102 protein-coding genes and 3 tRNA genes (2 of these 105 only partly in view) are annotated in these 113,939 nt (G+C 69.6%); 81 read left to right on the forward strand and 24 right to left on the reverse strand.

The annotated features are described in order from the left end of the window. Positions 1-422: the 5' portion of a heme-copper oxidase subunit III gene (locus tag ACFVAE_RS00575; protein WP_378886977.1), read on the reverse strand. Its footprint begins 274 nt before the window's first position; 422 of the gene's 696 nt are visible here — the first part of the coding sequence; it begins with the start codon at positions 420-422; its stop codon lies beyond the left edge, outside the window. 162 nt (positions 423-584) lie between these two features. Between ACFVAE_RS00575 and trpD the strand changes: the two genes are divergently transcribed. Together trpD and ACFVAE_RS00585 are read left to right on the forward strand one after the other, a co-directional pair. Continuing rightward, positions 585-1,646, forward strand: coding sequence for an anthranilate phosphoribosyltransferase (trpD, locus tag ACFVAE_RS00580; RefSeq protein WP_378886978.1), 1,062 nt, complete (start codon positions 585-587; stop codon positions 1,644-1,646). Between the two features lie 12 nt (positions 1,647-1,658). Beyond that, positions 1,659-2,645 (forward strand): PHP domain-containing protein, encoded by a 987-nt coding sequence (locus ACFVAE_RS00585; protein ID WP_378886979.1) that lies wholly within the window; start codon positions 1,659-1,661, stop codon positions 2,643-2,645. A 1-nt stretch (position 2,646) separates the two neighbouring features. Here the strand turns inward: ACFVAE_RS00585 and ACFVAE_RS00590 are convergent, their stop codons facing one another. Continuing rightward, positions 2,647-3,573 (reverse strand): 5'-3' exonuclease H3TH domain-containing protein, encoded by a 927-nt coding sequence (locus tag ACFVAE_RS00590; RefSeq protein WP_378886980.1) that lies wholly within the window; start codon positions 3,571-3,573, stop codon positions 2,647-2,649. Between the two features lie 198 nt (positions 3,574-3,771). Between ACFVAE_RS00590 and rpsA the strand changes: the two genes are divergently transcribed. The 7 genes from rpsA (at position 3,772) to ACFVAE_RS00625 (ending at position 14,129) form a co-directional block, all read left to right on the forward strand. Then, positions 3,772-5,226 (forward strand): 30S ribosomal protein S1, encoded by a 1,455-nt coding sequence (gene rpsA / locus ACFVAE_RS00595; RefSeq protein WP_116242992.1) that lies wholly within the window; start codon positions 3,772-3,774, stop codon positions 5,224-5,226. 128 nt (positions 5,227-5,354) lie between these two features. After that, positions 5,355-5,957: a dephospho-CoA kinase gene (gene coaE / locus ACFVAE_RS00600; protein ID WP_378886981.1), complete on the forward strand. Its 603-nt coding sequence runs from the start codon at positions 5,355-5,357 to the stop codon at positions 5,955-5,957. 153 nt (positions 5,958-6,110) lie between these two features. Continuing rightward, positions 6,111-6,692, forward strand: coding sequence for a hypothetical protein (locus tag ACFVAE_RS00605; RefSeq protein ID WP_378886982.1), 582 nt, complete (start codon positions 6,111-6,113; stop codon positions 6,690-6,692). 266 nt (positions 6,693-6,958) lie between these two features. Further along, complete coding sequence (locus ACFVAE_RS00610; RefSeq protein WP_378886983.1) at positions 6,959-7,525, forward strand: hypothetical protein; 567 nt, start codon at positions 6,959-6,961, stop codon at positions 7,523-7,525. Between the two features lie 62 nt (positions 7,526-7,587). Then, complete coding sequence (gene uvrB, locus ACFVAE_RS00615) at positions 7,588-9,666, forward strand: excinuclease ABC subunit UvrB (protein WP_378886984.1); 2,079 nt, start codon at positions 7,588-7,590, stop codon at positions 9,664-9,666. Beyond that, a complete protein-coding gene (locus ACFVAE_RS00620) occupies positions 9,666-9,992 on the forward strand; it encodes a TfoX/Sxy family protein (protein ID WP_378886985.1) in 327 nt (108 codons plus the stop codon). Before uvrB ends, ACFVAE_RS00620 begins: the two co-directional genes overlap by 1 nt. Positions 9,993-10,115: 123 nt before the next feature. Next, positions 10,116-14,129: a collagen binding domain-containing protein gene (locus ACFVAE_RS00625; RefSeq protein ID WP_378886986.1), complete on the forward strand. Its 4,014-nt coding sequence runs from the start codon at positions 10,116-10,118 to the stop codon at positions 14,127-14,129. A 12-nt stretch (positions 14,130-14,141) separates the two neighbouring features. Here ACFVAE_RS00625 and ACFVAE_RS00630 read toward each other — a convergent pair whose 3' ends face one another. Further along, complete coding sequence (locus tag ACFVAE_RS00630; protein WP_378886987.1) at positions 14,142-14,384, reverse strand: hypothetical protein; 243 nt, start codon at positions 14,382-14,384, stop codon at positions 14,142-14,144. Between the two features lie 45 nt (positions 14,385-14,429). On the opposite strand from ACFVAE_RS00630, the gene ACFVAE_RS00635 reads away from it, so the two are divergent. The 16 genes from ACFVAE_RS00635 to ACFVAE_RS00710 all read left to right on the forward strand — a co-directional run bounded on the left by ACFVAE_RS00635 (position 14,430) and on the right by ACFVAE_RS00710 (position 30,531). Then, positions 14,430-14,873, forward strand: a complete 444-nt coding sequence (locus ACFVAE_RS00635) for a MarR family winged helix-turn-helix transcriptional regulator (RefSeq protein ID WP_378886988.1) — start codon at positions 14,430-14,432, stop codon at positions 14,871-14,873. Positions 14,874-14,923: 50 nt separating this feature from the next. Next, entirely contained in the window at positions 14,924-15,658 is a 735-nt protein-coding gene (locus ACFVAE_RS00640) for a DUF4129 domain-containing protein (protein ID WP_378886989.1), read from the forward strand. Then, the gene (locus ACFVAE_RS00645; protein ID WP_378886990.1) at positions 15,655-16,143 is read left to right on the forward strand and encodes a hypothetical protein; all 489 of its coding nucleotides are present in this window, start codon (positions 15,655-15,657) and stop codon (positions 16,141-16,143) included. Before ACFVAE_RS00640 ends, ACFVAE_RS00645 begins: the two co-directional genes overlap by 4 nt. After that, on the forward strand, positions 16,144-17,145 hold the full coding sequence (locus ACFVAE_RS00650; protein WP_378886991.1) for an AAA family ATPase: 1,002 nt from the start codon (positions 16,144-16,146) through the stop codon (positions 17,143-17,145). Between the two features lie 7 nt (positions 17,146-17,152). Continuing rightward, positions 17,153-18,490, forward strand: a complete 1,338-nt coding sequence (locus ACFVAE_RS00655; protein ID WP_378886992.1) for a DUF58 domain-containing protein — start codon at positions 17,153-17,155, stop codon at positions 18,488-18,490. Then, positions 18,487-19,035 carry a hypothetical protein gene (locus ACFVAE_RS00660; RefSeq protein WP_378886993.1) on the forward strand — a complete coding sequence of 183 codons (549 nt, stop codon included), beginning with the start codon at positions 18,487-18,489 and terminating at the stop codon, positions 19,033-19,035. Before ACFVAE_RS00655 ends, ACFVAE_RS00660 begins: the two co-directional genes overlap by 4 nt. 46 nt (positions 19,036-19,081) lie before the next feature. Beyond that, positions 19,082-21,970 (forward strand): excinuclease ABC subunit UvrA, encoded by a 2,889-nt coding sequence (uvrA, locus tag ACFVAE_RS00665; RefSeq protein WP_378886994.1) that lies wholly within the window; start codon positions 19,082-19,084, stop codon positions 21,968-21,970. After that, positions 21,970-23,883: an excinuclease ABC subunit UvrC gene (uvrC, locus tag ACFVAE_RS00670; RefSeq protein WP_378886995.1), complete on the forward strand. Its 1,914-nt coding sequence runs from the start codon at positions 21,970-21,972 to the stop codon at positions 23,881-23,883. Before uvrA ends, uvrC begins: the two co-directional genes overlap by 1 nt. A gap of 25 nt (positions 23,884-23,908) precedes the next feature. Beyond that, positions 23,909-24,811: an RNase adapter RapZ gene (gene rapZ / locus ACFVAE_RS00675; RefSeq protein WP_378886996.1), complete on the forward strand. Its 903-nt coding sequence runs from the start codon at positions 23,909-23,911 to the stop codon at positions 24,809-24,811. Between the two features lie 84 nt (positions 24,812-24,895). Further along, on the forward strand, positions 24,896-25,888 hold the full coding sequence (gene whiA / locus ACFVAE_RS00680) for a DNA-binding protein WhiA (RefSeq protein ID WP_378886997.1): 993 nt from the start codon (positions 24,896-24,898) through the stop codon (positions 25,886-25,888). Positions 25,889-26,087: 199 nt separating this feature from the next. Continuing rightward, positions 26,088-26,714: a superoxide dismutase gene (locus ACFVAE_RS00685; protein ID WP_378886998.1), complete on the forward strand. Its 627-nt coding sequence runs from the start codon at positions 26,088-26,090 to the stop codon at positions 26,712-26,714. A gap of 101 nt (positions 26,715-26,815) precedes the next feature. Beyond that, entirely contained in the window at positions 26,816-27,826 is a 1,011-nt protein-coding gene (gap, locus tag ACFVAE_RS00690; RefSeq protein ID WP_378886999.1) for a type I glyceraldehyde-3-phosphate dehydrogenase, read from the forward strand. 10 nt (positions 27,827-27,836) lie between these two features. Then, a complete protein-coding gene (locus tag ACFVAE_RS00695) occupies positions 27,837-29,063 on the forward strand; it encodes a phosphoglycerate kinase (RefSeq protein ID WP_378887000.1) in 1,227 nt (408 codons plus the stop codon). Further along, positions 29,054-29,845 carry a triose-phosphate isomerase gene (gene tpiA / locus ACFVAE_RS00700; protein ID WP_378887001.1) on the forward strand — a complete coding sequence of 264 codons (792 nt, stop codon included), beginning with the start codon at positions 29,054-29,056 and terminating at the stop codon, positions 29,843-29,845. Before ACFVAE_RS00695 ends, tpiA begins: the two co-directional genes overlap by 10 nt. Before the next feature lie 84 nt (positions 29,846-29,929). Continuing rightward, the gene (gene secG / locus ACFVAE_RS00705) at positions 29,930-30,178 is read left to right on the forward strand and encodes a preprotein translocase subunit SecG (RefSeq protein ID WP_378887002.1); all 249 of its coding nucleotides are present in this window, start codon (positions 29,930-29,932) and stop codon (positions 30,176-30,178) included. After that, positions 30,178-30,531, forward strand: coding sequence for an RNA polymerase-binding protein RbpA (locus ACFVAE_RS00710; protein WP_116242969.1), 354 nt, complete (start codon positions 30,178-30,180; stop codon positions 30,529-30,531). The genes secG and ACFVAE_RS00710 overlap by 1 nt, the downstream gene beginning before the upstream one ends. Before the next feature lie 59 nt (positions 30,532-30,590). Here ACFVAE_RS00710 and ACFVAE_RS00715 read toward each other — a convergent pair whose 3' ends face one another. The 6 genes from ACFVAE_RS00715 to ACFVAE_RS00740 form a co-directional block, all read right to left on the reverse strand. Then, entirely contained in the window at positions 30,591-31,088 is a 498-nt protein-coding gene (locus ACFVAE_RS00715; RefSeq protein ID WP_378887003.1) for a hypothetical protein, read from the reverse strand. After that, positions 31,085-32,272, reverse strand: a complete 1,188-nt coding sequence (locus tag ACFVAE_RS00720; RefSeq protein WP_378887004.1) for a signal peptidase I — start codon at positions 32,270-32,272, stop codon at positions 31,085-31,087. Before ACFVAE_RS00720 ends, ACFVAE_RS00715 begins: the two co-directional genes overlap by 4 nt. 3 nt (positions 32,273-32,275) lie before the next feature. Beyond that, positions 32,276-32,863 (reverse strand): SipW-dependent-type signal peptide-containing protein, encoded by a 588-nt coding sequence (locus ACFVAE_RS00725; RefSeq protein WP_378887005.1) that lies wholly within the window; start codon positions 32,861-32,863, stop codon positions 32,276-32,278. A 38-nt stretch (positions 32,864-32,901) separates the two neighbouring features. After that, on the reverse strand, positions 32,902-33,453 hold the full coding sequence (locus tag ACFVAE_RS00730) for a SipW-dependent-type signal peptide-containing protein (RefSeq protein WP_378887006.1): 552 nt from the start codon (positions 33,451-33,453) through the stop codon (positions 32,902-32,904). 121 nt (positions 33,454-33,574) lie between these two features. Next, the gene (locus ACFVAE_RS00735; protein WP_378887007.1) at positions 33,575-34,768 is read right to left on the reverse strand and encodes a hypothetical protein; all 1,194 of its coding nucleotides are present in this window, start codon (positions 34,766-34,768) and stop codon (positions 33,575-33,577) included. A 61-nt stretch (positions 34,769-34,829) separates the two neighbouring features. Then, positions 34,830-34,903 (reverse strand) — tRNA-Gly (locus ACFVAE_RS00740). An 86-nt stretch (positions 34,904-34,989) separates the two neighbouring features. On the opposite strand from ACFVAE_RS00740, the gene ACFVAE_RS00745 reads away from it, so the two are divergent. From ACFVAE_RS00745 to ACFVAE_RS00790, 10 genes are all read left to right on the forward strand, one after another. Beyond that, positions 34,990-35,066, forward strand: a tRNA-Pro gene (locus tag ACFVAE_RS00745). Between the two features lie 61 nt (positions 35,067-35,127). Next, entirely contained in the window at positions 35,128-36,657 is a 1,530-nt protein-coding gene (tig, locus tag ACFVAE_RS00750; RefSeq protein WP_378887008.1) for a trigger factor, read from the forward strand. A gap of 99 nt (positions 36,658-36,756) precedes the next feature. Then, entirely contained in the window at positions 36,757-37,404 is a 648-nt protein-coding gene (locus ACFVAE_RS00755) for an ATP-dependent Clp protease proteolytic subunit (protein WP_378887009.1), read from the forward strand. 15 nt (positions 37,405-37,419) lie between these two features. Next, positions 37,420-38,061: an ATP-dependent Clp protease proteolytic subunit gene (locus tag ACFVAE_RS00760; RefSeq protein ID WP_378887010.1), complete on the forward strand. Its 642-nt coding sequence runs from the start codon at positions 37,420-37,422 to the stop codon at positions 38,059-38,061. A gap of 253 nt (positions 38,062-38,314) precedes the next feature. Next, positions 38,315-39,307 carry a sugar-binding transcriptional regulator gene (locus ACFVAE_RS00765; protein ID WP_378887011.1) on the forward strand — a complete coding sequence of 331 codons (993 nt, stop codon included), beginning with the start codon at positions 38,315-38,317 and terminating at the stop codon, positions 39,305-39,307. Next, positions 39,304-40,305 carry a deoxyribose-phosphate aldolase gene (gene deoC / locus ACFVAE_RS00770; protein WP_378887012.1) on the forward strand — a complete coding sequence of 334 codons (1,002 nt, stop codon included), beginning with the start codon at positions 39,304-39,306 and terminating at the stop codon, positions 40,303-40,305. The genes ACFVAE_RS00765 and deoC overlap by 4 nt, the downstream gene beginning before the upstream one ends. 14 nt (positions 40,306-40,319) lie before the next feature. Continuing rightward, on the forward strand, positions 40,320-41,762 hold the full coding sequence (locus tag ACFVAE_RS00775; protein ID WP_378887013.1) for an aldehyde dehydrogenase family protein: 1,443 nt from the start codon (positions 40,320-40,322) through the stop codon (positions 41,760-41,762). After that, positions 41,759-42,622, forward strand: coding sequence for an aldehyde dehydrogenase family protein (locus tag ACFVAE_RS00780; protein WP_378887014.1), 864 nt, complete (start codon positions 41,759-41,761; stop codon positions 42,620-42,622). Before ACFVAE_RS00775 ends, ACFVAE_RS00780 begins: the two co-directional genes overlap by 4 nt. A gap of 115 nt (positions 42,623-42,737) precedes the next feature. Further along, positions 42,738-44,006 (forward strand): ATP-dependent Clp protease ATP-binding subunit ClpX, encoded by a 1,269-nt coding sequence (gene clpX, locus ACFVAE_RS00785; RefSeq protein ID WP_378887015.1) that lies wholly within the window; start codon positions 42,738-42,740, stop codon positions 44,004-44,006. Between the two features lie 45 nt (positions 44,007-44,051). Further along, a complete protein-coding gene (locus tag ACFVAE_RS00790) occupies positions 44,052-45,170 on the forward strand; it encodes an epoxide hydrolase family protein (RefSeq protein WP_378887016.1) in 1,119 nt (372 codons plus the stop codon). Positions 45,171-45,193: 23 nt separating this feature from the next. Here the strand turns inward: ACFVAE_RS00790 and ACFVAE_RS00795 are convergent, their stop codons facing one another. Genes ACFVAE_RS00795 through ACFVAE_RS00805 form a run of 3 tightly spaced genes read right to left on the reverse strand, consistent with a single transcriptional unit; the run spans position 45,194 to position 49,133 of the window. After that, complete coding sequence (locus ACFVAE_RS00795) at positions 45,194-46,390, reverse strand: MFS transporter (protein WP_378890423.1); 1,197 nt, start codon at positions 46,388-46,390, stop codon at positions 45,194-45,196. A 3-nt stretch (positions 46,391-46,393) separates the two neighbouring features. Beyond that, complete coding sequence (locus ACFVAE_RS00800) at positions 46,394-47,092, reverse strand: class I SAM-dependent methyltransferase (RefSeq protein ID WP_378887017.1); 699 nt, start codon at positions 47,090-47,092, stop codon at positions 46,394-46,396. Then, positions 47,085-49,133 carry a M3 family metallopeptidase gene (locus tag ACFVAE_RS00805; RefSeq protein ID WP_378887018.1) on the reverse strand — a complete coding sequence of 683 codons (2,049 nt, stop codon included), beginning with the start codon at positions 49,131-49,133 and terminating at the stop codon, positions 47,085-47,087. The genes ACFVAE_RS00800 and ACFVAE_RS00805 overlap by 8 nt, the downstream gene beginning before the upstream one ends. A gap of 129 nt (positions 49,134-49,262) precedes the next feature. Here ACFVAE_RS00805 and ACFVAE_RS00810 point away from each other — a divergent pair, with 129 nt between their 5' ends. From ACFVAE_RS00810 to ACFVAE_RS00835, 6 genes are read left to right on the forward strand one after another with little or no spacing between them, the layout of a single operon-like run. Next, positions 49,263-51,617, forward strand: coding sequence for an ROK family protein (locus tag ACFVAE_RS00810; protein WP_378887019.1), 2,355 nt, complete (start codon positions 49,263-49,265; stop codon positions 51,615-51,617). After that, positions 51,617-52,546, forward strand: coding sequence for an ABC transporter permease (locus ACFVAE_RS00815; RefSeq protein WP_378887020.1), 930 nt, complete (start codon positions 51,617-51,619; stop codon positions 52,544-52,546). Before ACFVAE_RS00810 ends, ACFVAE_RS00815 begins: the two co-directional genes overlap by 1 nt. Further along, the gene (locus tag ACFVAE_RS00820) at positions 52,539-53,429 is read left to right on the forward strand and encodes an ABC transporter permease (RefSeq protein ID WP_378887021.1); all 891 of its coding nucleotides are present in this window, start codon (positions 52,539-52,541) and stop codon (positions 53,427-53,429) included. The genes ACFVAE_RS00815 and ACFVAE_RS00820 overlap by 8 nt, the downstream gene beginning before the upstream one ends. Further along, positions 53,426-54,424 (forward strand): ABC transporter ATP-binding protein, encoded by a 999-nt coding sequence (locus ACFVAE_RS00825; protein ID WP_378887022.1) that lies wholly within the window; start codon positions 53,426-53,428, stop codon positions 54,422-54,424. Before ACFVAE_RS00820 ends, ACFVAE_RS00825 begins: the two co-directional genes overlap by 4 nt. Further along, entirely contained in the window at positions 54,405-55,457 is a 1,053-nt protein-coding gene (locus ACFVAE_RS00830) for an ABC transporter ATP-binding protein (RefSeq protein ID WP_378887023.1), read from the forward strand. Before ACFVAE_RS00825 ends, ACFVAE_RS00830 begins: the two co-directional genes overlap by 20 nt. After that, complete coding sequence (locus ACFVAE_RS00835) at positions 55,457-57,046, forward strand: ABC transporter substrate-binding protein (RefSeq protein ID WP_378887024.1); 1,590 nt, start codon at positions 55,457-55,459, stop codon at positions 57,044-57,046. Before ACFVAE_RS00830 ends, ACFVAE_RS00835 begins: the two co-directional genes overlap by 1 nt. A 49-nt stretch (positions 57,047-57,095) precedes the next feature. On the opposite strand, the gene ACFVAE_RS00840 is transcribed toward ACFVAE_RS00835, so the two are convergent. Then, positions 57,096-58,004 (reverse strand): LysR family transcriptional regulator, encoded by a 909-nt coding sequence (locus ACFVAE_RS00840; protein ID WP_378887025.1) that lies wholly within the window; start codon positions 58,002-58,004, stop codon positions 57,096-57,098. A gap of 87 nt (positions 58,005-58,091) precedes the next feature. Here ACFVAE_RS00840 and tdh point away from each other — a divergent pair, with 87 nt between their 5' ends. From tdh to ACFVAE_RS00870, 6 genes are all read left to right on the forward strand, one after another. Then, positions 58,092-59,135 (forward strand): L-threonine 3-dehydrogenase, encoded by a 1,044-nt coding sequence (gene tdh / locus ACFVAE_RS00845; protein WP_378887026.1) that lies wholly within the window; start codon positions 58,092-58,094, stop codon positions 59,133-59,135. A gap of 20 nt (positions 59,136-59,155) precedes the next feature. Further along, a complete protein-coding gene (locus tag ACFVAE_RS00850; protein WP_378887027.1) occupies positions 59,156-60,340 on the forward strand; it encodes a glycine C-acetyltransferase in 1,185 nt (394 codons plus the stop codon). A 48-nt stretch (positions 60,341-60,388) separates the two neighbouring features. Beyond that, positions 60,389-61,570: a hypothetical protein gene (locus ACFVAE_RS00855; RefSeq protein ID WP_378887028.1), complete on the forward strand. Its 1,182-nt coding sequence runs from the start codon at positions 60,389-60,391 to the stop codon at positions 61,568-61,570. Positions 61,571-61,645: 75 nt separating this feature from the next. Next, complete coding sequence (locus tag ACFVAE_RS00860) at positions 61,646-62,557, forward strand: DMT family transporter (RefSeq protein WP_378887029.1); 912 nt, start codon at positions 61,646-61,648, stop codon at positions 62,555-62,557. Positions 62,558-62,623: 66 nt separating this feature from the next. Continuing rightward, entirely contained in the window at positions 62,624-63,253 is a 630-nt protein-coding gene (locus ACFVAE_RS00865) for a helix-turn-helix domain-containing protein (protein ID WP_378887030.1), read from the forward strand. After that, the gene (locus ACFVAE_RS00870; RefSeq protein ID WP_378887031.1) at positions 63,250-63,468 is read left to right on the forward strand and encodes a hypothetical protein; all 219 of its coding nucleotides are present in this window, start codon (positions 63,250-63,252) and stop codon (positions 63,466-63,468) included. Before ACFVAE_RS00865 ends, ACFVAE_RS00870 begins: the two co-directional genes overlap by 4 nt. Before the next feature lie 60 nt (positions 63,469-63,528). On the opposite strand, the gene ACFVAE_RS00875 is transcribed toward ACFVAE_RS00870, so the two are convergent. Together ACFVAE_RS00875 and valS are read right to left on the reverse strand one after the other, a co-directional pair. Further along, entirely contained in the window at positions 63,529-63,744 is a 216-nt protein-coding gene (locus ACFVAE_RS00875) for a hypothetical protein (RefSeq protein ID WP_378887032.1), read from the reverse strand. Then, a complete protein-coding gene (gene valS, locus ACFVAE_RS00880; RefSeq protein WP_378887033.1) occupies positions 63,744-66,335 on the reverse strand; it encodes a valine--tRNA ligase in 2,592 nt (863 codons plus the stop codon). Before valS ends, ACFVAE_RS00875 begins: the two co-directional genes overlap by 1 nt. Before the next feature lie 163 nt (positions 66,336-66,498). Between valS and ACFVAE_RS00885 the strand changes: the two genes are divergently transcribed. The 4 genes from ACFVAE_RS00885 to ACFVAE_RS00900 are packed head-to-tail and all read left to right on the forward strand — an operon-like array spanning position 66,499 to position 71,377. Continuing rightward, positions 66,499-68,121, forward strand: coding sequence for an ABC transporter substrate-binding protein (locus ACFVAE_RS00885; protein WP_378887034.1), 1,623 nt, complete (start codon positions 66,499-66,501; stop codon positions 68,119-68,121). A gap of 15 nt (positions 68,122-68,136) precedes the next feature. Further along, complete coding sequence (locus ACFVAE_RS00890; RefSeq protein ID WP_378887035.1) at positions 68,137-69,105, forward strand: ABC transporter permease; 969 nt, start codon at positions 68,137-68,139, stop codon at positions 69,103-69,105. Further along, complete coding sequence (locus ACFVAE_RS00895) at positions 69,102-69,911, forward strand: ABC transporter permease (protein WP_378887036.1); 810 nt, start codon at positions 69,102-69,104, stop codon at positions 69,909-69,911. The genes ACFVAE_RS00890 and ACFVAE_RS00895 overlap by 4 nt, the downstream gene beginning before the upstream one ends. Continuing rightward, positions 69,908-71,377 (forward strand): ATP-binding cassette domain-containing protein, encoded by a 1,470-nt coding sequence (locus tag ACFVAE_RS00900; RefSeq protein ID WP_378887037.1) that lies wholly within the window; start codon positions 69,908-69,910, stop codon positions 71,375-71,377. The genes ACFVAE_RS00895 and ACFVAE_RS00900 overlap by 4 nt, the downstream gene beginning before the upstream one ends. Before the next feature lie 6 nt (positions 71,378-71,383). On the opposite strand, the gene ACFVAE_RS00905 is transcribed toward ACFVAE_RS00900, so the two are convergent. Next, positions 71,384-72,028 (reverse strand): pentapeptide repeat-containing protein, encoded by a 645-nt coding sequence (locus ACFVAE_RS00905; RefSeq protein ID WP_378887038.1) that lies wholly within the window; start codon positions 72,026-72,028, stop codon positions 71,384-71,386. A 52-nt stretch (positions 72,029-72,080) separates the two neighbouring features. On the opposite strand from ACFVAE_RS00905, the gene ACFVAE_RS00910 reads away from it, so the two are divergent. The 6 genes from ACFVAE_RS00910 to ndk all read left to right on the forward strand — a co-directional run bounded on the left by ACFVAE_RS00910 (position 72,081) and on the right by ndk (position 78,731). Continuing rightward, a complete protein-coding gene (locus ACFVAE_RS00910; protein ID WP_378887039.1) occupies positions 72,081-72,230 on the forward strand; it encodes a CopG family transcriptional regulator in 150 nt (49 codons plus the stop codon). After that, positions 72,227-72,931 carry a hypothetical protein gene (locus ACFVAE_RS00915; RefSeq protein WP_378887040.1) on the forward strand — a complete coding sequence of 235 codons (705 nt, stop codon included), beginning with the start codon at positions 72,227-72,229 and terminating at the stop codon, positions 72,929-72,931. The genes ACFVAE_RS00910 and ACFVAE_RS00915 overlap by 4 nt, the downstream gene beginning before the upstream one ends. 260 nt (positions 72,932-73,191) lie before the next feature. Beyond that, positions 73,192-76,554 (forward strand): isoleucine--tRNA ligase, encoded by a 3,363-nt coding sequence (gene ileS, locus ACFVAE_RS00920; protein WP_378887041.1) that lies wholly within the window; start codon positions 73,192-73,194, stop codon positions 76,552-76,554. Next, entirely contained in the window at positions 76,551-77,903 is a 1,353-nt protein-coding gene (locus ACFVAE_RS00925; protein ID WP_378887042.1) for a bifunctional folylpolyglutamate synthase/dihydrofolate synthase, read from the forward strand. The genes ileS and ACFVAE_RS00925 overlap by 4 nt, the downstream gene beginning before the upstream one ends. Beyond that, a complete protein-coding gene (locus ACFVAE_RS00930) occupies positions 77,900-78,313 on the forward strand; it encodes a DUF4233 domain-containing protein (RefSeq protein ID WP_378887043.1) in 414 nt (137 codons plus the stop codon). Before ACFVAE_RS00925 ends, ACFVAE_RS00930 begins: the two co-directional genes overlap by 4 nt. 1 nt (position 78,314) lies before the next feature. Then, positions 78,315-78,731: a nucleoside-diphosphate kinase gene (gene ndk, locus ACFVAE_RS00935; protein ID WP_378887044.1), complete on the forward strand. Its 417-nt coding sequence runs from the start codon at positions 78,315-78,317 to the stop codon at positions 78,729-78,731. A gap of 64 nt (positions 78,732-78,795) precedes the next feature. On the opposite strand, the gene ACFVAE_RS00940 is transcribed toward ndk, so the two are convergent. Further along, positions 78,796-79,404, reverse strand: a complete 609-nt coding sequence (locus ACFVAE_RS00940) for a vitamin K epoxide reductase family protein (RefSeq protein WP_378887045.1) — start codon at positions 79,402-79,404, stop codon at positions 78,796-78,798. A 252-nt stretch (positions 79,405-79,656) separates the two neighbouring features. Here ACFVAE_RS00940 and ACFVAE_RS00945 point away from each other — a divergent pair, with 252 nt between their 5' ends. Next, positions 79,657-82,056: an Rne/Rng family ribonuclease gene (locus ACFVAE_RS00945; protein WP_378887046.1), complete on the forward strand. Its 2,400-nt coding sequence runs from the start codon at positions 79,657-79,659 to the stop codon at positions 82,054-82,056. Here ACFVAE_RS00945 and ACFVAE_RS00950 read toward each other — a convergent pair. Beyond that, positions 82,021-82,287 carry a DUF4031 domain-containing protein gene (locus ACFVAE_RS00950; RefSeq protein ID WP_378887047.1) on the reverse strand — a complete coding sequence of 89 codons (267 nt, stop codon included), beginning with the start codon at positions 82,285-82,287 and terminating at the stop codon, positions 82,021-82,023. The two genes, ACFVAE_RS00945 and ACFVAE_RS00950, sit on opposite strands and share 36 nt — an antisense overlap. A gap of 243 nt (positions 82,288-82,530) precedes the next feature. Between ACFVAE_RS00950 and rplU the strand changes: the two genes are divergently transcribed. The 16 genes from rplU to ACFVAE_RS01030 all read left to right on the forward strand — a co-directional run bounded on the left by rplU (position 82,531) and on the right by ACFVAE_RS01030 (position 98,081). Continuing rightward, complete coding sequence (rplU, locus tag ACFVAE_RS00955) at positions 82,531-82,839, forward strand: 50S ribosomal protein L21 (protein WP_378859151.1); 309 nt, start codon at positions 82,531-82,533, stop codon at positions 82,837-82,839. A gap of 20 nt (positions 82,840-82,859) precedes the next feature. Beyond that, positions 82,860-83,117 carry a 50S ribosomal protein L27 gene (gene rpmA / locus ACFVAE_RS00960; RefSeq protein WP_116242932.1) on the forward strand — a complete coding sequence of 86 codons (258 nt, stop codon included), beginning with the start codon at positions 82,860-82,862 and terminating at the stop codon, positions 83,115-83,117. A 70-nt stretch (positions 83,118-83,187) separates the two neighbouring features. After that, positions 83,188-84,705, forward strand: a complete 1,518-nt coding sequence (obgE, locus tag ACFVAE_RS00965) for a GTPase ObgE (protein WP_378887048.1) — start codon at positions 83,188-83,190, stop codon at positions 84,703-84,705. Beyond that, entirely contained in the window at positions 84,702-85,493 is a 792-nt protein-coding gene (proB, locus tag ACFVAE_RS00970; RefSeq protein WP_378887049.1) for a glutamate 5-kinase, read from the forward strand. Before obgE ends, proB begins: the two co-directional genes overlap by 4 nt. A gap of 95 nt (positions 85,494-85,588) precedes the next feature. Next, positions 85,589-86,854 carry a glutamate-5-semialdehyde dehydrogenase gene (locus tag ACFVAE_RS00975; RefSeq protein WP_378887050.1) on the forward strand — a complete coding sequence of 422 codons (1,266 nt, stop codon included), beginning with the start codon at positions 85,589-85,591 and terminating at the stop codon, positions 86,852-86,854. 61 nt (positions 86,855-86,915) lie between these two features. Beyond that, the gene (locus ACFVAE_RS00980; RefSeq protein WP_378859147.1) at positions 86,916-87,140 is read left to right on the forward strand and encodes a hypothetical protein; all 225 of its coding nucleotides are present in this window, start codon (positions 86,916-86,918) and stop codon (positions 87,138-87,140) included. A 13-nt stretch (positions 87,141-87,153) separates the two neighbouring features. Next, positions 87,154-87,756, forward strand: coding sequence for a nicotinate-nucleotide adenylyltransferase (gene nadD / locus ACFVAE_RS00985; RefSeq protein ID WP_378887051.1), 603 nt, complete (start codon positions 87,154-87,156; stop codon positions 87,754-87,756). Next, positions 87,753-88,982, forward strand: a complete 1,230-nt coding sequence (locus tag ACFVAE_RS00990; protein WP_378887052.1) for a hypothetical protein — start codon at positions 87,753-87,755, stop codon at positions 88,980-88,982. Before nadD ends, ACFVAE_RS00990 begins: the two co-directional genes overlap by 4 nt. A gap of 26 nt (positions 88,983-89,008) precedes the next feature. Next, positions 89,009-89,359: a ribosome silencing factor gene (gene rsfS, locus ACFVAE_RS00995; protein WP_378887053.1), complete on the forward strand. Its 351-nt coding sequence runs from the start codon at positions 89,009-89,011 to the stop codon at positions 89,357-89,359. Positions 89,360-89,361: 2 nt separating this feature from the next. Further along, a complete protein-coding gene (locus ACFVAE_RS01000; RefSeq protein WP_378887054.1) occupies positions 89,362-90,051 on the forward strand; it encodes an SDR family oxidoreductase in 690 nt (229 codons plus the stop codon). Between the two features lie 94 nt (positions 90,052-90,145). Beyond that, positions 90,146-90,221 (forward strand) — tRNA-Ala (locus ACFVAE_RS01005). 56 nt (positions 90,222-90,277) lie between these two features. Continuing rightward, positions 90,278-90,928 carry a hypothetical protein gene (locus ACFVAE_RS01010; protein WP_378887055.1) on the forward strand — a complete coding sequence of 217 codons (651 nt, stop codon included), beginning with the start codon at positions 90,278-90,280 and terminating at the stop codon, positions 90,926-90,928. A gap of 97 nt (positions 90,929-91,025) precedes the next feature. Next, positions 91,026-92,489, forward strand: a complete 1,464-nt coding sequence (locus ACFVAE_RS01015) for a DUF3375 domain-containing protein (RefSeq protein WP_378887056.1) — start codon at positions 91,026-91,028, stop codon at positions 92,487-92,489. After that, the gene (locus tag ACFVAE_RS01020; protein ID WP_378887057.1) at positions 92,486-93,181 is read left to right on the forward strand and encodes a DUF4194 domain-containing protein; all 696 of its coding nucleotides are present in this window, start codon (positions 92,486-92,488) and stop codon (positions 93,179-93,181) included. The genes ACFVAE_RS01015 and ACFVAE_RS01020 overlap by 4 nt, the downstream gene beginning before the upstream one ends. Next, positions 93,178-96,552 carry an ATP-binding protein gene (locus ACFVAE_RS01025; protein ID WP_378887058.1) on the forward strand — a complete coding sequence of 1,125 codons (3,375 nt, stop codon included), beginning with the start codon at positions 93,178-93,180 and terminating at the stop codon, positions 96,550-96,552. Before ACFVAE_RS01020 ends, ACFVAE_RS01025 begins: the two co-directional genes overlap by 4 nt. Before the next feature lie 5 nt (positions 96,553-96,557). Then, complete coding sequence (locus ACFVAE_RS01030) at positions 96,558-98,081, forward strand: SulP family inorganic anion transporter (RefSeq protein ID WP_378887059.1); 1,524 nt, start codon at positions 96,558-96,560, stop codon at positions 98,079-98,081. Positions 98,082-98,136: 55 nt separating this feature from the next. Here ACFVAE_RS01030 and ACFVAE_RS01035 read toward each other — a convergent pair whose 3' ends face one another. After that, positions 98,137-99,504 carry an amidohydrolase gene (locus tag ACFVAE_RS01035; protein ID WP_378887060.1) on the reverse strand — a complete coding sequence of 456 codons (1,368 nt, stop codon included), beginning with the start codon at positions 99,502-99,504 and terminating at the stop codon, positions 98,137-98,139. A gap of 189 nt (positions 99,505-99,693) precedes the next feature. On the opposite strand from ACFVAE_RS01035, the gene ACFVAE_RS01040 reads away from it, so the two are divergent. Genes ACFVAE_RS01040 through ACFVAE_RS01055 form a run of 4 tightly spaced genes read left to right on the forward strand, consistent with a single transcriptional unit; the run spans position 99,694 to position 106,329 of the window. Continuing rightward, on the forward strand, positions 99,694-102,054 hold the full coding sequence (locus tag ACFVAE_RS01040) for a hypothetical protein (RefSeq protein ID WP_378887061.1): 2,361 nt from the start codon (positions 99,694-99,696) through the stop codon (positions 102,052-102,054). After that, positions 102,051-104,741 carry an FtsX-like permease family protein gene (locus ACFVAE_RS01045; protein WP_378887062.1) on the forward strand — a complete coding sequence of 897 codons (2,691 nt, stop codon included), beginning with the start codon at positions 102,051-102,053 and terminating at the stop codon, positions 104,739-104,741. Before ACFVAE_RS01040 ends, ACFVAE_RS01045 begins: the two co-directional genes overlap by 4 nt. A 17-nt stretch (positions 104,742-104,758) precedes the next feature. After that, positions 104,759-105,649 carry an ABC transporter ATP-binding protein gene (locus ACFVAE_RS01050; RefSeq protein ID WP_378887063.1) on the forward strand — a complete coding sequence of 297 codons (891 nt, stop codon included), beginning with the start codon at positions 104,759-104,761 and terminating at the stop codon, positions 105,647-105,649. Next, positions 105,649-106,329, forward strand: coding sequence for an ABC transporter ATP-binding protein (locus tag ACFVAE_RS01055; protein ID WP_378887064.1), 681 nt, complete (start codon positions 105,649-105,651; stop codon positions 106,327-106,329). The genes ACFVAE_RS01050 and ACFVAE_RS01055 overlap by 1 nt, the downstream gene beginning before the upstream one ends. A 6-nt stretch (positions 106,330-106,335) precedes the next feature. Here ACFVAE_RS01055 and ACFVAE_RS01060 read toward each other — a convergent pair whose 3' ends face one another. After that, a complete protein-coding gene (locus tag ACFVAE_RS01060; RefSeq protein ID WP_378887065.1) occupies positions 106,336-106,767 on the reverse strand; it encodes a VOC family protein in 432 nt (143 codons plus the stop codon). A 27-nt stretch (positions 106,768-106,794) separates the two neighbouring features. Continuing rightward, on the reverse strand, positions 106,795-107,091 hold the full coding sequence (locus ACFVAE_RS01065; protein ID WP_378887066.1) for a hypothetical protein: 297 nt from the start codon (positions 107,089-107,091) through the stop codon (positions 106,795-106,797). A gap of 125 nt (positions 107,092-107,216) precedes the next feature. Between ACFVAE_RS01065 and ACFVAE_RS01070 the strand changes: the two genes are divergently transcribed. After that, the gene (locus ACFVAE_RS01070) at positions 107,217-108,257 is read left to right on the forward strand and encodes an alcohol dehydrogenase catalytic domain-containing protein (protein WP_378887067.1); all 1,041 of its coding nucleotides are present in this window, start codon (positions 107,217-107,219) and stop codon (positions 108,255-108,257) included. A 6-nt stretch (positions 108,258-108,263) separates the two neighbouring features. Here the strand turns inward: ACFVAE_RS01070 and ACFVAE_RS01075 are convergent, their stop codons facing one another. Beyond that, a complete protein-coding gene (locus tag ACFVAE_RS01075) occupies positions 108,264-108,722 on the reverse strand; it encodes a GNAT family N-acetyltransferase (protein WP_378887068.1) in 459 nt (152 codons plus the stop codon). Between the two features lie 53 nt (positions 108,723-108,775). After that, a complete protein-coding gene (locus ACFVAE_RS01080) occupies positions 108,776-109,363 on the reverse strand; it encodes a cysteine hydrolase family protein (RefSeq protein WP_378887069.1) in 588 nt (195 codons plus the stop codon). 115 nt (positions 109,364-109,478) lie between these two features. On the opposite strand from ACFVAE_RS01080, the gene ACFVAE_RS01085 reads away from it, so the two are divergent. Further along, complete coding sequence (locus tag ACFVAE_RS01085) at positions 109,479-110,510, forward strand: GlxA family transcriptional regulator (RefSeq protein WP_378887070.1); 1,032 nt, start codon at positions 109,479-109,481, stop codon at positions 110,508-110,510. Here ACFVAE_RS01085 and ACFVAE_RS01090 read toward each other — a convergent pair. Then, positions 110,416-111,072, reverse strand: coding sequence for a GNAT family N-acetyltransferase (locus ACFVAE_RS01090; protein ID WP_378887071.1), 657 nt, complete (start codon positions 111,070-111,072; stop codon positions 110,416-110,418). The two genes, ACFVAE_RS01085 and ACFVAE_RS01090, sit on opposite strands and share 95 nt — an antisense overlap. Before the next feature lie 74 nt (positions 111,073-111,146). Between ACFVAE_RS01090 and cydC the strand changes: the two genes are divergently transcribed. Then, positions 111,147-113,939 carry the 5' portion of a thiol reductant ABC exporter subunit CydC gene (gene cydC, locus ACFVAE_RS01095; RefSeq protein WP_378887072.1) on the forward strand. Its footprint extends 534 nt past the window's final position, so 2,793 of the gene's 3,327 nt are visible here — the first part of the coding sequence; its start codon is at positions 111,147-111,149; the stop codon falls past the right edge of the window.

The following is a 113,939-nucleotide window of genomic DNA, read 5'->3' on the forward strand; positions in this document are numbered from 1 at the left end:
ACGAAGATCGCGCCGAGGATGAAGGTGACCCAGAACCACTCGACCATGCCCCAGCCGAACAGGCGACGACGACCGGCGGCGTTGAGCTGGCCCTTCGGGAGCTTGTAGGGCTGCAGGTCCTCAGCCGCGAAGACACCCATCTGGCAGGTGAACGAGGAGAACACCAGGATGAGGGTGTTCACGAACGCGTAGGGCACGTTCAGCATCTCGGTTCGCTCGCCCCACAGTTCGGGCGAGGTGCTGCGGATGGTGAAGTAGATCGCGAAGAGTCCCGCGAAGAACATGACTTCACTGCCGAGCCACACGATGGTGCCGACAGCTACCGGATTTGGCCGCTTGATGGTTCTTGCCGCCGGGGCATACGTCGCTGAGGTGGTCACGGTTCCATTATGGCCGATCCGCGCCGCCGATTCTTGCACCATGGTCGCCCGTTTCGCCCGAATCGCACTTAGGGGAACCTAAGAACCACCTGCGAATCCACCCGGAATCCGCGCAATCGCGCGGTGGCCGCAGCGGATGCATCGATCCGGCATCATCCGTCATCTCGCCTGCCCTGCAGCATCTCGCTCTATAAGATCCTTGCTATGGCTGACTCCCTGACCTGGTCCGACCTGCTCACCACGCTGCTGGAACGGCGCGATCTGAGCGTCTGGGAGTCCACCTGGGCGATGCGCCAGGTGATGCAGGGCAGGATCTCCGAGGCGCAGCTGGCCGGGTTCCTGATCGCGCTGAGGGCGAAGGGCGAGACCATCGACGAGGTGGTCGGCTTCCGCGACGCGATCCTCGAGGCCGCCGTCCCGCTGCCGGTGTCCTCCGACGTCCTCGACATCGTCGGCACGGGCGGAGACCGCATCGGCACCGTCAACGTCTCCACCACCGCGGCGATCATCATCGGCGCGCTCGGCGTGCCGGTCGTCAAGCACGGCAACAAGGCCGCCAGCTCGGCATCCGGTTCCTCGGACGTGCTGTCCGCCCTCGGTCTCGACCTCACGCTCTCCCCGGAAGCAGTGGCGGCGGTCCTCGACCGCACGGGTATCACCTTCGCCTGGGCCGGCGCGTTCCACCCCGGCTTCAAGAACGCCGGACCGACCCGGGCGCAGCTCGGCGTTCCCACGGTCTTCAACATGCTCGGCCCGCTCTGCAACCCGGCGCGCGCCGAGGCGAACGCGGTCGGCGTCGCCCAGCTCGATCGCGTGCCGCTGATCACCGGGGTGTTCCGAACCCGAGGCGCCACCGCGCTGGTGTTCCGCGGCGACGACGGGCTGGACGAGCTCACCACCACCGGCCACAGCCGCATCTGGGAGGTCGCCCGCGGCGACATCCACGAGCACGACCTCGATCCGCGCGACCTCGGCATCCCGCTGGCCGATCTTTCGGATCTGATCGGCGGCTCTCCTGAGCACAACGCCGGCGTGCTGCGCCGCACGCTGGAGGGCGAGAGCGGCCCGGTGCGCGACATCGTGCTGCTGAACGCAGCCGCGGGCATCGTCGCCTACGAGCTCTCGCACGACGCGAGCCTCACCCAGGTGCCGATCGTGCAGCGACTGCGCGACGCATACGAGCGCGCAGCAGCCGCGGTCGACGACGGCCGGGCCTCCGCGAAGCTGGAAGAGTGGGTGCGGTCGACGCGCGAGCTCGCCGCCTGATCGGACCATGCCGTGGACGCCGTAGCCGCGCTGCTCGAGATCGCCGCTCTGCTGGAGCGCGAACGGGCGTCGCGGTACCGTGCGAAGGCGTTCCGTCAGGCCGCCGCAGTGCTGGCGGACATCCCTGATGATGTGCGCGCCGATCCGACCCGCCTGCGGGCCGTCAAGGGGATCGGCGAGTCGACGTTCGCCGTCATCCGGCAGGCCGATGCCGGGCAGGTGCCCGACGATCTGGTGGAGCTGCGCGGCGTCGTCGAGCCCGAACGGCGCTCAGAGCTGCGGGCGCTGCTGCGCGGCGACCTGCACTCGCACACGGACTGGTCGGACGGCACGACTCCGATCGAGTCGATGGTCGCGGCCGCAAGGGCGCTCGGCCATCGGTACTACGCGATCACCGATCACTCGCCGCGGCTGCGCGTCGCGCGCGGACTCTCGGCCGAGAGGCTCCGCGAGCAGATCCCGCTCGTGCGCGCGCAGTCCGAGGACGGGCTGACGGTGCTGGCCGGCATCGAGGTCGACATCCTCGACGACGGGTCGCTCGACCAGCAGCCCGAGCTCCTGGGCGAGCTCGACATCGTCGTGGCATCCGTGCATTCCGGCCTGCGCATGGAGGCCGGGCCGATGACCAGGCGGATGATCGCCGCTGTCTCGAACCCGCACGTGAACGTGCTCGGGCACTGCACGGGCCGGCTGGTGCAGGGGGAACGCGGAACGCGTCCGCCGTCGGAGTTCGATGCGCGCGCCGTGTTCGCAGCATGCGCAGAGCACGGTGTCGCCGTCGAGATCAACTCCCGCCCGGAGCGGCAGGACCCGCCCGACGAACTGATCGCGATCGCGCTCGAAGAGGGATGCCTGTTCTCCATCGACTCCGACGCGCATGCCCCCGGGCAGCTCTCGCTGCTCGACCACGGCGCGGAGCGCGCCGAGCGCGCCGGCGTGCCGGCAGCCCGCATCGTGACGACCTGGGGCCTGGAACGGCTGCGCGCCTGGGCGGAGTGACTCAGGCTGTCCCGACCAGCGCCGTGAGCGCACGGGTCATCGAGGTACCCAGATTCCACTGCTCGGCGAGGGCGGTCGCGGCATCCTGCTCAGCGACGTCGAGCGGATGAAGCCGCGCCGTGGGCACCTCGATGTCGAGGGTCTTCGCCACCTCGACCACTGTCGGCGCGACGTCGAGGTAGTCCGCGGCATCCCTGATCTTGGCGGCGACCGAAGCGCTCATGCCCGCACCGGCATCCGCCGCTGAGCGGATGCCCGCGAGATCGCCGTGGTTCTGCAGCAGGGTGGCGGCGGTCTTCTCGCCGACGCCCTTCACGCCGGGGAGCCCGTCGGAGGCGTCCCCGCGCATCGTGGCGAAGTCGGCGTACTGCGTGGGGAGCACACCGTACTTGGCGACGACCGACGCATCGGTGAGGATCTCGAGGTTGCTCATGCCGCGCGCGGTGTAGATGATGCGGACGCCGGACGCGTCGTCGATGAGCTGGAACAGGTCGCGGTCGCCGGTGACGATGTCGACCGGCACGTCGGCACGCGTGGCGAGCGTGCCGATCACGTCGTCGGCCTCGTGCGCGGCCACGCCGACGATCGGGATGCCCAGTGCGGCGAGCGTCGCGCGGATGACGGGGATCTGCTGCTCGAGCGGGTCCGGAACCTCTTCCACATCGGGACCGCCGGTGACCACCTCCACGACGCGGTGCGTCTTGTAACTGGGGATCAGATCGACACGCCACTGCGGGCGCCAGTCGTCGTCCCAGCACGCGACGAGCTGGGTCGGGCGGTAGGTGGAGACGAGCTTCGCGATCATGTCGAGCAGTCCTCGTGCGGCGTTCACCGACCGGCCGTCCGGTGCCTTGACGGTGTCTGGCACGCCGTAGAACGCCCGGAAGTAGAGCGAAGCGGTGTCGAGCAGCATGAGGCGGTCGGTCATCGGATCAGCATCCCACAGGAGAGGAGGAGTGCGGATGGAGACCCACTCACGGATCTGGTAACCTGAAGCGTCACTCGTGGCACGCGTCTGTGTGCCCTCGTGGCAGAAATCACCACTCATTCGCCTCGCAGCGATCAACCGGCCGTGCACGGCCGTGCTCCGAGGCCCGATCATCCATCAACAAGGACAACCCACTACATGACTAGCGCAACGACCGCCCCGGCCACCAAGCAGGTCGCGATCAACGACATCGGATCTGCCGAGGACTTCCTGGCCGCGGTCGAGAAGACTCTGAAGTTCTTCAACGACGGCGACATCATCGAGGGCACGATCGTCAAGATCGACCGCGATGAGGTTCTGCTCGACGTCGGCTACAAGACCGAGGGCGTCATCCCCTCCCGCGAGCTCTCCATCAAGCACGACGTCGACCCCAACGAGGTCGTCTCCGTCGGCGACAAGGTCGAGGCCCTCGTTCTCCAGAAGGAGGACAAGGAAGGCCGTCTGATCCTCTCCAAGAAGCGTGCGCAGTACGAGCGCGCCTGGGGCGACGTCGAGAAGATCAAGGAGAACGACGGCGTCGTCACCGGCACCGTCATCGAGGTCGTCAAGGGCGGCCTCATCGTCGACATCGGCCTGCGTGGCTTCCTCCCGGCGTCGCTCATCGAGCTGCGTCGGGTCCGCGACCTGACCCCGTACCTGGGCCAGGAGCTCGAGGCCAAGATCCTCGAGCTGGACAAGAACCGCAACAACGTCGTGCTCTCGCGCCGCGCTCTGCTCGAGCAGACGCAGTCCGAGTCGCGCACCACGTTCCTCAACAACCTGCACAAGGGCCAGGTCCGCAAGGGCGTCGTGTCGTCGATCGTCAACTTCGGTGCGTTCGTCGACCTCGGCGGTGTGGACGGCCTCGTGCACGTCTCCGAGCTGTCGTGGAAGCACATCGAGCACGCCTCCGAGGTCGTCGAGGTCGGCCAGGAGGTCACCGTCGAGATCCTCGAGGTCGACCTGGACCGCGAGCGCGTCTCGCTGTCGCTGAAGGCGACCCAGGAGGACCCGTGGCAGGTCTTCGCCCGCACCCACGCCATCGGCCAGGTCACCCCGGGCAAGGTCACGAAGCTCGTTCCGTTCGGTGCGTTCGTTCGCGTCGCCGACGGCATCGAGGGCCTCGTGCACATCTCGGAGCTGTCCAGCAAGCACGTCGAGCTGGCCGAGCAGGTCGTCTCGGTGGGCGAAGAGGTCTTCGTCAAGGTCATCGACATCGACCTCGAGCGTCGTCGCATCTCGCTGTCGCTGAAGCAGGCCAACGAGTCGGTCGACCCCTACGGCACCGAGTTCGACCCGGCCCTGTACGGCATGCTCGCCGAGTACGACGAGAACGGCGAGTACAAGTACCCCGAGGGCTTCGACGCCGAGACCGGTGCGTGGAAGGAAGGCTTCGACGCCCAGCGCGAGGCATGGGAGCAGGAGTACGCCGCTGCCCAGGCTCGCTGGGAGGCGCACAAGGCTCAGGTCCTCAAGGCCGCAGAGGCCGAGGCCGCCGCGGGCGACGACTTCGGTGGTTCGACCTTCTCGAGCGAGTCGGCCGGTGCCGGCACGCTCGCCGACGACGAGGCTCTCGCCGCTCTGCGCGAGAAGCTCTCCGGCGGCAACAGCTGATCACTGATCACGACGGAACGGGTCGTCACCTCTCACGATGGAGAGGGGCGGCCCGTTCCGCGTTTCCGCGCTCGGGTCATCGAGTGCGTGAAACGAGACGAGCGTCCTCAGATGCGAGGATGGTTCCCATGCCGCTCATCGCTCTGACCGGAGGCATCGCCTCAGGCAAGTCGACCATCGCATCCCGTCTCGCCGAGCTCGGCGCGGTCGTCGTCGACGCCGACCAGATCGTGCGTGACGTGCAGTCGGCCGGATCTCCGGTGCTGCACGCGATCGCGGCCGAGTTCGGCGACCGGATGCTGCTGGCTGACGGCTCCCTGGACCGGGCGGCCCTCGGCGGCCGCGTGTTCGGCGACGACGCCGCGCTGGCGAGGCTGAACGACATCGTGCATCCCGCGGTCAAGCAGGAGTCGGCCCGCCGGTTCGCCGCCGCGTTCGCGGCTGATCCCAGCGCGGTGGTCGTCTACGACGTGCCGCTGCTCGTCGAGGCCCGCGTGGACGATCCGTGGGACCTCATCATCGTCGCCGATGCCCCGGCCGAGCTGCGCATCCGCCGGCTGGTGGAGCTGCGGGGCATGACGGAGGAGGCCGCCCGCGCGCGCGTCGCCTCGCAGGTGTCGGATGACGAGCGACGAGCGATCGCGGATGTCGTGATCGACACGTCCGGGACACTTGAGCAGACCCAGCAGCAGGTCGATCTGGCGTGGGAGCGGGTGGCGGTCCCGGACTGATCGCAAGGCGATCTGGTATCTGATCTGCCGACCGTGACGGCATCGAAGTCATCGCTCCTGCCGAGAGCCCGTCGGGCCGCTGGTAGTCTGATGGACTGTGCTACACCCGGGTGAGTGCGCTCAGACCTTGTGAATGTAGAGGGGATCGACCGGATGACGGATCCGAAAAGCGGAGTCTCTCGGCGTACCGTGCTGAAGGGGGCCGCATGGTCGGTACCCGTCGTTGCAGTGACGACGGCGGTGCCCGCGCAGGCGGCCAGCGGTGACGTGAACGTCGGTCAGTTCAATGAATCCTCCGCGAACATCACGAACCAGACCGTCAGCATGTCGGGAATGTACGTGGACTGCACCGACGGGCAGACGTCGCCGATGCAGCAGCCGTACACTGCCACGGTCACCATCTCGTACACCGGGTCGAACCCCGACTTCACCTTCGTCCCGACGGTGAACCAGAGCCCAGGGTGGGCGATGACTGTCACGGACGACCAGATCGTCCTCACAGCGACCCAGACGCCGAACGGCTGTGGGGAAGGATCTGCGCAGTTTCCGCCGATCGCTCTCTCGTTCAACCAGAGTCAGGCAGATCCCGGACCGGATTCCATCTCGATCCAAGGCGTGGCCGTCAGCGAGGACGGCCAGTACGTGATCTCGCCGTTGGTGGACCAGACGCCCTGCTCGCCCACCTTCGGTCAGTCTCCGATCGTCGGGCCGCGAGAGATTCCGCCGAACTGCTGAGATCACGCCTGAGACGACGCGGCTTGTGACGTCGATCTCGGGTAGAGGCTGACTCGCTCGTGAGATTTGCCTGATTGGGCCCTTCCTTGTTAGCTTCGAGGGAGGGGAGATGTGTGCGCTCGGGGGGAGCCGCATGTCTTGGGGATCTTGGGGAAGTGATTCTGGGGATCTTCGCGATCGGCAGCCGCCGGTCGTTTTCGCGTGCCCTGCGCCAGTTGCGCGGGTCCGACCCGGTTCCGCGTGCCACCCGACAAGCAGGAGCCGCAATGCCGAAGCAGAAGTCCGCCCTTTCGCGCCGCACCGTACTCAAGGGAGCGGCATGGTCGCTGCCCGTGATCGCCGTCGCCACGGCCGTCCCCGCCCATGCCGCCAGCGGGGAACCCACGGTGATCGGCGGATTCCATGAGAGCTCCGGCTTCATCTCGTCGCAGACCATCAACGCCTCCTCGATGTGGGTCGACTGCAACGGGGAGACGAACTCGAACGAGTACACCGGGCTGCCTTTCACGATCACTGTCACAGTCAGTTACACAGGGACACCGGACTTCTCGCTCGCGAACTCGACGCTGTTCGGCACCGACGCGGTGTGGAGCGCGAGCACATCGTCGAGCACTGTCGTGCTGACCTCGGTGCAGACCTTCGTGGGTTGCGGCGGTGGCCAGTTCCTCAAGGGCTGGAACCTGCTGTACAACGCAGGCACCGCACAGCCCGCCGCGAACACGATCAGCATCACGGCCACGGCCGTCTCGGCAGACGGACGCTTCGAGATCGAGGGCCTGATCAACGACGCCCAGCCAGGCGGCGCCGGTCCCTGGGTCGGTCCCTCGGCCTGAGCGGGGCCGACGATCGAGGGGCCACCGACGCCGACGTCGGTGGCCCCTCGTAGGCTTGAGGTATGCAACCCACGCGTTCGGTCCGCCCGTTCGAGGTCATCAGCGAGTACGCGCCCGCGGGCGATCAGCCGCAGGCGATCGCCGAGCTCGCCGCGCGCATCAACGCCGGTGAGACAGACGTCGTGCTGCTCGGCGCGACCGGTACCGGAAAGTCGGCGACAACGGCCTGGCTCATCGAGCAGGTGCAGCGTCCGACACTGGTCATGGCGCACAACAAGACGCTCGCCGCGCAGCTGGCCAACGAGTTCCGCGAGCTCATGCCCAACAACGCGATCGAGTACTTCGTCAGCTACTACGACTACTACCAGCCGGAGGCGTACGTCCCGCAGACGGACACCTTCATCGAGAAGGACTCCTCGATCAACGCCGAGGTCGAGCGGCTGCGGCACTCCACGACCAACTCGCTGCTCAGCCGGCGCGACGTGGTCGTGGTCTCCACGGTCTCCTGCATCTACGGCCTGGGCGCGCCGGAGGAGTACCTGCGCGCGATGGTCGCCCTGCAGGTGGGGGAGCGGTATGACCGCGACGCCCTCATCCGGCAGTTCATCTCGATGCAGTACAACCGCAACGACGTCGACTTCTCGCGCGGCAACTTCCGCGTCCGCGGCGACACGATCGAGATCATCCCGGTCTATGAGGAGCACGCGATCCGCATCGAGCTGTTCGGCGACGAGATCGAGGCGCTGTACTCGCTGCATCCGCTCACCGGCGAGGTCGTCTCCAAGCTCGACGCCGTGCCGATCTTCCCTGCGTCGCACTACGTGGCCGGCACCGACGTCGTGCAGCGCGCCATCGGCACGATCGAGGCCGAGCTCGCAGACCGGCTCGCCGAGCTCGAGCGCCAGGGCAAGCTGCTCGAGGCCCAGCGGCTGCGCATGCGCACGACCTTCGACCTCGAGATGCTGCAGCAGCTCGGGTTCTGCAGCGGCATCGAGAACTACTCGCGGCACCTCGATGGACGCGAGGCCGGCGAGCCGCCGCACACCCTGCTCGACTTCTTCCCCGACGACTTCCTGCTCGTCATCGACGAGTCGCACGTCACCGTGCCGCAGATCGGTGCGATGTACGAGGGAGACGCCTCGCGCAAGCGCACCCTCGTCGAGCACGGCTTCCGGCTGCCGAGCGCGATGGACAACAGGCCGCTGCGCTTCGACGAGTTCAAAAACCGCATCGGGCAGACCGTGTATCTCTCCGCCACGCCCGGCAAGTACGAGATGGGCATCGCCGACGGCGTGGTCGAGCAGATCATCCGTCCGACCGGCCTCGTCGATCCCGAGATCGTCGTCAAGCCGTCCAAGGGGCAGATCGACGATCTGCTCGAGGAGATCCGCATCCGCGTCGAGCGCGACGAGCGCGTGCTCGTCACCACCCTGACCAAGAAGATGGCGGAGGAGCTCACCGACTTCCTCGGCGAGCACGGCGTCAAGGTGCGCTACCTGCACTCCGACGTCGACACCCTGCGCCGCGTCGAGCTGCTCACCGAACTGCGTGCCGGTGTGTACGACGTGCTGGTCGGCATCAACCTGCTGCGCGAGGGGCTCGACCTGCCCGAGGTCTCGCTCGTCGCCATCCTCGACGCCGACAAGGAGGGCTTCCTGCGCTCCGGCACCTCGCTCATCCAGACCATCGGTCGTGCAGCCCGAAACGTGTCGGGTGAGGTGCACATGTACGCCGACAACATGACCGACTCGATGCGCAACGCGATTGAGGAGACCGAGCGCCGCCGCGAGAAGCAGGTCGCCTACAACAAGGCCAACGGCATCGACCCGCAACCGCTGCGCAAGCGCATCGCCGACATCACCGAGGTGCTCGCCCGCGAAGCAGCCGACACGGCCAGCATGAAGGCCGGCCGCGGCAAGAGCGCCAAGAGCGGTAAGGGCAAGTCCCCGACGCCGAACCTGCGTCGCGAGGGTATCGCCGCCGAGGGTGCCGAACAGCTCGAGGCCACGATCGAAGACCTCTCAGGGCAGATGCTCGCCGCCGCCGAAGAGCTCAAGTTCGAGCTCGCCGCGCGGTTGCGCGACGAGGTGCAGGACCTCAAGAAGGAGCTCCGTGCCATGGAGCGGGCCGGGCACGCCTGATGGATGCTGCCGGCACCGAACTCGCCGATCGGATCCGTGCGCTCCTCGGCGCCGAGGGCCTCGAAGAACGGCGGATGTTCGGCAGCAGGGCCTTTCTGCAGGGCGGCAGGATCCTCGTCGGGGCGCGCAAGGGCGGCATCCTGCTGCTGCGCGTCGAATCGGAGCACAGCGCGGAACTGCTCCTGCGTCCAGGTGTGTCAAGGGCTCGGATGGGCGGACGGACCATGAGTGCGAACTGGCTCGACGTCGCATCCGAAGCACTCGCCGACGATGCCGAACTGGTCGCGTGGCTCGACATCGCGCGGGAGGAGCTGCCCCGCGACTGAGCGGGCACCCGGAAAGAGGGGTGTCGCGCGATCGAGGACTTCGATACGGTGAGCCTCGTGCGCATCCACGGTCGGGGGAGACGGCTCGATGGCGGCACGGCGAGATCGCCGCGCTGTCGACGGATGCGCGAAAAGGCACTCGTCACCGTCGCCACCGTGATCGCCGCCCTCATCGTGCCTCTCGGACTCGCCGCGCCCGCCAGCGCCGCCACCCTCCAGCCGTCCGGGCTGAAGACCGGCATGATCATCGACGGAACCTTCACACCGGGGAATCCGCCCGAGACGTTCAACTGGGCCAACTTCATCACCGACATCCAGCCGAACGGCGACTTCACCTTCGTGCCGACCGGCGGCTACACGACAGCACAGGGCGGACGGTCTACGGGGGTTTTCCAAGGGGCGTTCGCCTGGGACAACGGTCAGTCCGACAAAGCCTGCAACGTCGGCGCCGAGGCAAGCGGCGCCCCGCCCAGCCAGAACCCGAACACCAACCCGTGGCTGCCCGGTACGGCGAAGCCGAACGGACAGGGCGACCTCTGCAGCTCCACCTACGGCCTCGAACTCGTCACCCAACCGGACGGCAGCCGGCACTTCGTGCTCTACGGCGCCTGGACCCGGTACGACGGGGCGGGCCAGGTCAGCATCTTCCAGCACCTCGAGGGCCCCGGGCCCGGACGATGCGATGACGTGCTGCTCGAGTTCGACTACGAGTCCGGCTCACCGACCACCGCGCGCGTGCTGCGGTGGCAGCCCACGGCGAACGACCGCTGCGCCAACGAGGTCGGCCCCGGTACATGGGTCGCGAACGGGCCCGTCGTCGACTTCGACTGGGCCGTCGGCGTCCGCCCGAACAGCGGCGGCTGGCCCGCCTACACGAATCAGAGGGCGGAGACGTTCGGCGAGTTCGCGATCGATCTCAACAGCGCCGGGGTGTTCACGCCGGACGAGTGCATCTCGTTCGGCGTCTCGGAGATGTTCACACGCACGGGTAACTCGCCGCAGGCGAACATCCAGGACTTCGCCGACCACGGCGACGACCGGATGACCCTGGCGAACTGCGGAACGCTCAAGGTCACCAAGGCCACGGTCCCCGGTCAGATCGCCCCTGACGACCAGTTCGGTTTCACCGTGACGCGCGACGGCGGGCCGGTGATCCCTGGTCCGCCCGTGGTCGACACGATCACCGACACGCTCACGGCGGAGCAGACGAAGACCTACACCGGGGTGCTCGCGAGTTCGTCGTACCACATCGACGAGACATCGATCCCGCCGCCATGGGCCCTGCAGTCGCTGGTCTGCACGGCGATCCCGCTCGAGGGCGGGGCAGCGCAGGAGTTCGTGATCAGAGGGCCCGACGATGCCTTCCCCGTGTCGGCGCAGAACACCACGGAGTGCGTGATCACGAACGAAGCGGCTGTCGTCACCGTGGAGAAGCGCACGCTGCCCGCCGACTCGTCCCAGACGTTCGGGTTCGACGTCACAGGACAGGACACGTTCTCGCTGGGCAACGGTCAGCGGCAGTCGTTCGCCGTTCCCGTCGGCCAGGCGACCACCATCACTGAGGCGGAGTCGCCCGGCTGGCAGACACCGGAGATCTCCTGCGATGCGCCGTCGACGGTCGACGGGCGGTCGACGACGGTGACGCCGACCGCCGGCCAGAACATCACCTGCACGTACACCAACACCCAGCTCGGCACCGTGGTGATCTCGAAGGAGGCGCACGGAGTCGACGGGCGCACCTTCTCGTTCACCAGCGATCTGCCAGGGGGCGAGGCCTTCGACATCGCCGTCCCGAACGGTGATGGCACGCTCTACGAGAAGACGTTCGGGAACGTTCCGCCCGGCGACTACAGCATCACCGAGAAGACGGATGCCGCGACCCCGCCGACTCTGCTCGCCGACCTGTCGTGCACATACGGCGGTGCCGACCACACGGGAGACACCGCAACGCGCACCATCGGCCTGTCCGTGAAACCGGGCGAGACGGTGAACTGCTTCTTCACGAACAGCACCCCCGGCTCGATCGCCGTGATCAAGCGCACCCTCCCGGTCGAGCAGGATCAGCTGTTCGACTTCGAATTCACTCCGCCGGAAGGCGACGCGATCCCGTTCAGGCTGAACGGGAACTCGACGCCGCCGAACGTCGCGCTGCGGTCGTTCACGGGGCTCACACCGGGGAGGTACACGGTCAGCGAGCCGGCGGACGTCGACGGCTGGGCCCTCGACGGGGTCGACTGCAACGGTGCCGACTGGACCGAGAGCGCGGACGGACGCGGTGCTGTGATCGATCTCGACTTCACCGAGGCCGTGGTCTGCTTCTTCACCAACCGGGCGGATCCGGCGAGCCTGGCCGTCACGAAGTCGGTGCAGGGCGCCGACCCCGCATTCGACTGGGCGTTCGGCTTCGACCTCGTCGCCCCGGACGGCAGCGTGATGGCGCGCACCGTGACGACAGCCGCGCCGACGGCGGGCTGGGGCGAACTGGTGCCGGGAACCACGTACACCCTTCGAGAGACCGGCAGCGCACCAGCCGGGTGGACCAGGGGAGACATCGTGTGCGACGGTCTGGAAGACGCCGACCCTTTGCGAGCCGGATTCCAGTTCGCCGCGGCCCCCGGTCAGAGCATCGCCTGCTCCGTCCAGAACACGGCTGAGACATCCTCGATCAGTGTCGCGAAAGTGGCGGCCGGCATCGGCGCCGACTACGACTGGTCGTTCGACCTCAGCATCAGCCCCGTCCCTACTGGCCAGGGTGGCACGAAGACCGTGTCCGGCACAGGGCAGTCCGGTGAAACAGTCAGCTGGGCGGGCCTGATCCCGGGCCGCACCTACTCGATCACCGAGGCCGTGAGCGGCGGATGGACCGTCGGCGTCGCCTGCACCGGGACCACGGACGAGAACCCGGATGCGGCTGGGCTTCAGTTCACCGCGCCGGTCGGCGCGCAGCTCGACTGCACGTTCACCAATCAGGCGACCGCGGGCACCGGCACCTTGACCAAGACCGCGGCAGGGGGCGACGGCAATTTCGAGTTCGTGCTCACCGACCTCGATCACGCGATCGACCCGATCTTGACTGCGGTCACGACTGAGGGCGGCAAGGGCGTCGTGGCGCTCCCGCCGATCATCCCCGGTGTCCGGTACTCGCTGGTGGAGACGGACGGCCCGGACTGGGTCGAAGGGCCGCTGACCTGCAGGATCACGCCGGGGGACGGCAGCGCCGCGTACGACATCGAGGATCTCAGCGACTTCTCCGTGAAGCCGGGCGATGTCGGTGCCTGCACCGCAGCGAACACGGCATACGGCAGCATCGTCATCGCCAAGGCGGTCGGCGGACCCGACGGCAGGTTCTCCTTCCGCGGTGACTGGCTGGACTCGCCAGAGTTCTCGATCAAGACGACCGACGGCACCGGACTGAAGGTGTTCGATCACATCGAGCCCGGTGACTACACGGTCTCCGAGCTCCAGGAGGGCGGCTACGACACGACCGACCTGGTCTGCGTGGACAGTGATGCGGATGGCATGCCGTCGACGGTGGACGACCTGGTCGGGTCGATCGTGCTCGATCCTGGAGAGACTGTCACGTGCACGTTCACCAACGGTGCCTGGGGCATGATCGTGGTGGACAAGTCGACGATCCCGGCGGGCGCCGACGACAGCTTCGACTTCGAGTGGGGGCCGGACAGCGGCCCGTCCGACACCTTCGCCCTGACGGATGCGTCGACCCCTTTCCGGACCGATCCTCTGAAGCCAGGCGCCTACCGCGTGACCGAAGCGGGCAAGGACGGCTGGGAACTCCAGGGCATCGCCTGCACGGGTGCGGAGACACCGGTGCACGTTGACGGGGCAAGCGCCGTGATCGCGCTCGACCTCGGCGAGACGGTGTTCTGCACGTTCACGAACGTGCAGAACGAAGGACCGGGGCCGACACCGACGCCCACCTCGCCGGTGATGCCCACGTCGGGACCGCCCTCACCGGGGCCGACGTCGCCTCCTGCCGCCGGTGGGGACGGTGGGCTTCCCGCGACGGGCTACGTGGCCGGGCCGCTGGGTCTGATCGCTCTCGGGCTTCTCGTCACGGGCATCCTGCTGGTCCTACGCCGCCGTGAGCGCCACAGCGACGGCGCCGCGGAGCTCTGAGCGCGGGAGCGCTCAGGGGCAGTGCATGAGCGGCTTCGGCCCGCTCCTGTCGATCTCGTGCTGATTCATCGGCGCGCCGCACAGCGGGCATCCGCGCTCCGCACGCTCGGCGGCGCTCGGCGGGGGCGTCGGCTCATAGGGACCGACGGATGCGGGACCTGCGAGCTTGATCAGCCTGCTGTTGAACCACGCGTACAGGCCGCCCGCCTCCTTGATCCGGGCGCGCAGCGGGACGTGGTCAGAATCCTTCGTCATGTTTCTTAGTGTACTAACTATTTGCGTGAAGTGTAGAATCGGGGCATGTCCGAGACCGATGACCTGTTGCGCCTCGAGAACCAGCTCTGCTTCGCGCTGGTGACAGCCGCGCGCAATGTGGTCTCGGTGTATCGACCCATCCTCGAGCCTCTCGGCCTGACGCATCCGCAGTATCTGGCGATGCTGGCGCTCTGGGAGCGCTCGCCCCGCTCGCTGCAGGACCTCGCCGCCGACCTCGCCCTCGATCCGGCGACGGCTTCGCCGCTGATCAAACGACTGGAGAAGGACGGGCTGGTGCACAGGGCGCGCAGCGTCGAGGACGAGCGTCGGCTCGACATCGATCTCACCGAGGAGGGGAGGGCGCTCCGGGAGCGGGCCCTCGACGTACCTCGCCAGGTGATGGCGCGCGTGGGCATGGACGTCGAGCAGGTCGTGGCGCTCCGCGACGGCCTCGCACCGTTCGCCGGGCGCCGTCCGGACGAGCTCTGAGTTCTCCACAGACGGTCGGGGGCCCGTTGCGGGAGCCCTAGGGTGGAGACATGCACCGTGGCTCCCGTCGTCCTGAAGGGCGCACGGGAGCGACGCGAACGGTGATCGCCGGCGCGCTGGCGTCCGGTCTGCTCGTGGTCATCATGCTGGTCGCCGGGCTGCAGGGGCTGCCGAGGTTCCGGGCCGTCGACTTCGGGACCGGCGACGCGGTCGAGCAGACGCCCGAGCCGGAGCCCACGGTCACGGACGGACCGATCAAGATGCCAGAGCGCGACGATCTGCTGGGGAGGATCATCGTCATCATCCTGACGGTCATCGTCTGTCTGGCGGTGCTCGCGCTCGTCGTGCTGGTGATCGTGATCGTCGTCCGGAGGCTTCGCGAGCTGTGGCGGGATCGGCCGCTGCGGCGCAGGGACGGTACCGAGATCGACGGCGTTCCGGCAGCCGGAGCCGAAGCACCCGTCGCCGCCGCTGCCGCGATCCGCCGCGGCATCGCCGCTGCGATCGACGTCATCGGCGAGTCCCGAGACCCGGGCGACGCGATCATCGCCGCCTGGGTGGGGCTCGAGCAGACGGCCGCAGACTCCGGCGTCGCGCGTGCGGCCAGCGAGACGCCGCGCGAGTACACCCTGCGCATCATCGCCCGGCGTGCGTCCACGGAGCGCGACGTCAGCGCACTCGTCGACCTCTACGAGCGGGTGCGATACGGCGGCCACGTCGCCGACGACGCGGATCGCCGGGCCGCCCGCGACCTGCTCGAGCGTCTCGACGAGGAGTGGCGATGAGGGGACGGATCATCCTCGGCACGATCGGCGTGCTCGTCGCCGCCAGCATCGTGCTGACGATCATGACCTGGCTCGGGAGCCCGGTGGAGTTCACGCTCGCCTGGCTGCTGATCGTCGGTGTCGTCGTGCTGGCCTTCCAGCAGCCGTTCGTCGACGATGGCGGGATGTGGCCGCCCGAGCAGCGGACGGTGCTTCAGCGCGGCTCGGACGTCTCACGGCTGGCGTGGTCGGTCAACCCGCGGACCGGAATCGTGGGTCATGTCCTCGTCGCACGGGTGCAGCAGGTGCTGCGCCGGCGCCTCGCGCGCCACGGTCTCGACCTCGACGACCAGGCCGACTTCGAACGGATCGACGCCCTCGTCGGTCGCGATGTCCGGGAGGTGTTCGGCCGCCGTGAGGTGCGCCGCAGGGACATCGAGCTGGTCCTCGACGCCGTCGACCGTATTCCCACGTCCAGCGCCGGCACGGCGAGTCAGGAGAGATAGATGGACACCGACGAGATCACCCGGATCGAGGACATCGGCCGCCGTGTGCTGGACAGCATCCGCGGCGCGGTGGTGGGTATGGACGGCCCGCTCACTGTCGCCCTCGCCGCGATCCTGGCGGGCGGGCACGTGCTCTTCGAAGACGTGCCCGGCCTCGGCAAGACACTCGCCGCGCGCAGCATCGCCACCGCCCTCGGCCTGGACTTCCGCCGCCTGCAGTGCACGCCGGACATGCTTCCCGGCGACGTCACGGGGTCTTACGTCTACGCGCCCGCGACGGGAGAGTTCCGATTCCGCCCCGGACCGATCTTCACCGGACTGCTGCTCGCAGACGAGATCAACCGCACGACGCCCAAGACCCAGTCCGCGATGCTCGAGGCCATGGCCGAGCGGCAGGTCACCGTCGAAGGCGACAGGTTCCCGCTGCCCGCGCCGTTCCACGTGATCGCCACTTCGAACCCGATCGAGTACGAGGGCACATACGCTCTGCCGGAGGCCCAGCTGGACCGCTTCATGGTCCGGCTGTCGGTGGGCTACCCGAGCGCGGAGGGTGAGACTCGGATCATCCTCGATCGCGTGCAGCGGCAGACGCCGGATGCGCCGGTCGAGACCGTGATCGACGCGGAGGGTCTGCTCGCCCTGCAGGCCGCCGTCGAGCGCATCCACGTCGATCCCGACGTCGCGCGGTACTGCGTCGACCTCGTGCGCGCCACCCGCGCAGCGACGAACGTCGCCGTCGGCGCCTCGCCGCGCGGCTCGCAGGCGCTGGTACTCGTCGGCCGCGCGCTCGCGGCTCTGGACGGGCGTTCGTACGTGCGTCCCGACGACATCAAGCGCATCGCCGAGCCGGTGCTGGCCCATCGCCTGACCCTGACACCGCAGGCATGGGCGCAGGGAGTTGATCCGGCCTCGATCGTGGCGGCGGTGGTCGCACAGACCCCCGTTCCGCCGACCATCGCCGGCACGCCGAGCGCGGCATCCGCCGGAACGCCGGCGCGATGATGCGCTCATGAGCGAGCAGGATGCCGGGATCGCGATGGGCACCGGCGATCGGGCCGGCACACACGTCGCACCGGCGTGGCATCGCACCCCTGTGGTCGCGGTGGCGCTCGCAGGGGCTGTGCTGCTGGCCGGGGCCGGGCTCGCCACCTCCCGCCCCGACCTGGTCGCCGTCGGGCTGCCGCTTGCACTGGCGTTCGTCTGGGCGCTGCTGCGTCGACCGTCGAAGGGAGAACTGACGGTCGGGCTCGAGGCTGCCGCGGGCGAGCGCGCCGGCGAGGTCACCGCGCGAGTCGACATCGCGGCGGACGCGGACTGGGTGCAGATCGCCGTGGATCAGGCCGGGCGCCGGACCGGGATGGCGGAGGTCGCCCCCACGGCCGGTGCGCTGCGGACGCGCAGCCGGCTGCGTCATTCGGGGCCGATCGAGCTGCTCGAAGTGACGGCGCGGGGTGTCGCGATGGACGGCGCCTGGGTGTCGGCACCGTCGCCGCACGTGCGGCTGACATGGAACGCCGCACCCGCTCTGCGCAGGCTCCGTGAGATCCCCGTGGCACCGCGACTGACGGGACTGCATGGCGGCCACGAGGGCGCCAAGCCAGGGCAGGGCGGCGACTTCCGCGACATCCATCCCTTCGCCCCGGGTGACGAGTTGCGGCGGGTGGACTGGCGCGCGACCGCGCGACTGGCGCGCACCCCTGGCGAGCTCTACGTCCGCCGGGTCAACGCGCTGAGCGACAGCTCGGTCGTGATCGCGGTCGACACCGCTGACGACCTCGGCGAGGTGGTCGCGACCTGGGGCACCGCCGGCATCGAGCACAGCGGCACGACCTCCTTGGATCTCGCCCGGGAGGCCGCCCTCTCGATCGCCACCGCGGCGATCGAGACCGGTGACCGGGTGGCGTTCCACGAGCTCGCGCCCGGCGGGCGCACGTTGCGCAGCGGTGCGGGTGCGCGGTACCTGGCCAGGCTGCGCGACGTGATCGCGGCCACCGGGGTCAGCGGTGACGGCTCCCGGTACCGCCGCACGCCGCCGGTGCCGCAGGGGTCGATCGTGTTCGTCCTCTCCACCTTCTTCGACGGCGCCGCAGCCGAGCTCGCGACGCGGTGGCGGGCGACCGGCCATGCGGTGGTCGCGATCGACGTGCTGCCGGAGCCCGATGACTCCCGGCTGAGCCGCGAGCAGCGGCTGGCCATCCGCACCCTGCTCGCCGAACAGAGCGACATCCTCAGCGAGCTGCGCCGCGCCGGCGTCGACGTGCTGAGCTGGCGCGGCGGCGATGCCGATGCCGTGCTGCGGATGCTGCAGCGCGGCCGCCGGCCGACCGGGACGGTGGTGCGACGATGAGCGGATTCTCGCTGCGCGGACGCCGGCCGCACATGTTCCAGGTGCCGGCATCCGTACCCGGGACGATCGTGCGCCTCGCCCTCGTGGCCGTGACGGTGGCGGCCGCGTTCACGGTGATCCCACTGCCGATGTGGCGGGGGATCGCGATCCTGGCGGCCGTCGCGAGTGTCTTGGTGCCGCGCACGATGGTGGGCTGGGTCGCCGCCGCCGGCGTCCCGATCGGTCTGTTCGTGACTGAGCCTTCTCCGACACGCACCGCGCTGGCGGTGCTGTTCGTGCACGCGATCCACGTGCTGGCCGGCATCGGCCTGACCATTTCGCTGCGCTCGCAGGTCGCGCTGCGGGCGCTGCTGCCCAGCGCGCGCAGGTTCGCGGTGATCCAGCTGATCGCGCAGCCGATCGCATTCGGCGGATCGGTGCTGGTCGCCGGCGCGGCGGGCACGGCGATCGCATGGCTGGCGCCGTTGGGCGCCGTGATGCTGCTCGCAGGTGTCATGTTCGCCCTGCGCGCGCTGCGCAGAGCGGATGCCGGCGGCGCCACCTGAGAGGGCGTCCGGGCCCGATGTCGGTGGCCCCTCCTAGACTTGTCTGGTGCCCATTGTTCCCGTCGCCAGCTCAGGAAAACTCAGTGTCCGTGGTGCCCGCGTGCACAATCTCAAGAACGTCGACATCGAGATCCCCCGCGACTCGCTGGTCGTCTTCACCGGACTCTCCGGTTCCGGCAAGTCCAGCCTCGCGTTCGACACGATCTTCGCCGAGGGGCAGCGTCGTTACGTCGAGTCGCTGAGCGCCTACGCGCGCCAGTTCCTCGGCCAGGTCGATCGCCCGGACGTCGACTTCATCGAGGGACTCAGCCCTGCGGTGTCGATCGACCAGAAGTCCACCAACCGCAACCCGCGCTCGACGGTCGGCACGATCACCGAGATCTACGACTACATGCGTCTGCTCTGGGCGCGCATCGGCGTGCCGCACTGTCCCGAGTGCGGTGAGCGCATCCAGCGGCAGACGGTGCAGCAGATCGCCGACCAGCTCATGGAGCTGCCGGAGCGCACCCGCTACCAGATCGTCGCCCCTGTGGTCTCGCAGAAGAAGGGCGAGTTCGTCGACCTGTTCCGCGAGCTGGGCGCGAAGGGCTATTCGCGTGCGATCGTGGACGGCGACCTCATCCAGCTGGCCGAACCGCCGAAGCTGAAGAAGAGCTACAAGCACGACATCGCCGTGGTCGTCGACCGCCTCGTGGCGGCCGGTGACATCCTCGGCCGTGTGACCGACTCGGTCGAGACCGCGCTCGGCCTCGCCGGTGGCGTCATGCAGGTCAACTTCGTCGACGAGGAGGGAGATGCCGCCTGGCAGTCCTTCTCCGAGAAGCTGGCCTGCCCGAACGGGCATCCGATCACCCTCACCGAGATCGAGCCGCGCACGTTCTCGTTCAACGCGCCGTTCGGCGCGTGCCCAGCCTGCTCGGGTCTCGGCACCCGGATGTCCGTCGACGTCGACCTCATGCTGGGGGACGAGGAGCTGTCGATCCGCGAGGGCGTCATCATCCCCTGGACCACGCAGGGCAAGGGCCTGTTCCAGTACTACGAGCGACTGCTCGAGGGTCTCTCGAACGATCTGGACTTCTCGCTCGACACCCCCTGGCATAAGCTGCACTCCGATGTGCGCGAGGCCGTGCTGCGCGGTGACAACTACAAGGTCACCGTCAAGTGGAAGAACCGGTACGGGCGCGAGATGCGCTACACGTCGGGCTTCGAGGGCGTGGTGCCCTACATCGAGCGGCAGTACATGCAGGCCGAGTCCGACAGTCAGCGCCAGCGCTGGGCGGAATACCTGCGCGAGGTGCCGTGCCCGGTCTGCAAGGGCGATCGTCTGCGCCCCGAGGTGCTCGCCGTGCTCGTGCACGGGCACTCGATCTCGGAGGTCTCTCACCTCAGCCTTGCTGACGCCCGCGACTTCATGGAGACCCTGGTGCTCTCCGACCGGGAGGCCAAGATCGCCGCGCAGGTGCTGCGCGAGATCCGGCTGCGGCTCGACTTCCTGCTGCAGGTCGGCCTGGCCTACCTCAACCTGAGCCGTTCTGCGGGTTCTCTGTCCGGCGGTGAGGCGCAGCGCATCCGCCTGGCGACGCAGATCGGCTCCGGGCTGACCGGAGTGCTGTACGTGCTGGACGAGCCGTCGATCGGTCTGCACCAGCGCGACAACCGGCGCCTGATCGAGACGCTCGAGACGCTGCGAGACCTGGGCAACACCCTGATCGTGGTCGAGCACGACGAGGAGACCATCCAGGCCGCCGACTGGGTCGTCGACATCGGCCCCGGTGCCGGCGTCGGCGGGGGAGAGGTCGTGCACTCGGGCCCTTACACCTCGCTGCTGGCCGACACGGACTCGATCACGGGCGACTACCTCGCCGGCCGCCGCGAGATCACGACGCCTGCCAAGCGCCGCCGCATCGATCGCAAGCGGATGCTCGGGGTCGTGGGCGCGCGCGAGAACAACCTGAAGAACGTGTCCGCGGACTTCCCGCTGGGCGTGCTCACCGCCGTCACCGGCGTGAGCGGCTCGGGCAAGTCCTCGCTGGTCAATGACATCCTGTATCAGGTGCTCGCCTCGAAGCTGAACGGTGCGCGCACCGTTCCGGGCAAGCACACCAGGGTCACCGGTCTCGACAACCTCGACAAGGTCGTGCATGTCGACCAGGCGCCGATCGGACGCACCCCGCGATCGAACCCCGCCACCTACACGGGTGTGTTCGACCGCATCCGCACCCTGTTCAGCGAGACGCCCGAGGCCAAGGTGCGCGGCTACCTCCCCGGGCGGTTCAGCTTCAACGTCAAGGGCGGCCGCTGCGACGCGTGCTCCGGAGACGGCACGATCAAGATCGAGATGAACTTCCTGCCCGACGTGTACGTCGACTGCGAGGTCTGCCACGGCAAGCGCTACAACCGCGACACGCTCTCGGTGCACTACAAGGGCAAGAACATCGCCGAGGTGCTCGAGATGCCGATCGAGGAGGCCGCGTCGTTCTTCGAGGCGATCCCGGCGATCCACCGCTACATGAAGACCCTGGTCGACGTGGGGCTCGGCTACGTGCGGCTCGGGCAGTCGGCGACCACACTCTCCGGCGGCGAGGCGCAGCGCGTCAAGCTCGCCACCGAGCTGCAGCGCCGCTCGAACGGCCGGTCGATCTACGTGCTCGACGAGCCGACCACCGGTCTGCACTTCGAAGACGTGCGCAAGCTGCTCGAGGTGCTGAACGGCCTGGTCGACAAGGGCAACACCGTCATCGTGATCGAGCACAACCTCGACGTGATCAAGTCCGCCGACTGGGTGATCGACCTCGGCCCCGAGGGCGGTTCCGGTGGCGGTGAGATCATCGCGACGGGCACACCAGAGCAGATCGCACGCGTCGAGGGCAGCCACACCGGCCAGTTCCTCGCCGAGGTCCTCGGTCTCGGGGGCGCCGCGCGCAAGGCCGGCTGATGGCGGACGTCCTTCCGTACAAGCCGCGCACGGGCGAGATCCCGACCGATCCCGGGGTGTACCGGTTCCGCGACGCGGACGGGCGGGTGCTCTACGTCGGCAAGGCGAAGAACCTGCGTCAGCGGCTGTCGAACTACTTCGCGCCGCTGCGCACGCTGCACGAGCGCACGCGGCGGATGGTCACGACGGCGGCATCCGTGGAATGGACCGTCGTCGCGACCGACGTCGACTCGCTCCAGCTGGAGTACATGTGGATCAAGGAGTTCGATCCGCCGTTCAACGTGCGCTACAAGGACGACAAGTCCTACCCGTTCATGGCGATCACGCTCGCCGACGAGGCGCCACGTGTGATCGTGACCCGCAACCGGCGCATCCCGGGGGCGAAGTACTTCGGTCCGTTCCCCAAGGTGTGGGCGGTGCACGACACGATCGAGCTGATGATCAGGGCGTTCCCGATCCGCACCTGCAGTGACGCGAGCTATCGCAAGGCGATGCAGACCGGCAGACCGTGCTTCCCCGGCCAGATCGGCCGGTGCGGCGGTCCGTGCTCGATGACGTGCACCATCGAGGAGCACCGCGCGATGGTCGACGACTTCATCGCGTTCATGGAGGGCGGTGACGAGCGCTTCACCCGCGAGCTCACGAAGCGGATGCGGGAGGCCTCTGCCGCGATGGACTACGAGGCCGCGGCGAAGTACCGCGACAAGCTCGCCTCGATCGACGCCGTGCTCGGCAAGAGCGCACTGGTGCTCGCGGCCGACGAGGACGCCGACCTGTTCGGCATCGCCGAGGACGAGCTCTCCGCGGCCGTGCAGCATTTCGTGATCCGTGGCGGCCGAGTGCGCGGTGTGCGCGCCACGGCGATCGACAAGGAGATCGACATCTCCGGCCCCGAGCTCGTCGATCAGGTGCTGCAGCGCGCCTACGGCGAGTCGACCGACATCCCGCGTCGCATCCTGGTGCCCTGGCTGCCCGAGGACGCCGTCGAGCTGGAGGAGTGGCTGCGAGAGAAGCGCGGGCGGAAGGTCGAGATCGCCGTCGCCCAGCGCGGGCAGCGCGCCGAGTTGATGCGCACGGCGACGCTGAACGCCACGCAGGCGCTGATCCGGCACAAGACCAAGCGCACCAGTGACTACGTCGCGCGCACGCAGGCCCTCACCGACCTGCAGGAAGCACTCGGCATGGACGAGGCGCCGCTGCGCATCGAGTGCTACGACATCTCGCATCTGAGCGGCACGAACGTGGTTGCCTCGATGGTGGTCTTCGAGGACGGTCTGCCCCGCAAAGACCAGTACCGGTCGTTCAACATCGCCGAGACGACGGATGACACGGACTCGATGTACCAGGTGCTGATGCGCCGGCTCGCGCACATCGACAGTGCCCCCGAGACGCTCCCGGATCCGACGGCCGAGGTCGTCGACCCTTCGTCGGGCTCAGGGGCCGGATCCAGGCGTCCCCGCTTCGCCTACCGTCCGCAGCTGCTGATCGTCGACGGCGGGCAGCCGCAGGTCGCGGCTGCGGAGAGGGCGCTTCGGGACAGCGGTGCGACCGGGATCGCGCTGTGCGGCATCGCGAAGCGACTCGAGGAGATCTGGCTGCCCGGCGACGACTTCCCGGTCATCCTGCCGCGCACCAGCGAGGCGCTGTATCTCGTGCAGCGGCTCCGTGACGAGGCACACCGGTTCGCGATCACTCATCAGCGCCGCAGGCGCCGTCGCGACATCACGACGGTGCTGTCCGAGGTGCCGGGGCTGGGTGATGCCAGGATCAAGGCACTGCTGAAGCACTTCGGCTCGGTCGCGAAGCTGCGTGCCGCCGACGCCGAGCAGATCCAGGAGGTCTCGGGCATCGGTCCCGCGCTCGCGCGCAGCATCCAGGCGCGGCTCTCGAAGGGAGCCGTGGAAAACGCCTAAGCTGGATCCCGAAGGAAGGGACGGCATGACTGCGGGGGAGACTGCGGAAGAGGCCACTGTCGAGGAGCAGGGCGAGTTCCTGATCGTCACCGGCATGTCTGGAGCCGGCCGCACAACGGCGGCCAATGCACTCGAGGACCTCGGCTGGTACGTGGTCGACAACCTTCCGCCGCAGATCCTGCGTCCGCTGCTCGACCTCACGGGCATGGGCGGTGCGAACCTGCCGAAGGTCGCCGCCGTCGTCGACGTGCGAGGTCGCAGCCTCTTCGACGACTTCCCCGGTGTCGCTCGGGCGCTGCGCTCGCGCGGCTCGGGTGTGAAGGTGCTCTTCCTCGACGCCTCCGACGACGTGCTGGTCCGCCGGTTCGAATCGGTGCGCCGGCCGCACCCGCTGCAGGGCGACGGGACGCTGCTGGACGGCATCCGTACGGAACGCTCGCGTCTGGCGATGGTCCGCGAGGCTGCCGACCTGGTGATCGACACCTCGAGCCTGAACATCCATCAGCTCGCGACGCAGGTGACCGAGATGTTCTCCGAGGAGGGGGCGGCGCGCCATCGCCTGACGCTGCTGAGCTTCGGGTTCAAGTACGGTCTGCCCACCGACGTCGATCTCGTGGCCGACATGCGATTCCTGCCTAACCCGTTCTGGAACGACGACCTGCGCGGTCTCACCGGGCAGGACGAGCCGGTGCGCGAGTACGTGCTCTCGCGGGACGGCGCACAGGAGTTCCTCGAGGCCTACGCGGCTGCGCTCGTGCCGGTGCTCGAGGGGTATCAGCGCGAGAACAAGAGTCATTCCACGGTCGCGATCGGATGCACCGGCGGCAAGCACCGCTCGGTGGCGATGGCCGAGGAGCTCGGCCGCCGACTCGGTCAGATCCCGGGCGTCGCGATCAACATCCGACACCGCGATCTCGGTCGGGAGTAGGGTGGGCGGATCGTCGGCAGGGTCCGGTTCCTAGTAAGCTGGTCCCTTGCGCCGCGATCCGGCGCGCGGAGCAAGAGGAGTCCCGTGGCACTAACCACCGACGTCAAGGCGGAACTGGTCAGCATTCGGAACGCACCCCCTTCGGTGCGCGTCGCGGAGGTGACCACCATCCTCCGGTTCGCCGGCGGACTGCACTCCATCGCGGGTCGCGTCGCCGTCGAGGCCGAGGTGGATGCTGAGACGCTGGCGCGCCGCGTCGCCCGCGACCTCGCCGAGATCTACGGCGTCCGTCCCGAGATCGCTCAGGTCAAGTCCAGCACCGCCCAGACCGGTGGCGCCGCCGAGAGCCCGCGCTGGGCCGTTCGCGTGATCGCCGCCGGTGAGACGCTCGCAAGGCAGACCGGTCTGCTCGACCCGCGTCGCCGCCCGGTGCGCGGCCTGCCGAACCGCCTCACCACCGGCTCCCGCGAGGAGCTCGCCGGCATCTGGCGTGGTGCTTTCCTCGCCGCCGGCTCGCTCAGCGAGCCCGGTCGTTCGGCCATGCTGGAGATCGCCTGCCCGTCCTCCGAGGCAGCGATGGCGCTGGTCGGCGCCGCGCACCGCCTCGGCATCGCCTCCAAGGCCCGCGAGGTGCGCGGCATGCCGCGCGTCGTCGTGCGTGAGGGCGAGTCGATCCGCGGCATCCTCGCGGTGATGGGTGCGCAGCGCACCGCCGCCGCCTGGGAGGAGATGCGTCAGCGCCGCGAGGTGCGCGCCGGCGTGAACCGCCTGGTGAACTTCGACGACGCCAACCTGCGGCGATCCGCGCAGGCCGCCGTCGCCGCCTGCGCCCGAGTGGAGCGTGCACTGGAGATCCTCGGTGACGAGGTTCCCGACCACCTGCGCCTCGCCGGGCGTTTGCGTCTGGAGCACCGTGAGGCCAGCCTCGACGAACTCGGCCACCACGCCGAGCCGCCGCTCACCAAGGACGCCGTCGCCGGCCGCATCCGCCGCCTGCTGGCGATGGCGGACAAGCGTGCGCAGCAGGAGGGCATCCCGGGCACCGAGGCGGCCGTTCCGGCCGGTCTCGACGGCTGACACCGACAGTTTTATCCGCATCGTGGGCGCTTCCGGAATGGAGGCGCCCACGTGCGTGTTTCCGGGGGTCATCTGCGGAAGCATCCGGTCCATGGCGGCGTTGTCGTCAGTAGGATGAGACTCGTCCGCTCTGCCCCGCACACGGCGGCGCAGGGGAACGACAAGCGCCGCGGCGCGGCGCGGATTGGATGAAATCGACATGGCGACTTACACGCTCCCCGACCTTCCGTACGACTACGCGGCACTCGAGCCGCACATCAGCGCCAAGATCATGGAGCTGCACCACGACAAGCACCACGCGGCGTACGTCGCCGGCGCGAACGCTGCGCTGGAGCAGCTGGCCGAGGCCCGGGAGACCGGCAACTTCGCGAACGTCAACCGTCTCGAGAAGGACCTCGCGTTCCACCTCGGCGGGCACGTCAACCACTCGATCTTCTGGACGAACCTGTCGCCGAACGGCGGGGGCCAGCCGGAGGGCGAGCTGAAGGCCGCCATCGAGGAGTTCTTCGGCTCCTTCGAGAAGTTCCAGGCGCACTTCACCGCCGCGGCCATGGGCATCCAGGGCTCGGGGTGGGCCGTGCTGAGCTGGGATCCGATCGGCAAGCGCCTGATCATCCAGCAGCTCTTCGACCAGCAGGGCAACACCGCCCAGGGCACGATCCCGCTGTTCCAGCTGGACATGTGGGAGCACGCCTTCTACCTGGACTACCTGAACGTCAAGGCCGACTACGTGAAGGCGGCCTGGAACATCGCCAACTGGGAGAACGTGTCCCAGCGGTTCGTAACGGCGCGCGAGAACACCTCGGGTCTGCTGGTACTGTCGTAAAAGATGGGCGTCCTGATGGGCGTTCAAGCCCATCAGGACGCCGTTGTCCGTGCAATCCGCAAGAATCACGCAATTCCTCGAGTAAGAACCAGGAGACTTTCGTGTCTGTCAAGATCGGTATCAACGGCTTCGGTCGTATCGGGCGTAATTTCCTCCGCGCAGCGCTCGCGCAGAACGCTGACCTGGAGATCGTCGCTGTCAACGACCTCACTGACAACAAGGCCCTCGCGCACCTGCTGAAGTACGACTCGGTCGGCGGACGCCTCGGTGTGGACGTCTCCTACGAGGGTGACGTGATCACCGTCGGCGGCAAGGACATCAAGGTCTTCGAGGAGCGCGACCCCGCGAACCTCCCCTGGGGCGAGCTGGGCGTCGACATCGTCATCGAGTCGACCGGCCGCTTCACCAAGGCCGAGGACGCTGCCAAGCACATCGCCGGCGGCGCAAAGAAGGTCATCATCTCCGCTCCCGCCACCGGCGCGGACGGCACGTTCGTCATCGGCGTGAACGAGGAGACCTACGACCCGGCGAGCCACAACATCATCTCGAACGCGTCCTGCACCACGAACTGCCTCGCGCCGCTCGCCAAGGTGTTCAACGACAAGTTCGGCATCCAGCGCGGCTTCATGATGACCGCGCACGCTTACACCGCAGACCAGAACCTGCAGGACGGCCCGCACGGCGACCTGCACCGCGCTCGCGCCGCGGCGATCAACATCGTCCCGGCCTCGACCGGCGCCGCCAAGGCGATCGGCCTCGTGCTGCCCGAGCTGAACGGCAAGCTCAGCGGCTCGTCGTACCGCGTCCCGGTGCCCACCGGCTCGATCGTCGACCTCACCCTGGTGACCGATCGCGACGACCTGACGATCGACGAGATCAACGCCGCGTACCGTGAGGCGGCGGCCGAGGGACGCCTGCAGGGCATCCTGAAGTACAACGAGGACCCGATCGTGTCGAGCGACATCCAGCTCGACTCGCACTCGTCGGTCTTCGACGCCGGCCTGACCAACGTCGACGGCAACCTCGTCAAGGTCTCGAGCTGGTACGACAACGAGTGGGGCTACTCCAACCGTCTCGTCGACCTGACCGAGTACGTGGCCGAGCGTCTCTAAACTCTCTTCCATGACACTGCGCACCCTCGACTCCCTCGCGGATTCCGTAGGTTCGCTGGAAGGCAAGCGCGTCATCGTCCGTTGTGACCTCAACGTCCCCCTGCGGGACGGGGTCATCACGGACGATGGCCGCGTTCGGGCCTCCCTGCCGACCCTCAACGCCCTGATCAGCGCCGGCGCCCGCGTCGTCGTCTGCTCCCACCTGGGCCGCCCCGACGGCGCGCCCGACCCGCAGTACAGCCTCGCGCCGGTGGCGCAGCGTCTGTCCGAGCTGCTCGGCAAGCCGGTCGCGTTCGCGTCGGACACCGTGGACGAGTCGGCCCAGCAGGCGGTCGCCTCGCTTCAGGACGGCGATGTCGTCGTGCTGGAGAACCTGCGGTTCAACCCGGGTGAGACCTCGAAGGACGACGCCGAGCGCGCCGCCTTCGCCGCTCGTCTGGCCGCACTCGGCGACGCCATGGTGTCCGACGGCTTCGGCGTCGTGCACCGCAAGCAGGCGAGCGTGTACGAACTCGCCCAGCAGCTGCCCTCCGCGGCAGGACTGCTGATCGCGACCGAGCTCGACGTGCTGGACCGCCTCACCGAGAATCCCGAGCGCCCGTACACGGTCGTCCTCGGCGGCTCGAAGGTGAGCGACAAGCTGGGCGTCATCTCGCACCTGCTGCCGCGCGTCGACCGTCTGCTCGTCGGTGGCGGCATGCTGTTCACCTTCCTCGCGGCCGAGGGACACGCCGTGGCTTCGAGCCTGCTCGAGAAGGACCAGCTCGACACCGTCCGCGGCTACATCGCCGAGGCGAAGGAGCGCGGGGTCGAGCTCGTGCTGCCGACCGACGTCGTCGTGGCATCCGGCTTCGCGGCCGATGCGGCGCACGAGGTGGTCTCGGCAGACGCGATCGAGCAGAGCTCGTTCGGCGCATCCGGCATCGGTCTCGACATCGGGCCGGACACCGCTGCGGCCTTCGCCGCGGCGATCCGCGATTCGAAGACGGTGTTCTGGAACGGCCCGATGGGCGTGTTCGAGTTCCCGGCCTTCGCGGCCGGAACCAAGGCCGTCGCGCAGGCACTCACCGAGATCGACGGTCTCGGTGTGGTGGGCGGTGGCGATTCGGCAGCCGCCGTGCGGCAGCTCGGTTTCGCGGACGACCAGTTCGGACACATCTCGACGGGCGGAGGCGCCAGCCTCGAGTTCCTCGAAGGCAAGAAGCTCCCCGGCTTGGAGGTACTCGGATGGGCGTGAGCAAGAGGACCCCGCTGATCGCGGGCAACTGGAAGATGAACCTGGACCACCTGCAGGCGGTCGCCACGGTGCAGAAGCTGCATTGGACGCTGAAGGACGCCGGACACGAGAACGGTTCGGTCGAGGTGGCGGTCTTCCCGCCGTTCACCGACATCCGCAGCGTGCAGACCCTGATCGATGCCGACAAGATCGCCTTCGGTCTCGGTGCGCAGGACGTCTCGGCGCACGACTCCGGCGCGTACACCGGAGAGGTGTCCGGCGCGTTCCTGTCGAAGCTCGGTGTGGGCTACGTGATCATCGGACATTCCGAGCGTCGCGAGTACCACGCGGAGTCGGACGAGATCGTGAACGCCAAGGTGCTCGCCGCGCTGAAGCACGGTCTGGTGCCGGTCATCTGCGTGGGCGAGACGGCCGAGGACCTGGAGACGCACGGCGCAAGCGCCGTGCCCGCCGGGCAGCTCGAGGCGGCGCTGGCCGGCGTGCCGGCATCCGCCGACATCGTCGTGGCGTACGAGCCGGTCTGGGCGATCGGCTCCGGCCAGGCGGCGACGCCGGCACAGGCGCAGGAGGTCTGCCAGGCGCTCCGCCAGGTGATCGCGCGTGTTCTCGACGAGGATGCCGCGGCACGCACTCGCGTGCTGTACGGCGGCAGCGTGAAGTCCGGCAACATCGCGAGTTTCATGCGCGAGCCCGATGTCGACGGTGCCCTGGTGGGCGGCGCGAGCCTCGTCGTCGACGAGTTCGCGGCGATCATCCGGTTCGAGAAGCACGTCGGCGTCTGAGCGGCGCAACGGGGCCCGGAACCGGCGACCCCGTATAATCGACAGTCATGCGGGCCGTTCGGCCCCGGTGAAAGGCTTCTACCCGTGCAGGTTCTCGAGTTCGTGCTGCAGGTGCTGCTGGGCATCAGCAGCGTTCTGCTGACTCTTCTCATCCTTCTCCACAAAGGCCGCGGTGGCGGCCTGTCCGACATGTTCGGCGGCGGCATGACCGCGGCCGTCGGCTCGTCGGGCCTCGCGGAGCGCAACCTCAACCGGTTCACGATCGTGCTGGCCCTGGTGTGGTTCGTCTCGATCGTGGGGCTCGGCCTCATCACGAAGGTCGGGGTGGTCTGATGGCCACCGGCGGCAACGCGATCCGCGGCACCCGCGTCGGCTCCGGCCCCATGGGGGAGCAGGACCACGGCTACCACGCAGACCGCATCGCGGTCTCGTACTGGGACGGCCTCGGCAACGAGACTGTGCGGTACTTCGCGGCGGGTCTGCCCGAGGAGGAGATCCCGGACATCATCGATCACCCGCACACCGGGCTTCCGGCCGGGCGCGACAAGCAGAACCCGCCGGAGCTCGCCAAGGCCGAGCCGTACAAGACGCACCTCGCCTACGTGAAGGAGCGCCGTACAGACGAAGAGGCCGAGCAGCTTCTCGACGACGCGCTGACCCAGCTGCGCGAGCGCCGCGGCCAGTGAGACGGACGAACTGACGGCACGCGACCCCCGGGACCTCGAGTCCCGGGGGTCGCGTCGTCTCACGTGCAGGTGCTGCCCAGACCGAGCAGGATGACGTTCAGCGTGAACGACCGTGGCGTCGCGTACCAGGAGCTGCCCGGGTAGCCGGTCTGGATGCTGATCGCGTAGGTGCCGCCGAGCAGGTCGGTGAGGTTCAGCAGGCTGAGCAGCTTGGCGGTGTCGTACGTCGCGGTGTACGTGTACACGCCGCCGGTCTGGCTCGCGAGTTGGATCTGGCCGGTGTCGCGGGCGGTGGTCCCGTTCTTGGTGATGTCGACCCGCTGGAACGCGAGCGGGAGTGTCGACGACCAGGTGAGCTTGAAGTTCTGCAGCCCGACGATGATGACGCTGGTGGGCACGCAGGTCGCGCTCGTCGGCGTCGTCGGTGCGGAGACGGTCGTGGCCGTCGCTGTACTCGCCTGAGCCTGGGTCCACGCTGCCTCGACCGGCGCGGCGAAGGGCAGCGCGCCCAACAGGCAGAGTGCGCCCAGTGCAGCGAGTGCTCCGCGTCGTCTCATTGCGCCTCCCTCCGCCGACGTGCGACCAGCGCGACGCCGAGGCCGATGAGCACCGCGGCGGGGGCGAGCAGGAATGCGAAGGACGTCCCGCCTGTGGCGGGCAGCCCTGCGGATCCCCCCAGGGTCTCCTCGGTCGCGGTCTGCGCCGCAGTGGCCCGGACGGTCAGGGTGGCGGTGGCCGACGGCGCATCGTGGACTGTGGCTGTGAGGAAGACGCGCAGATGCACGGTGTCCGGCGTGGGGGAGTGCAGGAGTCGTTGCCTCGCGCCGCCCAGAGCGAGCGCCGCGGAGGCGGCCAGCACGCGCGTCGTCCCCGCGCAACCGGACGCGGTCCAGGGTACGTCGCAGCTGCGCACCTCAGCGTTGAGCTGCAGGTGCGGGTCTCCCTGGCCACTGAGGTCGACGGTCAGAGCGCCGTCGTCGGGAGCGGCCTGGGCGTCGACGTCGAGATCCCAGATCAGAGGGTCGGTGGCATCCAGCAGATGCGTGCTTCCTGGAGACAGACTCGAGCGGATGCTGACGATCCCTGTGGCGGATGCCGGCGGTACAGGTGCGAACGCCGTCCCAGCGGCGGCGAGGATGGCCACGGCGGTGAGCAGTCCCGCCGCACGCCGCCCTCGGCGGGTGGTCGGCTCCTCGGAGTCGGTCGGCGCGGTCTCAGCTGTGGCCGCGCCACGCGGGCGGCGCGGCCAGAACGCCCAGGTGACCAGCGCCGCGGCGGCCACGGTGATCGTGCCGAGCACCCATGGACTGCCGAACCAGACGATGACATGGGCGAGATGAGGCAGGGAACCGCGCACGATCCGGGCATCCGTGATCGTGTACGGGGCGGGATCGTCGGTCTCGTTCGCGTCACCGCGCAGCGTGACGACGCGCTGCGCGTGCGACGGCCCGGGGGAGACGCTCGTGATGCGATGGGTCACCGGCAGGGCGCCCGCGCGGTCGACGGTGACGACGTCGCCGATCCGCAGGTCGGATGCCGGCGCCTTCTGCACCAGCGCCACCGACCCGGCCGGGATCGTCGGGGACATCGACCCTGTCTTGAACATGATGAGCGAGTAGCCGCCGGTGAACGCGAGCAGGGTCAGCACGATGCAGACGATGCCGCCGAGGGCGGCGAGAGTCAGCAGGATCTCACGGATCCAGCGCCCCGTGCGGGCGAGGCCTCGTGCAGCGGTGCCCACGGCTCAGCCCGTCGTTCCGGTGAACGTCCACATCGGGTTGACGGCGCCACCCTGCGCGGTCGCGGGGGCGGTGCTCGGCAGCGTCAGGATCACGCAGTACGTCACGGTGTTCGCGCCACCTCCCGTCAGTGCGGCCGGGGGCAGCTGCGCCGCCGTCGGCACGGTGAGCAGCGGCAGGGCCGTGCCCCCGGTCGTCGCCGGCGTGCAGTCCGTCGTCTGCGCGACCGGGACGATTCGCGCTGTCAGAGCATCGCGCAGGGCCTGATCCGCTGTCGCCGTCGCCGGCGGCGCGAGCGTGATCCCCGAGAGCGTCACCGTACCGCCGAGCGTGCCCGACGTCTTGATCTGGATCCAGCCCGCTTTGCTCACGCCGGGGTAGAGCCCTGTCGCGTCCAGCCCGAGCCGGGCGGCGTTGCCGCTGCCGTGCGACGCGAACGCATCGTCCCTTGTCTGCGAGACGAGTGAGAACGTCCCTGCCTGCACCGTGGATGCGGCGTTCTCCTCATCCGTCCACGCCGCCAGCGTCGCGGTCATGCCGATTCCGAGCACGAGTCCGCCGGCGAGGATCGCACGGATCCGCATCAGCCGCATGCGTCGTCGATCGTGCGCCCCGCGTCGGGCCCGTGCCTCTACTGCGACACGGCGTTCCATTGCCACACGACGTCGCCCGTCGCACCCTGCGTCAGGGCTCCTGCCGTGACCTGCAGGCAGAGGTTGACCGTGTCACCGGGCTGCATCGTCGTGGGTACCGCCGTGCCGGCCGCGAACGCCGCAGCGTCGCATCCGAACGTCGTGGTCGCCACGGAGGCGAAGGTGAGTGCACCGTCGAGGGCGGCGGGGACCACCGGTGCCGTCGCGGAGATGTCCGCCGCCGAGGAACCGGTCAGCTTGAGCGCGAAGGGTGCGTACACGACATCGTCCGGGCTGAGATTGTCGAAGCCCGTCGAGAAGGTCAGCGCCGCAGCACCGGCCTCCGAGGCATGGTCGGCGAAGTCGGTGCCGTTCGTCGAGCCCTGGAACACGAATGAGCCGGCGGTGAACGTCGACTTGGCGAACTCGGAGTCGTTCCAGGCGGCGAGCGTGACGGCGGCGCCGACTCCCAGCACCAGCCCTCCCGCGAGTACTGCCGTGATCTTCCTGCGCCGGTCCGTCGACAACGCACCGGATGTCAGATTCTTCATCATCCACCCCTCTCGGTGATCCGCGACCTCCCTCGCGGGCCCGGACGACGACGTCCGAACAGCTGAAGCCTAGTGGCGCAACGGCCGAATGCCAATGGTTTGGTATCCCATCCTGAGCCCCTCAGCGGCAGGTCTTGGCGGCCTCCTGCATGCTCTTCGGCGGCATGCCGTAGTTGTCCGCGCCGGCCGGGTACGGGTCGTAGCCCCAGCTCATCGCCCAGGCGGTCGCCCACAGCTCGTTCGCATGCTCGTTCTCCCAGTCGAACTTCTCATAGCACTTCGCCGAGATCGAGTGGCCGACCTCGTGTGCGACGAGTGCGCGGGTCCACTCCGCAGGCCAGTAGCGTGCGATGGAGTTCGTGAGCGTGATGTGGGAGGTGCCGCCGTCGTTCGCGTCCCAGGTCGCGGTTCCCGCGCCGGACTGGCCGGCGCCCTGCCCGAGCAGCCGATCGGTCCAGACGAACTCGAGCAGTACGCCACCCGAGATCGACCGCGCGTAGGCCTCGATCTTGCGGCGTGTCCCGTACAGCGGGCCGGCCTTGGCGGCCAGCTCGGACTTCGCGGATGCCCGGACCGCGACGACCGCTCTGTCGAGGCGTAGCAGGCTGGCGGTGGCGTTCTCGTCGAGGCGTTTGTCGGAGGACTCGACCTCATCGTCGGCCTTGCGCATCTCGACGATGGGGGCGAAACGGGAGTCGACCGACGCCTTCTCGATCGTGGGCACCGCGGCATGCGCGGCGTCGAGGATGCTCCCGCCGAGGGCGTCGATCCCGCCGATGGCGTCGTTCAGCGACTGCGCGGCATCGACCTGGTCGGCGGTGCGGTCTTCGAGGGCCGTCGTGCGGTCGCGCAGATCGGATGCCTGCACGAACAGCTCCCAGGGCACCGGCGGCTTCTTCGCGGGCTCACCCGGGAGGGCGAGCCCCACGTGCTCGGCATCCGCGCGATCCTTCGCGAGTCCCTCGGCCGCCGCAGCCAGCGCGGCCCTGTTCTCGGGACCGAGGAGTTCGGGAGTGCTGACGCCGTCCAGTGCCTGTGCGGCCGCGGTGCGCGTGTCGGCACCGTGCAGGGCGGCGATCAGGGTCGCCGTCGGCGGGGCGGCGGCGACGCGTGCGTGAAGGAATGCCTCGTCCGCGTCGTCGTAGGCGAGATTCGCCCACAGCTGAACCCCTGCGATGACCAGGCCGATGAGGACCACGGCGCCGGAGATCCACAGCCAGGTGCGCCGTCGCACCGGAGCGGCGGGCTCCGCCGCGGGAGGCGGCGGCGACTCCAGCGGCCCCGGTTCCGCGGCATCCGGCGCGAACTCGTCCATGGCGAGATCATCCCACGCACAGAAGCGAAAGGCCCCCACGGGCGTGGGGGCCTTTCGCACTTGGAGGGGATGACGGGAATCGAACCCGCGTAATCAGTTTGGAAGACTGAGGCTCTACCATTGAGCTACATCCCCGGACCGGCTTCACAAGCATAGCGGACGGATCGAGTGCTCCTGTCCGTTAGACTCGTGAAGGCCGTTCCCGCGTGTGCGGGTGTTACCGGGGCGTAGCTCAGCTTGGTAGAGCGCCCGCTTTGGGAGCGGGAGGTCGCAGGTTCAAATCCTGTCGCCCCGACCACGGCCCCCGATACCTCACGGCCGCGCCCTGGGCGCGGAAATCACAAGGAGAACGAACCAGCATGGCCAACAGCACCGTCGAGAAGCTGTCCCCGACCCGGGTCAAGCTCACGATCACGGTCACCCCCGAGGACCTCAAGCCCAGCATCGAGCACGCCTACGAGCACATCGCTCAGGACGTTCAGATCCCCGGCTTCCGCAAGGGCAAGGTCCCCGCGCCGATCATCGACCAGCGCATCGGCCGCGGCGCGGTCATCGAGCACGCCGTGAACGAGGCACTCGACCGCTTCTTCCGCGAGGCCGCGGCCGAGCACGAGGTCCGTGTCGTGGGTCGCCCGTCGGCCGACATCACCCAGTGGCCGAACGAGAAGGACTTCTCCGGCGACCTGCTGGTCGACGTCGAGGTCGACGTGCGCCCCGAGATCGAGCTGCCCGACCTGTCCGGCATCACCGTGACCGTCGACGCCGTCGAGACCGATGACGCCGCCGTCGACGCCGAGCTCGACCGCCTGCGCAGCCGCTTCGGCACGCTGATCCCCGTCGACCGTCCGGCCGCGAACGGCGACTTCGTCGACCTCGACCTGGTCGCGACGATCGACGGCACCGAGATCGACCGCGCCGACGGCGTCTCCTACGAGATCGGCTCCGGCGAGCTGCTCGAGGGCATCGACGAGGCCATCGACTCGCTGACCGCCGGTGAGGACACCACGTTCCGCTCGAAGCTGGTCGGCGGCGACCGCGCCGGTGAGGAGGCCGAGGTCTCCGTCAGCGTCAAGGCTGTCAAGGAGCGCGAGCTGCCCGAGGCCGACGACGACTTCGCCCAGATGGCGAGCGAGTTCGACACCATCGCCGAGCTGCGCGACAGCCTCGTCGAGCGCGTCTCCGAGCAGGGTCTGTTCACGCAGGGCTCCGCCGCTCGCGACCAGCTCATCGAGACCCTGCTCGAGCAGATCGAGATCCCGGTCCCGGCTCAGCTCATCGAGGACGAGGTGCACAACCACCTCGAGTCCGAGGGCCGCCTCGAGGACGACGAGCACCGCGCCGAGGTCGCCGAGGCCAGCGAGAAGCAGTTCCGTACGCAGGTGCTGCTGGACACCATCGCCGAGGGCTCGAACGTGCAGGTCTCCCAGGAGGAGCTCAGCCAGTACCTCATCCAGTCCGCCGCGCAGTACGGCATGGCTCCGCAGGAGTTCGTCGAGGCGCTGCAGGCCGGCAACCAGCTCCCCGCCCTGGTCGGCGAGGTCGCCCGCAACAAGGCCCTGGCCATCGCGCTGGGCAAGGTCTCGGTCGTGGACAGCAACGGCAAGGCCGTTGACCTGACCCCGGTCATCGGGGACGACTCCGACGAGGAGGCGGCTGACGAGGCCCCCGCCGAGGAGAAGCCGGCCAAGAAGGCCCCGGCCAAGAAGGCTCCGGCCAAGAAGGCCGCGGAGAAGTCGGACGACGCAGAGGCGCCCGCCAAGAAGGCGCCCGCGAAGAAGGCGCCCGCGAAGAAGGCCGACGAGGCCGAGGCCGCCGAGAAGCCCGCCCCGAAGACCCGCGCCGCCAAGAAGGCCGCGGAGAAGAAGGACGAGGCCGAGAAGGCCGAGTGATCTCACACGGATCGTGACGAGAGGCGGATGCTGCGGCATCCGCCTCTCGCGTATCCGGCGCGTTGATATGCCGACGGCGAACAGCGCCTTCGCGCAACGTTGACGCCGGTAGATTCGAATCACCGAAACACGGAAACAGGAGCTGAAATGGCTGAACCCCTGGTCGCGACGAGTGTCTTCGACAGGCTGCTGAAGGACCGCATCATCTGGCTGGGCTCGGAGGTGCGCGACGAGAACGCGAATGAGATCTGCGCGAAGATCCTCCTTCTCGCCGCCGAGGACCCCGAGAAGGACATCTACCTCTACATCAACTCGCCCGGCGGCTCGATCACCGCGGGCATGGCGATCTACGACACCATGCAGTTCGTGCCGAACGACATCGTCACCGTCGGCATCGGCATGGCCGCGTCGATGGGCCAGCTGCTGCTCACCAGCGGCACCAAGGGCAAGCGCTACATCACGCCGAACGCCCGCGTGCTGCTGCACCAGCCGCACGGCGGCTTCGGCGGCACAGCGAGCGACATCCAGACGCAGGCGCAGCTGATCCTGTCGATGAAGCAGCGTCTCGCGGAGATCACCGCCGGCCAGACCGGCAAGTCCGTCGAGCAGATCAACGAGGACGGCGACCGCGATCGCTGGTTCACCGCCGATGAGGCGCTCGAATACGGCTTCGTGGACCACATCCGTGAGCACGCCAGTGACGTGCACGGCGGTGGCGGCACCGGCGCAGACAGCGCGGACAAGTAAGGCAGGACGACACACATGTACACACCCACGTTCCGCTCCGCGGGCAACCTGCCGTCCAGCCGCTACGTGCTCCCGCAGTTCGAGGAGCGCACCGCCTACGGCTTCAAGCGCCAGGACCCGTACAACAAGCTGTTCGAAGATCGCGTGATCTTCCTCGGCGTGCAGGTCGACGACGCCTCGGCCGACGACGTGATGGCGCAGCTGCTCGTCCTGGAGAGCCAGGACTCCGAGCGCGACATCACCATGTACATCAACTCGCCCGGTGGATCGTTCACCGCGATGACGGCGATCTACGACACCATGCAGTACGTGGCGCCGCAGATCCAGACCGTGGTCCTGGGGCAGGCGGCGTCGGCGGCATCCGTGCTGCTGGCAGCGGGCGCCCCCGGCAAGCGCCTCGCGCTGCCCAACGCCCGCGTGCTCATGCACCAGCCGGCGATGGGCGAGGCCGGTCAGGGGCAGGCCTCCGACATCGAGATCCAGGCCGCCGAGATCCTGCGCATGCGCACTTGGCTCGAGGAGACCATGGCCAAGCACACCGGCCAGGAGGTCGCGAAGGTCAACCGCGACATCGACCGCGACAACATCCTCTCGGCCGAGCAGGCCAAGGAGTACGGCATCGTCGATCAGGTGCTCACCAGCCGCAAGCGCGCCTGAGGCATCCGTTCGCAAGGGCGGTTCGGGGTTTCCCGGGCCGCCCTTCGTCGTACCGGGCGCGGATGGATTTCGCAGCCGCGCTTGACGATTGCGATGCGTTCTCCATCCGTGCCTACGCGCGGCGGATGGAGAACGCATCGCGGGGTGTCGGGGGAGCAGCGCTTTCCATCCGCGGGCAACCCGCGATCGCAGCGAGGGCGCGCAGGTCGTCTGCGTTCCTCGGATGCGCATGTCCGCGGCGCTGGCTGCGCATATGAGCAAGCGCATGCGCATCCCGCGCATCCTGCGTATTCTGGGACAGGGAAGGGAGGGTGCCGTGGACGACGAGCTGCTCATGGTCCGTGTCGCCGAACTCACCTACGACGAGGGCAAGACGCAGGACGAGGTCGGTGCGCTGCTGGGCATCTCCCGCTGGAAGGCGGGGCGTCTGCTCGTGCAGGCCCGCGAGCGCGGCATCGTGCGCATCGAGATCGTGCATCCGCGCGCCAGGCGCCTCGGCCTGGAGCGGGAGCTGTGCGAGCGGTTCGGCCTGACCGACGCGATCGTCGCCCCGGCGTCCGACGGGCAGGAGCTCGAGCGGGTGGCGCAGGCCGCCGCCGACTACCTCACCGCACTCCGGCCGGTGCCGCGCACCCTCGCCGTCAGCTGGGGTCGCACCCTGACCGCCGTCGCCGAAGCCCTGCCAGAGGGCTGGACCCGCGGCGTCACCGTCGTCCAGACCAACGGGGGAGTGACCGTCAATCGTCGCTCAGGCAACGCGGCGTCCCTGGCATCCACCATCGCCCAGCGGGGCGGCGGCCACGCCGTACTGCTGCCGAGCCCCGCCATCCTCGAGCGCGTCGAGACCAAGCAGGCGATCGAGGCCGACCGCATCGTCGGCGGCATCCTCGAGCAGGCCGCGCACGCGCATACCTACCTCTTCACCGCCGGCGCGTGCGATCCTGCATCCGCGCATGTCGAGAACGGCTACCTGTCCGAGGAGGACATCGCCGAGCTCGCCAGGCGCGGCGCCGTCGGCGACGTGCTGGGGCGCTACATCGATGCCGACGGGAACATCGTCGACGCGCGACTGGACGCGCGGACCGTCGGGATCGGACTGGACAGCCTGCGCGAGGCTGACCGGGCGATCTTCGTAACGGCGGGAGCGACGAAGCACGACATCGCGCGTACAGTCGTCAGCACCGGGCTGTGCACCGTGCTGGTGACCGATGAGACCACTGCCCGAGCCCTCTTGGAGGAAAAGTGACCACGACCGAAATCAGCCGCCGCACGGCTGTCGACGTGCTGGGCGCCGAGCCCGACGACGCCACACTGCGGCGCTTCCTGCACGGCCTGCCTGGCGTCGACGCCGTCGGCCTCGAGCAGCGCGCCGCGGGCCTCGCGACCCGCTCGATCAAGACCACGTCGAAGGCGTGGGCGCTCGACAAGATCATCTCGCTGATCGACCTGACCACCCTCGAGGGCGCCGACACCGCGGGCAAGGTGCGCTCACTGGTCGCCAAGGCCAAGACGCCGGATGCCGCGGACCCGAGCACGCCGCGTGTGGCTGCGGTCTGCGTGTACGGCGACATGGTGCCGCACGCGATCGAGGCCCTCGGCAGTGCGCACGGTGACCCCGATGACGGACTGATCTCGGTCGCGGCCGTCGCCACCGCGTTCCCCTCCGGGCGCGCCTCGATGGACGTGAAGCTGGCCGACACCGCCGACGCGGTCGCGAACGGCGCCGACGAGATCGACATGGTGATCGACCGCGGTGCGTTCCTGTCCGGCCAGTACGGTCTGGTCTTCGACCAGATCGCTCGCGTCAAGGAGGCCTGCCGTCGCCCCGACGGGAGCTACGCCTCGCTGAAGGTCATCATGGAGACCGGCGAGCTGAACACCTACGACAACATCAAGCGCGCGTCGTGGCTGTCGATCCTCGCCGGCGGCGACTTCATCAAGACCTCCACCGGCAAGGTGCAGCCGGCGGCCACGCTGCCCACCACGCTGCTGATGCTCGAGACCGTGCGCGACTGGCACCGTGCGACCGGCGAGAAGATCGGCGTGAAGCCGGCCGGCGGCATCCGCTCGTCGAAGGACGCCGTGCGCTACCTCGTCACCGTCGCCGAGACGGCGGGCGAGGAATGGCTGCAGCCGCACCTGTTCCGGTTCGGTGCGTCCAGCCTGCTCAACGACGTGCTGCTGCAGCGTCAGAAGCTCACCACCGGCCATTACTCCGGCCCCGACTACGTCACCATCGACTGACCGAGGATCTGAATATGTCATTCCTGGAATACGCTCCGGCACCCGAGTCGAAGGCGATCCTGAACCTGCGCGATAGCTACGGGCTGTTCATCGACGGCGAGTTCGCCGACGGCGGGGGCAAGAGCTTCACCACGATCTCACCCGCCGACGAGAGCCGCATCGCCGAGATCGCCTCCGCGGACGAGCACGACATCGACCGTGCCGTCGCCGCTGCTCGCCGTGCCTACGAGAAGACCTGGTCGCGGATGAGCGGTCGCGACAGGGGCAAATACCTGTTCCGCATCGCCCGTCTCGTGCAGGAGCGCGCCCGCGAGCTCGCCGTGGCTGAGAGCCTCGACAACGGCAAGCCGATCAAGGAGAGCCGCGACGTCGACGTGCCGCTGGTCGCCTCCTGGTTCTTCTACTACGCCGGCTGGGCCGACAAGCTCGACTACGCGGGCCTGGGCGCGAACCCGAAGGCGCTCGGCGTCGCGGGGCAGATCATCCCGTGGAACTTCCCGCTGCTGATGCTGGCGTGGAAGCTCGCTCCGGCCCTGGCCGCGGGCAACACCGTCGTGCTGAAGCCCGCCGAGACGACCCCTCTGACGGCGCTGATCTTCGCCGAGATCCTGCAGCAGGCGGACCTACCCGCCGGCGTGGTGAACATCGTCACCGGCGCCGGTGCGACCGGCGCGACGCTGGTGCGGCATCCGGACGTCGACAAGGTGGCCTTCACCGGGTCGACCGGGGTCGGCCGCGACATCGCGAAGGCCGTCGCCGGCACGCACAAGAAGGTGACGCTGGAGCTCGGCGGCAAGGCCGCCAACATCGTGTTCGACGACGCGCCGATCGACCAGGCCGTCGAGGGCATCGTCAACGGCATCTTCTTCAATCAGGGCCACGTGTGCTGCGCCGGCAGCCGTCTGCTCGTGCAGGAGTCCATCCACGACGAGGTCATCGACCGGCTCAAGCATCGGCTGTCCACGCTGCGGCTCGGTGACCCTCTGGACAAGAACACCGACATCGGTGCGATCAACTCCGCCGCCCAGCTGGCCCGCATCCGCGAGCTGAGCGACATCGGCGAGGCCGAGGGAGCCGAGCGCTGGACCGCGGACTGCGCGATCCCCGAGAAGGGATTCTGGTTCGCGCCGACGATCTTCACCGGCGTCGAGGCCTCGCACCGGATCGCCCGTGACGAGGTCTTCGGCCCCGTGCTGTCGGTGCTGACCTTCCGCACTCCTGCCGAGGCGATCGCCAAGGCCAACAACACGCCATACGGACTCTCCGCCGGCATCTGGAGCGACAAGGGATCCCGCATCCTCGCCGTGGCCGACCGCCTGCGCGCCGGTGTGGTGTGGGCGAACACCTTCAACCGCTTCGACCCGGCCAGCCCGTTCGGCGGCTACAAGGAGTCGGGATACGGCCGCGAGGGCGGCCGGCACGGACTGACCGCGTACCTGAAGGGAGCAGCGGCATGAGCAAGCGGCTGACGATTCCGAAGACCTACAAGCTGGCCATCGGCGGTGCGTTCCCGCGCAGCGAGTCCGGCCGCACCTACGAGGTGCTCTCGGCGAAGGGCGACTTCCTCGCGAACGCCGCGAAGGCGTCGCGCAAGGACGCCAGGGATGCCGTCGTCGCCGCGCGCGCGGCGGTGAAGGGATGGTCGGGCGCGACCGCCTACAACCGCGGTCAGGTGCTGTACCGGGTGGCCGAGATCCTCGAGGGGCGTCGCGCCCAGTTCGTGGACGAGATCGCCGCGCAGGAGGGCGTCACCGCCGCCGCCGCCGGCGCCCAGGTGGATGCCGCGATCGACCTCTGGGTCTGGTACGCGGGCTGGTGCGACAAGTACGCGCAGGTGGCCGGCAACGCCAACCCCGTCGCAGGGCCGTACTTCAACATCTCGGTGCCCGAGCCGACCGGAGTCGTGGCGGTCGTCGCGCCCCAGGACACCGCGCTGCTCGGGCTGGTGTCGGTGCTCGCGCCCGCACTGGTCACCGGGAACAGCGTCGTCGTGATCGCCAGCGAGCGGCACCCGCTCTCGGCGATCAGCCTCGCCGAGGTGCTCGCGACGAGTGACGTGCCGGGCGGCGTGGTCAACGTGCTCACCGGTTCACCGGCCGAGATGGCCCCGTGGCTGGCCTCGCACGCCGACGTGAACGCCCTCGACCTTGCCGGCGCCGGCGAGCTGAACTGGATCGATCTCGAGATCGATGCGGCCGAGACGCTCAAGCGCGTGCTCTCGCCGGTGCCGAACACGGATGCGGTGGGCGCGTCGCTCGAGCGGATCACGGCGTTCGTCGAGACGAAGACGGTCTGGCACACCAAGTCGATGGTGTGAGGATCTGTCCGCGACACCGGGTCGTTCCAATGCGGCCCGGTGTCGCCGGCGGCGGTTAGGCTCGTGCTGTGGCTTTCGGGAGCCCCCCGACTGAAACGCCTCGAGGAGGAAGCGCATGGCTCGTATCGGTGAGAGCGCCGACCTGTTCAAGTGCTCGTTCTGCGGAAAGAGTCAGAAGCAGGTCCAGCAGCTGATCGCCGGCCCCGGCGTGTACATCTGCGATGAATGCGTCGAGCTGTGCAACGAGATCATCGAGGAGCGGATGGCGGAATCCGCCGGGGGAGCGGTCGCCGACTTCGACCTTCCCAAGCCGCGCGAGATCTTCTCCTTCCTCGAGGAGTACGTGGTCGGGCAGGATGCCGCGAAACGATCGCTCGCGGTCGCCGTCTACAACCACTACAAGCGCGTCCGCGCCCGCAGCACCCTGCAGCCCGCCGAGCAGAAGGCCGAAGAGGTCGAGGTCGCCAAGAGCAACATCCTCATGCTCGGCCCCACCGGCTGCGGAAAGACCTACCTCGCGCAGACCCTGGCCAAGCGACTGAACGTCCCGTTCGCGGTGGCCGACGCCACGGCGCTCACCGAGGCGGGCTACGTCGGCGAGGATGTCGAGAACATTCTGCTGAAGCTGCTGCAGGCCGCCGACTACGACACGAAGCGCGCCGAGACCGGCATCATCTACATCGACGAGATCGACAAGATCGCCCGCAAGGCCGAGAACCCCTCCATCACCCGCGACGTCTCGGGCGAGGGCGTGCAGCAGGCCCTGCTGAAGATCCTCGAGGGCACGGTCGCCTCGGTGCCGCCGCAGGGCGGCCGCAAGCATCCGCACCAGGAGTTCCTGCAGATCGACACGACCAACGTGCTGTTCATCGTGGCCGGTGCCTTCGCCGGGCTGGAGGACATCATCTCGGCGCGCGTCGGCAAGCACGGGGTCGGCTTCGGCGCTCCGCTGCACGACAAGGGCAAGGACCTCGACCTGTTCAGCGAAGTTCTTCCCGAGGACCTGCACAAGTTCGGTCTGATCCCCGAGTTCATCGGCCGTCTGCCGGTCGTCACCTCGGTCTCGCCGCTCGATCAGGAGGCCCTGATCGACATCCTCACCGGTCCGCGCAACGCACTGGTCAAGCAGTACCAGCGCATGTTCGAGCTCGACGGCGTGCAGCTCGAGTTCGACGATGACGCGCTCGCCTCGATCGCCGACCTCGCTGTGCTGCGCAAGACCGGCGCTCGCGGGCTGCGTGCGATCCTCGAGGACGTGCTCGGCCCGATCATGTTCGAGATCCCCTCGGCGCAGGACGTCACCAAGGTCGTCGTGACCAAGGCGGCCGTCGAGGAGGGCGCGGCGCCCACGGTCGTGCTCTCGCGCAAGCGCAAGAGCGCCTGATCCAGCGGCCGACGGGATGTCGGTGCCCGCGCGTAGCGTCGGTGCATGTCCTCCCCGCGGCCCTTCTCGATCTCCGTCCCCGACCATGAGCTCAGCGAGCTGCGTGAGCGGCTGGAGCGATTCCGGCCGCTGCCCGACTCGCCACGCCGGCCTCCGGCGGGGATGACCGCGGAATACCTCGGTGAACTCGTCGGGAGCTGGCGGGAATGGGACTGGCGCTCCCGTGAGGCCTGGCTCAACCGGCACCCGCAGTACCTGGTCGACGTCGACGACACGACACTGCACTTCGTGCACCTGAGATCCGAGCGGCCCGATGCACCGGCGCTGCTGGTGATGCACGGCTGGCCGCACACGTTCGGGCTGCAGCTGGAGTTCGCTGATCTGCTGCCCGACTTCGACGTCGTCGTGCCGAGCCTCCCGGGTTTCGGGTTCTCCACCGCGTACGAGAACGGTCCGATCACGGAACCGCGCCTCGTCGCGACGATGCATGCGCTGATGACCGACGTGCTCGGGTACACGCGGTACCTCACCTACGGCGAGGACATGACGGCCAACGTCAACGACCTCATCGCGGCGAGCCATCCGGAATCGGTGGCGGGGATCCTCGTCACGCACGCGCACTTCCCGACGCCGGCCGGGAGGCGAGAGCTGACGGAGCCCGATGCGACGGCGTTCTTCGGGCGCCTCGATGCGTGGGGCGGGCCGAACGGCGCCTACGGACACGTGCAGGGCACCCGCCCCGACACGCTGGCCGCCGCCCTGAACGACTCGCCCGCGGGGTTGCTCGCCTGGATCGCGGAGAAGCTGATCGAGTGGAGCGACACGCCGGAGGGGGATCCCCGCGCCCTCGAACGGCGCATCTCCCGCGAGCGCATCCTGACCGAGGCGATGATCTACTGGGTGACGCAGAGCATCGGCACGTCCTTCCGCAGCTACTACGAGGACGTCGACAGCGGGGAGGGGATCCCGCCGGTGGAGGTGCCGGCATCCGTGCACATCCAGAGGCACGAGTGGGACTACCCGGAGACGCTGGCGCGGCGGTTCTATCGCGACCTGCGCACCTTCGAGCGGCTGGAGGAGGGCGGCCACTTCGCCGTCGCCGAGGTGCCGGCGGCGATGGCCGCGCGCGTCCGCGCCTTCGCCCGGGAGATCGGCGTGCTCTGAACGCGCGCCCGGCCCCGCCGTGATCAGTCGCCGCGCGCGGCGACCAGGGCCCAGACGGCTGCGAGCACGGCGAGCATGACCACCATCGTCACGACGCCGCCCCAGCCGAAGGCGATCCAGGCGAACCCGCCCAGGTATCCGAAGACGCTCGAGCCCGCGTAGTACCAGAGGTTGTACAGCGAGGTGGACTGCGACCTTCCGTGCAGGGCCCGCGTGCCCGACCAGCCGGAGGCGATCGCGTGCGCCCCGAAGAAGCCTGCGGTCATCACCACGAGACCGGCGATGATGACCACGAGCGCATCGGAAAGGGTGAGAAGCATGCCGGCGACCATCACGCCGATCGACGTCAGCAGCAGCCGTTCGCGCCCGAGTCTGCCGACCAGGCCGCCGACCATCCGTGACGACACCGTCCCCGCCAGGTACGCGAGGAAGAGCAGGCTCGCGACGCCGACGGGCAGGAGGAACGGCGGAGCCTCCAGTCTGAAGGTCAGGTAGTTGTACGTGGCGACGAACCCGCCCATGAGCAGGAAGCCCTGCCCGTAGAGCACCAGCAGGCGCGGGTCGCGCATGTGCCGTCCTGCGGAGCGCAGCACCGACGACACGGATGCTGCATGCGGCCGGAATCCCTGCGGTGGGGGAGCGATCACGAAGAAGACCGCCGTCGCCAGCGCTGCGAGCAGGGCCACCGCGAACGTGCCCCAGCGCCAGTCGGTGAGGTCCGCGATCGGCGCGGCGATCAGCCGGCCGGCGAGCCCGCCGATGGTGGTGCCGGACACGTAGGTGCCGGCAGCGATCGCCGTGTGGCGTCGGTCGACCTCCTCGCTCAGGTACACGACGGCGATGCCGGGGATGCCGCCGAGCGCGACGCCCTCCAGCACTCGGATCACGAGGAGCGCTTCGAACCACGGGCACCACGGCATCAGCAGGCCGAGAACGGTCGCGGAGACCAGGGCGATCCGCATCGCCCGGACCCGCCCTATGCGGTCGGCGACCAGCGACCAGGGGAGCACTGAGAGCGCCAGCCCGGTCGTGGCCGCCGAGATCGACAGGCTCGCCTGCGAGGCGTCCACGCGCAGGTCGGTCGCGAGCAGCGGCAGGATGCCCTGTGGCGAATACAGCTGGGCGAAGGTCGCGATGCCCGCGCCGAGCAGCGCGACGGAGATCCGGCGGTATGGCGCGGTACCGCGCGGATGCCCGTCCCAGATACTCTCAGCCGTGATCGATCACCCCTCCGGGACGAGCTCGGCGATGAGGATGACGTCTTGGCCGAAGCGCGACTCCGCGTGCCGCGCGACTGCGAAACCCGCGCCGGCGACTCTGGACTCCAGCGCTGCCGGCGACTCGAAGGACTCGTGATCTGTGCTGAGCGTGCGGTACTTCGCCGGTCCGGGACGACGGCTCCCTGCCATGAACGTCGCCGTCACCACGCGACCGCCCGGGCGGAGCAGTCTCCGCCACTCGCCGATCGTGCCGCGCGTGTCGGGAATGACATGCAGCGCCGTCGCGCAGGTGATGAGATCGACCGACGCGTCGGGAAACGGCAGCGACGCAGCATCCGCCTCGAGCCACTCGGCATCGGGCAGCGCCTTCCGCGCGACTGCGAGCATGCCGGGGGAGATGTCCGCGCCGATCAGTCGCGCCCGTGGGAGATGCACGCGCAGCGCGCGCAACACCAGCGCCGTCCCTGTCGCGACGTCGAGCACCGTCCCGGCATCCGAGGTCGCGGCGAAGGACGCCACGGCTTCCGCGAGTTCGCGGTGCATCTCGCTCTCGTCGTACACCGGCGCACGCAGATCGAAGGCCTCGCGAATCGCGGCCAGGTCGTCGGAGATCTGCGGAGTCCCGGAGGAGTCCCCCGGTGCGCTCCGAGATCCTGCAGCTCTCCGCGCGGAGGCCGCGCCGATGCCGCCTTCCTCAGCCATCGAGTCCGCGGCGCTTCAGGAGCGGCGCGATCTCGGCGTCGCGACCGCGGAAGTCGCGGTAGGCCTCGAGCGGATCCTTCGAGCCGCCGACGCCGAGCAGCCGACTGCGGAAGCGGTCGCCGTTCTCTCTGGTGAGCCCGCCGTTGGTGCGGAACCACTCCACCGTGTCGGCGTCGAGCACCTCGCTCCAGATGTACGAGTAGTAGCCGGCGCTGTAGCCGCCGGAGAACACGTGTGCGAAGTACGTCGACGAATAGCGAGTGGGCACCGCAGGGTCGTTCAGGCCGATGTCGGCGAGCGCTGCGGCCTCGAAAGCGGCCACATCGTCGACCGTCGTGCCGACCGGCAGCAGGTGCCAGGCCTGGTCGAGCCACGCAGCGGCGAGGTACGTGCTGGTGGCGAAGCCCTGGTCGAAGGTCTCGGATGCCTGCAGTCGCTGCACGATCGCGGCATCCAGCGGCTCACCGGTCTCGTGGTGTCGGGCGTAGGAGTCGAGCACCTCGGGCCAGAGGATCCACATCTCGTTGACCTGGCTGGGGAACTCCACGAAGTCGCGGAACACGTTGGTGCCGGAGAAGTGCGGGTACGTCACCGTGGCGAACAGGCCGTGCAGCGCGTGCCCGAACTCGTGGAACAGCGTCGTGACCTCGTCCAGCGTGAGCAGAGTGGGCTGCCCTTCGCCGGGCTTGGCGACGTTGAGGTTGTTGACCACCACGGCCGCCGTGCCCCGCAGCCGGGACTGATCGACGATCGAGTTCATCCAGGCGCCGCCGCGCTTCGAGTCGCGCGTGTACAGGTCCAGGATGTACAGCCCCTGCGCGGAGCCGTCCTCGTTGAAGACCTCGAACACCCGCGCATCCGGGTGGTACGACGACAGATCGGTGCGCTCGGTGAACGTGACGCCGTAGAGCTTGGTCGCCGCGGCGAAGACGCCGTCCTGCAGCACGCGCTCGGCCTCGAACCAGGGCCGCAGCGCCGCCGAGTCGATGTCGTACTCGGCCTGCCGCACCTTCTCGGTGTAGTACGCCCAGTCGTGCGCTTCGACGGCGAAGGGGACATCCTCGGTCTCGTCGACGATCGCCTGCAGTCGCGCGCGCTCGGCTGCGGCATTACGGGCCGCAGGGGCAGCCAGCTGGCGCAGCATCCGCTCCACGGCCTCGGGGTCGTGGGCGGTCTCGTCCGCGGTGATCGCCGCCGCGTGCGTCGGGTATCCGAGCAACTCGGCGCGCTCGGCGCGCAGCGCCGTGATCTCGGTCAGTACGGCGCCGTTGTCGTTGGCGTTGCCGCGGGACGCGCGTGAGCGCGAGGCGTCCATGATGCGGCGGCGGCTCTCCCGCACGCGGAGCGAGGCGAGGTACGGATGCCCGGTGAACAGCGGCAGTGTGACCAGGTGGCCATCGAGGTCGCGGTCGGCGGCCGCACGCCGCGTCGCGGAGAGCTCGCCCTCGGTCAGGCCGTCCAGCTCGGCAGCATCGGCGAAGTGCACGGCGAGCTCGTTCGTGTCGGTGAGCAGGTTCTTCTCGAACGTCGTGCTCAACGTGGACAGGCGCTGGTTCAGGTCGGTGAGCCGTGCCTTCGCCTCGTCGTCGAGCCCGGCCCCGGCGAGGGTCATCTCGCGGTGGCGGCGCTCGACGAGGTAGCGCTGCTCGGCGTTCAGGTCGAGCCCGTCGAGCTGGTCGTGCAACTGCGAGATGCGCCAGTACAGCGCGGAGTCGAGGGCGATCGCGTCCTCATGAGCGGACATCAGCGGAGCCAGCCGCTCCTCGATCTCCTGGATCTCGGTCGTGGCATCCGCCGAGCTCACGGTGTAGAACGCCTGGGCGACGCGGTGCAGCAGCTCTCCGGAACGCTCCAGGGCCTCGATCGTGTTCTCGAACGTCGGCATCGAGCGCACCATCGTGATGCGCTGCACCTCGGCGAGGTGCTCGCGGAACGCGACGTCGAACGCGGGCAGGTAGTGCTCGGGCCGGACGGTGCCGTAGTCGGGCAGGCCGTAGGGCAGAGCGGACGGAACGAGAAGCGGGTTGGCGTCGTCGGTCATCCTCCGAGCCTAGGGCCATCGCGGCCCGGAGTTGACAGGGCTCGCTCGGGCACTCACAATGATGAAAGCACTTTCGGAATGGTTATGAAAGATGCTTAAAAAGACCCTTCGAAGAGGAACGGGACACCGATGTCGACCATCGATGTGAAGCTGATCGCCGAGTGCCTGGCGAGCCTGCGCGACCTCGGCCGCGCCACGATCTCCGATCTCGCGGAGAGCACGGGGCTGTCCCGCCCGACCGTCACCGCCGCGCTCGGATCGCTGACGGAGTCCGGTCTCGCGGTCGAGCATGAGGCGCGCGCGGCGACCGGCCGTCCCGCCCGCACGTTCTCGGCGGTCGCCGGGTCGCCCGTCATCGTCGGCATCGACCTGACCCGCAGCACCATCCGCCTCGTCATCGCCGATCGCACCGGACGGGTGCTCGCTCGGCAGGAGTCCGAGGTCGCACCGCCCACGACCGCACAGCCGTCGCTTGCGCCGATGCGATCACTGCTGCAGCAGACCATGGAGCGCATCGGCCACCGGCAGTCCGATGTGGCGGCGATCGGGATCGCCGCGGCCGGATTGATCGACGAGGACGGCATCCTCATCTCCGCGCCCCAGGTGAGCAGCTGGAACGGGCGCGACCTCGCCGCCATGTTCACCGACGCACTCGGAGCGCCGGTCGTCGTCGACAACGACCTGTCCCTGGCCGCCGAGGCGGAGTCCCGCGGCGGCGCACTCGCCGACGCCGAGACCGGTGTCTACGCGCTGACCTGGCACCACGTGTCCGCGCGAGTGACCGCGTCGGGGCACGTCCTGCGTGGTCGCAGGGGACGGGCGGGAGAGGTCGGCCTGCTCCGTGCGTTCAGCGATGTGGCCGTACCCGAAGGGTCGCTTCTCGAGGCGGTTCCCCGGGTGGCCGCAGACCTGCGCCTGCTGCGCGACGACCCCGCCGACCTGCGCGGTCTGGCCGCGCTCGAGTCCCTCAGCGCGGCGATGACGCCCGCAATGGCGGCTCTGCTGCTGACCGCCGATCCCGACGTCATCGTGCTCGGCGGAGAGCTCGGCGAGTTCGCCGATCTGATCGCCGGCCCGCTGGCCGAGGGCATCCGCACCGCCGTGACGGGTATCGACACCGGCACGCGGATCATCCGCGGGGGCGAGCTCGGCGCGGATGCCGCAGCGCTCGGCGCGCTCGGTCTCGCCTTCGAGAAGCACTCAATCCGCATCTACGGGGTGCCGGACGTCCCGGCACCCGTCATCACCATCGACCCGGAGAACGAACAGATGACCACCGACACCGCCTCGGAGCAGGCTCCCTTCCGTGCCGCAGCGATCGGAGTCGGCGCACGCGTCGGCCTCGCGCTGCACGTCAAGGAGGTGGGCGGCACCGTCGTCGCGGCGGTCGACCCCGACCCGCGCACGCACGAGCGCGCGGCGCGACTGTTCGGCGACATCCCGGTGTTCGCCTCGGTGGCCGAGGTCCTGGCATCCGGCATCGAGATCGACGGCGCCTTCGTCACGACCCCCGACTTCACCCACGCCGAGGTGGCGATCGAACTACTCGAAGCGGGCATCCCCTCGTACATCGAGAAGCCCCTCGCGATCTCCATCGAGGATGCCGACCGCATCCTCGAGACCGCGTACCGCACCGGCACCAAGGTCTACGTCGGCCACAACATGCGGCACATGCAGGTCGTGCGCATGATGAAGGACATCGTCGACCGTGGCGAGATCGGCGAGGTCAAGGCGATCTGGTGCCGGCACTTCGTCGGCCACGGCGGCGACTACTACTTCAAGGACTGGCACGCCGAGCGGGACAAGGCGATGAGCCTGCTGCTGCAGAAGGGCGCCCACGACATCGACGTGATGCACTGGATCGCCGGAACCTCCACCCGCTCGGTGGTGGGCATGGGGGATCTGGCCATCTACGGCGACGTCGAGTCCCGTCGCGACAACTCGGACCGCCGCATGGGCGACTGGTTCTCGATGCAGAACTGGCCCCCGGCATCCCAGCAGGACCTCAACCCGGTGATCGACGTCGAGGACATCTCGATGATCATGATGCGCACCGACTCCGGCGTGCTGATGAGCTACCAGCAGTGCCACTTCACCCCGGACTACTGGCGCAACTACACGGTGATCGGCACGGAGGGGCGCATCGAGAATTTCGATGACGACGCAGGTGGCGAGATCCGGCTCTGGAACGCCCGCAGCGACTACCTCGAGAAGGGCCACGTGCGCTACCCGATCGAGGACGGCGGCGACGGCGGCCACGGCGGCGCCGACCCGCTCACGGTCGCCGAGTTCGTGGAGTTCGTCCGCACCGGTGCGCCGACCGACACCAGCCCCGTCGCGGCCCGCGATGCGGTGGCCGCGGGCATCGCCGGCGCCCTCTCGATCCGATCGAACTCCGAGCCCTACGAGATCCCGCGCCTGAGCGACGAGATGCTCGACTACTACGCGGCGCACCAGCCGGCCCGCCAGCCGGCCGGGGACTGATGCTTCGCTACGCGCTGCGGCGCATCCTGATGATGGTGCCGACTCTGATCGGGTCGACGCTGCTCGTCTATCTGCTCGTCTTCCTCATCCCCGGCGACCCCGTCACCCGGCTCGCCGGGGGAGAGAAGCGGCTCTCGGACTCGACCATCGCGGCGATCCGAGCGCAGTACAACCTGGACGATCCGTTCTTCGTGCAGTACGCGAAGTATCTCTGGGGCGTGCTGCACGGCGACTTCGGCTACGACTTCAACGGCAACTCCGTCTCGACGCTGATCGCGACAGCGCTGCCCTACACCGTGGTGCTCGCGCTGTCCGCGTTCGTGCTGAAGCTCATCATCGGCGTGTGCCTCGGCGTGTGGGCGGGCCTGCGGCAGGGGAAGTTCCCGGACAAGTTCAACCTGATCTTCACGATCTTCTTCCTGGCCGTGCCGGGCTTCATCATCGCGTACTTCTCGCAGTACCTGTTCGGCATCAAACTGCACTGGCTGCCGATATCCGGGGTGAGAGCAGGGTTCCCGCTGGCGTTCATCATGCCGGCGATGGTCCTCGCGCTCGAGACCGCTTCGCCCTTGGCGCGACTCAGCCGCACCAGTCTCGTCGACGTGCTGCGGTCGGACTACATCGTCACCGCGACGGCGAAGGGCATCGGCCCGCAGCGCATCATGTGGGTGCACGCCCTTCGGAACGCGTTCATGCCGGTGGTCACCTACCTCGGTCTGAGCATGGCCGCGCTGCTGGGCGGATCGGTGCTCATCGAGACGATCTTCAACCTGCCCGGCCTCGGCGGAACCCTCGCCAGGGCGATCGACCTGCAGAACGGCCCGGTGGTCGTGGGCGTCTCGGTGTTCCTGCTGCTGTTCTACCTGGTCGCGGCGCTGGTCGTCGACCTGCTCTACCCGATCATCGACCCGAGGGTGCGCCATGTCTGAGTCCACCACCTCCCTCATCACCGCCCGGCGCCGGCGGGGTCGTCCCCGCAGCGGGCTGCGCAGCCTCTGGAAGAGCCCGTTCTTCGACATCGCCGCGCTCATCATCATCGTCGTCACGCTGATGGCCCTGTTCCCGACCCTGTTCACGAACATCGATCCGCGCGACTGCGATCTGTCGATGTCCCGCGTGGGGCCCGAGGCAGGGCATCCGATGGGCTTCGACATCCAGGGCTGCGACTACTGGTCGAACATCGTCTACGGCGCACGCACGTCTCTGGAGGTCGGCGTCTACACCGCCGCGATCTCGTTCGTGATCGCCCTGATCGCGGGCTCGCTCGCCGGCTACTTCGGCGGCGTGACCGACTCGATCATCTCCTGGACCTCGAACGTCATCCTCGGCATCCCGGTCGGCATCGCCAGCCTCGTCATCCTCTACCAGTTCCGATCCCGCACGGTGTGGACCATCGTGTTCGTGCTGGTGCTGTTCAGCTGGGCGGCGACCATGCGATACATGCGCAGCTCGGTGATGCAGGTGCGCAATCTGGAATACATCCAGGCCGCCCGCGGACTGGGCGTCGGCCCGTGGCGCATCCTGCGCTCGCACGTGATCCCCAACGCTGTGACCCCGCTGATCGTGATGACGACACTGTCGGTCGGTGCCGGCATGGCCGCGGAAGCGGGCTTCTCGATCCTCGGCGTCGGCCTCAAACTGCCCGCCTTCTCCTGGGGCATCCAGATCGCCCTCGCGAGCCAGGACGGCAACTGGCAGATCGCCCCGCTCCTGATGTTCTTCCCCACGCTGATGCTGGGCCTGACCACGCTCGCCTTCGTCGTGCTGGGTGAGAGCCTGCGCGACGCGCTCGACCCGAAGGCCCGCCGATGACCGCGCTGCTGGACGTCCAGAACCTGTCCCTCGAGTTCCGATCGCCCGGGAACCCGCCCATCGCCGCGCTGCAGGATGTCAGCTTCACCCTCGACCGCGGCGAGACCCTTGCCGTGCTCGGCGAATCGGGCTCGGGCAAGAGCATCACCGCGAAGGCGATCATGGGAATCCTGCCCAAGCCCGCCTCGACGGTCACCGACGGTCGCATCCTGTTCGACGGCGACGACCTGCTCACTCTGCCCGCGTCGAAGCTCCGCAAGGTGCAGGGCGCACGGATCGCCATGGTGTTCCAGGACGCACTGAGCGCGCTCAACCCCGTGCAGACGGTGTCCACGCAGATCGCGGAACTGTACCGCGTGCACCGGGGCATGCCGAAGAAGCAGGCGCGGGAAGCGGCCGTCGAGATGATGCGCGCCGTGCGCATCCCGGATGCCGCGAACAGGGCGGACGACTACCCGTTCCAGTTCTCCGGAGGCATGCGTCAGCGCATCATGATCGCGATGGCTCTGGCGCTCGATCCCGACATCCTCATCGCCGACGAGCCGACCACCGCACTGGATGCGACGGTGCAGGCGCAGATCCTGGAGCTGCTCGGCGAGATCACGCAGGAGCGGAAGATGGCGCTGCTGATGATCACGCACGACCTCGGAGTCGCCGGTCAGCTGGCCGATCGTGCACTGGTGATGTACGCGGGTCGCGTCGCCGAGTCCGGCCCGATCGGGCCCATGTTCGACAATCCCGCTCACCCGTACACCAAGGGTCTGCTCGGCTCGATCCCGAGTGCCGCGCATCGGGGTGGCGATCTGCCCACGATCCAGGGGCTGCCGCCGGACATCGCGCAGCGCCCGCCCGGATGCAGCTTCAACCCGCGCTGCGGGTACGCCACGTCCGAGTGCCGCACCGTGCTGCCGCCACTGGATCTCTTCACGCCTGAGCGGGCCGCCGCCTGCCACCACAAGCAGGAGGTGATCGCCGATGTCGCTGTTGGAGCTTGACTCGGTGCGCCGCTTCTACAAGCAGAAGCACACCATGTTCTCGCGCGGCGAGCACGGTCAGGTTCGCGCCGTCGACGGCGTCGACTTCACCGTGGAAGAGGGCGAGACCGTCGGCCTGGTGGGGGAGTCAGGCTGCGGCAAGTCCACCCTCGCCCGCATCATCTGCGGCCTGGAGCCGCCGAGTGAGGGCACGGTGCGCTGGAACGGCGCAGATGTCGGAGGCATGTCGCACGCGGAGCGCAAGAGGCTGCTGCACCGCGAGGTGCAGATGGTGTTCCAGGACCCGCATGCGTCGCTCGACCCGCGTCGGTCGGTCGGCCAGTCCATCGCGGAGGGCATCACCACGCACAGGCTGCTGCCGGCCTCGAAGGTGGAGGCGCGCGTGGGTGAGCTGCTCACCCAGGTCGGGCTGAACCCCGACCACGCGCATCGCTATCCGCACGAGTTCTCCGGCGGACAGCTCCAGCGCATCGGCATCGCCAGGGCGCTGGCGGTGGAGCCGAAGCTGCTGGTATGCGATGAGCCGGTCTCGGCGCTGGACATCTCGGTGCGGGCGCAGGTGCTCAACCTGCTGAACCGGCTCAAGCGCGAGCTCGGGCTCTCGATCATCTTCATCGCGCACGACCTCGACGTGGTTCAGCACATGTCCGACCGGATCGTGACGATGTACCTCGGCAAGGTGGTCGAGCAGGGCGACTGTGACGACGTGTACGGTGCGACGGCGCATCCCTACACCCGCGCGCTGCTCTCCGCCATTCCCCGCAAGCTGGCGCCGAACGAGCGCCTGGAGCGCGTCGTCCTCGAGGGCGACCCGCCCTCGCCGATCGACCCTCCGTCCGGATGCCCGTTCCACACCCGCTGCTACGCGGCGATCGAGCGGTGCGCCACGGATGTTCCGGCGCTCGCCGCCGTCCCCGGCGGACGGCCAGAGCACCGGGCGTCCTGCCACCTCGCCGCGCAGATCACCCTGTCCCGTGTCGGCATGGTCTCCACGATCCCTTCCTCCTCCTCCCCATCCGAAAGGAACACCTGATGAAAAGCACCACCAGCCGCCTCGCGATCGGCATCGTCGCCGTCGCGGCGTGCGCGACGATGCTGACCGGATGTCTCGGCCAGCCCTCCGACGCCGGCGAGGGCAAGACGTCCTTCGTCGCCGTGAACAACGGCGAGATCGGGCGCATCACCGGCGCGCAGAACCCCGGCAGCCAGATCGCCATGGCGCTCTGCGAGCCCCTGACCGGCATCGAGGAGGACGGCAAGGTCTTCATGCGCGGCGCCGAATCGCTCGAGAGCGACGACCAGGTGCACTGGACGGTGAAGGTCGCCGACGGCCACACCTTCTCGGACGGCACTCCGATCACCGCGAAGACCTACGTCGACACCTTCAACTTCGTCGGCGCCGGCAAGAACGCGATGCCCTCCAACTACGCCTACGGCCCGATCAAGGGGTACGACGAGCTGAATCCCGCCGAGGGCGAGGCGACCGCTACGGAGTTCTCCGGCATCAAGCTCGTGGACGAGAACACGTTCACGATCGAGACCAAGACGCCGAACAACGACATGCCGTTCATCCTGTCGCAGCTGGCGTTCTGCCCGATGCCGGAGAGCGCGTTCGCCGACCCGGTGGCCTATGACAAGAAGCCGATCGGCAACGGTGTCTACACTCTGGAGAAGCTCGATCCCCAGGTCGAGGCCGTGCTGAAGAAGGATCCGAAGTACAAGGGCTGGGTGCCGAAGGGGGCCGCGGATCAGATCACCTTCCGCGTCTACACCGACACGAACACGGCCTACCAGGACGTGGTGGCGGGCAACGCCGACGTGCTGCGCAGCCTGCCGCCGGGGCTGATCGCTCAGGGGCGCAACTCGCTCGGCGACAAGGGCCTCACCGCGATCGACCGCAACACGCTGCAGACCTACTTCACCTGGCCGACGTACCTCGACAAGACGTACCCGATCGAGGTGCGTCAGGCGTTCTCGATGATCGTCAACCGCGAGAGCATCTCGAAGGATCTGTTCAAGGACGCCACGGTCCCCGCGACCTCGATGATGCCGAACTCGGTGTCGGCCTACCGCGAGGGCGCCTGCGGCCAGTACTGCACCTTCGACCCGGATGCTGCGAAGGCGCTGATCGCGAAGTCCGGCTTCACCGGGTCGATCCCGCTGAACTACTCCTCGGAGAACACGACGGATGCCGCGACCGCGCTGGCCGTCTCGAACTCCGCCAAGGAGATCGGCCTCGACATCGAGCCCAAGCCGGTGCCGGCCGCCGCCCTGTCGGAGACGATCAACTCCTACAAGCTGGACGGCCCGGTCATCCAGCTCTGGGGCTCGTCCTTCCCCGCCGCGTCGGAGTGGATCGCGTCGGTGTACGTCGACGCGAACTACCGCCTGCAGTACACCGATCCGGAGGGCCAGGCCGCCGTGGACGCCGCACTCGCGGCGCCGACGCAGGAAGAGGCTGACGCGCTCTGGCAGAAGGCCGAGGACCGCATCCTCGCCGACCAGGTCATCCAGCCGCTGTACCAGCAGGTGATGTACATCGCCCACACCGAGTGCATGACGCCGCACGCAGCCGGCGGTGACATGCAGATCTACCGCACGCAGGTCACCTGCAGCAAGTGAGGCACTGATCGGCGGGCCGGGACGGAATCCTCTCCGTCCCGGCCCGTCCTCAGCTCGTCAACGCGGACATCACCCGCTCCAACGCATCGGCGACCCGCCGCACCGAGCGGCGGCGCAGATTCTCCGGACGCGCCAGCACGTCGATCATGCGGTTCGTGCTCACCCCGCGAAGGGGCTTGCGGACCACGCCGGTGACGCCCGCCGCCAGTGAGGTGTACCGCGGAAGCATACCGACGACACCGCCCGCGGCGACCACCGCGGCCACGACGCCGTAGTCGTTGATGCGGTGCACGATCTCGACCGGTCTGTTGGTGACAGCCGAGATGGTGCGCAGCACGTCGTCGGGGGAGTACCCGGTGCGGCTGGTGACCCAGCGCTCGCCGACGACCTGCTCCGGCGTGAGCGTCGCACGGTCGGCGAGCGGATGCGACGCGGCGAGCGCGACGTCGAGCGGTTCGGTCGCGAGGGGCACGGAGCGGATGCCGCTGCGCGGCCAGGGGTCGCTGTGCTCCATGCGGTGCGCGAGCACGAGGTCGTATCTCGCGGTGAGCGCGGGGAACTCGCTCTGCGCCACATCCTCGTCGGTGAACCGGATGGTGGGTGCGTCGTCACCCGTGCCGAGCTCGCGCACGAGCGGGCCGAACAGCGCCTGCGCGGCGCTGAGGAAGCCGCTCACGGTGACCACGCCGGACGGGGCAGCCTCGAAGCGGTCGACGGCCGTGCGGGCCGCCGCCATCGCGTCCAGTGCGGTGGCACCGGCCTCGGCGAGCACCTCGCCGGCCGGCGTGAGCGCGAGGGTCCTGCCCTGTTTGCGGGTGAGCGGGGTGGCGATGCCGCGCTGCAGCGCGGCAAGCTGCTGCGACACGGCGGACGGTGAGACGTGCAGTGCCTCGGCGACTGCGGTGACGCTGCCGAGCGCGCCGAGCTCGCGAAGGACCTGCAGCTGCTGAAGATGCATGTCTCCATCCAACCATGAAGGTAATCTGAAAGATCAGTCCAGGAAGTGCCCATTGATCTTCATGGTCAGGGGGAGTGGGATCGAGGTATGAAGGCTCTGTTCAAGGACGGCCCGCACGCCGGGCTCGCACTCGTGGATCGTCCCGATCCTGTCGCCGGACCCGACGAGGTCGTCATCCGGGTGCTCCGCACCGGCATCTGCGGCACCGACCTGCACATCGAGCGCTGGGACGACTGGGCCGACTCCGAGGTGCGCACCCCGCTGATCCCCGGGCATGAGTTCTACGGCGAGGTCGTCGAGGTCGGCCCGCTGGCGCACGACATCAAGGTCGGCGACCGCGTCTCCGGCGAGGGGCACATCGTCTGCGGCATGTGCCGCAACTGCCGTGCAGGGCGCCGTCAGATGTGCATCCGCACCATCGGCCTCGGCCTGCACCGCGACGGCGCCTTCGCCGAGTACCTCTCTCTGCCCGCGACCAACGTCTGGGTGCACCACTCCGACATCGAGCCCGAGGTCGGGGCGATCTTCGACCCGCTCGGCAACGCCGTGCACACCGCCCTCGCGTTCCCCGTCATCGGGGAGGATGTGCTGGTCACGGGATGCGGACCGATCGGCCTGATGGCCATCGCGGTGGCCCGGCATGCCGGTGCCCGGTTCATCACCGCCACCGACATCAGCGCACCTCGCCTCGAGCTGGCGGCGCTGATGGGCGCGGATCAGGTGGTCGACGTGTCGAAGGCGGACGTCCGCGATGCGCAGAAGGCGCTCGGCATGCGTGAGGGCTTCGACGTCGGCTTCGAGATGAGCGGCGCACCGTCCGCTCTGCCGACGATGATCGAGAACATGAACCATGGCGGCCGCATCGCCATGCTGGGTCTGCCCAGCGCCCCGTTCGGCGTGGACTGGGGCAAGATCGTCACCCACATGCTCACGATCAAGGGCATCTACGGGCGCGAGATGTTCGAGACCTGGAACGCGATGGGTGCCATGCTGCAGACCAGCCCGGCGCTGCGCGAGGCCATCGGCCGGATCATCGCCGACGTCATCCCGGCATCCGACTGGGAGAAGGGCTTCGCGGCCGCGGCCTCCGCCGGCACCGGCAAGATCATCCTGGACTGGACGCGGCTCTGAGCCGCAGGAGAGAGACGCACATGTACGGGAACTTCCAGCAGCACCTCGCGGCAGAGCTCGACGGCATCGAGCAGGCAGGGCTCACCAAGCACGAGCGCGGCATCCGCGGTCCGCAGAGCGCGCAGATCGTCGCCGACGGCGCGGAGGTGCTGAACTTCTGCGCGAACAACTACCTCGGTCTCGCCGATGACCCACGCATCCTCGCTGCGGCGAAGGGTGCGCTGGACGAGTGGGGCTACGGGCTGGCCAGCGTGCGGTTCATCTGCGGCACGCAGGAGCAGCACCTCGAGCTGGAGCGCCGCCTGGCCGCGTTCCTCGGCACCGACGACGCGATCCTGTTCTCGTCCTGCTTCGACGCGAACGGCGGCGTCTTCGAGACGCTGTTCTCGGCCGAGGACGCCATCATCTCGGACGAGCTGAACCACGCGTCGATCATCGACGGGATCCGGTTGTCGAAGGCCCGCCGCCTGCGGTACCGCAACAGCGACATGGCAGATCTCGAGCAGCAGCTGAAGGATGCCGCTGACGCGCGCTTCCGCGTGATCGTGACCGACGGCGTGTTCTCGATGGACGGCTACATCGCCAAGCTCCCCGAGATCTGCGACCTGGCCGAGAAGTACGACGCGCTGGTGTTCGTGGACGACTCGCATGCGGTCGGCTTCATCGGCGAGAACGGACGGGGCACTCCCGAACTGTGCGGCGTCTCGGACCGCGTCGACATCTACACCGGCACGTTCGGCAAGGCGCTCGGCGGAGCGTCCGGCGGATACGTCGCAGCGCACCGCGACATCGTCGCCCTGCTGCGTCAGCGCTCGCGCCCGTACCTGTTCTCGAACACGCTCGCGCCGTCGATCGTGGCGGGCACCCTGACCGCCCTCGATCTGGTGGAGGGATCAGCGGCGCTGCGCGCGCAGCTGCGCGAGAACGCCGAGCTGTTCCGTCGTCGCATGACCGAGGAGGGCTTCGACCTGCTGCCCGGCGAGCACCCCATCGTGCCGGTGATGTTCGGCGACGCCGCGCTGACCGCGCGGATCGCTGCCGAGATGCAGCGCCAGGGCGTGTACGTGACGGCGTTCAGCTTCCCGGTGGTGCCGCGCGAGAAGGCGCGCATCCGCGTGCAGCTCTCCGCCGCGCACACTCCCGAGCAGGTCGAGCGGTGCGTGGCGGCGTTCGTCGCCGCACGGGATGCGGTTGCCACGGCCTGACCGGCGCGGCCGGCGGCGGATGTCGGATGCCGGGGGCAGTATCGGGGCATGGATGCCGAACTCACCGCGCGACGAGGACTGATCGACCAGCTGACCAAGCAGGGGAGCATCCGATCGGATCGGGTGCGGGGTGCGTTCGAACGCGTGAGACGCTCGGCGTTCATCCCCGATGCGCCACTGGACCAGGTGTACGCGGATCGCACTCACACGGTCGCGGAGGACGACGGGATCAAGGTCAGCACGGTGTCGGCTCCGTCGATGCAGGCGACGATGCTGGAGGTCGCCGCTCCGCGGCCGGGCGAGGACGTGCTCGAGATCGGCTCCGGCGGCACGAACGCCGCCCTGCTCGCCGAGATGGTCGCCCCGGGCGGCTCGGTGTGGACCGTCGACATCGATGAGCGGGTGGTCGAGCGTGCTCGTGCGTCATTGGCGCAGCATCCCACTCCCGTGCCGGTGCGGGTGGATCGGGTCGATGCGTGGGCGCCGGGAACGGCGATCAGTGAGGCGTCGTTCGATCTGGTCGAGTTCACGGTCGACACGTGGACGTTCCCCGAATGGCTGCCTGCCGTGCTGCCGTCCGGAGCCAGAGTCGCTGCGCCGATGAGCGTGTGCGGCGTCGGATGCGGGTGGTCTCTCGAGCACGACGGTTCCCGGCTGGTCAGCCGGACGCCGTTCCCCGGTGGCTTCGTCGGAGCGCGGGGCGCGGGAGCCGAGGGCGACGAGCCGGAGGAGATCCAGAGCGGCGACGTCGTTCTCGCTCCCGATCGGGCGGCGGAGGCCGGATGGCTCGCTTCGGTGCTGTCTCGAGAGAACGAGTCGACTGGCATCGTGACCCACCGCGTCCTGGGATCGATGTACCTTCCGCTCTTCCTGCGGATTCTGTGCGGTTCGGAACGCGCCGGATCGATCCGCAGCGCATCGCGGAGCAAGACCGACGCGTTTCCGGGGGCGTCCTGGATGCGGACCCCGGTCTGGCTCGCGGATGACGGTATCGCGGTGATCGACCATCGCCTGGCGGGCGACGGCGTCGATGTCTTCGTGCGGTCCTTCGGCTCTGACGGCCCGGCGCTCGCCGAACGGATGGCGGATCGGGTGCGCACGTGGCAGGAGGGGATCGGAGGGCCGCGCTTCGAGGCGATCCCGATCTCCGAGGTGCGCGAGCCGGCACCGGACGGCGTTCGTGTGTTCCGCCGCGGATCCTGGGAGTTCCGGCTGTCCTGGGAGGGATGAGCCGTCACACTCCGGGCGCCGGCGGCTGTCACCCCTATCATCGGAGGTCGGGGCGGCGGGGACGGAACGGTGATCATGACGCGACCGGTGGTGTCCATCCTCAGCGCAGCCGCGGCGATGCTCCTCGTGGGCACGTCGGCGGCCGTCGCGGCGCTGATCGCCGATTTCCCGATCCTGTTCGGCCAGGCGATGCGCTTCGCGATCGCTGCGGCGATCCTGCTGGTCGTCATCGCTGCGCAGCGTGCGCCCCGCATCCGCCTCTCGCCGCGCGACGTCCTGCTGCTCGTCGCTCTCGCCGCGACGGGGCTGGTCGGGTTCAACCTCTTCCTCATCGAGGCGACCAGGCATGCCAGCCCGGCGCTGATCGGTTCGGTCGTCGGCGCGGTGCCGATCGTTCTCGCCCTCGCCGGCCCGCTGATGCAGCGGCGCGCGCCGAGCCGCCGGGTGGTGATCGCAGCGATCGTCGTGGCCGCGGGCACCGCCGTCGCCGCGGGCTGGGGGAGTGGGGACCCGCTCGGGCTCGTGCTCGCCCTCGGTGCGATGCTGTGCGAGGTGCTGTTCTCACTGCTGGCCGTTCCGCTGTTGCCGCGGCTCGGTGCGACCAGGGTGTCGGCGTATGCCGCGACGACCGCCGTGCCCCTGCTGCTGCTCGCCGGATGGCTGACGGGCGAGGCGACTGCTCTACGTGCTCCGACCGGTGTGGAGACCGCCGCATTCGTCTATCTCGGGGTGGTCGTCACCGCCGTCGCGTTCCTGCTCTGGTACAGCGCCCTGAGCAGGCTGGGGCCTGATCGGGCCGGACTGTTCGCCGGCCTGGTGCCGGTCGGTGCACTCGCGACCACGGTGCTCCTCGCCATCGCGCCGGTCGGCGTTGCGGAGGCGCTGGGTGCGGCGCTGATCGCCGCCGGCATCGTGTACGGCATGCGGGTGCCGGTGCGCGCTCCGCGTGATTCCGCGCCGGAGGGCGCGATCGCGGCGCCGGACTGAGAATCCCGAAGAAGTCGTGCAAAGAAACACTTGCAAAGAAGGCTTTGCATAGGTATCTTTGCATGCATGAGCACAGAACCGCAGAGCATCCCGACCGAGGATCGCACGCTGGATGCCGGAGCGCTGAAGGCGCTCGCGCACCCGCTGCGGGTGCGCATCTACAACCTGCTCGGCGAGCGCGGCCCGCAGACGGCCAGCACGCTGGCGGCGCTGATCGGCGAGACCTCCGGCGCGACGAGCTACCATCTGCGTGCGCTCGCGAGCCACGACCTCATCCACGAGGTGGTCGGGCGGGGCACCGGCCGGGAGCGGTGGTGGGAGCTGCACCGTGGCAGCGTGAACGTGCCGGGACCGGACGAGACCTCGACGCCGGCGGCACGGGCCGCGTCGCAGGTCGTCATGTCGGAGTTCTTCCGGCTGCGCAACGACTCCCTTCTCGACTACCTGAACCGGTCCACCGCCGATCAGCCGGAGGAATGGCGCGACCTCGGACTCGTGCTCACCTCGCGCCTGGACATGACGCCCGAGCAGATGGCCGAGGTGCGTGACCAGCTGAAGGCCGTGCTGGACGGAGCGGTGGAGCGCTTCCGCGACCAGGAGGGCAAGCCGGGCACCCGCCGGGTGTCCATGCGAACAGAGATCTTCGATCTGGCGGACGGGCCGGATCGTCACCTGACCATCGAGGAGGAATCATGACCGCCGCAACGCTGCACATCGCCACTCCCACTGCCACCGAGCGCACCCTGCTGCGGGTCGCCGACGGCCTCACCGCCTACGTCGCCCACCGCCGCGAGCGCCGCATCGAGCGCCGCGAACTCGCGCTCGACCTGCTGCGCGAGCAGCAGTCCCGCAAGCGCGACCCGCGCGCCGTGGACTATGCGCTGGCGATGCAGGGCGTGAACCGCCGCTGAGGACTGGGACGAGGAGGGCCCCTGTCGCGAACGCGACAGGGGCCCTCTCCTGTGATGGAGTCAGTCCTGGAACGGACGGGCGACCAGATCGCCGGACGCCGTGACCAGGACCTCCCACCCGGCATCCAGCTCGGCGATCGGCCGGCCCTCGAGCCAGGTGAGCGTCCAGTGTCCGCTCAGTCCCTTGGCCTCGACCTCCGCGATCCCGGGTCGCAGGACGGCAGGGACGGATGCCGGCGGCTCGGCGCCCGCAGCCCAGCGCGTGCCGAGCTGCATCACGCCTCCTCGGCCGGTGCCAGCTCGATCGCCGTGACGGCGAGCTCGTCCGCCTCGGTGAAGGAGAGTTCGGCGATGCGGCCCACCGCGCGCAGGTCGTCGGCTGCCGCCTCGAGCGCCGCGACCTTCGCCGCGGGAGCCGCGATCGTCGCCGAGGCGACCGGCGTCTTCTGCGAGGCCTTCGCCTCGGTCTTCGCGCGACGGATGCCGATCAGCGCCTCGCTCGCGGTGGCGAGCACCGAGGCGTCACCGTCGGTGCCCAGCGGCTCCGGCCAGGCGGCGGTGTGGATCGAGCCCTCCTCGAACCACGACCACGCCTCCTCGGTCGCGAAGGACACGATCGGGGCCAGCAGACGCAGCAGCGTCGACAGCGCCAGACGCAGCGCGAGGGCGGCGGATGCCTGACCGACGTTCGTCTGGTCGTAGGCGCGCTCCTTCACCAGCTCGAGGTAGTCGTCGCAGAACGTCCAGAAGAACGCCTCGGTGATCTCGAGCGCCTTCGCCTGGTCGTAGTTCTCGTATGCCGCCGTGGCGCCCTGCACCACCTGGTCGAGCGCCGTCAGCATCGAGGCATCCAGCGCGTGCGTGATCTGCGCGCCTTCGGGAACCGGGAACGACAGCACGAACTTCGCCGCGTTGAGGATCTTGATCGCCAGGCGGCGGCCGATCTTCACCTGCGTCGGGTTCTGCGGGTCGAACGCGGCATCCATGCCCAGGCGGCTCGAGGCCGACCAGTACCGCACCGCGTCGGAGCCGTGCTTGTCGAGGATGTCGGCCGGGGTGACCACGTTGCCCTTCGACTTCGACATCTTCTTGCGGTCGGGGTCGACGATGAAGCCCGAGATCGCCGCATTGGCCCACGGCGAGCGCTGGTCCTCGAGGGTCGAGCGCAGCATGGTGGAGAACAGCCAGGTGCGGATGATGTCCTGACCCTGCGGGCGCAGATCGAACGGCGCCACGAGGTTCCAGAGCTCCTCGTCGCGCTGCCAGCCGCCGGCCAGCTGCGGGGTGAGCGAGGAGGTCGCCCAGGTGTCGAAGATGTCCTTCTCGGCGTCGAATCCGCCCGGAACGCCGCGCTGCTCCTCGGTGTAGCCCGCGGGCAGATCGGTGGTCGGGTCGATCGGCAGGCTGTCCAGCGACGGGGTCAGCACGCGGTCGTAGTCGCGCTCGCCGTTCGCGTCGAGGGCGTACCAGACCGGGATCGGCACGCCGAAGAAGCGCTGCCGCGAGATCAGCCAGTCGCCGGTCAGGCCGCCGACCCAGTTCTCGTAGCGCACGCGCATGAAGTCCGGGTGCCACGCCAGTTCGCGTCCGTTGGCGATGAGCTGCTCGCGCAGCGCCTCGTCGCGGGCGCCGTTGCGCAGGTACCACTGCCGGGTCGAGACGATCTCGAGCGGGCGGTCGCCCTTCTCGAAGAACTTCACGGCGTGGTTGAAGGGCTTGCCCACCTCGAGCAGCTCCCCGGTGCCCTGGAGCAGCTCCACCATCTGCTTGCGGGCGCTGAACACGGTCTTGCCCGCCAGCTCGGCGTAGGCGGCCCTGCCGGCATCCGAGACGATGGCCTCGGGGGCGTCGGGCAGCACGCGGCCGTCCATGCCGAGGATGGTGCGCACCGGCAGGTCGAGCTCGCGCCACCAGACGATGTCGGTCACATCGCCGAAGGTGCAGATCATCGCGATGCCGGAGCCCTTGTCGGGCTGGGCGAGGTGGTGCGCGAGCACCGGCACCTCGACGTCGAACAGCGGTGTGCGCACGGTCTTGCCGAAGTACGGCTGGTAGCGCTCATCATCGGGGTGCGCCACGAGGCCCACGCAGGCCGCGAGCAGCTCGGGGCGGGTGGTCTGGATCTCGATGTCGCCGGAGCCGTCGGTCTTGTGGAACGCGATGCGGTGGTATGAGGCCTGCTGCTCGCGGTCCTCGAGCTCGGCCTGCGCGATCGCGGAGCGGAAGTCGATGTCCCACAGGGTCGGCGCGAGCGACTGGTAGGCCTCGCCGCGCTCCAGTCCGCGCAGGAACGCGAGCTGGCTCTGCCGAATCGTCTCCGACGAGATGGTGCGGTAGGTCTGGGTCCAGTCGACGCTCAGACCGAGCTGGCGGAACAGCGCCTCGAAGTGCTTCTCGTCCTCCTCGGTCAGGCGCTCGCAGAGCTCGATGAAGTTGCGACGGCTGATCGGGTGCTGGTCTGCGGCGCGGGACGACTTGTTGTCGCCGCCCTCGAACGGGGGCGTGAAGTCGGGGTCGTAGGGCAGCGACGGGTCGCAGCGCACTCCGTAGTAGTTCTGCACTCGGCGCTCGGTAGGCAGGCCGTTGTCGTCCCAGCCCATCGGGTAGAAGACCTTCTTGCCGTGCATCCGCTCGAACCGCGCCTTGATGTCGGTGTGCGTGTACGAGAACACGTGGCCGATGTGCAGGCTTCCCGACGCTGTGGGCGGGGGAGTGTCGATCGAGTAGACCCCGGCGCGACCCGCCTCGGCGGCACGGACGCGGTCGAACAGATAGGTGCCGTTCGCGGCCCAGGTCTCACCCCACTTCGCTTCGAGACCTTCGAGGGCGGGCTTGTCGGGAATCGCGGACGCGGCGTGCTCGGACATAGAGGGTCTCCTTGAGCGATGTATGCGGCACTGTGTGAGCGTGCCTGAGTGTGGGTTGTCGGGCCAGTCTATCGGTGGGCACCGGATGTCGGGTTCTTCGACCCCGTCCATCAATACCGGGTAAGCTGGAACGTCCCGTCTCCGCACTCTTCCGAGGTCACGCATGCCTTCTCGCCCCGCGCGCCGTCTTCTTCCGCTCGCCGCCCTCGCCGCGGCATCCGCTCTGGTGCTGAGCGCGTGCTCCGCGCCGTCCGGCGGCGACGCCGGGGCGTCCGACGCCGAACTGGTCTGGGCGATCGAGGGCGCGAACCTGTCGGCCGGAAAGATGGACCCGCAGGTGAGCCAGCTCGACGTCACTGCCATGGTGCAGCGCCAGGTGCTCGACTCGCTGGTGTTCCAGGAGGCCGACGGCTCGTTCTCGCCGTGGCTGGCGAAGAAGTGGGCCGTGTCCGATGACGGGAAGACCTACACGTTCGAGCTGCGCGACGACGTCACCTTCACCGACGGCACGCCGTTCGACGCGGATGCCGTGAAGGCGAACTTCGACCGCATCGTCGACCCGGCCACGAAGTCGGCGCAGGCCGCGAGCATGCTCGGCGGTGAGCTGTACGCCGGCACGAAGGTGGTCGACGCCCACACCGTCGAGGTCAGCTTCACCCAGCCCTACGCGCCGTTCCTGCAGGCCGCGAGCACCGCGCAGCTGGGCTTCTGGTCGCCGAAGGTGCTGAAGAGCTCCGCTGACAAGCTCGCTGCGGGCGGTCCAGACGTGAACGTCGGCACCGGGCCGTTCGTGCTCAGCGAGTACACGGCCGACCAGGAGATCGTCTACACCCGCAACGACGACTACGCGTGGGGCCCGGACGGCGCGAAGAAGCCAGCGATCAAGACGCTGCGCGTCGACATCCTGCCCGAGGCATCCGTGCGCGCCGGTGTGGTGTCCTCCGGTGAAGCGGATGTCGCGAGCCAGCTGCCGCCGAACGTCGTCGGCGACCTCGGCGGCGACGTGACCGTCGACGCCAAGGAGTATCCGGGCCTGCCGTACTCGCTGTTCCTGAACGAGAGGTACGGCGTGTTCGCCGATCAGAAGGTGCGCCAGGCGTTCGAGCGCGCGATCGACGTGGATGCCGCGGTGAAGCAGATCTTCTTCGGTGAGTTCCCGCGGGCGTGGAGCATCCTCGGTCCGACCACCCCCGGCTACGACAAGAGCCTCGAAGGCAGCTGGCCCTTCGACGCCGACAAGGCGAACGCCCTGCTGGACGAGGCCGGCTGGACCGGGCGCGACAAGGACGGCATCCGGATGAAGGACGGCAAGCGCCTCTCCGCCCGCTGGATCGCGTGGACGCCGATCTCGGATGACAAGGCCGCCCTGGCGAACGCCGTGCAGTCCGACCTGAAGAAGGTCGGCTTCGAGATCACGCGTGAGGCGCTCGAGCCTGCCGCCTACAACGAGCAGTACGGTCCGAAGACCTACGACATCACCGATTGGGACTTCTCCGGCGTCGACGCCGACCTGCTGCGCAGCCACCTGGGCACCGACGGCTTCCAGAACGCGTCGCAGGTGAGTGATCCCGCGGTCGACAAGCTGCTGGCCGACGGGCTCGCCTCGTCGGACCAGGCCGAGCGCAACGGCATCTACCAGGACGTGCAGGAGTGGAACGCGGAGCACGTCGCGATCGTGCCGCTGTACGTGAACTCCGCGATCACCGCGCAGAACAAGGACGTGAAGGGGCTCGCCTACGACCTCTACGGCCGCCCGCTGTTCTACGGCGTGAGCCTCGCAGGCTGACGTACGCTCACTGACGTGACCCGTCGCGCGCTGACCAGGATCGCCGGGCTCGCGGCATCCGTCCTCGTCGTCCTGTGGGGCGCCGCGACGCTGGCGTTCGTCGCGTTCCGGATCATCCCGGGCGATGCGGTGTCGGTGATGCTCGGGCCGCAGGCCCAGGTGAGCGAAGAGGTCAAGGCGGGCATCCGCACCGAACTCGGCCTGGACCGCCCGCCCCTCGAGCAGTACTTCTCGTACCTGGGCGGGCTGCTGCGCGGTGACCTCGGCACCTCGTACCAGCTGCGGCTGCCGGTGGCCGAGGTGATCGGCCGGCAGCTCGGGCCGACCGTCCAGCTCACCGCGGTCGCGCTGCTGATCGCGCTGGTGCTGGCCTTCGCCATCGCGCTGTTCGCACGCCGCGGGGTGGTCAGGGGGATCGTCGTGACGGCCGAGCTGATCGTGCTGTCCTCACCGGTGTTCTGGATCGGGCTGGTGCTGCTCGGGGTGTTCGCGTTCGGGCTGGGCTGGTTCCCGGTGGCGGGCACGCGCAGCCCCGCGACGATCGTGCTGCCCGCCGTGACCCTCGCGCTGCCGATCGCGGCGCTGATCGGTCAGGTGCTGCGCGACGGCATGGACCACGCCGAGCGGCAGCCGTTCGCCGAGACCGTGCGGGCGCGCGGCGCGGGACCCGCGCGGCTCACGCTGCACCACTCGCTGCGTCACGCCGCATCCAGCACCATGACCCTGGCCGCCTACCTGGTCGGATCCCTGCTGGGCGGCGCGGTGCTCGTCGAGACGGTGTTCGCCCGCCCCGGGCTGGGCAGGGTGACGCTCGCCGCGATCGTCGACCGGGACGTGCCCGTGGTCGCCGGCGTGATCATGCTCAGCGCCCTGGTGTTCGTGATCGTGAACGTGGTCGTCGAGCTGCTGCAGCCGCTGATCGATCCGCGGCTGCGGGAGGGTCCCGCCGCGATCGCGGTACCCGAGATCGGGGAACGGCGATGAAGGGCCGGACGCTGGGGATGTGGATCGCCGTCGCCTTCCTGGTGCTGGTCGCGCTCGCGGCGTTCCTGCCGGGGCTGATCGCCACGCACGACCCGCTGCAGACCGATGTGCGCTCCGCGCTGGTGCCCCCGGGGCCGGAGCATCTGTTCGGCACCGATCAGTCCGGCCGCGACGTGTATTCCCGGGTCGTGTACGGAGCTGCGCGCTCGGCCGGCATCGGCCTGCTCGCGACCACGCTCGCCCTCGTCGTCGGTCTCGCGGTCGGCGCACTGTCGGGTGTGGCCCCGCGGCCGGTGGACACGGTCGCGATGCGGCTCACCGACATCCTGCTGGCGTTCCCCGAGTTCCTCATCGCGCTCATCGTGGTGGCGGTGCTGGGCCCCGGGCCGGTGAACGTCGCGATCGCGGTGACGATCGCCGCCGTGCCGGTGTACATCCGGCTGGCACGCACGCAGACGCGGACGCTGCGCGGTGCGGAGCACGTCGAGGCGGCCCGCATCCTCGGCGTCGGGTCTGCGCGCGCGTTCCTGCGACACGTGCTGCCGGGCGTGCTCGGGTCGCTGAGCGTACTCGCGACGATCGGCATCGGATCGAGCATCCTCGCCGCCGCAGGCCTCAGCTTCCTCGGTCTCGGGCCGATCGAGCCGCAGCCGGAGTGGGGGCTCATGCTCTCGGGCGGGCGCAATGTGCTGGGCCGTGCCTGGTGGATCTCGGTGTTCCCCGGACTCGCGATCACGCTCACGGTGATCAGCGCGACGGTGATCGGGCGCGCGATGCGCGCGCGGGCGGACGGGGTGCGGTCGTGAGCACGGTCGAGGTGCGCGGACTGCGGGTCGCGTTCGGCGCGCGGATCGCCGTGGACGACGTGTCGTTCGCCGTCGAGCAGGGGGAGTGCCTCGCGATCGTCGGCGAATCGGGGGCGGGCAAGTCGCTGACTGCACGGGCGCTGCTCGGCCTGGCTCCCGGACAGGTGTCGGCGTCAGAGCTGGTGATCGACGGCACGGATGCCACGGCGCTGAGCGAGCACGGATGGCGGTCGCTGCGGGGCCGGCGCATCGCCCTGGTCTCGCAGGACGCGCTCGCCGCACTGGATCCGCTGCGGCGGATCGGAGCCGAGGTGGCCGAACCCCTGCAGATCCACGGGATGCCCGCCGAGGAGGAGCAGGTGCTCGAGCTGCTTCGGGAGGTCTCGGTGCCGGAGCCCGCGCGCCGATCCCGGCAGTACCCGCACGAGCTCTCCGGCGGTCTGCGGCAGCGGGCGCTGATCGCTTCGGCGCTCTCGACGGGTCCCGCCGTGCTGGTCGCCGACGAGGCGACGACCGCGCTGGATGCGACGGTGCAGGCGCGCGTCCTCGCACTGCTGCGGCGGATCGCCGATGCGGGCACGGCGGTCGTGTTCATCAGCCATGACTTCGCCGCCGTGCGTCGTGTCGCCGACCGGGTGATCGTGATGCGCGAAGGGCGGATCGTCGAGCAGGGCACGACGGCGCAGGTCATGGAGCAGCCGCAGGAGCCGTACACCAAGGACCTCGTCGCGGCATCCCGGCACGTGGTGCGCGCGGATGCCGCTGCCCCCGGAACGGTGCTGCTTCGCGCGTCAGGCGTCTCGAAGAGCTTCGACCGCCCCGCGGTGCGGGACGCATCCTTCGTGCTGCGGACGGGGCGGACCCTCGGCATCGTCGGCGAGTCCGGCTCCGGCAAGACGACGCTCGCGCGCATGATCGTCGGCGTCACGAAGCAGGATGCCGGGACGCTGGACTGGGCGACGCCGCAGCGGGTGCGGCTCGTGCATCAGGACCCCCTCGGGGCGTTCGATCCGCGCTGGACCATCGCCCGTTCTCTCGGTGAGGCGCTGGAGGCCGCGGGGACGCCGCGCTCGCGACGCCGGGCCCGGATCGCGGAACTTCTCGCCGAGGTGGGCCTCGCCGAGGAACTGGGGGCGCGGCGGCCGCGGGAGCTCTCCGGCGGGCAGCGCCAGCGCGCAGCCATCGCGAGGGCACTCGCCGGTGACCCGCAGGTGCTCGTACTCGACGAACCGGTGTCGGCGCTCGACCCGACGATCCGGGAGCGCGTGCTCGCGCTGCTGCGGCGGGTGCAGCGCGAGCACGGACTGACGGTGGTCTTCGTCTCGCACGACCTCGGCGTGGTCGGAGCGATCTGCGACGAGGTGCTGGTCATGCAGGACGGCGCGATCGTCGAGCAGGGATCGGTGACCGAGGTGTTCCACGCCCCGCAGCATCCGTTCACCCGGGAGCTGCTGGCGGCGCGCTGAGCCTGATCAGTCCTGCACGTCGATGCCGGCGGCGGTCGCGAAGGCGGGGGCGAGCAGCTCCACCTGGCGGGAGGCCAGGGTCGCGCCGCGCAGCGACAGTACGTCGAGATAGGCGAGGGCATCGAGCCCGCGCAGGTCGACGTCCTTCGACGTGAGCCCGCGGGGATCGACCTCGTCGGCGCGCGTGCCGTCGAACCGCACCCGGGTCAGAGTCGCCTGCGGCACGTCGAGCGTGTGCAGCGTCGTGTCGGCGATCAGGACGTCCTCAGCGCGGGCGCCGCCGAGCGACAGGTAGTCGATACGCGCGCCTCGGATCTCGAGCTCGCCGATGCGGGCCGTCGAGAGGTCGAGCGTGCCGATCCGGCCCCGGTCGATCCGCAGGCGCCGGATCGACGCGTCGCGCAGCGAGACCACGGGGGCCCGCAGATCCTCGATGCGCACGTCGAGGAGCGTCGCCCCCGTGAGGTCCACGCGATCGGCGGCGCCGGTGAGCACGCACTGCTCGAGGCTGCCGTGCGCGAGGTCGGTCTCGCCCGCGCACTCGACGGATGCCGCGAGCAGATCGGCCCGGCGCTGCGCGCGGGCAGGCGTCAGGTGGTCGGGCAGGTCGGGAGCGGAGACGCGGGGAGGCACAGGGCGGATGGCGGGCATTCCGCGAGACTACGGGATGCCGCGGACATCCGGTGTGTGCTACGTTGCTAGCATGCAAGCAAGCGAGTCCAAGGTGCAGTTCAATGTGTACCTGCCGCCCGACCTGGTGCGCGCGGTCAAGCACCGGGCGATCGACGACGGCCTCAGCCTTTCCGCTCTGGTCGAAGCAGCGCTGCGCACCCTGGTGGAGGAGAAGCGATGACCACCGTCCAGCAGATCGTCTACACGGATGCTCCTGAGCGCTGGCACGCGCTCGCGGCAGCGCTCGGATTCGTGGCTCCGTATCCTCCGACACCGGAATGGGCCGAGTTCGACGGCGACGGTGTGCTCTCCGTGCATCATGCGACCGCGGCATATCCGTCCGGCGGGATGGACCTGAACGTGCTGGTCGCCGACCTCGATGCCGCGGAGCGCGCACTGGAAGGCCGCGACGTGACCCGCCGTGAGATGGACGGCGTGGGGGAGATGCTCACTGTGCGTGCCGCCTCAGGGCTCTCCATCACGGTGTTCGCCGGAGCGAGGGCGGCCGGGGCAGGAGACATCGCCGTGCAGCCGATCTGGTTCCAGGACGACGTCGATGAGGCCCGCGGCATTCTGGAGGCACTCGGTCTGCGGGCATCCATCCTGTCCGACGGTGGTGGCTGGGCCGAATTGCGCGCTCCGGGCGGAGGATCCGTCGGCGTGCACTCCGCGGCGGGGCGCTCCGAGGGCGAGGGGCAGGGCTTCGGTCTCTCGTTCGAGGCCCGCGGCGACGAGGACGTGCTCGTCGCGCGTCTGAGGGATGCCGGGTTCGAGGCATCCGTGATCGATGAGTCATACGGCCGCACCATCCGCATCACCGACCCCGACGTGTGGATCAACGGCGCGCAGACCGACCTCTACGGGTACCACCGCGCGTCCTGACCCGACCGGATGCCGGCATCGGCCGAGACCGCGTAGAATGACCTGACCAGCTTTGATCCGGCCATCACCGGGGAGCTCTCGGAAGAACGCTTCGTCAAGCTCAGCGAGCGAAGCAAGTAGAACCGAGCGGGGCAGGCCCGTCATCGCCGCAGTGAGAGAGGCCTCGCAAGAGGCAAGTGGGGTGGTACCGCGGCCCGTCAGGTCACAATCCGGACAGGTCGTCCTCGCAGCAGCATCCGACACGATCACTGCGAGACGACATGAGCTACCCGCGCACCTCCTCCTTCGGCCCCGCCGCCGACGTCACTCCGAGCCCGCGCTTCCCCGAGATCGAGCGCGAGGTGCTCGAGTTCTGGAAGGCCGACGACACCTTCCGCGCCTCCATCGCTCAGCGCGAGGGCGCCGACGAGTGGGTGTTCTACGACGGCCCGCCGTTCGCCAACGGCCTTCCGCACTACGGCCACCTGCTGACCGGGTACGCCAAGGACGTGTTCCCGCGCTTCCAGACCATGCTCGGCAAGAAGGTCGACCGCGTGTTCGGCTGGGACACCCACGGTCTGCCCGCCGAGCTCGAGGCGATGAAGCAGCTCGGCCTGACCGAGAAGAGCGAGATCGAGGACATGGGCATCGGCGTCTTCAACGGGAAGGCGAAGGCATCGGTGCTCAAGTACACCCGCGACTGGGAGGACTACGTCACCCGTCAGGCGCGCTGGGTGGACTTCGAGCGCGGCTACAAGACCCTCGATCTGAGCTACATGGAGAGCGTGCTCTGGGCGTTCGACCAGCTCTACGACAAGGGCCTCGCCTATGAGGGCTACCGCGTGCTGCCGTACTGCTGGCGCGACGAGACCCCGCTGTCCAACCACGAGCTGCGCATGGACGACGACGTCTACAAGGACCGTCAGGACCCGTCCGTCACCGTCACCTTCCCGCTCACCGGCGTCAAGGCCGAGTCGCTCGGACTCACCGCCGTGCGCGCGCTCGCCTGGACGACCACGCCGTGGACGCTGCCGACCAACCTCGCACTCGTGGTGGGGCCGGAGATCGAGTACGTCGTGCTGCCCGCGGGCCCCGAGGGTGCAGCCGACGTGCACGACGGGGACGACCGTGTCGAGGCGTCCGCGCACCGCTACCTGCTCGCGCGGGACCTCCTCGGCGGCTACGCCAAGGACCTCGGCTACGAGTCGGCCGATGACGCGCTCGCCGCGGTCGAGCGAACCCTTCGCGGCGCCGACCTCGCCGACGTGCACTACGACCGGCTGTTCGACTACTACGCCGACACCGAGACCTGGGGCACGCAGAACGCCTGGCGCATCCTCGTCGACGACTACGTCACCACCACCGACGGCACGGGCATCGTGCACCAGGCGCCCGCCTACGGTGAGGACGACCAGCGCGTCAGCAACGCCGCCGGCATCCCGACCATCCTGTCGCTCGACGACGGCGGCAGGTTCCTGCCGCAGGTCACCGATGTCGCTGGCGAGCTCTGGATGGACGCGAACACCCCGCTCATCCGCTTGCTCCGCGCTCAGGGACGGATGCTGCGCGAGCAGAGCTATGTGCACTCCTACCCGCACTGCTGGCGCTGCCGGAACCCGCTGATCTACAAGGCGGTGTCGAGCTGGTTCATCCGCGTCACCGACCTCAAGGACAAGATGCTCGCGAACAACGAGCAGATCACCTGGGTGCCCGAGAACGTCAAGCACGGCCAGTTCGGCAAGTGGCTCGAGGGGGCGCGCGACTGGTCGATCAGCCGCAACCGGTACTGGGGATCGCCGATCCCGATCTGGAAGAGCGACGACCCGGAGTATCCGCGCGTCGACTCCTACGGCTCGCTGGAGGCGCTGGAGCGCGACTTCGGCACTCTGCCGCGCAACGAGAGCGGCGAGATCGACCTGCACCGTCCGTACATCGACGACCTGACCCGTCCGAACCCGGACGACCCGACCGGCAAGAGCACGATGCGCCGCATCGAGGACGTCTTCGACGTGTGGTTCGACTCGGGGTCGATGCCCTACGCACAGGTGCACTACCCGTTCGAGAACCAGGAGTGGTTCGACTCGCACGCCCCGGCCGACTTCATCGTTGAGTACATCGGTCAGACCCGCGGATGGTTCTACGTGATGCACGTGCTGTCCACCGCGCTGTTCGACCGGCCGGCGTTCACCGGGGTGAGCTGCCACGGCATCGTGCTGGGCTCCGACGGCTACAAGATGTCGAAGTCGCTGCGGAACTACCCGGACGTGTCCGAGGTGTTCGACCGGGACGGCTCCGACGCGATGCGCTGGTTCCTGATGTCCAGCTCGGTGCTCCGCGGCGGCAACCTGTCGGTCACCGAGGAGGGGATCCGCGCCGGCGTGCGGGAGTTCATCCTGCCGCTGTGGAACTCGTGGTACTTCTTCGCGACCTACGCGAATGCGGCGGCCGACCCTTCGTCGGGCTCAGGGACCGGTTACGAGGCCACCTGGCGCACCGACTCGCAGGACGTGCTCGATCGCTACATCCTCGCCCGCACCGGCGACCTCGTCCGCGACGTCAAGCAGGACCTGGAGGGTCTGGACTCGACGACGGCGGCGTCGCGCCTGCGCGACTTCGCCGAGGTGCTCACGAACTGGTACATCCGCCGCTCGCGCGACCGGTTCTGGGAGGGCACGGCGACCGAGGCGTTCGACACGCTGTACACGGTGCTCGAGACCCTCTGCCGGGTCGCGGCTCCGCTCGTTCCGCTGATCACCGAGCGCGTCTGGCAGGGCCTCACCGGAGACCGCAGTGTGCACCTGACCGACTGGCCGGACGCCGATGCGTTCCCGCACGCCGACGACGTGCGCGACGCGATGGATGCCGTCCGCGAGCTCTCCAGCGTCGGCAACGCGCTGCGCAAGAAGGAGAAGCTCCGCGTGCGCCTGCCGCTGGCCCGCTTCACGGTCGTCACGCCGGATGCCGCCGCGCTGGCGCCCTTCGAGGACATCCTGCGCGAGGAGCTCAACGTGAAGAGCGTCGAACTGGTCGCGCAGGGCGAGGGCACAGCCGCCGAGTACGGCATCAGCCACCGGTTGAGCGTGAACGCCCGTGCCGCAGGCCCGCGCCTGGGCAAGGAGGTGCAGCGCGTGATCCGTGCCGCGAAGGACGGGTTCTGGACCGAGGAGAACGGCGTGGTGACCGCCGACGGCATCGAGCTTCAGGCGCACGAGTACGACCTGGCGCTGGAGACCACCGGTCGCCCTGAGGGCGAGGCGCTCGCGGTCGTCCCCACCGGGGGCTTCGTGCTGCTGGACACCGCGACCACGCCTGAGCTGGAGGCCGAGGGCCTGGCGCGCGATGTGATCCGTGCCGTGCAGGACACCCGCAAGAAGGCCGACTTCGACGTCAGCGACCGGATCAGCCTGGTGCTGGACTTCTCCGCCGCGGACGAGGCCGAGGCTGTGGCATCCGCCTTCGACATCGCGGATGTCGCGGGGGAGACCCTCGCGCTGGCCTACGAGGTGCGCGCGGCGGGCGCGGTGTACACCGAAGCGGGGATCCTCCCCGGCGAATCGGAGTTCGAGACCACCGTGCCGAAGGGCACCTACGCGAACACCGCCGACTTCACCGTCGCGGTGACCAGGATCGGAGAGGGTGCATGAGCGATCGCAGCAGGGCCGACAAGGTCTACGAGCAGCTGCTTGAGCGCGCCGGAGAGCGCTGGGTGCAGCCCCGCAGGGAGCGCGTCGCGCGCATCCTCGAGCTGCTCGACGACCCTCAGCGCAACTACCGGGTCGTGCACATCACCGGCACGAACGGCAAGACGTCGACGGCGCGGATGATCGAGAGTCTGCTGCGCGCGCACGGGCTTCGCACCGGGCTGTTCACCAGCCCGCACCTGGAGCGGTTCACCGAGCGGATCATGATCGACGGCGAGCCGATCGCGGATGCCGCGATCGCCGACGCCTGGGACGAGACCCTGCCCTTCATCGGCCTGGTCGACGCCGAGCTGGAGGCGGCGGGCGACGCGCCGCTGACGTTCTTCGAGCTGCTCACCGTGCTCGCGTTCGTCGCGGCATCGGATGCACCGGTCGACGTGCTCGTGCTCGAGGTCGGCATGGGCGGGGAGTGGGACTCCACGAACAACGCCGACGGCGACGTCGCGGTGTTCAGTCCGATCGACATCGACCACGCCGACCGCCTGGGCGACACCATCGCGGCCATCGCCGAGGTCAAGGCCGGGATCATCAAGGACGGCGCGTCCGTGGTGTCGGCCGAGCAGCCCGCCGAGGCCGAGGCCGTGCTGCGCCGCGTCGCCGCCGAGCGCGGCGCCCGCATCTCGTTCGCCGGAGCCGACTTCGGTCTCGCCGAGCAGAAGCTCGCCGTCGGCGGTCAGCTGCTCACCGTGCGCGGCCTCGCCGGTCAGTACGCCGACGAGTACCTGCCGCTGTACGGCGCGCACCAGGGACACAACGCCGCCCTCGCGATCGCCGCAGTGGAGGCGCTGATCGGCGACGCGACGCAGCCGATCGCCGGCGACATCCTCGTGGAGGGGCTGCAGAACGCGACCTCGCCCGGTCGCCTGCAGCTGCTCGGCATCGCCCCGACCGTCGTGGTCGACGCCGCGCACAACCCGCACGGCGCTCGCGCGCTCGCGCAGGCGCTGGCGGACAGCTTCGACTTCGACGAGTGGGGCCTCGTGCTCGGTGTGCTCGCCGACAAGGACGCCGCCGGCATCGTCGACGTGCTGCTGCCCTCCGTCGCCGAGGTGTTCGCGACCGCGCCGGACTCGGCGCGCGCCAACGATGCCGACGCGATCGCCGATCTCGTCGAGGAGCACGGGCGCCGCGCGAGCGTGCATCCGACCTTGGCCGAGGCAGCGGATGCCGCGCGCGAGTGGGCCGCGTCCTCGGACCGCCGTGCCGTGATCATCGCGGGCTCCGTCGTGCTGGCAGGGGAAGCGATCGCTCTCTCCGAGGAGGAGGACTGGAAGTCGGGGTGGACCGCGTGAGCGCACGCGCTTCCCGCCCGCAGCGGGCGCCGCGACCGCCGCGGACTCTCGTCCAGAAGCTCGCGCCGATCGTGCTCGGCTTCGAGGCGATCGTGGTGTTCCTCGCGGGGCTCACGATCTTCGGACTGAACGTGCTGCCGGCCGGCATCCCGTCCTGGTGGGGGATCGTCTTCGGCGTGGTGATGGCCCTGCTGATGTGGGCCGTCGCCGGCATGATCACCAAGCCCTGGGCGATCGCCGCCGGCTGGGTGCTGCAGGCGATCGTCGCGCTTTCGGCGATCCTCGTGCCCGCCATCGCGTTCGTGGTGCTGATTTTCGGCGGCATGTGGGCGTATGCGACGATCATGGGGGCCCGCATCGACGCCCGTGCGCCGCGGGCCGAAGCTGAGACTCCGACAGAGAGCGAATGACATGGCTACCGAAGAAACCCTCGTCCTGGTCAAGCCCGACGGCGTCGCCCGCGGTCTGACCGGTGCGATCCTGGCCCGCATCGAGGCGAAGGGCTACGCGCTCGTCGACCTCCGTCTGGTCGAGCCCGACCGCGACGTGCTCGCCGCGCACTACGCCGAGCACGAGGGCAAGCCCTTCTACGAGCCGCTGATCGAGTTCATGATGTCCGGTCCGTCCGTGGCGATCCGCCTCGCGGGCAACCGCGTCATCGAGGGCTTCCGATCGCTCGCCGGCACCACCGACCCGACCACGGCCGCGCCCGGCACGATCCGCGGCGACTTCGGCCGCGACTGGGGTCTGAAGGTGCAGCAGAACCTCGTGCACGGCTCGGACAGCCCCGAGTCGGCGGCCCGTGAGCTGGGCATCTGGTTCAGCTGAATCACGCGCAACCGAAGAAGGGGACGTCCTGAGGGACGTCCCCTTCTTCGCGTTCGGACTCGCGTCAGAACAGGCGCATGAACTCGCCCAGCAGATCTCCGCCGGCCATGTACGACATCACGATGATGACGGCGAAGCACAGGATCGATGCGAGGGGCGTCCACACCATCAGACGGCCGAAGGCCTCCTGCGTCGACGCCTTCTGGGAGAGCGTGCCGTTGCGCCCGAGCTCGACCACGGTGGTGAGGAATGTCGGGATCATGACCAGGTAGGTCAGGCCGCACCACGGGCACAGGGTGTGCAGCGAGAAGAAGGTCTGCCAGATGAGCCAGGCGATGAACACGAACGCGGCCGTGACGCCGAGCCCGAACAGGGCCCAGAACCAGCGCGGGAAGCGCACGCCGGCGAGGACCGCGACACCCATGACGAGCACGGCCATCCAGCCGGTGAGACCGATGATCGGGTTCGGGAAGCCGAACACCGAACCCTGCCAGGAGTCGAGGTTCTTCCCGCACTGCACGAAGAAGCTGACATCGCAGCTCAGCGCGGCCTTCGGATTCTCGAGGCTGATGAACTTGTCCATCGTGAGCTGGAAGGCGGCCCACCAGCCCACCACGCTCGCGAAGATGAGCCAGATGCCGTACCCGATGTGCCGTGTGCGCTGTGCGGTCATGTCGGGATTATCCCAGTGCCGGCTATGCCCGGGACGTGAATCGTCGATGACGCGCGAATCGGCTCGATGCCGCGGGCGGCGCGCCGAAGTGCGATAATGGCATGCAGATGCGACACACTCGCATCGAAGAGACTTCGGGGTACAGCCCCAACGCGGTCCGAGCACACGCCGACCGTCTGTGAGTTCGCGGCAGTACGTGCCGCACGAGTTTTCGCGGAGCACACAGTGCCCTGCGCAGGGAGTACGCCAGAGATGGCCGATCAGAACGATGACAACCAGACCCTTGACCTCGATGCGCTGCTGGAGCAGCCGGTAGCGGCCGAGCCGGCACCCCCGGCGGATGCCGCGGAGGCCGAAGCGGATTCCGCGGAGCCGGAGACCGTCGCCGAGGCAGCGGCCGAGGAGACCCCGGCCGAGGCCGCGGTGGTCGAGGAAGCGCCTTCCGCCGAGCCCGACACCATCGTCGAGGCTGAGGCACCTGCTGAGGCTGAGGCACCTGCTGAGACTGAGGCACCCGTCGAGGCTGAGGTGCCCGCAGAGGAGCCCGCAGCGCCGGCATCCGAGCCGGTGCCCGTCACGGCGGTGACCCTCGGACTGCTGCCCGAGGTCTTCGTGTCGAAGGTCTCCACCCAGCTGCACTTCTACGCGCCCGAGATCGTCCCGCTGCCCGCGCGCCGCGACGACGAGCAGGATGCCGAGAGCGGCAACCGTCGTGGCCGCCGTCGGCGGGGCGAGGGTGACGAGGAGCGCTCCGAGCCGCGTCAGCGCCAGCGCGTCGTCGAGTACATCACCGAGCCGAAGGCGATCAAGGGTTCGACCCGTCTCGAGGCGAAGAAGCAGCGTCGCCGCGACGGCCGCGACGCCGGTCGCCGCCGCCCCGTCGTGACCGAGGCCGAGTTCCTCGCCCGCCGCGAGGCCGTCGACCGCATGATGGTCGTGCGCGCCAAGAACGGCCGCACCCAGATCGGCGTGCTCGAGGACAACGTGCTCGTCGAGCACTACGTCGCCCGCAACCAGGACGCGTCGCTGATCGGCAACGTGTACCTCGGTCGCGTGCAGAACGTGCTGCCCAGCATGGAGGCCGCGTTCGTCGACATCGGCCGCGGCCGCAACGCCGTGCTGTACTCCGGCGAGGTGGACTGGGACGGCGTCGAGACCGGCAACCAGCCGCGTCGCATCGAGCTCGCGCTCAAGCCGGGCGATCGAGTGCTCGTCCAGGTCACCAAGGATCCGGTGGGCCACAAGGGCGCCCGCCTGACCAGTCAGATCTCGCTGCCCGGCCGCTACCTGGTGTACGTGCCGGGCGGGTCGATGAACGGCATCTCGCGCAAGCTGCCCGACAACGAGCGTGCTCGTCTGAAGCGCATCCTCAAGGAGGTGCTGCCCGAGTCGTCCGGCGTGATCGTCCGCACCGCGGCCGAGGGCGCGACCGAGGAACAGCTCACCCGCGACGTGCAGCGACTCACCTCGCAGTGGGAGCACATCCAGAAGCTGGTCGAGTCGCAGTCGGCGCCGTCGCTGCTGCACGCAGAGCCCGACCTGCTGGTCAAGATCGTCCGTGACGTCTTCAACGAGGACTTCACGAAGATGCTCATCCAGGGCGAGGACGCGCAGCGCACCATCCGCGCCTACCTCGAGAGTGTCGCGCCCGACCTGCTCGAGCGCGTCGAGGCATACGAGGACGAGGTCGACCCGTTCGACGCCTTCCGCGTGACCGAGCAGATCGAGAAGGCGCTGGACCGCAAGGTCTGGCTGCCCTCCGGCGGCTCGCTCGTGATCGACCGCACCGAGGCCATGACGGTCGTCGACGTGAACACCGGCAAGTTCGTCGGCTCCGGCGGCAACCTCGAGGAGACCGTCACCAAGAACAACCTCGAGGCGGCGGAGGAGATCGTCCGCCAGCTGCGTCTGCGCGACATCGGCGGCATCATCGTCGTCGACTTCATCGACATGGTGCTCGAGTCCAACCGCGACCTCGTGCTGCGCCGCCTGGTGGAGTGCCTGAGCCGTGACCGCACGAAGCACCAGGTCGCCGAGGTCACCTCGCTCGGCCTTGTGCAGATGACCCGCAAGAAGCTGGGCCTCGGCCTGCTCGAGACGTTCAGCGAGCCCTGCGAGGTCTGCGCCGGCCGCGGCGTGATCGTGCACCACGACCCGGTCGTGAAGCACCGCTCGGCGGGCAGCACGTCCGGTGGCGGCCAGGGCCGTCGCTCGCGCGGCGGCAACAGCAACGGCGGTGGCGGCAACAGCGGCGGCAACAACAACGGCGGCCAGCCCTCTCAGGCTCCCGCGGCCGCGAACGGCGGCACGCACAGCATCACCGAAGGGGCGAAGTCGGCCCTCGCCGCGATCGCCGCCTCCACGATCGTCCCGAACGCCGAGGGCGTCCACATCGAGGTCGAGCAGCCTGCGGAGCCGGCGCCCGAGCGTCCGAAGAAGCGCAAGAAGCGCTCCGAGCGCAAGGGACCCCGCAGCGAGGCCGAGCAGCTGCTCGACTCGGTGCTCGACGCATTGCCCGAGCCGAAGGCTCCCGGCCAGGGCCGCAACCGTCGTCGCGTGACGACCGCCGCGCTCTCCGGCACGCCTGTGGTGCGCCCCGAGCCGGTCGCAGACGCGTCAGCGCCGGTCGCGGGCGGGGATGCGCAGTCCTGACGCGATCAGCCTCCTGACGAGCTCCTTGCCGCCGACGTGCACCGCACCGGCGGCAAGGAGCTTCGGCACGAGATCCTCGGGGACGTCGTAGTGATCGCGGTCGAACGCGCGCGCGGGCACGCCCTGCGCGAGTGCGAAGGCATGCAGCTCGTCCAGGCTGCTGTCGCTGACCAGGTGCGCCCACAGCCGTCCGTGCGCGGGCCAGCGGGGGTCGTCGACGAGTACAGCCATGTCGCGATCCTAGGACCGGATGCCGGGGGAGGGGTGCGTCACGAGACACACCTCCCGGCTCGCTTTGCGACAGGATGCGGCATCCGGTAAAGTAGTCCCTTGGTGCGCGATCCCTGTCTGCGTTCACGCAGGGCAGGGGCAAGTCCTGCATCCGCATCCGTCGCCAGCGCGACGTTCGCAGGCAACAGTCTTCCCGTGAGAGATTCCGGAGCCCGTTGGGCTCCCTGACGAAACAGGTACGAAGTGGTTTACGCAGTTGTGCGCGCCGGTGGGCGGCAGGAGAAGGTCGAGGTCGGCACGATCGTTCAGCTCGACCGTGTTCAGGCTGCCCAGGGCGAGAAGATCGAGCTGCCCGCAGTGCTGCTCGTCGACGGCGCAGCGGTGACCACCGACGCCGACAAGCTGGCGAAGGTCAAGGTGACCGCTGAGGTCATCGGCAACCTGCGCGGCCCGAAGATCGTCATCCAGAAGTACAAGAACAAGACCGGTTACAAGAAGCGCCAGGGCCACCGTCAGGAGCTCACGCGCGTCAAGATCACCGGCATCAAGTAAGCACCAAGAGGAGCTGACAAATGGCACACAAAAAGGGTGCGAGCTCGACCCGCAACGGTCGTGACTCCAATGCACAGCGCCTCGGCGTGAAGCGCTTCGGCGGCCAGGCCGTCAACGCCGGCGAGATCATCGTCCGCCAGCGCGGCACGCACTTCCACCCCGGCGTCAACGTCGGCCGTGGTGGGGACGACACTCTGTTCGCCCTCGCCGCCGGTTCGGTGGAGTTCGGTGCGAAGGGCGGCCGCAAGGTCGTCAACATCGTCGCCGCTGCCGAGTAATCACAGCAGGCATTACGGACGGGGCGGGCTTCGGCTCGCCCCTTCCGCGTATTCAGGCAGAGGAGTCCTCATGGTCACGTTCGTCGACACCGTCACGCTGCACGTAAAGGGCGGCAAGGGCGGCAACGGCTGCGTGTCGGTGCGCCGCGAGAAGTTCAAGCCGCTCGCCGGCCCCGACGGCGCGAACGGCGGCGACGGTGGCGACGTCGTCCTGATCGCCGACCCGCAGACCACGACACTGCTGTCGTACCACCATGCCCCGCACCGCCACGGCGGCAACGGCGGCTTCGGCATGGGGGACATGCGCTCCGGCGCGGCGGGGGAGCACATGGAGCTCCCGGTGCCGGTCGGCACGGTCGTCAAGGACCCCTCCGGCGAGGTGCTGCACGACATGATCGTGCCGGGCGAGCGTTACGTCGTCGCCGAGGGCGGCCGTGGTGGCCTCGGCAACGCGGCCCTCGCCTCGCCTAAGCGCAAGGCACCCGGCTTCGCGCTGCTCGGCACCCCCGGCTACGAGGGCGACGTCATCCTCGAACTGAAGACCGTCGCCGATGTCGCACTGGTCGGCTACCCCTCCGCCGGCAAGTCCAGCCTGATCGCGGCGATCTCCGCCGCCCGGCCCAAGATCGCGGACTACCCGTTCACCACGCTGCACCCGAACCTCGGCGTCGTGCAGGCCGGCGAGAGCCGCTTCACGGTCGCCGACGTGCCCGGCCTGATCGAGGGCGCCAGCGAGGGCAAGGGCCTCGGACTGGAGTTCCTGCGCCACGTCGAGCGCTGCTCGGCTCTGCTGCACGTGCTCGACTGCGCCACTCTCGAGCCGGGTCGAGACCCGCTCAGCGACCTCGAGGTGATCCTGGCCGAGCTCGCCGCCTACGAGGTGCCCGAGGGGCAGATCCCGCTGCTGGAGCGTCCGCAGCTGGTCGCTCTGAACAAGGTCGACGTGCCCGAGGCCCGCGACCTGGCAGAGATGGTGCGCCCCGACCTCGAGGAGCGCGGCTTCCGCGTGTTCGAGATCTCCACGGTCTCGCACGAGGGCCTGCGGCCGCTGACCTTCGCGCTCGCCGACATCGTCGAGAAGCACCGCGCCGAGCAGGCGGTCGAGGTCCCCGCCGAGCGTATCGTCATCCGCCCGAAGGGCTCCGAGGCCGCGTTCCAGGTGCGCGTCGAGGGCGGCACCTACGGCAACCTGTACCGCATCATCGGCGAGAAGCCGTGGCGCTGGGTGCAGCAGACCGACTTCCAGAACGAGGAGGCCGTCGGCTACCTCGCGGACCGCCTCGAGCGCCTCGGCGTCGAGGATGCTCTGCTGAAGGCCGGCGCCACCGCCGGAGCGACGGTCGTCATCGGCGAAGGCGACGGCGTCGTCTTCGACTGGGAGCCGTCGATCGCCTCGACGGCGGAGCTGCTCACGACTCCGCGCGGCCTGGACGCCCGCCTCGACCCGAACACGCGCCGCACCACGAACGAGCGCCGCGAGCGCTATCACGAGCGGATGGACGCCAAGGCGGCCGCCCGCGCCGAGCTCGAGGCCGAGCGCATCGCCCTGAAGGACAACGCCGTACAGTCCGGCAGCGACGACGAATGACCGTCCGCACCCGCGACGGACTGGCCACGGCCGAGCGCATCGTCGTCAAGGTCGGCTCCTCGTCGATCAGCGGTGAGGCGGCCTGGCGCATCCCGATGCTCGTCGACGCTCTCGCAGCCGCGCACGCGCGCGGCGCGGAGATCGTACTGGTCTCGTCCGGTGCGATCGCGAGCGGCATCCCGTTCCTCTCCCTCGACGCCCGCCCGACCGACCTCGCCACCCAGCAGGCGGCGGCGGCCGTAGGGCAGAACATCCTGGTGTACCGCTACCAGGAGGCGCTGCGCCCGTTCGGGATCGTCGCCGGCCAGGTGCTGCTCACCACCGGCGACCTCGACAACCCCACCTCGCGCAGCAACGCGCGACGCGCGGTCGAGCGGATGCTGGGCCTGCGGGTGCTGCCGATCGTGAACGAGAACGACACCGTCGCGACCCAGGAGATCCGGTTCGGTGACAACGACCGCCTCGCGGCCCTCGTCGCTCAGCTGGTGCAGGCCGATGCGCTCGTGCTGCTCAGCGACATCGAGTCGCTGTACACGAAGCCCCCCACGGACCCGTCGGCCGAGCCGATCGACGTCATCGCAGCCGGGGCCGACCTCTCCGGACTGCAGTTCGGCGCCACCGTGGTGAACAGCGTGGGCACGGGGGGAGCCGCGACCAAGGTGTCGGCGGCGAGGCTCGCCGCGGCATCCGGCATCGGCGTGCTGGTGACCAGCGCGGACCTCGTGGCGCAGGCGCTGCAGGGCGACGAGATCGGCACCTGGTTCGAGCCCGCCGTCACCGGCTCCTGAGCGTCCTTCGTCTCGCTTCGCTCGCTCAGGACCCGGGGACGGAGAAGGGCGTCACACCGGCATCTGCGGCATCCGCCGCGTCCTAGACTGACCGGATGAGTGCCGACACCCTCACCGACACCGCGCAGGACCGTCTCGCGCGCGCGAAGGACGCCTCCCGCGAGGTCGCCCGGCTCACCAGTGCCGACAAGGCGCACATCCTGCATGCGATCGCCGACGCGATAGAGGCTCAGGCGGCGCGGATCATCGCCGCCAACGGCGAGGACATCACCCGTGGCGAGGAATCCGGGATCGGCGACGCCCTCATCGACCGGCTGCGCCTGGACGAGAGGCGTGTCGCGGCCCTGGCATCCGCCGTCCGTGACGTCGCCACCCTGCCCGATCCGATCGGGCAGGTCGTCGGCGGCCACCGGATGCCGAACGGCGTCGCGCTGGAGCAGGTGCGCGTGCCGTTCGGCGTGATCGGCGCGATCTACGAGGCCCGCCCGAACGTCACGGTCGACATCGCGGCGCTCGCGCTGCGCGCGGGCAACGCGGTCGTGCTGCGCGGCGGCAGCGCCGCTCGCAGCTCGAACACCGTGCTCGTCGAGGTCATGCGCGATGCGCTCGAAGCCGCGGGCGTGACACCGGAGGCGATCCAGACGGTCGACGACTTCGGTCGTGACGGTGCGAAGGCGCTCATGCACGGGCGCGGCTTCATCGACGTCCTCGTACCCCGCGGCTCCGCCGCGCTCATCCAGACGGTGGTCACCGAGTCGACCGTGCCGGTGATCGAGACCGGTGCCGGCGTGGTGCACATCGTGCTGGACAGCACGGCGCCGGAGGACTGGGCGCGCGACATCGTCGTCAACGCCAAGGTGCAGCGCCCCAGCGTGTGCAACGCCGTCGAGACGGTCCTGGTACTGAGGGACGCGGCGGATCGCCTGGTGCCCCTGGTCGTCGCCGCCCTCCAGGAGCAGGGCGTGACCGTGCACGGCGACGGTCCGGTCGCCGCCCTCGCCGCCGACGTCGTGCCGGCCACAGAGGAGGACTGGGCGACGGAGTACCTCAGCCTCGATGTCTCGATGCGCGTCGTCGACGATCTCGACAGCGCGCTGGAGCACATCCGGCAGTACAGCACCGGGCACACCGAGTCGATCATCACCACCGACGCCCGCAACGCCGAGCGGTTCCTCGCCGAGGTCGACTCGGCCGTCGTCATGGCGAACGCGTCGACTCGGTTCACCGACGGCGCGGAGTTCGGCTTCGGTGCCGAAGTCGGCATCTCCACGCAGAAGCTGCACACCAGGGGGCCGATGGGGCTGGCGGAGCTGACCAGCACGAAATGGCTGGCACGTGGGACAGGTCAGATCCGCGCCTGAGCACTAGACTGGGGTGGTCTTTCTCCCCGAGGTGGGGAACCCGGTCAGAAACGGAGTCACGATGAATCTCGTCGCACAGGTCGCGATGGCAGCAGCCGAGACGGAGCACCACGGCAATATCGCCGCAGAGACCGTCATCTTCGGCATCATCGCGGCGTGCGTGTTCGCCGCGCTCGCCCTCGTGACGCTCTCGTACAAGAACGTCGCGAACCGCCACTCGGCCAAGGCCGAGGCCTACGCGCAGCGCCACGGCAAGGATGGTCACAAGGCGGGGCACGGCCACTGAGGCCACCTTCCGCATGGAGACATCCACACGGCGCGCTCCGCGTATCGGAGTGATGGGCGGAACATTCGATCCGATCCATCATGGCCACCTTGTCGCGGCCAGCGAGGTCGCGCACTCGTTCGATCTGGACGAGGTGGTCTTCGTGCCGACCGGGCAGCCGTGGCAGAAGAAGGATGTCTCGCACAGCGAGCACCGATACCTGATGACCGTCATCGCGACGGCCTCAAACCCTGGTTTCACCGTCAGCAGGGTCGATATCGACCGCGACGGACCGACGTACACGATCGACACTCTGAAGGATCTCCAGCGCGAAAGACCTGATGCAGAGCTTTTTTTCATCACGGGCGCAGATGCCGTAGCGCAAATTCTCAGTTGGAGAGACCATGATGAGTTGTGGGACTTGGCTCATTTCGTCGCCGTCTCGCGCCCAGGGCACATCCTGAGCACGGACGGACTCCCGAGTGACGATGTGAGCCAGCTCGAGGTTCCGGCGCTGTCGATCTCGTCGACGGACTGCCGGGAACGGGTGCGCTCCGGCGAGCCCGTCTGGTACCTCGTTCCCGACGGAGTCGTCCAATACATCGCGAAGCATCATCTGTATCGGAGCAGGGCATGAGTACATCGGATCAGAACGGAGGGGCACCGCTGACGCGCAAGCAGATGCGGGAGCTCCGGCTGACCGGCTCGACGCCGGTCATCGAAGAGGTGGCCGTCGCGCCCGCGGCTCCCGCCGCGACCGTGGCGCCTGTGGCGACCGCGGCGCCTGTCGCGACCATCGCGCCTGTGGCGCCCGCGCCCGTGATGCCCCGCGCAGCGGATCCGGTGCCGCTGCCCCCTGCACCTGTTCCCGATGCCGCCGTCGATCTCGGCACGACGCCGCTGACCCGCCGTCAGGTCCGTGAGCAGGAGCGCATCCGCACGGCATCCGTTCCGGTGATCTCTTCGGTCCAGATGCAGAGTGATCCTGTCGTCGCGCAGGTGCCCGAGACCGTCAGCGTCGGCGGTGCTCCTGCAGCACCGGCACCCATCGCTCCGACGCCCATCGCCCCGATTCCGGTCGTGCCGGTGCGCGAGCCGCAGCCCGAGATGGTTTCCGACGTGCCGTTGTTCCCGGTGGCAGAGACCTCGGTCGCTCCCGTCCAGGCGCCCTCCCGGTCGGGAGACCAGGACGCACTGGCCGCGATGTTCGAGACGCCGGTCGCCAAGGCGCCGATCGCACCGGCCCCGATCGCGCCGTCTCCGATCGCGCCGACCCCGGTCCAGGAGTACGCGGAGCCCGCCGCGCCGGTGCAGAAGACCCCTCTCGTGGAGAGCGCGCCCGCGCCGCAGGCCGCGCCCGTCCAGGCGCCCCGTCCGCAGGTCAGTCCCGACTTCGGCCGCTCCGTCTCGGAGCAGGCATCCGAGATCCCGGCGTTCTCGGGCACGTTCGACGACATCGTCGGCGACTCCACGGGATCGCAGCACTCCGCGCCCAGCGCTCTCATCTACACCCAGCCGACCGAGGCCTCGCTCTCGGGCCCGGTGGCCGCGACGGGCGAGGTGCTCGTGACCGGCACCTACGAGCTGCCTCGCGGTCTCGGCTCGCAGGGGCACGCCGGCACCGCTGACGGCAAGGAGGTCGACGTCGTCCTGATCGACGGCGAGCTGCCGCCGACCTCGTCTCCGACGCCGATCGCCGCGAGTGCCGCGGTCAGCACGTCCAAGCCCGCCGGTGAGGTCATCCGACCCCCGGCGCCCGAAAAGGGCAACCGCCTGATGATGACTCTGGCGATCGTCGCCGGTGGCCTCGCGCTCCTGCTGGGAACCGCGCTGGTCATCGCCTTCAGTACGAATGTGTTTTGATGCAGGCTTTTGAGAACTCCGTCCAGATGCTGCAGGTCGCAGCCCAGGCTGCTGTCGACAAGGGCGGGGAGGACCTGGTCGCGCTCGACGTGTCGCAGCCGCTGCCGCTGGTCGACATCTTCCTGCTCGTCACCGGTAACAGCGAGCGCAACGTCGCCGCGATCGCCGACGAGGTCGAGGACCGCCTGCTCGAGGCCGGCCATCGGCGTGTGCGCCGCGAGGGCCGTGCCGAGTCGCGCTGGGTGCTGCTGGACTTCGGCGACCTGATCGTGCACGTGTTCCACTCCGAGGAGCGCGAGTACTACGGGCTGGAGCGGCTCTGGAAGGACTGCCCGACCGTGCCGGTCGGTGTCGCGGAGCCGGCCGAGCGCGCCTGACGATGGCGGTTCACCTCGTCACCGGCGCGGGCTCGGGCATCGGCGCGGCTCTCGCGCGGCGGCTGCTGCAGCGTGGCGACGAGCTCGTGCTGCTGGCACGGGATGCCGGACGAGCACGTCAGATCGCCGCGGAGTTCCCCGGCGCGTCGACGCTCGTCGGCGACCTCGCGCAGCCGGGCAGACTGTCGTGGGCGCTGTCGAAGCAGCCGATCCCGGAGCGGATCGACTCCGTCGTGCATGCGGCGGGCGTCGTGGACCTGGGGTCGGTCGCCGATCTGCCGGTCGCGCTCTGGGAGCACCAGCTCGCCGTGAATCTCATGGGTCCTGCCGAGCTCACCCGGCTGCTGCTGCCGGTGCTGCGCGTCTCGCGCGGGCAGATCGTGTTCGTGAACTCGGGCGCCGGGCTGAACGCCCACGCCGGATGGTCGGCCTATGCCGCCTCGAAGCACGGGCTGAAGGCTCTCGCTGATGCGCTCCGTGCCGAGGAGCGCCAGAACGGTGTCCGCGTCACTTCGGTGTATCCGGGGCGGACCGCGACGCCGATGCAGGAGCGGGTGCACCAGCAGGAGGGGCAGGAGTACCGTCCGGAGCGGTTCATCGATCCGGAGTCCGTCGTGACGAGCATCCTCACCGCTCTCGACCTTCCGCGCGACGCGGAGATCACCGACCTCACCGTGCGGCCGGGCGCGTGAGGGCGAAACACCCGGGATGCGAGCACGATTCGCGAACGCCCGGAATCGTGTTGTAAGCTGAACGGGTTGCCGCGGAGGAATCCACGGCGAAGATGGGCCTGTGGCGCAGCTGGTAGCGCACCTGCATGGCATGCAGGGGGTCAGGGGTTCGAGTCCCCTCAGGTCCACCAACGAAAGCCCCCGGTTCGCCGGGGGCTTTCTTCGTCCGGTGACGAAGGAGAGGCCGATGACCGACGCGGATTGGCCGGGCATTCTCGATCCGGATGCACTGAATCCGGAGCGCGTCGACGCTGCCGATCGCCTCGCGGACGCAGCGAAGGCCAACGACTGGCAGGCGGTGTTCGCTCTCTTGGACGTCCCGACCCGTGCAGACGTCAATCAGTGGCGGATCGGCGGGTCGTCCTGGTTCGCCCCGCTGCATCAGGCCGCCTTCCTCGGCGCGCCGGCCGGGGTGGTCGAGGATCTCCTGCGGCGTGGCGCGTGGCGCTCGCTCCGGAACGCCGACGGTGATCGCCCGATCGACCTCGCCGAGAAGAGGGGCCACCGTCATCTGCTCGACGCGCTCGCCGTGCACACGCCCGATGATCGCGAGCGGCGACGCTTCGCGGCGTGGGATCGGCACCTGCTCGCTCTGATCGCGGAGCGCATCGCGAGGCTCGATCCCGTGAGGTTCCGGCCGGTGCCGACGGAGGTCATCGCCCTCGAGCGGTTCGAGACACTGTGGTTCGGCTATCCCGGTATGTACGGAGGCTTCGGCATGTCGATCCACCGGGGCCGGGTCTTCGTGGAGAGCTGGTCGCGCGTGGTCGGCGGTTCCGGCCAGGCGCACGTCATCACCGAGGACGGATGCGTGCTGGTCGAGGAGGGGTTCGTGTGAGATCGTCGCGGCTGCGCCTCCGCACTAGGCTGGAGGATGCTGCTCTGCGCGGAACCATGCGGGATCGGCACGGTTTTCAGGGATCTTCGGGAGCAGCGTGACGGGTAGTCGAGCAGAGGTCGCCTATCTGCGCGCACTCGCGGCCTTCAAGACCCCGACCCTCGACCTGCTGCACGGCCGCTATGCGCCCTTCGTCGTCTCGGCGCTCAGCCTGATGTTCTCGGCGGACCGCCCGACCGTGGCGGTCGCCGACGCGCACGTCGAGGTGGGGGAGATGCTCGACCAGCTCCGTGCCGACGGCTACGAGGACGACCGCAGGCGCCTCCCGGCGGCATCCGGTCGTGAGGTGTGCCGGTACTGGGTGAAGGTCGGTTGGCTCGGCCAGCAGATCGACGGCGAGACCGAGGTGTACCGCCTCACTGCGCATGCCGTGCGCGCGCTGGAGATCGCGGATCTCACCGGCGGCGGCTCCCGCGTCTCCAACTCCCGCGTGCGGACCCTGCTCGAGGCCGTCGAGCGCCTCGCCGGCAACGCCGACGGCGACCCCGCACGCCGTCTGAAGCGACTGAAGGCCGAGCGCGATGCGCTCGACGCCCAGATCGAGGCGCTCGAGAACGGCCCCGCCGATCCCGTCCCCGACGACGAGTTGCTCGAAGAGGCCGAGAACGTCCTGCACCTCTCCCGCGGCCTGCCCGCCGACTTCACCCGCGTCGCGGAGTCGATCAAGGCGATGCAGCGCGATGTCATCCGCGACTTGCGTCGCGACGAGCGCCCGACCGGCGAGGTGTTGCGCGAGTACCTGCTGCGCGGACAGCAGGTCATGCAGTCCACTCGTGAGGGGCAGGCGTTCGCCGGCGCCCTGCGCCTGATCGGCGACCCGGAGCGCATCGACGAGCTCACCGAACAGCTGCACGGCCTGCTCTCGCGCCCCTTCGCCGAGATGCTGGACGCCACCCAACGCACCGAGCTCGACATGATCGGACGTCGCATGGAGCTCGGCGTGCAGGAGGTGCTCACCGCGCAGCGCCGCGCCTCGCACGTGATCGCGGGGCAGGTTCGCACCCACGACCCGGTCCGCGACCGTCAGGTCGACGAGCTGCTGCGCGACGTGATCTCGGGGTTGCAGGCCTGGACGCAGACGCGCACCCCGGAGACACCGGTGGAGCCGCTGCGCCGGCTGCCTGTCGCGAGCATCGGGCACCTGCGGCAGTCGCTCGGCGACATCCGCCCGCCCGGGGCACCCGCGGCGCTCGCGTCGCAGGGGCAGGACGTCGAGTTCCTCGACGCCGACACCCGCGCCTGGGGCGGTCCGCACTACGCCGAGCTCGAGGCCTACGTCGCCGGTCTCGGCGACACGTTCGACCTCGGTGAGGCCTTCGAGGGCGCCGCCGACATCACCCGCCGCCCGGTCGACCTGCTCGGCCTGCTCGAGATCGCGCACCGCGGCGCGCTCGAGAGCGGCGACGGAGTCTCGATCGTCGAGGCCGTGCGTCCCGACGGCACCGCGCGCCGGTTCGCCTTCGAGGCCGTGACCGCACACGCGAGGAAGGAATCGGAATGATCGAGGATGCCACGACAGGAGGCTTCATCGCCCCCGTCGCCATGGAGGACGACCTCGCCGAGCTGTTCCCCGGCGACCGCGGGGTGCTCGACCCCGAGGTGCGCCGCACGCTCGCGCTGATCCTGCACCGGAGGTTCCTTCTCGCCGAGCGCAACCGCACCGAGTGGCGCACCCTGCTCGACAACCAGACGGTGATCGAGTCGCGCCTGAACGACCTCTACATCCGGCTCGTCGTCGACCACGAGCACGGGCTGGCGTACAAGCAGCAGATCCGCATCGAGGAGCTCGACATCCCGATCCTGTTGCGCGACACGCCCTATACCCGCTCCGAGACCCTCGTGCTCGTGCACCTGCGCACCGTGTACGAGCGCGAGAGCGTCGCGGGCGAGGCCGCGCCCCGGATCGACATCGAGGACGTCGAGCAGACCGTGCTGAGCTACTTCACCGACGCCGACGGCGACATCTCGCGCCGCCAGAAGGCGGTGCGCGACGCGATGCGCAAGCTGTCGAACGACGGAATCATCAGTGAGGAGACCACCGGTCGCTACCGGATCGGCCCGCTGGTCGAGGTCGTGCTGAGCGCCGAGAAGCTCACCGAGCTGCGCGACTGGCTGCGCGAGACGGCCGCCGAGCGCCTGGCGGGATCGGATGCCGCGGACGCCGAGGAAGCCCTGGAGGACGTCAGCTCATGACCATGGTCGACACGCTCTTCGGTCTCATCCCTGAGGCCTCCCGCGGACAGCAGTGGGTCGCCGAGGACCTCCAGCTGGTGAACTGGGGCGGCTACGACGGCGGCCCGCATCGGGTGCGGTTCTCACCGGCGGCGACGCTGCTCTGCGGTGGCTCAGGCTCGGGCAAGTCCACTCTCATGGACGCGTACATCGCGCTGATGATGCCGCACACCACGCCCTTCAACGGCGCGTCGAACGGCGGCGTCACCGGCCGGCCGCGTGGCGACGAGCAGCGCAACGTGCTCTCCTACGGCCGCGGCAAGCTCGACGAGACCCGCACCGAGGAGGGCACCAAGGTGCAGGTGCTCCGCGGTGACGGCGAAGACACCTGGACCGCGATCGCCATGACGTGGCGCGACCACGACGACTCCCGGTTCACCGCCGTGCGCGCCTGGTACATCCCGGCCGGCGCTCGCGTCCTGGAGGACACCGTGCGCGTGCGCGCCACCGTCAACAGCGCCTTCGACCTCGCCGGCCTCGAGAAGGCCGCCGCGCAGCGGCTCACCGACGCATCCGTCCGCGCCGCCGGACTCGAGCCGGTCGGCACCGACCGCGAGTTCTCCGCTCGGCTGCACTCGGTGCTGGGCATCGGCGCCGCCGGTGCCGGAGCGAACGCGATGAGCCTGCTCGCCCGCATCCAGGCTGGCCAGCAGATCACCACCGTCGACGACCTCTACAAGCGCCTCGTGCTCGAGGAGCCCGAGACCATGCGCACCGCGGACGCCGTGGTGCAGCACTTCGACGAGCTGGAGAGCACCAAGCAGCGCATGCTGGTGGCGCGCCAGCAGGTCGCCGCTCTCGAGCCCATCCGCGACCTGCGCCGCCGCATCGACGGCGCCGCGGAGCGGATGCTGCTGATCGATGCGGTCGGCGTCTTCGACGACCCGTCCTCGATCGCCTCGCTGTGGAAGGCGGAGCGGCGGATGGACCTGCTCCGCGAGGTCGAGGACGAGCTGCGCGATCGCCGACGCGAGCTCGACGCGCAGGTGCGCGAGAAGCGCGTGCAGGCGGATGCCGCCGAGACCGAGCACGACGGCCTGCGCGACCTGCTGCGCGAGCGCGGCGGCGACCGGCTGGAGACCGCGCAGCGCGAGCTGCGCGGCGTGCAGCATCGCCTCGATGAGGCGCGCGCCCAGCGGGAGCGCCTCGACGACGACCTCCGGGTGCTCGGCTCCGAAGCCGGTGGCAGGGCGGAGTTCGAGAAGATCGTCGCCCGCGGTCGCGCGGTGCTCGCCGATGCGGATGCGAAGGGCAGGGCCCGCGAGGCCTGGGCCGAGGCGCGGCGCACCCGCGACGGACTGCGCAGCGAGCTCGCACAGCGCGAGCGCGCACTCGACGAGGCATCCGGTTTCGCCGGGAACATCCCCGCTGATCTCTACCGCTCGCGGGAGCTGCTCGCCGAGGCGGCAGGGCTCCAGCCGCACCAGCTGCCCTTCGTCGGTGAGCTGATCGAGGTGCGCACCGAGTACGAGCCGTGGCGGGAGGCCTTCAACCTGGCGCTCGGCGGCTTCGCCACCACCGTGCTGATCGACACGACCGACCTCGACCGGTTCCGCACCGCGATCGACGGCGTGCGCACGCCGCGCCGGCTCACCTACCAGGGCGTGCACACGGGGCTGCGGTCCAGCGGCGGGGGAGCGGAGGACCGCATGCCGGGCCGCCTCGACTACGCCGACACGGCGTTCACCGGCTGGTTGCAGGTGCGTCTCGCGGAGCGCTTCGACTTCGTCTGCGTGAACTCCGCGGCCGAGCTCGCTCGCCACGACCAGGCACTGACCATCACAGGGCAGATGTCCCGCGGAGATCAGGGCGCGCACGGCGGTCACGGCCGTGCGAACGTGCTGGGCTTCTCGAACCGCACCCGCCTGCGCGAGCTCGAGGCGGCGGTCACCGAGCTGCAGCCGACGCTCGAGCGTGCAGACGCCGAGGTGTCCGCCGCCGAGACCGCGCTCGACCGCTTCGACGCCGAGCGCGCCGCCTATGCGCGCATCGTCGACGTGGTCTGGGAGAGCGTCGACGTCGACGCACTGACCGCGGAACAGGAGCGCTGGCAGCGCATCGAGGCCGAGGTCGGCGAGGAGAACCCCGACATCGCAGGGATCGCCGCGCAGATCGAGAAGTCCAAGAGACTGCTCGTGCGCCTGCGCGAGGAGATCGGCGCCGCGACGGCCGAACGGCAGCAGGTCGAGGACCGATGGGCGCGGATCACCGACGACGTCGACGCCGGACAGGCGCTGATCGACGAGGCTGCTGCGGCGGACCGCACCGTGGAAGCCGAGCAGGCGCAGTACCTGGACGAGCGCTTCGCGACCCCGCCCTCCGCCAAGGCCGCGCCCTCGGTGCTGCTGGAGCGCTTCGACGGTGCACTGGGTACCGCGGGCACCAGGCTCACCGAGGACCGGGCCGCCGCCTTCGACGCGCATCATGAGCAGCGCGAGGCCATGCGGCGGCTGATGGCCGGGTTCCTGGAACGGTGGGACAACCCGAACCTGCTCGCAGACCCCGACCTCTACGTCGACGACTTCGAGAACATCCTCGACGCGCTCGAGACCAGCGGGCTGCACCGGCTGGAGAGCGAGTGGCGGGACAGCCTGGTGCACCTCTCCGGCAACGACCTCACGAATCTCGACTCCACACTCGGCCGCGCGCTACGGGAGATCCGCGAGCGGATCGAGCCGATCAACGGCATCATGCAGGACCTGCCGTTCTACGACGACCACCATCGCCTGCAGATCACCACACGGGAGAGCCAGTCCGAGGCGCGCAAGCGGTTCCGCCGCGACCTCCGCGAGGTCCGAGGTCTCATCGAGGCCGCGTCGACCGACCAGGAGCGCGAGCACGCCTACCGGCGGATGTCGCGCCTGATCGGCCACCTGCGGCGCTCCGCGCCCGACTTCGCCGACCTCATCGACGTGCGCAACCACGTGCGGGTGAGCGCGGAGCGGGTCACGGTCGACACGAAGCAGCACGTCGCGCTCTACGACCACATCGGCGAGAAGTCCGGCGGTGAGTCGCAGGAGCTCATCGCGTTCATCGTCGGCGCGGCTCTGCGCTACCAGCTCGGGGATGCCGGGGCCGAGCGCCCGCGGTACGCACCCGTGTTCATGGACGAGGCGCTGATCAAGGCCGATGCGCACTTCACCAAGCGCGCGATCGGCGCCTGGCGCGGCCTCGGCTTCCAGCTGGTCATCGGCGCCCCGAACGACAAGTACAGCGCCATCGAGCCGCACGTCGACGTCGAGTACGACATCCTCAAGGACACCCAGGGCCGCTCCTGGGCGCGGCTCAAGGTCGCATTGCCGGAGGAGCCCCAGACCCTCGCGCAGGTCTGATCAGCATGCCCCTCGCACCCTCAGCCCCGGCATCCGCCGCGTACCGGCTGCCCAACGGCCAGGTGCCGGCGCTCGCCGTGCTGCGGCATCCACGGCTGCTGAGCACCGAGGTGCTCGCAGGCATGGTGACCACGCTCGCGCTGATCCCCGAGGTCATCTCGTTCTCGCTCATCTCGGGCGTCGGGCCGGACGTGGCGCTGATCTCGTCGGTGACGCTGGCCATCGCGATGTCGTTCCTCGGCGGACGACCGGCGATGGTCTCGGCCGCGGCCGGATCCGTCGCACTGGTGATCGCGCCGATGGTCGCCGCGCACGGCACCGAGTACGTGCTGCCCACCGTCCTGCTCACCGGCATTCTCCAGGTTCTGTTCGGTGTGTTCGGTCTCGCGCGACTCGTCCGGTACATCCCGCGCTCTGTCATGATCGGGTTCGTGAACGCGCTCGGCGTGCTCATCTTCCTGGCGCAGGTCACGCACGTGATCGACGTGCCGTGGATGGTCTATCCGCTGTTCGCCGTGACGATCCTCATCGTCGTGCTGCTGCCGAAGCTCACCACCGCGGTGCCCGCGCCTCTGGTCGCGATCGTGGTCGTCACGGCCGCAGCGATGGTCTTCGGGCTGAACGTGCCGACCGTCGGAGACGAGGGCTCGGTGAGCGGCGGGCTGCCCGGCCTCACGCCGTGGACGGTGCCCTTCGACCTGACGACGCTGCAGATCATCCTGCCGACGGCCGTCGGCGCCGCCCTGGTCGGCCTCCTGGAGAGCCTGCTCACGGCGAAGCTCGTCGACGATCTCACCGACAGCCGCTCCTCGAAGTCCCGCGAGTCGTGGGGGCTCGGCGTCGCGAACATCCTGGCCGGATTCTGGGGCGGCGTCGCCGGCTGCGCGATGATCGGTCAGACGGTCGTGAACGTGCAGCTCGGCCGGGCGCGCAGCCGCGTCTCGACCGTTGTCGCCGGGCTGTTCCTGCTGCTGCTCGTGGCAGTGCTCTCCCCGGTGATGGCCGCGATCCCGATGGCCGCCCTCGCCGCCGTGATGATGGTCGTCGCGCTGCGCACGATCGACTGGCACAGCGTGCGTCCGTCGACCCTGAAGCGGATGCCGCTCTCGGAGACCGTCGTGATGCTCGTCACGGTCGCCGTCGTCGTCGCGACGGGCAACCTCGCGATCGGCGTGGGCGTCGGCGTGCTGCTGGCCCTCGTGCTGTTCGCCCGCCGGATCGCGCACGTGACCTCCGTCGAGCGGGAGCTCGCCGACGACGGGACCGTCGCGCACTACCGGGTGCTCGGTCCGCTCTTCTTCGCGTCGAGCAACGATCTGGTGGACCGGTTCTCGTACGTCGACGACCCGGAGCGCATCGTCATCGACTTCACCGCCTCGCACGTCTGGGACGCCTCCAGCGTCGCCGCTCTCGACGCGATCGAGACCAGGTACGCCGCACACGGCGCGACGGTCGAGCTGATCGGGCTGAACGCGCACAGTCGCGCCTTCCACGGCCGACTGACAGGCTCCCTCGACGGCTCGGCATGAGAGGGGGCGCCGGGCGCCGCAGCATCCGACGCCCCGATCCGGCGGGTGCGAAGACTCAGCCCACCATCTCGCCGTCCTTCGCGACGACCCTGCCACCGCGCAGGATGTAGTCGCGCTTCGGCTGGTCGATGACGACCTGCGGGATGTTCTCGCCGTCGATGATCATCATGTCGGCGGGGGAGCCGACCTCGAGCGTTGCGTGGGCGAGCCCCATCACGTCGGCGCCGCCTGTGGCGGCGAGGTCGAAGCCGCGCACGAGGTCCTCATCCACGCGGGCGCCGCTGACGAAGCCGAGGATCCAGGTGCGGTGCAGCATGTCGGCGTTGCCGTAGGGGCTCCAGTTGTCGCGAATGCCGTCCGAACCGAGGCCGACGGGGATGCCGAGCTCGCGCAGCCTCTTGAAGGGCAGCAGGCCGCTGCGCGGCGCGACGGTCGTCAGCGTGACGTTCAGATCCGCGATCTCCGCGGCCAGCTCGTCCTGCACCGCCTGCGACTGGCTGGGGATCGCGAACGCGTGGCTGATGTTGACCTGGCCGTCGGTGAGCCCGGCGGCACGGGTGCGGGCGAGGATGTCGCGCAGTGAGTGCAGACCCATCTCGCCGCTCTCGTGCAGATGGATGTCGATGCCCACGCCGTGCCTTGTGGCGATGCCGAACACCGCGTCCAGCTGCTGGGTCGCGAACTCGGCGCCGTCGAAGGCGGTCGGGTCGATGCCGCCGACGAAGTCGATCACGCCGTCGCGGGCGGCCCTGTCCAGCAAGTCGATGGTGCCGGGGGCGACCATGACGCCCTGCTGCGGGAACCCTACGATCTGCATGTCGAGGATGCCGCGGAGCTTCTCCTGCGCGGCGCGCATGCCCTCCACCTCGGACAGCCCGTACGCGGGTGCGACATCGCCGTGCGCGCGGACGCCGCGGGTGCCGGTGGCCACCGCGTGGCGCAGCAGGCCCAGCGCCCTTTCCGCGGTCGGCTTGCTGAGCCCCTTGGCGAACTCGATGTCGCCGGCGGCGACCTCCTTGGTGCCCGACGCCGGCTTCCGGCTCTGCCACTTCTCGCCCCAGCCGGTCTTGGCGGGGTGGATGTGCGCGTCGATGAGCGTGGGGAGGGCGAGACGGCCGCGGCCGTTGATCTCGAAGACGCGGGTGCCTCGGGGAACGCGGTCGACGAGCACGCCGTCGTGGCAGATCAGGTCGCGCGTCGCCCCGCCGAACGGCCTCACATTGCGGAGGACGACGACCTCGGCGTCCTTCGGTCCCTTGGAGTCGGAGCCGGGGCCGCTCGATGCGGCAGTGGCCGGCGCGGCGCCGAGCAGGCCGGCGCCCGCGGTGGCGACGGCGATCGCTGCGCCGCCCTGCAGCAGCTGCCGACGCGATGCCTTCATTTCCGTGGGGGCGCTCACGGGTTGGGGATCCGTGTTCTCCATCGTTCTCTCCTCATACTTCGTCGTGTGAAATGGTCGACCGAATCACCATTTGGTATACCGGACGCCGTGACGCACCACGATAGCCGCGATCGGCGGGTGACGCACGCCCGACACCCGGCGCATGGGACCCATTGCGCTCGAGCGCCGTCCGGGTAAGGATGATCTGCGTTGCGTGCAGAATGAGGGACGATGGCGTTTGCAGTGAGGCGGGCCGGTCAGCATGCCGGTCGGCTGACGCTGGTCGGCCTCGTCGTGGCACTGGTCGTGGCCGGCATCGGCGGTCTCGACGCGGTCGCCGAGCGGATGCTGCAGGACGGCGCCGCGCGCATGATGACGGACGCCGAGCCCGATGCGCGCACCGTTCGCCTCGTCGCCGATGAGGCGTCGGATGCGGCGAAGCAGGACGCCGCAGTGCGCGACGCGATCGCGGCGGCGTTCGCCGGCTCGGACATCGTCGTGGCGCGCCAGGCGACAGCCGACGTACGGGCAGCGAGCCGCGCGGATCGCTTCGACATCGGGCTGCTCGACGACGAGCGGGTCCCGGTCCTCGCCACGCTGGCCGAGGGCGCCTGGCCGAAGGCAAGCGGTCAGGTCGCGCTTTCGGCCGCGGCCGCCGACCGGGCGCATCTCGGCGTCGGCGACGTGATCGTCCTCTCCGACCCGTCTGTCCTGAACGGCGTCGCCACGGAACTCAGGGTCGTGGGCACCTGGACCCCTCGCGACGCCAGCGACCCCGCCTGGCACGGTGACCCGTCCGTCGTCTCCGGCGAGAACGACGACGTGATCGGCCCGGCACTGGTCTCGGCCGGCGCACTGTCGGAGCTTCCCGACCCGCCGCAGGTGACGTGGGAGATCGCACCGGCCGATGCCGATCTGGCCGCGATCCCCGGGCTGCAGTCCGGCGTGCGCGCGCTGCAGGACGTGCCAGAGGTCGTCGACCCCGAAGGCCGGCACAACATGGATGTCGTCGGCTCGCTCGGCGCCACCCTGCAGCGCCAGGCTCTCGCGGTCGCGGGCACCAGAGGGCTGCTGGTGGCGCCGCTGCTGATCATCGCGCTGCTCGGCGCCCTGGTGCTGGGAGTCGTGCTTTTCACGCTGTCTGCCGCCCGAGAGGAGGAGGTGGCCCTGCTGCGTGCGCGCGGGGCATCCGGACGGCGTCTGGCGCTTGGGGCGGCAGCCGAGTCGGCGCTCCTCGCTTCGGCCGGCGCTCTGCTGGCACTGGGCGGGCTCGCGGTGTTCGGGAGCGTGACGACGACGCTCGCGCTGGTCGCCCTCGGCGCCGTCGTGTTCCCCGCTGTCGTCGCGGTGCTGTTCACCCTGCGCGTGGCCGGAGGCGCCGACGGAGCGCACCCCGCGCGCAGCGATGCCGGGCTGCGCACGCTCCCCGCACTGATCCTGCCCGCCCTGGTGGCCGTCGCCTTCGCGGCGCTGGCCACCTGGCAGCTGTTCTCCGGGGGTTCGGTCCTGCGTCCGGATGGGAGCACCGACGCGCTGGCCGCGACTGCTCCCGCGCTTCTCGTCATCGCCGCGTGCGCACTCGTGCCCGTGCTCGCCGCGCCGCTCGCCGCGCTGCTGGAGAGACTGCTGCGCCGCACGAGCGGGATAGCGCCGATCCTGCCGCTGCGGCAGATCGCGCGCCGCATCGGCGGCACTGCCGTCGCGATCCTGTGCCTCGCCCTCGCCGCGGCCTCTGTCGCGCTCGCGGTCGCGGCGCCGGCAGTGGCATCCGCCGCCGAGCAGCGCGCCCTCGACGCCGCGCTGGGCGGGGATGTCCGGATGATCGCCGAGGGCGGTGTGGACGTCACGGCCGACGAGGCGGGCGCCTGGAAGGGCGTGACGTCCGCGGCCGACATCCTGCGCACCCCGCTCGCGGTCGGCACTGACGCGGTCGACCTTCTCGCCGGTCCCGCGGATGCTCTCGGCCTCGCCGGACCGATCGATGACGGATCCGGGGACATCGTCGGGGCGGAGATCACGAAGAGCCTCGCCGACCGCCTGGGCGCGCACATCGGAACCGTCTTCACCGCGCAGGTGCGCTTCGCCGCGCAGCCGGTCTCGATCCGGGTGACAACTATCGTCGACTCGCTGCCGGGCCTGGGGACGGACTGGGGGGTCGCCACCGAGCCGGCGATGCTGACGGCGGCGGGTGTCGAACTCGCTCCCGACGAGCTCTGGCTGAACAGCGACGACCCGGCGACGACCGCCGAGCGACTGCGCGCGCACGCGACGCATCCCGTGCGCATCCTCACCGCCGCTCAGGTGAGCTCCGCACCGGTCACCGCGGTGGCACCCGCCGTCCTGACGGCCGGCGCTCTGATCGCCGCGGTGCTCGGGGTGTTCGGCTTCGTCGCGGCATCCTCCGCCATGTCGCGCTCGCGGCGCGACGAGCCGATGGTGCTGCGCGCGCTCGGGCTGCGACGGTCGAAGCAACGCGCACTGCGCGCCGGCGAGACCACGGGCGTCGCCGTCTACGCCGTGATCGCAGGCGCAGCGATGGGAGCAGCTGTCGCGGTCACCGTGCTGCCCGTGATCCTGGGGGCCGGCTCATGAGCGTCCGTCCGCCGGTCGTCGCGCGCGGCGCATTCACCACGCCGACTCTGTCGATCTTCATCGTGGTGGTGATCGCCGTCCTGTCGTATCTGGGCGTCGCCGCCCCTGCGCTCCTCGCCGAGGGGCGCACGGCCACCCTGCAGCGCGAGGTCGTCTCGCTGCCGGCGCTGGCGCAGTGGCCGTCGGGGATGATGCCGGGCGTCCCCATTCTCAGCAGCAGTTCCGATCCGAAGACCGGGGTCTGGGGCCCCACCCTGAACCTCCTCGAGAAGTACCGCGAGAGCCAGCCCCAGCCGCTGCGCGACCTGCTGGACACCCCGCGGATGACGATCGGACACGATGCGGAGCCGACCGTCGACAGGGATCCGAGACGATCAGCGCCCGTCCCCATGAACAAGGTCTCGCTGGTCTCCGACCCCGGATTCGTGGGCCGCTCCGAACTCGTCGAAGGGCGATTGCCGGAGCTCACGGATCCGATCGACGGCATCGAGATCGCCCTCACCGACACGATCGCCGAACAGTTGGACTGGAAGGTCGGCACCCCGCGGATCTGGGACGACGACCTCACGGTGACCCTGACCGGCATCGTCACGCCGTCGGCACACGACAAGGGCGACTGGCCGTTCATCGGGGGCTCGGTGGAACCGCTCATCGAGACCAACGCCAACGGCGACCGCATCCTCGTCGTGGCCGGGTTCATGCACGTGGACGAGATCACGAAGCTCACCGACCTCATCCGCGACATCAAGCTCAGCTCGTGGATGCCGTTCGCCACGGACGCCATCGAGGCCGACACCGCCCCGAAGATCTCGGCGCAGCTGCGCCTGATGGCCGCCGACCCTGTCGCCATCCCGATCGACGTCGACGCGTTCTTCAACCGGGGTCTGCCGCTGCGCTCCGGCCTGCCTCAGGCGATCGACGTGGGCATGGCGCGCGCGGATGCGATGACTCCGGTGGTCACCGTCGCCGTGGTCGGTCCCATCGTGGTCGCTCTGGTCGTCCTGGCCCTGGTCGGCCGCCTGATCGCGGTGCGCAGGGTCGCATCGGCGCGGGTGCTGCAGGCCCGTGGCGCGTCCACCGGCCACCTGATCAGAGCGCTCGGCGGAGAGGGCGCCGTGCTGGGTGTGCTCGGCGCGGCGATCGGCGCCGGTGTCGCGGCGGTCCGGCCCGGATGGGTCGGGGCCTGGGTGCTCCTGATGCCCGCCGTCCTCGCCGTGGTGCCCGCCGTCACCCTGCCCTGGAGCACCCTCGCCGACGTCGAGCGGCGCGGACGCAGCGATCTCGGCCAGACCGGGCGCGGCGGCATCGTCCGGCTCGGTGGGGAACTGCTCGTCCTGGTGCTGACCGCGGTGCTGGCGGCGCTCATCCTCGCGCGCGGAGGCGCGGAGGGCGCAGACCCCCTGCTGCTCGCCCTGCTCGTCCTGCTGGGTGCCAGCGGCAGCATCCTCGCCCTTCGTCTGCTGCCGCTGCTCCTGCAGGCGGCCGAGAACCGCGGTCGGCGGCGAGCGGGACTGGCCGGGCTTCTCGGCCCGGCGCGCGCCCGCCGCGACGCGGTGGTGCGGACCGCCCCCGTGTTCGCGGTCGTGGTCGGACTGGGCGTGGCGGTGTTCGCGGTCGCCTTCGCCGCGACCGTGTCGAACGGGATCGTCCGCGCCTCGCAGGCCGGCGTCGGCGCCGACCTGCGGATCACGAGCGCCTACATCACGCCGGAGTCCGTGGACCGGGTGAGGGACATCGACGGCGTGGCCGCGGTGGCCGGAGTCAGCGGCGGATCGAGCGTGGAGGTCACCACCGGCAGCCACACGGCGCAGACGCGCGTGTACGCGCTGGACCGCGATCGGTTCGCAGCGGTTCAGCGGGGATCGGATGCGGCACTCCCGCTGCCCGCCGCGCTCGACGGCTCCGCGGACGACGCGATCCCCGTCATCGTGTCGCAGACGCTACTGGACGTCCTCGGCGTGGACGACACCGACGGGTCGGATCTCGAGGTGTACGGCACGCCCGTGCGGGTGGTGGGCGTCGCACCGCCGCAGGTGCCGTTCGGAACGGCCGAGCAGTGGGTGATCGTCGATCGGGCGCACGCCTTCGACCTCGGGCAGCGAGCGACCGGCGTGATGCAGCTCTACGTGGCGGTCGACCCCGGCGCGGATCCGGAGACGGTCGGCGAGGCGGCGGTCGAGGCACTCGACGGGGATGCCGCGTTCCAGACGCCAGAGCAGGTCGCGGCGACGCGCATGGCGGACCCCGGATATCGGGTCGTGCAGGGCGCACTGCTCGCGGCGAGTGCCGTCGTGGCGGTGCTGCTGGCCGTGGCGGTGGTCGCGATGCTCCTGCTGGGCGCACCGTCCCGTGCGCGGATGCTGGCGATCCTGCGCGCGCTCGGCCAGCCGAGGCGCGGCGCGGGCAGGCTGGTGGCCTGGGAGGTCGCGCCGGCCCTGCTGCTGGCGGTGCCGTTCGGCGTGGGGGGCGGGATCGCGATGGCCGTGCTGGTGATCCCGCAGCTGGATCTGCGCGGCTTCGTGGGCGGCCTCACCCAGCCGCCGGTCGAGTTCGGCGGACCCTGGCTGCTGATCGCGGTGCTCGGGTTCGCCGTGCTCGCGACGATCGCGGTCGTGGCGGCGACCGCGCTGGCGTCTCGACTCGGCACGGAGACGGTGATCCGCGAGGACGATGAGCAGGACGGATGATGACGGGAGTGCGGGACATGGCTGACGGAGCGATCGTGTGCGAGGGGCTGGTGCGGATCTTCACCGCGCAGGGCGTCGAGGTGCAGGCGCTGCAGGGCCTGGAGCTGCGGATGGCCACCGGTGAGATGGTCGCGCTCGTGGGCGCCTCCGGCTCGGGCAAGAGCACGCTGCTCGGCATCCTCGCGGGACTGGACCGGCCGACTGCCGGATCGGCACGCGTCGCCGGGCACGACCTGGTGACGATGAAGGGCGCGGAGCGCCTGGAGTACCGCCGCTCCAGCGTCGGCTTCGTCTGGCAGCAGTCGGGGCGCAATCTCCTGCCTTACCTGTCCGCGCGGGAGAACATCGCGATGGTGCACCAGGTGGCGGGCGTGGTGCCGCGCGGGGAGCGCGCGGGCTTCGGCGATGAGCTGCTGGAGCAGCTCGGCGCCGCCGAGGTCGCCGACAAGCGCCCGGCCGACATGTCCGGCGGGCAGCGACAGCGCGTGGCGATCGCCGTCGCCCTGGCGAACCGGCCGCGGGTTCTGCTCGCGGACGAGCCGACCGGCGAACTCGATGAGCTCACCAGCGCCGAGGTGCTCGGCGCGATGGAGACGGTCAACCGCGAGCGCGGGGTGACCACGCTCATCGTCACCCACGACGTCGGGGTTACCGAGCATGTGGAGCGCACGGTGCGGATCCGCGACGGCCGCACGTCGACCGAGACGCTGCGCCGCACCGGGACGGACGAAGAGGGGCGCTCTGTGCGCACGGCGCAGGAGTACGCGGTTCTCGACCGTGCCGGGCGCATGCAGCTGCCGGTCGACTTCGTCTCGGCACTCGACCTGCGCGAGCGTGTGAAGCTCACGCTCGAACCCGATCATGTCCGGGTGGCGCCAGGACAGGAAGAACCGAAGGGAGGCGCGTGATGAGCGCGGTGCTGCAGGCCGAGTCGCTGTCGCGGGTGTTCCCCAGCCCCGGCGGCGACGTGACGGCGGTCCGTGAGGCCGATCTGTCCATCGCGGCGGGGGAGCTGGTGGTCGTCGCCGGGCGATCGGGGGCGGGCAAGACCACCCTGCTGACGATGCTCGGCGGCTTGGACAGGCCGACCTCGGGTCGGGTGCTCGTGGACGGCGTCGACCTCGCCGATCCGGGCACCGACGTCGCCGCGCTGCGCGGTGCGCGGATCGCGTCGATCTTCCAGACCTCGGGTCTGATCCCTGTGCTCTCCGCCGCCGAGAACGTGGAAGTGCCGCTGCGCATCCGTCGCACAGATGCTGCGGAGCGCGATCGCCGTGTGGCCGAAGCGCTGCGCGACGTCGGCCTGGATGATCACGCGCGCCAGCGCCCGGGGGAGTTGTCCGGCGGGCAGCAGCAGCGCGTCGGCATCGCCAGGGCACTGGTGATGGCACCTGGGATCCTGCTCGCGGACGAGCCGACTGCGCAGCTGGACAGCGAGACGGGCGCCCAGATCATGGATCTCATCGCGAACCTCGTGCACCATCGCGGCACAGCGGCGATCGTCGCGACACATGACCCGGCCATGATCGCTCGCGCGGACCGCGTGCTCGACCTTCATGACGGCGTGCTCCGCCGCCGTGTGGGCTGAGTCTCTTCAGGCGTCCTCAGCGAGGCCGATGACGATGCCGCCGGGGCCGCGGAAGTAGCACAGCCGCACGAGCCCGCGATAGTCCACGACGTCGTCGAGCACCTCGCCTCCGAGCGGCCGCAGGCGCTCGATCGTCTCGTCGAGGTCGTCGACGGCGAACATGACGCGGTGGAAGCCGAGCGTGTTCGGGATCGCCGGTTCCCCGCCGAGCAGTTCCGGTGCGTGGTAGGTGGCGAGCTCGAGCTTGCCGGATGCGCCGGGTATGCGCATCATCGCGATCTCCGAGCGCATCCCGCGCAGGCCCACGACCCGCTCAGCCCAGTCGCCCTCTATCGACTGACGCCCTTCCAGTTCCATGCCGAGCACGGTGAAGAACTCGACGGCCGTGTCGAGGTCGTCCACGACGATCCCCACGTTGTCCATGCGCACGATTGCCATGGCGGCCACGGTACGCGCGGAAGCGGATCAGCGGAACCGCACCGGGAACAGTTCCGTGCGCGCGATCGCGGCGTCCCGCTGAGCGGCGAGCGCGGTCCGGCGAGGGTCGGCCAGGTACGAGTCCAGTGCGGACTGCGAGGGGAACCGGTACAACTGAACCTCGTCGGGATGCTCTCCCGAGCCGTTCCCCGAGGCGCGCTGCACGACCTCGCCGCCGTGCTCGGGGATGAAGGCGAGCACCGCATCCTCGTACGCGGTCAGTTCCGCCGATCGACCGTCGACCGCCCACAGCAGACAGCACAGCAGCACTTCGCGCTCTTCCATGCCGGCGAGCCTATCGGCATCCTGGCGCAGGCTCGGTGGGGCGGCGTAGCCTCGGAGTGGGCGGTTTCATCGGCGCCCGTTTCGATCTGCGGCCGCGTACTCGCGGCCAGAAGGAGGAGGCCGCCGTGCGCGCTGTCACGTATGTCAGGAACGACATCGTCGAGATCCTGGACAAGCCGGTTCCGGAGATCCAGGCCGATGAGGTGCTGCTGAAGGTCGGCGGTGCCGGTCTGTGCCACTCCGACATCGCGATCATCGGCATGGGCGATGAGAACCCGCTCATCGGCGGCACGCTCGGACACGAGGTCTCCGGGACCGTCGAGCGCCTGGGCGACGACGTGCACGGATGGCAGGTGGGCGACCGGGCGCTCGTCGCGCTGATCCTGTCCTGCGGGCAGTGCCGCGAGTGCCTGGCCGGCCGGGACAACCAGTGCGAGGTGGCATACCCGCGCGACGCGCTCGCGCCGCTTTCGCCCGGCATCGGCACCCCGGGCGGGATGGCCGACTACATCGCCGTGAAGGCGCGCCATCTCGATCCGATCGGCGATCTCGACCTCGTCGCCGCTGCTCCCCTGGCGGATGCGGCGCTCACACCGATGCACGCGATCAACACCGTCCGCGACCGCCTCGTCGGCGACGCCACGGTCGTGACGATCGGCCTCGGTGGTCTCGGGCACATGGCACTGCAGATCCTCGCCGCGACGACCGGTTCCCGGATCATCGCGCTCGACACCGATGCGGAGAAGCTCGCCTTCGCGCGTGAGCACGGCGCCGACATCGCGATTCCCAGCGACGGCGAGGCGGCGGCCAGGATCCTGGCCGAGACCGGCGGCGTGGGCGCCGATGTGGTGTTCGACTTCGTGGGAGTGCAGCCCACGGTCGATCTCGCCGTGTCGGTGGTGCGCGGCGGCGGCGCCATCCGCTTCGTCGGCCTCGGCAGCGGATCCTTCCCCTACGTCGCGGGAAGCGGCACGGCGCTGCCGTGGGGCGTCAACATCGAGAGGGCGTACGGTGGCACGCGTTCTGACATGCGCCAGGCGGTCGCACTCGCCCGCGCCGGCCGGATCGGCGTCGAGGTCGTCCGCTACTCGCTGGACGATGCCGTGCAGGCCTTCGACGACCTGCACCACGGACGGATCCAGGGGCGCGCGGTTCTCGTCCCCTGAGCGCGCTCAGCCTTCTTTGCGCAGATGGACGAGGTCGACTCCGGCGTGGAGCGTCTCGCGACGCGTGACGACGTAACCCTCTCGCTCGTACAGGCGGATGTTGGCCTCGCTGAGGTGTCCGGTGAACAGCTCGAAGACGCGCGCTCCGCTGGCCTCCTCGGCGGCGCGCAGCAGCTGCGTGCCGAGGCCGCGCCCCTGCATGTCGGGGGCGATGGTCAGCCGTCCGATGTGGGCGACCTCGTCCTGCATCGTCCAGCGGACGGCGCCGACCAGGCGGGTGTTCAGACGGGCTCCGATGCCGGCGCCGTGCAACTCCTGCTCGAGATCCGCGAGGGTCTGCGTCAGCGCCGGCAGGAACGGGTCGTTGTAGATCTGCGCCTCGGTCGCATAGGCGGCGCGCTGCAGGGTCATCACCTCGCCCGCGGCGTCCGGAGTCAGCGGAGCGAAGGCGATCGTCGAGGCCATGGCACGGAGCATAGCGGCCTGTGGTGCGGCCCCGACGATCATGACGGCGGCGCTCAGCGCAGTGCGTCTGCGTTCGGCACGACCTGCGCGTAGGCATCGCCGATCGTCGCCAGCGCACCGCGATGCAGGTCGGCCGCGGTCACATCTCCCGCAGCCGACGGCAGCGCCCTCGTCGCGCAGGCGTCCGCCACGACCGTGACTCGGTTGCCGCGGAGGAAGGCGCCCTCCGACGTGAACGTCACGCACATGTGCGTCATGAATCCGATGACGATGACATCCGCGTTGCCGGCGGCGTCGACGCGGTCGCCCAGGTCGGTGCCGACGAAGCCGTTCGGCGCCGACTTGACGACCACCGGCTCGCCCTCGAGCGGGGCCACGCTCGCGTGGATCCGTCCGATGTCCGCACGGATGTCGTAAGGGCTGCCCTCGCCCCCGTCGTGCTGGACGTGGATGACCTTCGCGCCCTCGCGGCGTGCCCGCTCGAGCAGTCCCGCTGCGGCATCCAGTGCCTCTGGCCAGCCCTCGAGCTCCATCACGCCCGTGGTGTAGGTGTTCTGGTAGTCGACGAGGATCAGCGTCGAGTCGGCGAGCGTCGTCGGGGTGTCCTGGTGACCGTCGAGTTCGCGCAGAGGAGTGGCCATCGTGAGGTCCTTTCGAGGGGAAGAGCCCCATCGCGGGGCACGTTCTACGCTAGGAGCGGCGAGGCATGTCGGCAATGTCACGCAAGCCGCAGAAACAGACATCCCGGGAGTCCCCATGATCCATCGCCTGATCGTCGTCACCGTGTTCGACGGCGTCGACCTGCTCGACGTCACGGGGCCGGCCGAGGTCTTCTCGCTGCTGGAGCGCGAGATGAGCGAGCCCACCGGGTACGAGGTGCTGCTGGTCGCCGAGACGATGGCGCCGGTGGTCACATCCGCCGGAGTGCGCGTGCTGCCGGATGCGACATTCGACGAGCTCGCCGGCCGGCGGGTCGACACGCTCATCGTCCCCGGCGCGGTCACGCGCGACACCGACGGCGTGCGGGCGGTGGTGGACCCGGCGATCGTGCAGCGGGTGCGGATGCTGGCACCCGACACGCGCCGCGTGGCATCCGTGTGCGTGGGTGCGCACGTCCTCGCCGCGGCAGGCCTGCTGGACGGCATGCGCGCGACGACGCACTGGTCGACGGCCGCGCAGCTCGCCGCCGAGCATCCGGAGGTGACCGTCGACGCCGACCCGATCTTCATCAGGGAGGGCCGCATCTGGACCGGTGCCGGACTGACCGCCTGCCTGGATCTCAGCCTGGCGCTCGTCGCAGAGGACTTCGGGCAGGACAGCGCACTGCGCGTGGCGCGGCAGCTCGTCATGTACATGAAGCGCCCCAGCGGGCAGAGCCAGTTCAGCGTCTCGTTGAGTGCCACGACCAGCACGCCGCGGATCGAGGAGCTGCGGCATCACATCGCCACCCACATCGGGCGGTCGCTCACCGTGCCCGAACTCGCGGCGAGGGCGCATGTGAGCGATCGTCAGCTCACGCGCATCTTCAAGACCGAGCTGGGAACGACTCCGGCGGCTTACGTCGAGTCCGCGCGGGTCGAGGTGGCCCGCACTCTGCTCGAGACCGGGGACGACACGCTGCAGCGCGTCGCCGTCGACTGCGGCTTCGGCACCGTCGACACGCTGACCAGGGCGTTCCGTCGCCGGCTCGGGGTCACGCCGTCCGACTACCGGGCGCGGTTCCAGGTCGCCGTCCCACGGTCGTCCGCATCACCCAGCGCCACTTCGCGATCCGACGATCGCGCGTGAAGCCGAACTCCTCGAACAGGCTCTCCGGACCGGTGTGGAAGTAGGCACCGCGCTGCGGGGCGCGCTCCGCCTCCTGCTCGGGGTACGCCTCGACCGTGCCGCCGCCGGCATCCTCGATCGCGGCGAGGGCTCCGGCGACGGCCGCGCGGGCAACGCCCGCGCGACGGTGTCCGCTGCCGGTGAAGATGCACCCGATCCGCCAGTCCGGCAGGTCGACGCGCCCGCTCTCGTAGGTCTTCTGGTTCTTGATGCGGGCGATCTCGGCCGGTCCGCCGAACTGGCACCAACCCACGCACTCCCCGCCGTCGTAGACGAGGATCTGATGCACGGCTCCCTTGCGGACGAGCTCCTGCTTGTTCGCCCGATTCGCCCCTCGGGTCTCCTGATCGAGCCCCTCCGGATGGAAGCCCATGCACCAGCAGCCGCCCCACACACCGTTGTTCTCCTCGACGAGCTCCGCGAAGTCGTCCCAGGTCTCGGTGCTCAACAGGCGTGTGCGGTACCTGTCGGCGTGCTCATCGCCCTTGCCCCGATCCTCGCACCGTGGCGCGGTGTCGTCCATGCCCTGCATGCTCGCACTTCTACGGGGCGTAGAATTATGGGGTGAGTCGACAGCCGGCCGTGAATGATCCCTGGGTGAGTGAAGCCCGACGCTCGGCTGCTGCGGCGCCCGCGCCCCGACCCGATCTGGGCCCCGCCCCGCGCAGCGCCCTGTACGGCCTCGGCCTGCTCGCGGCGCTGCGCGCCCTGGGCCTCGTGCTGATCGCGGAGGCCGTTGCGCGCGGCATCGCCGCCCTCGCCGGTGCCGGTCTCGACGAGGGCACGAGCCGCACCGTCGTCCTTCTCGGTGCGCTGGGCGTGGTGCTCCGCGTCGGCGGCGAATGGGCCACCGCCGTGCTCGCCCGTCGCATCGCCACCGGAGTGAAGCTCGATCTGCGCTCCCGCCTCTGGCGGCGCCTCGCCGAGGGCGGGGAGTCACGCGGCGGCACGGCCGTGCTCGCCGCCGACGGGCTGGATGCGATCGACGACTATTACGTGCAGTCGGTCCCGGCGATGATCTCGGCCGCGGTGGTGCCGATCATCGTCGGCCTTCGGATCCTCGGCGCCGACTGGGTGAGCGCGCTGGTCGTCGTGCTGACCCTGCCGCTGGTGCCGCTGTTCATGGTGCTGATCGGCAGGCACACCCAGCAGCGGACGGACGCGGCGCTGACCGCACTCACCCGTCTCGCCGACCACCTCGCCGAGCTGGCCCGCGGCCTGCCGGTGATCGTCGGCCTCGGCAGGGTGCGCGAGCAGACCCGCGCGCTCGACTCCGTCCAGCGCCGGTACCGGGAGAAGACCGAGGAGACGCTGCGTTGGGCGTTCCTCTCCGCCCTGGCACTGGAGCTGATCGCCACGCTGTCGGTCGCCGTGGTCGCCGTGCTCCTCGGCATCCGCCTGCTGAACGGCACGATGGCACTCGAGCCGGCCCTGGTCGCGCTGATCCTCGCGCCGGAGTGCTTCCTCGCCCTGCGCGAGATGGGCGCCGCGTTCCATTCCTCGCAGGACGGGCTGTCCGCGCTCGGCCGGGCGCGCGAGCTTCTCGCGCGCCCCACACGGCACGACCTGCGCCGCTCGACCGCAGGGCCCGTGCGGCTGCGGGGAGTCTGCGTCCAGTACGCCGGACGGTCGGAGGCTCAGCTCGCCGGCGTGTCCGCCACACTCGCGGGCATCACGGCGGTCACGGGGCCGAGCGGCGCAGGCAAGTCGACGCTGCTCGCCGCCCTGGCCGGCGCGCTGCCGGCGGATGCCGCGGTCACCGGCACCATCACCGGGGTTGACGCCGACGAGGTCGCCTGGGCGCCGCAGGCGCCGCAGTTCTTCGCGGACACGCCGCGTGCGGAGCTCGCACTGTTCGGCGCCGGAGCAGGCGCGCTGGACGAGCTCGGACTCGCACCGCTCGCCGATGCCGCCGTCGCCGAGCTCAGCCCGGGGGAGCAGCGTCGCCTGGCCGTGGCCCGCGCGCTCGCGCGTGTGGACAGGGGGGCGCGGCTGCTGCTGCTGGACGAGCCGACCGCGCACCTGGACCGTCGCGCCGCGGATCTCGTGCGTGCCGCCGTCCTGCGCCGTGCGCGTCGCTGCGTCGTCGTGCTCGCCACACACGAGCCGGAGACCCTCGCGCTGGCAGAGTGGCGGATCGCGCTCGACGGCGCGGCTTCTGTGCAGGTCGATGCACCTGTTGCCGGCAGCCCGACCGTCGTGCCTGCGGCTTCGGCTGCCCCCGCACCGGAACCCGTGCGACAGGCGGATCCGCCGCAGGCGGGCGGCGGGCTGACCCTGCGCTCCCTGCTGCGCCCGAACCGCTGGATCTGGGCGGGTTCGATCCTGCTCGCCGCACTGACCGCAGGGTTCGGCATCACGTTGACGGCGCTGTCGGGATGGCTGATCGTGCGGGCCAGCGTCGAGGAGTACATCATGTACCTCCTGGTCGCGATCGTCGGCGTGCGCGCCTTCGGCATCGGCAGGGCGGTGAGCCGGTATGCGGAGCGCCTGGTCACGCACCGGGCGACTCTGCGAGTGATCGATGTGCTGCGGCTGCAGCTGTGGGGCTCGATCGCCGCGCGCGGTGCCGGATCGCGCCGTCTGCTCTCCGGTGGCGCACCGCTGGACTATCTCGTCACGCTGTCCGGTGATCTCCGGGATCAGCTGCCCCGGGTGCTGCCGCCACTCGGCGCCGGCGTGCTGGTGCTGGTGGCGGCGGTGGTGACGACGGGACTCGTCGCTCCCGAGCTCACCGTGACGGTGGCGGTCGTGCTCGTGGTCGCCGTCGTGCTGGCCGCGCTGCTCGCGCTGTTCTCCGAGCGGCGCGCCGGCCTCATCCGCGTGAGTGTGCGATCAGAGATCGTGCGCGGCACCGCGGCCCTTGCCGGCGCCGCCGACGATCTGCGCGGCAACAGCGTGGCGCCGGAGGCTCTGGACATGCTCGACGCGAGCGCGGCGAGGCTCGCGACCGCCGAGCGGCGAGCGGCATGGTCGGCCGGGCTCGGCGCGGCCGTCGTCACCGCCGGCGTCGCGATGCTCGGCATCCTGGTGCCGCTGCTCGCCCCACAGCTTCCCGCCGAGCGCGCGTCGGTGATCGCGCTGGTCGCGCTCGCGCTGGCCGAGCCGCTGGTCGCCCTCGTCGATGCGGTCGGGCGGATGCCGGCGCTGCGCGCTCTGATCGCGCGGCTGTCGCCGGTTCTCGAGCCCGCGCTGGCGGTCGACTGGGGGTCCGAGCACCTGGACGAGCCTGCGCGGGAGCTGGAGCTGGACGGCATCAGCATCCGGTACCCCGGGACGCCGTCGCCGGCCGTCTCGGGCGTCGACGGGCGGGCGGAGCGTGGCCGCTGGCTGGTGCTGGACGGGCCGTCCGGCTCGGGCAAGTCGACGGTGCTCTCCGCGGTCATGGGC

Origin of the sequence: Microbacterium sp. NPDC057659 (genome assembly GCF_042799915.1) — a bacterium.
Lineage (GTDB): Bacteria > Actinomycetota > Actinomycetes > Actinomycetales > Microbacteriaceae > Microbacterium.

Bases quoted from the DNA above. Each gene is read 5' to 3' on its own strand.
- ACFVAE_RS00820 (WP_378887021.1), top strand. From the start codon at position 52,539: ATGTCTGAGTCCACCACCTCCCTCATCACCGCCCGGCGCCGGCGGGGT.
- ACFVAE_RS00825 (WP_378887022.1), top strand. From the start codon at position 53,426: ATGACCGCGCTGCTGGACGTCCAGAACCTGTCCCTCGAGTTCCGATCG.
- ACFVAE_RS01035 (WP_378887060.1), bottom strand. From the start codon at position 99,504: ATGGAGAACACGGATCCCCAACCCGTGAGCGCCCCCACGGAAATGAAG.
- ACFVAE_RS00695 (WP_378887000.1), top strand. From the start codon at position 27,837: ATGACACTGCGCACCCTCGACTCCCTCGCGGATTCCGTAGGTTCGCTG.
- uvrB (WP_378886984.1), top strand. From the start codon at position 7,588: ATGCAACCCACGCGTTCGGTCCGCCCGTTCGAGGTCATCAGCGAGTAC.
- ileS (WP_378887041.1), top strand. From the start codon at position 73,192: ATGAGCTACCCGCGCACCTCCTCCTTCGGCCCCGCCGCCGACGTCACT.
- ACFVAE_RS00835 (WP_378887024.1), top strand. From the start codon at position 55,457: ATGAAAAGCACCACCAGCCGCCTCGCGATCGGCATCGTCGCCGTCGCG.
- ACFVAE_RS00905 (WP_378887038.1), bottom strand. From the start codon at position 72,028: ATGCCCGCCATCCGCCCTGTGCCTCCCCGCGTCTCCGCTCCCGACCTG.
- ACFVAE_RS01040 (WP_378887061.1), top strand. From the start codon at position 99,694: ATGGCGTTTGCAGTGAGGCGGGCCGGTCAGCATGCCGGTCGGCTGACG.
- ACFVAE_RS00840 (WP_378887025.1), bottom strand. From the start codon at position 58,004: ATGCATCTTCAGCAGCTGCAGGTCCTTCGCGAGCTCGGCGCGCTCGGC.
- ACFVAE_RS01045 (WP_378887062.1), top strand. From the start codon at position 102,051: ATGAGCGTCCGTCCGCCGGTCGTCGCGCGCGGCGCATTCACCACGCCG.
- ACFVAE_RS00790 (WP_378887016.1), top strand. From the start codon at position 44,052: ATGTCCTCCCCGCGGCCCTTCTCGATCTCCGTCCCCGACCATGAGCTC.
- ACFVAE_RS00730 (WP_378887006.1), bottom strand. From the start codon at position 33,453: ATGAAGAATCTGACATCCGGTGCGTTGTCGACGGACCGGCGCAGGAAG.
- ACFVAE_RS00815 (WP_378887020.1), top strand. From the start codon at position 51,617: ATGCTTCGCTACGCGCTGCGGCGCATCCTGATGATGGTGCCGACTCTG.
- ACFVAE_RS00810 (WP_378887019.1), top strand. From the start codon at position 49,263: ATGTCGACCATCGATGTGAAGCTGATCGCCGAGTGCCTGGCGAGCCTG.
- ACFVAE_RS00830 (WP_378887023.1), top strand. From the start codon at position 54,405: ATGTCGCTGTTGGAGCTTGACTCGGTGCGCCGCTTCTACAAGCAGAAG.
- ACFVAE_RS00660 (WP_378886993.1), top strand. From the start codon at position 18,487: ATGAGCGGATTCTCGCTGCGCGGACGCCGGCCGCACATGTTCCAGGTG.
- ACFVAE_RS01065 (WP_378887066.1), bottom strand. From the start codon at position 107,091: ATGGAAGAGCGCGAAGTGCTGCTGTGCTGTCTGCTGTGGGCGGTCGAC.
- ACFVAE_RS00640 (WP_378886989.1), top strand. From the start codon at position 14,924: ATGCACCGTGGCTCCCGTCGTCCTGAAGGGCGCACGGGAGCGACGCGA.
- coaE (WP_378886981.1), top strand. From the start codon at position 5,355: ATGCCGCTCATCGCTCTGACCGGAGGCATCGCCTCAGGCAAGTCGACC.
- ACFVAE_RS00630 (WP_378886987.1), bottom strand. From the start codon at position 14,384: ATGACGAAGGATTCTGACCACGTCCCGCTGCGCGCCCGGATCAAGGAG.
- ACFVAE_RS00710 (WP_116242969.1), top strand. From the start codon at position 30,178: ATGGCCACCGGCGGCAACGCGATCCGCGGCACCCGCGTCGGCTCCGGC.
- ACFVAE_RS00590 (WP_378886980.1), bottom strand. From the start codon at position 3,573: ATGACCGACCGCCTCATGCTGCTCGACACCGCTTCGCTCTACTTCCGG.
- ACFVAE_RS00855 (WP_378887028.1), top strand. From the start codon at position 60,389: ATGGATGCCGAACTCACCGCGCGACGAGGACTGATCGACCAGCTGACC.
- ACFVAE_RS00980 (WP_378859147.1), top strand. From the start codon at position 86,916: ATGAATCTCGTCGCACAGGTCGCGATGGCAGCAGCCGAGACGGAGCAC.
- ACFVAE_RS00655 (WP_378886992.1), top strand. From the start codon at position 17,153: ATGAGCGAGCAGGATGCCGGGATCGCGATGGGCACCGGCGATCGGGCC.
- ACFVAE_RS00780 (WP_378887014.1), top strand. From the start codon at position 41,759: ATGAGCAAGCGGCTGACGATTCCGAAGACCTACAAGCTGGCCATCGGC.
- ACFVAE_RS00870 (WP_378887031.1), top strand. From the start codon at position 63,250: ATGACCGCCGCAACGCTGCACATCGCCACTCCCACTGCCACCGAGCGC.
- ACFVAE_RS00875 (WP_378887032.1), bottom strand. From the start codon at position 63,744: ATGCAGCTCGGCACGCGCTGGGCTGCGGGCGCCGAGCCGCCGGCATCC.
- ACFVAE_RS00990 (WP_378887052.1), top strand. From the start codon at position 87,753: ATGAGTACATCGGATCAGAACGGAGGGGCACCGCTGACGCGCAAGCAG.
- rsfS (WP_378887053.1), top strand. From the start codon at position 89,009: ATGCTGCAGGTCGCAGCCCAGGCTGCTGTCGACAAGGGCGGGGAGGAC.
- ACFVAE_RS00775 (WP_378887013.1), top strand. From the start codon at position 40,320: ATGTCATTCCTGGAATACGCTCCGGCACCCGAGTCGAAGGCGATCCTG.
- ACFVAE_RS01010 (WP_378887055.1), top strand. From the start codon at position 90,278: ATGACCGACGCGGATTGGCCGGGCATTCTCGATCCGGATGCACTGAAT.
- nadD (WP_378887051.1), top strand. From the start codon at position 87,154: ATGGAGACATCCACACGGCGCGCTCCGCGTATCGGAGTGATGGGCGGA.
- ACFVAE_RS00605 (WP_378886982.1), top strand. From the start codon at position 6,111: ATGACGGATCCGAAAAGCGGAGTCTCTCGGCGTACCGTGCTGAAGGGG.
- ACFVAE_RS01050 (WP_378887063.1), top strand. From the start codon at position 104,759: ATGGCTGACGGAGCGATCGTGTGCGAGGGGCTGGTGCGGATCTTCACC.
- ACFVAE_RS00915 (WP_378887040.1), top strand. From the start codon at position 72,227: ATGACCACCGTCCAGCAGATCGTCTACACGGATGCTCCTGAGCGCTGG.
- ACFVAE_RS00945 (WP_378887046.1), top strand. From the start codon at position 79,657: ATGGCCGATCAGAACGATGACAACCAGACCCTTGACCTCGATGCGCTG.
- ACFVAE_RS00685 (WP_378886998.1), top strand. From the start codon at position 26,088: ATGGCGACTTACACGCTCCCCGACCTTCCGTACGACTACGCGGCACTC.
- ACFVAE_RS00760 (WP_378887010.1), top strand. From the start codon at position 37,420: ATGTACACACCCACGTTCCGCTCCGCGGGCAACCTGCCGTCCAGCCGC.
- ACFVAE_RS01030 (WP_378887059.1), top strand. From the start codon at position 96,558: ATGCCCCTCGCACCCTCAGCCCCGGCATCCGCCGCGTACCGGCTGCCC.
- ACFVAE_RS00850 (WP_378887027.1), top strand. From the start codon at position 59,156: ATGTACGGGAACTTCCAGCAGCACCTCGCGGCAGAGCTCGACGGCATC.
- ACFVAE_RS00940 (WP_378887045.1), bottom strand. From the start codon at position 79,404: ATGACCGCACAGCGCACACGGCACATCGGGTACGGCATCTGGCTCATC.
- ACFVAE_RS01025 (WP_378887058.1), top strand. From the start codon at position 93,178: ATGACCATGGTCGACACGCTCTTCGGTCTCATCCCTGAGGCCTCCCGC.
- ACFVAE_RS01080 (WP_378887069.1), bottom strand. From the start codon at position 109,363: ATGGCCACTCCTCTGCGCGAACTCGACGGTCACCAGGACACCCCGACG.
- ACFVAE_RS01000 (WP_378887054.1), top strand. From the start codon at position 89,362: ATGGCGGTTCACCTCGTCACCGGCGCGGGCTCGGGCATCGGCGCGGCT.
- ACFVAE_RS00910 (WP_378887039.1), top strand. From the start codon at position 72,081: ATGCAAGCAAGCGAGTCCAAGGTGCAGTTCAATGTGTACCTGCCGCCC.
- ACFVAE_RS00725 (WP_378887005.1), bottom strand. From the start codon at position 32,863: ATGCGGCTGATGCGGATCCGTGCGATCCTCGCCGGCGGACTCGTGCTC.
- proB (WP_378887049.1), top strand. From the start codon at position 84,702: ATGACCGTCCGCACCCGCGACGGACTGGCCACGGCCGAGCGCATCGTC.
- ACFVAE_RS00650 (WP_378886991.1), top strand. From the start codon at position 16,144: ATGGACACCGACGAGATCACCCGGATCGAGGACATCGGCCGCCGTGTG.
- ndk (WP_378887044.1), top strand. From the start codon at position 78,315: ATGGCTACCGAAGAAACCCTCGTCCTGGTCAAGCCCGACGGCGTCGCC.
- ACFVAE_RS00975 (WP_378887050.1), top strand. From the start codon at position 85,589: ATGAGTGCCGACACCCTCACCGACACCGCGCAGGACCGTCTCGCGCGC.
- ACFVAE_RS01055 (WP_378887064.1), top strand. From the start codon at position 105,649: ATGAGCGCGGTGCTGCAGGCCGAGTCGCTGTCGCGGGTGTTCCCCAGC.
- ACFVAE_RS00715 (WP_378887003.1), bottom strand. From the start codon at position 31,088: ATGAGACGACGCGGAGCACTCGCTGCACTGGGCGCACTCTGCCTGTTG.
- ACFVAE_RS01060 (WP_378887065.1), bottom strand. From the start codon at position 106,767: ATGGCAATCGTGCGCATGGACAACGTGGGGATCGTCGTGGACGACCTC.
- ACFVAE_RS01020 (WP_378887057.1), top strand. From the start codon at position 92,486: ATGATCGAGGATGCCACGACAGGAGGCTTCATCGCCCCCGTCGCCATG.
- ACFVAE_RS00620 (WP_378886985.1), top strand. From the start codon at position 9,666: ATGGATGCTGCCGGCACCGAACTCGCCGATCGGATCCGTGCGCTCCTC.
- ACFVAE_RS00885 (WP_378887034.1), top strand. From the start codon at position 66,499: ATGCCTTCTCGCCCCGCGCGCCGTCTTCTTCCGCTCGCCGCCCTCGCC.
- ACFVAE_RS00635 (WP_378886988.1), top strand. From the start codon at position 14,430: ATGTCCGAGACCGATGACCTGTTGCGCCTCGAGAACCAGCTCTGCTTC.
- ACFVAE_RS01090 (WP_378887071.1), bottom strand. From the start codon at position 111,072: ATGGACGACACCGCGCCACGGTGCGAGGATCGGGGCAAGGGCGATGAG.
- valS (WP_378887033.1), bottom strand. From the start codon at position 66,335: ATGTCCGAGCACGCCGCGTCCGCGATTCCCGACAAGCCCGCCCTCGAA.
- clpX (WP_378887015.1), top strand. From the start codon at position 42,738: ATGGCTCGTATCGGTGAGAGCGCCGACCTGTTCAAGTGCTCGTTCTGC.
- ACFVAE_RS00865 (WP_378887030.1), top strand. From the start codon at position 62,624: ATGAGCACAGAACCGCAGAGCATCCCGACCGAGGATCGCACGCTGGAT.
- ACFVAE_RS00895 (WP_378887036.1), top strand. From the start codon at position 69,102: ATGAAGGGCCGGACGCTGGGGATGTGGATCGCCGTCGCCTTCCTGGTG.
- tdh (WP_378887026.1), top strand. From the start codon at position 58,092: ATGAAGGCTCTGTTCAAGGACGGCCCGCACGCCGGGCTCGCACTCGTG.
- ACFVAE_RS00950 (WP_378887047.1), bottom strand. From the start codon at position 82,287: ATGGCTGTACTCGTCGACGACCCCCGCTGGCCCGCGCACGGACGGCTG.
- ACFVAE_RS00805 (WP_378887018.1), bottom strand. From the start codon at position 49,133: ATGACCGACGACGCCAACCCGCTTCTCGTTCCGTCCGCTCTGCCCTAC.
- rapZ (WP_378886996.1), top strand. From the start codon at position 23,909: ATGACTGCGGGGGAGACTGCGGAAGAGGCCACTGTCGAGGAGCAGGGC.
- ACFVAE_RS01075 (WP_378887068.1), bottom strand. From the start codon at position 108,722: ATGGCCTCGACGATCGCCTTCGCTCCGCTGACTCCGGACGCCGCGGGC.
- trpD (WP_378886978.1), top strand. From the start codon at position 585: ATGGCTGACTCCCTGACCTGGTCCGACCTGCTCACCACGCTGCTGGAA.
- ACFVAE_RS00610 (WP_378886983.1), top strand. From the start codon at position 6,959: ATGCCGAAGCAGAAGTCCGCCCTTTCGCGCCGCACCGTACTCAAGGGA.
- ACFVAE_RS00735 (WP_378887007.1), bottom strand. From the start codon at position 34,768: ATGGACGAGTTCGCGCCGGATGCCGCGGAACCGGGGCCGCTGGAGTCG.
- obgE (WP_378887048.1), top strand. From the start codon at position 83,188: ATGGTCACGTTCGTCGACACCGTCACGCTGCACGTAAAGGGCGGCAAG.
- ACFVAE_RS00765 (WP_378887011.1), top strand. From the start codon at position 38,315: ATGAGCAAGCGCATGCGCATCCCGCGCATCCTGCGTATTCTGGGACAG.
- tig (WP_378887008.1), top strand. From the start codon at position 35,128: ATGGCCAACAGCACCGTCGAGAAGCTGTCCCCGACCCGGGTCAAGCTC.
- ACFVAE_RS00625 (WP_378886986.1), top strand. From the start codon at position 10,116: ATGCGCGAAAAGGCACTCGTCACCGTCGCCACCGTGATCGCCGCCCTC.
- ACFVAE_RS00860 (WP_378887029.1), top strand. From the start codon at position 61,646: ATGACGCGACCGGTGGTGTCCATCCTCAGCGCAGCCGCGGCGATGCTC.
- rpmA (WP_116242932.1), top strand. From the start codon at position 82,860: ATGGCACACAAAAAGGGTGCGAGCTCGACCCGCAACGGTCGTGACTCC.
- ACFVAE_RS00800 (WP_378887017.1), bottom strand. From the start codon at position 47,092: ATGGCTGAGGAAGGCGGCATCGGCGCGGCCTCCGCGCGGAGAGCTGCA.
- uvrC (WP_378886995.1), top strand. From the start codon at position 21,970: ATGGCGGACGTCCTTCCGTACAAGCCGCGCACGGGCGAGATCCCGACC.
- rpsA (WP_116242992.1), top strand. From the start codon at position 3,772: ATGACTAGCGCAACGACCGCCCCGGCCACCAAGCAGGTCGCGATCAAC.
- ACFVAE_RS01085 (WP_378887070.1), top strand. From the start codon at position 109,479: ATGATCCATCGCCTGATCGTCGTCACCGTGTTCGACGGCGTCGACCTG.
- tpiA (WP_378887001.1), top strand. From the start codon at position 29,054: ATGGGCGTGAGCAAGAGGACCCCGCTGATCGCGGGCAACTGGAAGATG.
- ACFVAE_RS00645 (WP_378886990.1), top strand. From the start codon at position 15,655: ATGAGGGGACGGATCATCCTCGGCACGATCGGCGTGCTCGTCGCCGCC.
- ACFVAE_RS00925 (WP_378887042.1), top strand. From the start codon at position 76,551: ATGAGCGATCGCAGCAGGGCCGACAAGGTCTACGAGCAGCTGCTTGAG.